99 protein-coding genes, 1 pseudogene and 2 riboswitches (1 of these 102 only partly in view) are annotated in these 115,343 nt (G+C 37.6%); of the genes and pseudogenes, 28 read left to right on the top strand and 72 right to left on the bottom strand.

Features of this window, described 5'->3' with window-relative positions:
• Positions 1–113 precede the first annotated feature (113 nt).
• The 3 genes from CEF18_RS14950 (at position 114) to CEF18_RS14960 (ending at position 3,714) form a co-directional block, all read left to right on the top strand.
• Positions 114–1,166, top strand: coding sequence for an ArsR/SmtB family transcription factor (locus CEF18_RS14950; protein WP_110937195.1), 1,053 nt, complete (start codon positions 114–116; stop codon positions 1,164–1,166).
• A gap of 13 nt (positions 1,167–1,179) precedes the next feature.
• Positions 1,180–2,403 (top strand): MFS transporter, encoded by a 1,224-nt coding sequence (locus CEF18_RS14955; RefSeq protein ID WP_110937196.1) that lies wholly within the window; start codon positions 1,180–1,182, stop codon positions 2,401–2,403.
• Between the two features lie 483 nt (positions 2,404–2,886).
• The gene (locus CEF18_RS14960) at positions 2,887–3,714 is read left to right on the top strand and encodes a hypothetical protein (RefSeq protein ID WP_110937197.1); all 828 of its coding nucleotides are present in this window, start codon (positions 2,887–2,889) and stop codon (positions 3,712–3,714) included.
• A gap of 922 nt (positions 3,715–4,636) precedes the next feature.
• Here CEF18_RS14960 and proC read toward each other — a convergent pair.
• From proC to CEF18_RS15005, 10 genes are all read right to left on the bottom strand, one after another.
• Positions 4,637–5,476: a pyrroline-5-carboxylate reductase gene (gene proC / locus CEF18_RS14965; RefSeq protein WP_110937198.1), complete on the bottom strand. Its 840-nt coding sequence runs from the start codon at positions 5,474–5,476 to the stop codon at positions 4,637–4,639.
• A gap of 291 nt (positions 5,477–5,767) precedes the next feature.
• Entirely contained in the window at positions 5,768–6,358 is a 591-nt protein-coding gene (locus tag CEF18_RS14970) for a hypothetical protein (protein ID WP_110937199.1), read from the bottom strand.
• On the bottom strand, positions 6,355–6,993 hold the full coding sequence (locus CEF18_RS14975; RefSeq protein WP_110937200.1) for an SCO family protein: 639 nt from the start codon (positions 6,991–6,993) through the stop codon (positions 6,355–6,357). Before CEF18_RS14975 ends, CEF18_RS14970 begins: the two co-directional genes overlap by 4 nt.
• A 560-nt stretch (positions 6,994–7,553) precedes the next feature.
• On the bottom strand, positions 7,554–9,233 hold the full coding sequence (locus CEF18_RS14980; RefSeq protein ID WP_110937201.1) for a cbb3-type cytochrome c oxidase subunit I: 1,680 nt from the start codon (positions 9,231–9,233) through the stop codon (positions 7,554–7,556).
• Between the two features lie 16 nt (positions 9,234–9,249).
• Positions 9,250–9,717 (bottom strand): cytochrome c oxidase subunit II, encoded by a 468-nt coding sequence (locus CEF18_RS14985; protein WP_110937202.1) that lies wholly within the window; start codon positions 9,715–9,717, stop codon positions 9,250–9,252.
• An 11-nt stretch (positions 9,718–9,728) separates the two neighbouring features.
• Positions 9,729–9,875 (bottom strand): hypothetical protein, encoded by a 147-nt coding sequence (locus CEF18_RS25990; RefSeq protein ID WP_183041081.1) that lies wholly within the window; start codon positions 9,873–9,875, stop codon positions 9,729–9,731.
• A gap of 883 nt (positions 9,876–10,758) precedes the next feature.
• On the bottom strand, positions 10,759–11,700 hold the full coding sequence (gene cyoE, locus CEF18_RS14990; RefSeq protein ID WP_223292320.1) for a heme o synthase: 942 nt from the start codon (positions 11,698–11,700) through the stop codon (positions 10,759–10,761).
• A gap of 103 nt (positions 11,701–11,803) precedes the next feature.
• Entirely contained in the window at positions 11,804–12,388 is a 585-nt protein-coding gene (locus tag CEF18_RS14995) for a nitroreductase family protein (protein WP_110937203.1), read from the bottom strand.
• Between the two features lie 19 nt (positions 12,389–12,407).
• Positions 12,408–13,421 (bottom strand): FecCD family ABC transporter permease, encoded by a 1,014-nt coding sequence (locus CEF18_RS15000; RefSeq protein WP_407690420.1) that lies wholly within the window; start codon positions 13,419–13,421, stop codon positions 12,408–12,410.
• A 5-nt stretch (positions 13,422–13,426) separates the two neighbouring features.
• Positions 13,427–14,410 carry a FecCD family ABC transporter permease gene (locus CEF18_RS15005; protein WP_223292381.1) on the bottom strand — a complete coding sequence of 328 codons (984 nt, stop codon included), beginning with the start codon at positions 14,408–14,410 and terminating at the stop codon, positions 13,427–13,429.
• Between the two features lie 352 nt (positions 14,411–14,762).
• On the opposite strand from CEF18_RS15005, the gene CEF18_RS15010 reads away from it, so the two are divergent.
• A complete protein-coding gene (locus CEF18_RS15010; protein WP_110937206.1) occupies positions 14,763–15,767 on the top strand; it encodes an ABC transporter substrate-binding protein in 1,005 nt (334 codons plus the stop codon).
• 256 nt (positions 15,768–16,023) lie between these two features.
• Here CEF18_RS15010 and CEF18_RS15015 read toward each other — a convergent pair whose 3' ends face one another.
• The 5 genes from CEF18_RS15015 to CEF18_RS15035 all read right to left on the bottom strand — a co-directional run bounded on the left by CEF18_RS15015 (position 16,024) and on the right by CEF18_RS15035 (position 22,665).
• Entirely contained in the window at positions 16,024–16,851 is an 828-nt protein-coding gene (locus CEF18_RS15015) for an ABC transporter ATP-binding protein (protein ID WP_110937207.1), read from the bottom strand.
• 17 nt (positions 16,852–16,868) lie between these two features.
• Entirely contained in the window at positions 16,869–17,912 is a 1,044-nt protein-coding gene (locus CEF18_RS15020) for a FecCD family ABC transporter permease (protein ID WP_407690402.1), read from the bottom strand.
• Positions 17,909–18,922, bottom strand: coding sequence for a FecCD family ABC transporter permease (locus tag CEF18_RS15025; RefSeq protein ID WP_223292321.1), 1,014 nt, complete (start codon positions 18,920–18,922; stop codon positions 17,909–17,911). Before CEF18_RS15025 ends, CEF18_RS15020 begins: the two co-directional genes overlap by 4 nt.
• A 74-nt stretch (positions 18,923–18,996) precedes the next feature.
• On the bottom strand, positions 18,997–19,998 hold the full coding sequence (locus tag CEF18_RS15030) for an ABC transporter substrate-binding protein (RefSeq protein ID WP_310793576.1): 1,002 nt from the start codon (positions 19,996–19,998) through the stop codon (positions 18,997–18,999).
• Positions 19,999–20,400: 402 nt separating this feature from the next.
• Positions 20,401–22,665 (bottom strand): putative bifunctional diguanylate cyclase/phosphodiesterase, encoded by a 2,265-nt coding sequence (locus tag CEF18_RS15035; RefSeq protein WP_110937208.1) that lies wholly within the window; start codon positions 22,663–22,665, stop codon positions 20,401–20,403.
• A 96-nt stretch (positions 22,666–22,761) separates the two neighbouring features.
• Positions 22,762–22,844: riboswitch (cyclic di-GMP riboswitch) on the bottom strand.
• A 235-nt stretch (positions 22,845–23,079) separates the two neighbouring features.
• On the opposite strand from CEF18_RS15035, the gene CEF18_RS15040 reads away from it, so the two are divergent.
• Complete coding sequence (locus tag CEF18_RS15040; RefSeq protein WP_110937209.1) at positions 23,080–24,300, top strand: dicarboxylate/amino acid:cation symporter; 1,221 nt, start codon at positions 23,080–23,082, stop codon at positions 24,298–24,300.
• A 254-nt stretch (positions 24,301–24,554) separates the two neighbouring features.
• Here CEF18_RS15040 and CEF18_RS15045 read toward each other — a convergent pair whose 3' ends face one another.
• Entirely contained in the window at positions 24,555–25,358 is an 804-nt protein-coding gene (locus CEF18_RS15045) for a metal-binding protein ZinT (RefSeq protein ID WP_110937210.1), read from the bottom strand.
• Positions 25,359–25,712: 354 nt separating this feature from the next.
• On the opposite strand from CEF18_RS15045, the gene CEF18_RS15050 reads away from it, so the two are divergent.
• Entirely contained in the window at positions 25,713–27,110 is a 1,398-nt protein-coding gene (locus CEF18_RS15050; protein WP_110937211.1) for an MATE family efflux transporter, read from the top strand.
• A gap of 359 nt (positions 27,111–27,469) precedes the next feature.
• Here CEF18_RS15050 and CEF18_RS15055 read toward each other — a convergent pair whose 3' ends face one another.
• The 4 genes from CEF18_RS15055 to CEF18_RS15070 form a co-directional block, all read right to left on the bottom strand.
• Positions 27,470–28,087 (bottom strand): acetate uptake transporter, encoded by a 618-nt coding sequence (locus CEF18_RS15055; protein ID WP_110937212.1) that lies wholly within the window; start codon positions 28,085–28,087, stop codon positions 27,470–27,472.
• 353 nt (positions 28,088–28,440) lie between these two features.
• Positions 28,441–29,409, bottom strand: a complete 969-nt coding sequence (locus CEF18_RS15060; RefSeq protein WP_110937213.1) for a sugar phosphate isomerase/epimerase family protein — start codon at positions 29,407–29,409, stop codon at positions 28,441–28,443.
• A gap of 4 nt (positions 29,410–29,413) precedes the next feature.
• Positions 29,414–30,448, bottom strand: a complete 1,035-nt coding sequence (locus CEF18_RS15065) for a Gfo/Idh/MocA family protein (protein WP_110937214.1) — start codon at positions 30,446–30,448, stop codon at positions 29,414–29,416.
• 22 nt (positions 30,449–30,470) lie between these two features.
• Positions 30,471–31,241, bottom strand: coding sequence for a sugar phosphate isomerase/epimerase family protein (locus tag CEF18_RS15070; RefSeq protein ID WP_110937215.1), 771 nt, complete (start codon positions 31,239–31,241; stop codon positions 30,471–30,473).
• A 228-nt stretch (positions 31,242–31,469) separates the two neighbouring features.
• Between CEF18_RS15070 and CEF18_RS15075 the strand changes: the two genes are divergently transcribed.
• Entirely contained in the window at positions 31,470–32,240 is a 771-nt protein-coding gene (locus CEF18_RS15075; protein WP_110937216.1) for an AraC family transcriptional regulator, read from the top strand.
• 239 nt (positions 32,241–32,479) lie between these two features.
• On the opposite strand, the gene CEF18_RS15080 is transcribed toward CEF18_RS15075, so the two are convergent.
• The 8 genes from CEF18_RS15080 to CEF18_RS15115 form a co-directional block, all read right to left on the bottom strand.
• Entirely contained in the window at positions 32,480–33,034 is a 555-nt protein-coding gene (locus CEF18_RS15080; RefSeq protein ID WP_110937217.1) for a hypothetical protein, read from the bottom strand.
• Between the two features lie 200 nt (positions 33,035–33,234).
• A complete protein-coding gene (locus tag CEF18_RS15085; RefSeq protein ID WP_110937218.1) occupies positions 33,235–34,398 on the bottom strand; it encodes an iron-containing alcohol dehydrogenase in 1,164 nt (387 codons plus the stop codon).
• A 132-nt stretch (positions 34,399–34,530) separates the two neighbouring features.
• On the bottom strand, positions 34,531–35,505 hold the full coding sequence (locus CEF18_RS15090) for an ABC transporter permease (RefSeq protein ID WP_110937219.1): 975 nt from the start codon (positions 35,503–35,505) through the stop codon (positions 34,531–34,533).
• The gene (locus CEF18_RS15095) at positions 35,502–37,079 is read right to left on the bottom strand and encodes a sugar ABC transporter ATP-binding protein (RefSeq protein ID WP_183041080.1); all 1,578 of its coding nucleotides are present in this window, start codon (positions 37,077–37,079) and stop codon (positions 35,502–35,504) included. The genes CEF18_RS15090 and CEF18_RS15095 overlap by 4 nt, the downstream gene beginning before the upstream one ends.
• Positions 37,080–37,160: 81 nt before the next feature.
• Entirely contained in the window at positions 37,161–38,195 is a 1,035-nt protein-coding gene (locus tag CEF18_RS15100; RefSeq protein WP_110937220.1) for an ABC transporter substrate-binding protein, read from the bottom strand.
• A gap of 812 nt (positions 38,196–39,007) precedes the next feature.
• Positions 39,008–40,327, bottom strand: a complete 1,320-nt coding sequence (locus tag CEF18_RS15105) for an ABC transporter substrate-binding protein (RefSeq protein ID WP_110937221.1) — start codon at positions 40,325–40,327, stop codon at positions 39,008–39,010.
• 27 nt (positions 40,328–40,354) lie between these two features.
• Positions 40,355–41,962 (bottom strand): response regulator transcription factor, encoded by a 1,608-nt coding sequence (locus tag CEF18_RS15110; RefSeq protein ID WP_223292322.1) that lies wholly within the window; start codon positions 41,960–41,962, stop codon positions 40,355–40,357.
• Positions 41,959–43,593, bottom strand: coding sequence for a sensor histidine kinase (locus tag CEF18_RS15115; RefSeq protein WP_110937223.1), 1,635 nt, complete (start codon positions 43,591–43,593; stop codon positions 41,959–41,961). The genes CEF18_RS15110 and CEF18_RS15115 overlap by 4 nt, the downstream gene beginning before the upstream one ends.
• A gap of 349 nt (positions 43,594–43,942) precedes the next feature.
• Here CEF18_RS15115 and CEF18_RS15120 point away from each other — a divergent pair, with 349 nt between their 5' ends.
• The 5 genes from CEF18_RS15120 (at position 43,943) to CEF18_RS15140 (ending at position 48,721) form a co-directional block, all read left to right on the top strand.
• Positions 43,943–44,518: a glycerol-3-phosphate acyltransferase gene (locus CEF18_RS15120; protein ID WP_223292323.1), complete on the top strand. Its 576-nt coding sequence runs from the start codon at positions 43,943–43,945 to the stop codon at positions 44,516–44,518.
• Positions 44,515–46,098: an aminotransferase class V-fold PLP-dependent enzyme gene (locus tag CEF18_RS15125; RefSeq protein ID WP_110937225.1), complete on the top strand. Its 1,584-nt coding sequence runs from the start codon at positions 44,515–44,517 to the stop codon at positions 46,096–46,098. Before CEF18_RS15120 ends, CEF18_RS15125 begins: the two co-directional genes overlap by 4 nt.
• Positions 46,099–46,213: 115 nt before the next feature.
• A riboswitch (SAM riboswitch) is annotated at positions 46,214–46,315 on the top strand.
• A gap of 74 nt (positions 46,316–46,389) precedes the next feature.
• Complete coding sequence (locus tag CEF18_RS15130; protein WP_110937226.1) at positions 46,390–47,493, top strand: 5-methyltetrahydropteroyltriglutamate--homocysteine S-methyltransferase; 1,104 nt, start codon at positions 46,390–46,392, stop codon at positions 47,491–47,493.
• 240 nt (positions 47,494–47,733) lie between these two features.
• A complete protein-coding gene (locus CEF18_RS15135; RefSeq protein ID WP_110937227.1) occupies positions 47,734–48,096 on the top strand; it encodes a hypothetical protein in 363 nt (120 codons plus the stop codon).
• Positions 47,984–48,721 (top strand): O-methyltransferase, encoded by a 738-nt coding sequence (locus CEF18_RS15140; RefSeq protein ID WP_223292324.1) that lies wholly within the window; start codon positions 47,984–47,986, stop codon positions 48,719–48,721. The genes CEF18_RS15135 and CEF18_RS15140 overlap by 113 nt, the downstream gene beginning before the upstream one ends.
• Positions 48,722–48,819: 98 nt before the next feature.
• On the opposite strand, the gene CEF18_RS15145 is transcribed toward CEF18_RS15140, so the two are convergent.
• Positions 48,820–51,570 (bottom strand): transglycosylase domain-containing protein, encoded by a 2,751-nt coding sequence (locus CEF18_RS15145; RefSeq protein ID WP_183041078.1) that lies wholly within the window; start codon positions 51,568–51,570, stop codon positions 48,820–48,822.
• 333 nt (positions 51,571–51,903) lie between these two features.
• On the opposite strand from CEF18_RS15145, the gene CEF18_RS15150 reads away from it, so the two are divergent.
• On the top strand, positions 51,904–53,640 hold the full coding sequence (locus CEF18_RS15150) for an ABC transporter ATP-binding protein (protein ID WP_110937230.1): 1,737 nt from the start codon (positions 51,904–51,906) through the stop codon (positions 53,638–53,640).
• 229 nt (positions 53,641–53,869) lie between these two features.
• On the opposite strand, the gene CEF18_RS15155 is transcribed toward CEF18_RS15150, so the two are convergent.
• The gene (locus CEF18_RS15155; protein ID WP_223292325.1) at positions 53,870–54,334 is read right to left on the bottom strand and encodes a hypothetical protein; all 465 of its coding nucleotides are present in this window, start codon (positions 54,332–54,334) and stop codon (positions 53,870–53,872) included.
• A gap of 608 nt (positions 54,335–54,942) precedes the next feature.
• On the opposite strand from CEF18_RS15155, the gene CEF18_RS15160 reads away from it, so the two are divergent.
• Together CEF18_RS15160 and CEF18_RS15165 are read left to right on the top strand one after the other, a co-directional pair.
• On the top strand, positions 54,943–56,466 hold the full coding sequence (locus tag CEF18_RS15160; RefSeq protein ID WP_110937232.1) for a BCCT family transporter: 1,524 nt from the start codon (positions 54,943–54,945) through the stop codon (positions 56,464–56,466).
• A 260-nt stretch (positions 56,467–56,726) separates the two neighbouring features.
• Complete coding sequence (locus tag CEF18_RS15165) at positions 56,727–58,163, top strand: L,D-transpeptidase family protein (RefSeq protein WP_223292326.1); 1,437 nt, start codon at positions 56,727–56,729, stop codon at positions 58,161–58,163.
• A 205-nt stretch (positions 58,164–58,368) separates the two neighbouring features.
• On the opposite strand, the gene CEF18_RS15170 is transcribed toward CEF18_RS15165, so the two are convergent.
• On the bottom strand, positions 58,369–59,967 hold the full coding sequence (locus CEF18_RS15170; protein WP_110937233.1) for a xylulokinase: 1,599 nt from the start codon (positions 59,965–59,967) through the stop codon (positions 58,369–58,371).
• A gap of 248 nt (positions 59,968–60,215) precedes the next feature.
• On the opposite strand from CEF18_RS15170, the gene CEF18_RS15175 reads away from it, so the two are divergent.
• The 3 genes from CEF18_RS15175 to CEF18_RS15185 are packed head-to-tail and all read left to right on the top strand — an operon-like array spanning position 60,216 to position 62,515.
• A complete protein-coding gene (locus tag CEF18_RS15175) occupies positions 60,216–60,764 on the top strand; it encodes a sigma-70 family RNA polymerase sigma factor (RefSeq protein ID WP_110937234.1) in 549 nt (182 codons plus the stop codon).
• A 3-nt stretch (positions 60,765–60,767) separates the two neighbouring features.
• The gene (locus tag CEF18_RS15180; protein ID WP_110937235.1) at positions 60,768–61,202 is read left to right on the top strand and encodes a PadR family transcriptional regulator; all 435 of its coding nucleotides are present in this window, start codon (positions 60,768–60,770) and stop codon (positions 61,200–61,202) included.
• Positions 61,199–62,515 carry an FtsW/RodA/SpoVE family cell cycle protein gene (locus CEF18_RS15185; protein ID WP_110937236.1) on the top strand — a complete coding sequence of 439 codons (1,317 nt, stop codon included), beginning with the start codon at positions 61,199–61,201 and terminating at the stop codon, positions 62,513–62,515. Before CEF18_RS15180 ends, CEF18_RS15185 begins: the two co-directional genes overlap by 4 nt.
• 185 nt (positions 62,516–62,700) lie before the next feature.
• Here CEF18_RS15185 and rlmD (CEF18_RS15190) read toward each other — a convergent pair whose 3' ends face one another.
• Entirely contained in the window at positions 62,701–64,065 is a 1,365-nt protein-coding gene (gene rlmD, locus CEF18_RS15190; RefSeq protein WP_110937723.1) for a 23S rRNA (uracil(1939)-C(5))-methyltransferase RlmD, read from the bottom strand.
• Positions 64,066–64,767: 702 nt separating this feature from the next.
• On the opposite strand from rlmD (CEF18_RS15190), the gene CEF18_RS15195 reads away from it, so the two are divergent.
• Positions 64,768–66,228 carry a catalase gene (locus tag CEF18_RS15195; RefSeq protein WP_110937237.1) on the top strand — a complete coding sequence of 487 codons (1,461 nt, stop codon included), beginning with the start codon at positions 64,768–64,770 and terminating at the stop codon, positions 66,226–66,228.
• A 1,921-nt stretch (positions 66,229–68,149) separates the two neighbouring features.
• On the opposite strand, the gene CEF18_RS15200 is transcribed toward CEF18_RS15195, so the two are convergent.
• The 25 genes and pseudogenes from CEF18_RS15200 to CEF18_RS15320 form a co-directional block, all read right to left on the bottom strand.
• Positions 68,150–68,470: a cupin domain-containing protein gene (locus CEF18_RS15200; protein ID WP_110937724.1), complete on the bottom strand. Its 321-nt coding sequence runs from the start codon at positions 68,468–68,470 to the stop codon at positions 68,150–68,152.
• Positions 68,471–68,805: 335 nt separating this feature from the next.
• The gene (locus CEF18_RS25995; protein WP_183041077.1) at positions 68,806–68,997 is read right to left on the bottom strand and encodes a DUF443 family protein; all 192 of its coding nucleotides are present in this window, start codon (positions 68,995–68,997) and stop codon (positions 68,806–68,808) included.
• A gap of 314 nt (positions 68,998–69,311) precedes the next feature.
• A pseudogene (locus CEF18_RS15210) lies at positions 69,312–69,615 on the bottom strand (DUF4176 domain-containing protein).
• A 112-nt stretch (positions 69,616–69,727) separates the two neighbouring features.
• The gene (locus CEF18_RS27225; RefSeq protein ID WP_110937239.1) at positions 69,728–70,072 is read right to left on the bottom strand and encodes a DUF443 family protein; all 345 of its coding nucleotides are present in this window, start codon (positions 70,070–70,072) and stop codon (positions 69,728–69,730) included.
• The gene (locus CEF18_RS26870) at positions 70,062–70,361 is read right to left on the bottom strand and encodes a DUF443 family protein (RefSeq protein WP_110937240.1); all 300 of its coding nucleotides are present in this window, start codon (positions 70,359–70,361) and stop codon (positions 70,062–70,064) included. The genes CEF18_RS27225 and CEF18_RS26870 overlap by 11 nt, the downstream gene beginning before the upstream one ends.
• Positions 70,358–70,735: a hypothetical protein gene (locus CEF18_RS15225; protein ID WP_110937241.1), complete on the bottom strand. Its 378-nt coding sequence runs from the start codon at positions 70,733–70,735 to the stop codon at positions 70,358–70,360. The genes CEF18_RS26870 and CEF18_RS15225 overlap by 4 nt, the downstream gene beginning before the upstream one ends.
• A 187-nt stretch (positions 70,736–70,922) precedes the next feature.
• Positions 70,923–71,570, bottom strand: coding sequence for a DUF443 family protein (locus tag CEF18_RS15230; RefSeq protein WP_110937242.1), 648 nt, complete (start codon positions 71,568–71,570; stop codon positions 70,923–70,925).
• A 109-nt stretch (positions 71,571–71,679) separates the two neighbouring features.
• Positions 71,680–72,054 carry a DUF443 family protein gene (locus CEF18_RS27230; RefSeq protein ID WP_407690403.1) on the bottom strand — a complete coding sequence of 125 codons (375 nt, stop codon included), beginning with the start codon at positions 72,052–72,054 and terminating at the stop codon, positions 71,680–71,682.
• 53 nt (positions 72,055–72,107) lie between these two features.
• A complete protein-coding gene (locus tag CEF18_RS27235; protein WP_110937244.1) occupies positions 72,108–72,332 on the bottom strand; it encodes a DUF443 family protein in 225 nt (74 codons plus the stop codon).
• Positions 72,333–72,434: 102 nt separating this feature from the next.
• The gene (locus tag CEF18_RS15245; protein WP_110937245.1) at positions 72,435–73,079 is read right to left on the bottom strand and encodes a DUF443 family protein; all 645 of its coding nucleotides are present in this window, start codon (positions 73,077–73,079) and stop codon (positions 72,435–72,437) included.
• Positions 73,080–73,084: 5 nt separating this feature from the next.
• Positions 73,085–74,671, bottom strand: coding sequence for a ribonuclease YeeF family protein (locus CEF18_RS15250; RefSeq protein WP_110937246.1), 1,587 nt, complete (start codon positions 74,669–74,671; stop codon positions 73,085–73,087).
• Positions 74,672–74,735: 64 nt separating this feature from the next.
• Positions 74,736–75,017: a YwqI/YxiC family protein gene (locus tag CEF18_RS15255; protein ID WP_110937247.1), complete on the bottom strand. Its 282-nt coding sequence runs from the start codon at positions 75,015–75,017 to the stop codon at positions 74,736–74,738.
• The gene (locus tag CEF18_RS15260) at positions 75,014–75,436 is read right to left on the bottom strand and encodes a hypothetical protein (protein ID WP_110937248.1); all 423 of its coding nucleotides are present in this window, start codon (positions 75,434–75,436) and stop codon (positions 75,014–75,016) included. The genes CEF18_RS15255 and CEF18_RS15260 overlap by 4 nt, the downstream gene beginning before the upstream one ends.
• A 275-nt stretch (positions 75,437–75,711) precedes the next feature.
• Complete coding sequence (locus CEF18_RS15265) at positions 75,712–76,146, bottom strand: OsmC family protein (protein ID WP_223292327.1); 435 nt, start codon at positions 76,144–76,146, stop codon at positions 75,712–75,714.
• A 49-nt stretch (positions 76,147–76,195) separates the two neighbouring features.
• A complete protein-coding gene (locus tag CEF18_RS15270) occupies positions 76,196–77,377 on the bottom strand; it encodes a cobalamin-independent methionine synthase II family protein (protein WP_110937250.1) in 1,182 nt (393 codons plus the stop codon).
• 140 nt (positions 77,378–77,517) lie between these two features.
• The gene (locus tag CEF18_RS15275) at positions 77,518–78,336 is read right to left on the bottom strand and encodes a phosphate/phosphite/phosphonate ABC transporter substrate-binding protein (RefSeq protein WP_110937251.1); all 819 of its coding nucleotides are present in this window, start codon (positions 78,334–78,336) and stop codon (positions 77,518–77,520) included.
• A gap of 21 nt (positions 78,337–78,357) precedes the next feature.
• The gene (locus CEF18_RS15280; RefSeq protein WP_110937252.1) at positions 78,358–79,485 is read right to left on the bottom strand and encodes an acyl-CoA dehydrogenase family protein; all 1,128 of its coding nucleotides are present in this window, start codon (positions 79,483–79,485) and stop codon (positions 78,358–78,360) included.
• A 361-nt stretch (positions 79,486–79,846) separates the two neighbouring features.
• Positions 79,847–80,602, bottom strand: coding sequence for an alpha/beta hydrolase family protein (locus tag CEF18_RS15285; protein WP_110937253.1), 756 nt, complete (start codon positions 80,600–80,602; stop codon positions 79,847–79,849).
• A gap of 39 nt (positions 80,603–80,641) precedes the next feature.
• Entirely contained in the window at positions 80,642–81,448 is an 807-nt protein-coding gene (gene nikE, locus CEF18_RS15290; RefSeq protein ID WP_110937254.1) for a nickel import ATP-binding protein NikE, read from the bottom strand.
• Between the two features lie 34 nt (positions 81,449–81,482).
• Positions 81,483–82,316, bottom strand: a complete 834-nt coding sequence (gene nikD / locus CEF18_RS15295) for a nickel import ATP-binding protein NikD (protein WP_407690421.1) — start codon at positions 82,314–82,316, stop codon at positions 81,483–81,485.
• 21 nt (positions 82,317–82,337) lie between these two features.
• A complete protein-coding gene (gene nikC, locus CEF18_RS15300; protein WP_110937255.1) occupies positions 82,338–83,168 on the bottom strand; it encodes a nickel ABC transporter permease subunit NikC in 831 nt (276 codons plus the stop codon).
• Complete coding sequence (gene nikB, locus CEF18_RS15305; RefSeq protein ID WP_110937256.1) at positions 83,165–84,109, bottom strand: nickel ABC transporter permease subunit NikB; 945 nt, start codon at positions 84,107–84,109, stop codon at positions 83,165–83,167. The genes nikC and nikB overlap by 4 nt, the downstream gene beginning before the upstream one ends.
• Positions 84,110–84,130: 21 nt before the next feature.
• Positions 84,131–85,759, bottom strand: a complete 1,629-nt coding sequence (gene nikA, locus CEF18_RS15310; RefSeq protein ID WP_110937257.1) for a nickel ABC transporter substrate-binding protein — start codon at positions 85,757–85,759, stop codon at positions 84,131–84,133.
• Positions 85,760–86,131: 372 nt separating this feature from the next.
• Entirely contained in the window at positions 86,132–87,286 is a 1,155-nt protein-coding gene (locus CEF18_RS15315) for a DUF2264 domain-containing protein (RefSeq protein WP_110937258.1), read from the bottom strand.
• 121 nt (positions 87,287–87,407) lie between these two features.
• A complete protein-coding gene (locus CEF18_RS15320; RefSeq protein WP_110937259.1) occupies positions 87,408–88,520 on the bottom strand; it encodes a glycoside hydrolase family 88 protein in 1,113 nt (370 codons plus the stop codon).
• A 110-nt stretch (positions 88,521–88,630) separates the two neighbouring features.
• Here CEF18_RS15320 and CEF18_RS15325 point away from each other — a divergent pair, with 110 nt between their 5' ends.
• Positions 88,631–89,497: an AraC family transcriptional regulator gene (locus CEF18_RS15325; protein ID WP_183041075.1), complete on the top strand. Its 867-nt coding sequence runs from the start codon at positions 88,631–88,633 to the stop codon at positions 89,495–89,497.
• A 144-nt stretch (positions 89,498–89,641) separates the two neighbouring features.
• Here the strand turns inward: CEF18_RS15325 and rlmD (CEF18_RS15330) are convergent, their stop codons facing one another.
• Positions 89,642–91,018, bottom strand: a complete 1,377-nt coding sequence (gene rlmD, locus CEF18_RS15330; protein ID WP_110937261.1) for a 23S rRNA (uracil(1939)-C(5))-methyltransferase RlmD — start codon at positions 91,016–91,018, stop codon at positions 89,642–89,644.
• 106 nt (positions 91,019–91,124) lie between these two features.
• Between rlmD (CEF18_RS15330) and CEF18_RS15335 the strand changes: the two genes are divergently transcribed.
• On the top strand, positions 91,125–92,168 hold the full coding sequence (locus CEF18_RS15335; RefSeq protein WP_110937726.1) for an SEC-C domain-containing protein: 1,044 nt from the start codon (positions 91,125–91,127) through the stop codon (positions 92,166–92,168).
• 303 nt (positions 92,169–92,471) lie between these two features.
• Here CEF18_RS15335 and deoC read toward each other — a convergent pair whose 3' ends face one another.
• Positions 92,472–93,143: a deoxyribose-phosphate aldolase gene (gene deoC, locus CEF18_RS15340; protein WP_110937262.1), complete on the bottom strand. Its 672-nt coding sequence runs from the start codon at positions 93,141–93,143 to the stop codon at positions 92,472–92,474.
• Between the two features lie 258 nt (positions 93,144–93,401).
• Between deoC and CEF18_RS15345 the strand changes: the two genes are divergently transcribed.
• Positions 93,402–93,650: a hypothetical protein gene (locus CEF18_RS15345; RefSeq protein WP_110937263.1), complete on the top strand. Its 249-nt coding sequence runs from the start codon at positions 93,402–93,404 to the stop codon at positions 93,648–93,650.
• Between the two features lie 88 nt (positions 93,651–93,738).
• Here the strand turns inward: CEF18_RS15345 and CEF18_RS15350 are convergent, their stop codons facing one another.
• A complete protein-coding gene (locus CEF18_RS15350; RefSeq protein WP_110937264.1) occupies positions 93,739–95,010 on the bottom strand; it encodes a NupC/NupG family nucleoside CNT transporter in 1,272 nt (423 codons plus the stop codon).
• 134 nt (positions 95,011–95,144) lie between these two features.
• The gene (locus CEF18_RS15355; protein WP_110937265.1) at positions 95,145–96,092 is read right to left on the bottom strand and encodes a sugar-binding transcriptional regulator; all 948 of its coding nucleotides are present in this window, start codon (positions 96,090–96,092) and stop codon (positions 95,145–95,147) included.
• A gap of 267 nt (positions 96,093–96,359) precedes the next feature.
• On the opposite strand from CEF18_RS15355, the gene CEF18_RS15360 reads away from it, so the two are divergent.
• The 3 genes from CEF18_RS15360 (at position 96,360) to CEF18_RS15370 (ending at position 98,523) form a co-directional block, all read left to right on the top strand.
• The gene (locus CEF18_RS15360) at positions 96,360–96,719 is read left to right on the top strand and encodes a DUF5665 domain-containing protein (RefSeq protein ID WP_110937266.1); all 360 of its coding nucleotides are present in this window, start codon (positions 96,360–96,362) and stop codon (positions 96,717–96,719) included.
• 47 nt (positions 96,720–96,766) lie between these two features.
• Positions 96,767–97,201 (top strand): DUF948 domain-containing protein, encoded by a 435-nt coding sequence (locus tag CEF18_RS15365; RefSeq protein WP_110937267.1) that lies wholly within the window; start codon positions 96,767–96,769, stop codon positions 97,199–97,201.
• Positions 97,202–97,284: 83 nt separating this feature from the next.
• Positions 97,285–98,523: a DUF418 domain-containing protein gene (locus tag CEF18_RS15370; RefSeq protein ID WP_110937268.1), complete on the top strand. Its 1,239-nt coding sequence runs from the start codon at positions 97,285–97,287 to the stop codon at positions 98,521–98,523.
• A 223-nt stretch (positions 98,524–98,746) separates the two neighbouring features.
• Here the strand turns inward: CEF18_RS15370 and CEF18_RS15375 are convergent, their stop codons facing one another.
• The 3 genes from CEF18_RS15375 to CEF18_RS15385 form a co-directional block, all read right to left on the bottom strand.
• Positions 98,747–99,709, bottom strand: a complete 963-nt coding sequence (locus tag CEF18_RS15375; protein ID WP_110937269.1) for an ABC transporter permease subunit — start codon at positions 99,707–99,709, stop codon at positions 98,747–98,749.
• Positions 99,710–99,711: 2 nt separating this feature from the next.
• On the bottom strand, positions 99,712–100,671 hold the full coding sequence (locus CEF18_RS15380) for an ABC transporter ATP-binding protein (protein WP_110937270.1): 960 nt from the start codon (positions 100,669–100,671) through the stop codon (positions 99,712–99,714).
• 183 nt (positions 100,672–100,854) lie between these two features.
• Positions 100,855–101,769, bottom strand: coding sequence for a diacylglycerol kinase (locus CEF18_RS15385; protein WP_110937271.1), 915 nt, complete (start codon positions 101,767–101,769; stop codon positions 100,855–100,857).
• Between the two features lie 961 nt (positions 101,770–102,730).
• Between CEF18_RS15385 and CEF18_RS15390 the strand changes: the two genes are divergently transcribed.
• Genes CEF18_RS15390 through CEF18_RS15400 form a run of 3 tightly spaced genes read left to right on the top strand, consistent with a single transcriptional unit; the run spans position 102,731 to position 103,742 of the window.
• Positions 102,731–102,913, top strand: a complete 183-nt coding sequence (locus tag CEF18_RS15390) for a hypothetical protein (protein ID WP_110937272.1) — start codon at positions 102,731–102,733, stop codon at positions 102,911–102,913.
• A gap of 13 nt (positions 102,914–102,926) precedes the next feature.
• Positions 102,927–103,445 (top strand): GNAT family N-acetyltransferase, encoded by a 519-nt coding sequence (locus tag CEF18_RS15395; RefSeq protein ID WP_110937273.1) that lies wholly within the window; start codon positions 102,927–102,929, stop codon positions 103,443–103,445.
• Between the two features lie 33 nt (positions 103,446–103,478).
• On the top strand, positions 103,479–103,742 hold the full coding sequence (locus CEF18_RS15400; RefSeq protein ID WP_110937274.1) for a hypothetical protein: 264 nt from the start codon (positions 103,479–103,481) through the stop codon (positions 103,740–103,742).
• 115 nt (positions 103,743–103,857) lie between these two features.
• Here CEF18_RS15400 and gatB read toward each other — a convergent pair whose 3' ends face one another.
• The 8 genes from gatB to pcrB all read right to left on the bottom strand — a co-directional run.
• On the bottom strand, positions 103,858–105,297 hold the full coding sequence (gatB, locus tag CEF18_RS15405; RefSeq protein ID WP_110937275.1) for an Asp-tRNA(Asn)/Glu-tRNA(Gln) amidotransferase subunit GatB: 1,440 nt from the start codon (positions 105,295–105,297) through the stop codon (positions 103,858–103,860).
• 17 nt (positions 105,298–105,314) lie between these two features.
• A complete protein-coding gene (gene gatA / locus CEF18_RS15410) occupies positions 105,315–106,775 on the bottom strand; it encodes an Asp-tRNA(Asn)/Glu-tRNA(Gln) amidotransferase subunit GatA (RefSeq protein ID WP_110937276.1) in 1,461 nt (486 codons plus the stop codon).
• 11 nt (positions 106,776–106,786) lie between these two features.
• Complete coding sequence (gene gatC, locus CEF18_RS15415) at positions 106,787–107,077, bottom strand: Asp-tRNA(Asn)/Glu-tRNA(Gln) amidotransferase subunit GatC (RefSeq protein WP_110937277.1); 291 nt, start codon at positions 107,075–107,077, stop codon at positions 106,787–106,789.
• A 269-nt stretch (positions 107,078–107,346) separates the two neighbouring features.
• Positions 107,347–108,813 carry a sodium/proline symporter PutP gene (gene putP, locus CEF18_RS15420; RefSeq protein WP_110937278.1) on the bottom strand — a complete coding sequence of 489 codons (1,467 nt, stop codon included), beginning with the start codon at positions 108,811–108,813 and terminating at the stop codon, positions 107,347–107,349.
• A gap of 510 nt (positions 108,814–109,323) precedes the next feature.
• Entirely contained in the window at positions 109,324–110,496 is a 1,173-nt protein-coding gene (locus CEF18_RS15425; RefSeq protein WP_183041074.1) for a CamS family sex pheromone protein, read from the bottom strand.
• Between the two features lie 124 nt (positions 110,497–110,620).
• Positions 110,621–112,624: an NAD-dependent DNA ligase LigA gene (gene ligA / locus CEF18_RS15430; protein ID WP_110937280.1), complete on the bottom strand. Its 2,004-nt coding sequence runs from the start codon at positions 112,622–112,624 to the stop codon at positions 110,621–110,623.
• Positions 112,625–112,636: 12 nt separating this feature from the next.
• Positions 112,637–114,895, bottom strand: a complete 2,259-nt coding sequence (gene pcrA / locus CEF18_RS15435) for a DNA helicase PcrA (protein WP_110937281.1) — start codon at positions 114,893–114,895, stop codon at positions 112,637–112,639.
• Positions 114,896–114,961: 66 nt separating this feature from the next.
• Positions 114,962–115,343, bottom strand: partial view of a heptaprenylglyceryl phosphate synthase gene (pcrB, locus tag CEF18_RS15440; protein WP_110937727.1) — the 3' portion only. 314 nt of this gene lie beyond the right edge of the window; 382 of the gene's 696 nt are visible here — the last part of the coding sequence; its start codon lies beyond the right edge, outside the window — the gene reads right to left on this strand; its stop codon occupies positions 114,962–114,964.

Below are 115,343 nucleotides of genomic sequence, written 5' to 3' on the forward strand. Positions count from 1 at the left end.
ACAATTGACTTCGTTTTTAATACAAAATATTTCGAATAATTCATTCTAAATATATTGAATAATTTATTCTAATATTATAGAATAAGATTACAAAATAGAAATGAGGTCTAAAAATGGATGTTTTTAATATTACAAGTAGAAAAAGAGAGACCTACAAAGTTCAATTTGAATACTCTCTTTTATGGGAATGTGCATTAGGAATTGCAGCTATTACGAATACGCCTTTAATCAAAACATTAGAAAAAACACGAATGTATTGGGAAGAACTAAAAGGTTCGATATCGGAATGTCTTTTAGAACACTTAAATTATGTTGAGGAGAAAAATACGTGGAAATCATTGTTGCAATTACTCCATCAAAAGAAATTTAATGATATAAAAGAATTTACTGCCTACATACAGGAACTTCCACCCAACGATATGAGATATATTTGTCTCCCTTACATCGGGAAGGACAACAATGAATTAAGAGAAAGTGCATCTATGGGTGAAAAATCAGCAATAAAAAAAATGTTAAAGATAACAAAAGATAATCAATTTTTTCCAGATTACATCGAATTTATTTGTAACGTCGACATGGAAAAACTTAAAGAGCACCTTGTTAAGGTTATGAATGGATGGCATGAAGAAGTTATAAAAAATGATGAGGATGCAGAAGGACTATTATCTATCTTGAAGACAGATTATGAATCAAAAATAGAAATGTCTAAATCGATGACACCAGAGGAGCTAGTAGAATGGGCAACAGGTGGCATTGTCTATATGCCAGAACCAAGTGTAATAAATGTATTATTAATTCCCCAATATATCTATCGTCCATGGAATATAGAGGGGGATATAGAGGGAACAAAAGTATTTTATTATCCAATAGCAAACGAAAGTGTTTCTCCCAATGACCCATATACACCAAATAATTCGCTTGTTCTAAAACATAAAGCACTTGGGGATGAAGTAAGGCTTCGAATAGTAAAAATGTTATACGAAAAAGAACTGTCATTAAAAGAAGTTACAAATCAGTTGAAATTAGGAAAGACAACGGTTCATCATCACCTTAAGATTCTCAAGTCAGCTAGGTTAGTTGAAATGGGAAATTTAAAATACCACCTAAAAATAAATGCAATCAACTCATTATCAAAAGAAATGCAACAATATCTAAATAAACTATAAGGGAGTTTTAAGGGTGGGAGAACCAGCAATAAAATCGCGCGATAATGAAGTACCTGAATTTAAAAAGAATTACTCCGTATTCCGTTTTATCGGGGGGAACCTAATTTCATTTTGTGGTGATCAGATATATTTAATTGCCTTTCCTTTAATGGTTTTAGCCATAACAGGATCGCCCTTAATAATGGGGATTGTAGCAGCACTTGAACGATTACCTGTATTATTTCAGCCCGTTACAGGTATACTTGCAGACCGTTATAATAGGAAGCATTTATTATTATTCTGTGATTTCGCAAGATGTATCATTGTAGGATTGATTGGTGTTTTGTTCATACTTGATGCATTAGAAATCTGGGTATTATACAGTGGCGCTTTTATTGTTGGTACATTAAGTCAAATCTATAATACATCTCAATTTGCTTCTATTCCCAAATTGGTACGTAATAGCGACTTACAAGTTGTCAATTCCATTAATACTGGCTTTTTTAATACAGCAGTGTTAGTAGCACCAGGGATTGGAGGATTTATTATTAGTCTTTATAATCCAGGGTACGCTCTTTTGATCAATAGTTTTAGCTTCTTCATTGCTTTCCTTGCCATACTAAGTATAAATTTACATACCGAAATAAATGTGGAGAAAAAGAAAAGAAGCTTTTGGATAGATATTAAAGAAGGTTTTCATTTTGTAATTCAAACAAAACCTATCTTATTCACCAATTTAGCTATGCTTGCATCTGTCTTTGGTACGACACTATTCCTAACAATGCTTGTATTTCACTTAACAGATACCATGCATTTGTCAGCGGAACAAACAGGATTGCTACTATCTATTGGAGGAATTGGAGCAATAGGGGGAGCTTTAGCTACAAATTTTTTAAGAAAAAAGTATTCTTATCGTAGAATCTTATTTGGCGCTTCCTTTATTGGTGGGCTATCAATCGTGTTCTTTGGTCTAGCAAATACATACTTTTTGTTGATTATTTCTAATGCAATTGGTACTTTGGCAGCTTCCATGATGAATCCTTGTATAGTCACTATTAGGCAGACTTTAACTCCTGATCAGTTGTTAGGGCGTGTACAGGCTACAAGTAGATTTATGACCTGGATTCTGATGCCAGTGGCAGCATTATTAGCTGGTGTTCTATCAAATCAGTTTGGTACGAATTTTACAATAGTGTTAGGGGGAATTATCTCAACTGCTGCATCATTCTTTTATCTCCATCGTTCTTTAAAATATTAATAAATCTCAAGTTTTGGCATTTTTATTTATTAAGCTCTTTAAAGTTCAATGTTAATAAAATAGAACTTCCAATTTTATGGAGGTTCTATTTTATTAACATTTGCTTCTTAACTCGATTAATGCTCGTTAACATAAGAACATTCTTTTATAAAGTAGCTTTGATAGAAGCATTTTTGCTGCACAGTATTTAGTCTACTAAGCAATCGGCCAATACACAAAATAAGGGCGAAATTCTTATAAAAGAATAGCGCCTGATTGTTGAAAGTGTTCAATAATTATTAACGGTTTCTTCGTGATCTGTTCCTTTGTTTATGAAAATTGATGGGCATGCTTATCCAAACTTTTCATTCAAAATTGATTCAGTTTACCCTTAATTAACATTTACCATATATTCGCTCTACCTTGATGGTGATATTCTACAAAAAATAACAAATATTAAATTAAGAGTTCATTGAAATATTAAATAAAAAGGAGATAATCGATATGAAAAACCATCACTTGTTGGAGAACAGTTCTTGCGAAAGTGACGGCTTAGGTCAAGGTGAGCCTATTTTTATTTCAGAACCCCAGGAAATCCAATTTGTTCGGAACACAGATGAGAAGCGTATTGCCCTTTACAATTTATCATCTGTTTCCATACAAATTGCTATTGCTGTAGCCGGCGCTATTGCAGGAAGACTGGCTAACGAGGCTTTAGATAAAATATTAGGAGTAGATCATGGACAATTAAGTGGAGACGCAATTCGTTCCATTGTCAATCAGATCCGAAGTGAAATTGAAGAAGGAAGGAAAAGAGACTATGAAGATTTAGTCAGGGCTTCGAATGAAAAGTTTGAGCAATACAAAACTTCAGGGGAAGATTTTTTATTAAAAGATATTATTACGAGTAATGACAACGCATTAACTGGTCTGCGTAATTTAGGACCTGGTGCAATAGTAGCTTGGTGTTTATCCGTAAACAATGTATTGACTGCTTGGTTATTAAGAGGTGACACTCCTACAGCACAGGGAATTGCAAAAAGACAATTAGAAGAGGGGATGATTTTCCTCCATGAAGCGAGGGTTCATACATGGCAACGTGTGACACGATGTAGCTGTGAAGGTGACGTGGTGACGGGGTATAACTGTTGGTACCATATTGATGGTGAAAAAAAGAATCATAAGTATAAGAAAAAGAGTAGAGCTCAATCTAGATGTAACCATCACTCAAAAAATGCCCGACAAGGGATGATTGAGACAATGGATGCTCTCATTTTTAATAATATAGAAGGTGGTGTATTGGCAGAATGGAAAAGGCTCGCTGAATCATAATATTATTCTGTATCACCATAATTCATAATGGTGTAAACATATGGAAGATACAAAATTGGAACCCTGCAGTTTATTATGTACTGGGTGTTGTACCAACTATAAAAACAACTCTGAATATAAACTATTTTTGCTATATTAATTATGTAGGGTGTCGACGAGCGTCATTTTGTTTATCTGCGAACCCTTATCTTTCATCATTATATGATTACCGACGTAAGTACAACAAAAGGCTTTATCCCCTATTCAATAATCTGGCCCTATTGAGGAAGATTATTCTTCTTGAAAATCAATCAAATTTGTACGACGAGAATAATTATAAAATCTTTGATTCCAAAAACTATGGATTTTTTAGCTTTGAACATCCAGAAGGTATGAAGTGATAAATAGTCTGTCATTCATTAGTACATTTCATTTTCTGTAAAAAAAGCCCAAACATTAAAGAATACTTGGACTTCTCATCTCTTTCCAATGTAAGAAAGAGGGTGAAGCTATGGTCACTTTCGAGTCATCTTAATTATACTATTAATTGAACAACCCTAAATGAACAATTAAACTACCTGATACTACTGCATTCTATTTTGTTCAGTTGAGGTATACTCTATTGGAACCTATTCTAGCGAATCCAGATTATTATCACGTTGATGTATTTGCTGTAAGTTATCAATAACAACTTAAGCAATTGAATCCAAAGACCTCATAATATTGCAATTTCATTTAGAAAAAGTCATATATTCTTTAACATATGTTTCCTACCCCATCCACACAATGTAATGGGGTAATTTTTTGATAACAATAAAAAAACGACACCATTCCTCGTAAAGACGAAGAACCGCATCGTTAATAGCGTTAAGTATGGTCGAGCATAGCGGGCTCGAACCGCTGATCTCAAGGCTGCATCCTTGAAATTCGTTCTTTAGTTCACTTAGTTCACAGGTGCTTTCTCTAGCTCTTCACTTATTTCTTTCGAACGTTGCATTGCACCTTCAATTGCAGCCTTGATTGCGTCCCCGCCACCATTGTCCGCTAATGCTTGAAGTCCGGAGGCTGTCGTTCCGTTTTTGGACGTAATATTTTTCCTCAACTGTGCTGGCGTTTCTTCTCGCTCCAGCATCATTCTTGCAGCTCCTAAAATCGTTTGAGCACCAATTTCTCTTGCTTGGGAAACTTCCATTCCGTTTTCCTTAGCTATTTTCTCTACATGCTCCATCAAATAATAATAATATGCAGGACCGCTTCCCGCGATGCCAGTGAACAAATCCATTTGTTCTTCTTCAATTAGATAAACCTTACCAATTGACTGAAGCAATTTCTTTGCAAGCCTCACGTTTTTCATTGTTACGTTTTCTCCTGGCGATATCGCTGTGGCTGATTCTTGAATCATACTTGATGTATTCGGCATCACTCGAATCACCTGTTGACCAGCTTGTAGATTCTTTTCCATAAATGTTGTTGAAATACCCGCTAACACACTCATGACTACTTGATCAGGTCTAATCTGATCTTTAATAGAATCTAGAGATACTTTTGCATCTTTTGGCTTCATTGCCAAAACAATAATATCTGCTGATTCAATTTTTAATTTATCTCGCACGATTCCTTGTACGCCGTAGCGGTTGTGCAATTCAAGTAACCGTTCTTCATTACTTCGATTCGTCACTATTACTTGACGCGGCTCAAGTGTTCCTGTTTTTATAATTCCGGAAATCATTGCCTCAGCCATGTTTCCAGCACCAATAAATACAACTCTTATATCTAAACTCATTGTAAAATTCAACTCCTACATTGTCTTCCCTTTTTGTAATCCGTATTTAATCATAACACTTTACTGGATTACTTCAAGAGTTATGAGTGAGGTAATGAGCATACGAGTAAATACTTCATTTACGTGGCGATATACATGCAAAAGACTCGGTGAATCACTTTGTATCGTACGAGAGAGTCCGAGAGAACGTGAAACGATCATTACTTATAGATTGATGTATCACTTCGAGTTTTTTCAACAAAAACAAATTTTTTCACGAATATTCCAATTTAAAGGACACTTATTTAAATTCTATGCTTCTTCAAGACTTAATTCAGATGGTTCTTCATAGTCTGAAGGATCAACTAAAGTGTTATAAATCAAATAGATTACCATACATACTGCCATCGTTAAAAATCCCCATCCGAGAGTGATCTGCTCAATCAATAAGTAGTTGTTACATAACTGTTCTGGCCAGGTAATATATAACCATCCCATTGCGAAAAAGAGAATCGAGAAACAACTAATAATAACATTTTTAAAAGATGGTCTAATTTTTTGCCAGCTATCACGCAATGGGACTCCGGCCAGAAAAGGAAGGCTAATATACTTAAAGAGTTCTACACTTTGCACTGTCAGCGCCTCATCCATTAGTCTTGGAATCATCCAATACACCATAATGATCGAAAATAACAAAATGCCGGGTACTCCATTATGATTCCATCGTTTAAAGAACTGAGGTAGCCGTTGTTGAATCAAGCCTGCCATTAAAAATCCCGCTATAACTAACAATGGCATTTGCATATGCATGTGTACAATCATGATAGATTCCAATAAATTAGCAACTGGAGGGAGAGCTAAGAAGATAAGCAGGAGGAAGCCGTAAATAAATTGATTTTTCATTGCGCTCCCTCCTCATTTTCAAGAATCTCTACAACTTCATTAGCTGCTAGTTCTACATTTTTATAATCAATAATATCCAATAGATGACCTGTTTGATCGACTAAATAAAAGGCAGAATTATGCGCAAAGTCTCCATCACCATCTGGAATGACAATGACACCATACGTTTCTAATAATGCAGCTAACTCCACTTGATCATTTATTCTCGCCATTCTCCATGTTTCCCCGTCCGCACTAAAATGATTTTTATACATATCTAATGTTGCTGGATCATCCCGTTCAGGGTCAAAACTAATACTTAGAAACACGATCTCTTCCCCCATGTACTCACTTGGAATGGAGTCATAGACTCTCCCCATATTCATTTCTAACAAAGGGCATTCATCGACACATGACGTATACATAAATGTAATAAAAATATATTTACCCTCGAATTCGGAAATCGAATATGTTCGCTCATTGCTGTCTTCAAGCGTTACATTTGCAGGAAATTCGGGTTTATCATCCGTTAGTTGAATGACCCTTGCAGTTTCTGCTGTATAAGCCTTAAAACCATCGGTACCAATATAAAACAAGGCACATCCAAATAATAAAACGAGAAAAGCCGCAAATAGAGTTTGTCTGTTTCTGATCATAATGATCACTTCCTATGTTACTTATTTTCAACTAAGAAAAACGCGTAGCGTCTTTTATTAAATACAGCGTCAGCTTCCACCGCCCCCGAGTAGCAATGTTTTCTGCGACGAGTAACCGCAGGAGCACCTACCTTTTTTTCGACTTCTAATCTCCCTTATCCTTGCCTATCCTCTCGTTTTCGACCTGCTACTTTTGTAGGTGCTACACCGGTAGCAATGTTTTCTGCGACGAGTAACCGCAGGAGCACCTACCTTTTTTTTCGACTTCTAATCTCCCTTATCCTCGCCTATGCTCTCGTTTTCAACGTGCTACTTTTGTAGGTGCTACGCCGGTAGCAATGTTTTCTGCGACGAGTAACCGCAGGAGCACCTACTTCTTTTTTCGATTTCTAATCTCCCTTATCCTCGCCTATGCTCTTGTTTTCAACGTGCTACTTTTGTAGGTGCTACGCCGGTAGCAATGTTTTCTGCGACGAGTAACCTCAGGAGCACCTACCTCTTTTTACACTGAAAGAGATAGCCATCACTATATCCGACTATCTCTTTGGATTAACCGTAGATTACCAAGTTTTATATGGTGGTGATCCTGGCGGTGCATTCATAATCATTTCAACGAGAGGTATCACATACCCCATCGCAATCACTATCAGCATAATAACAATGATCACACCCCAACGCTCTGTCCAGTATGGTGTTTTCGCTGCATGATCCTCTACTTCTGCTATCGGAAACTCGGTGTCTCCTTTCGGTGCAAAAAACATGAGATGAACGACTGCATATACTTGCATTAATACACCGATCATAAGAAGCGTACCCCCGACAGCCAAGAACATTAAATATGGATCCCAGCTTAAAGCAGTAGCATTGTCACCATAAGTTGTATATGAAGTTCTCCGTGGAGAGCCTAATACACCGACCCAGTGCATCGCTCCTGACATAAAAATCATTCCTGCTGTCCAAATTAACGTAGTCGCGACACCTAGTTTATTTATGGCAGGTGTTAGAACACGTTTAGAGAGATAAGGAACTAACCAGTAACTAATACCAAAGAAGGTCAGAACGACAGTAGTTCCTACGGTTAAATGGAAATGACCTACAACCCACATGGTATTATGAACAACTTGATTTAACTGGTTTGTGCTTTGAACAATTCCCCCTGCGCCACCCGGAATAAAGGCGATCATCGCGATCATGGGTGCTAGAAATCGAACATCACCCCATGGCAATTTTTTAAACCAACTGAATAGTCCTTTTCCTCCTCGTTTTCTCGCCGTCTTTTCAAACACAGAGAACATAGCGTAGGCAGTCATTAAAGAAGGAAATCCAATTGCCAGACTCATAAATACATGTAAAAACTTTACAGATTCCGCGATTCCCGGGTCAATGATTTGATGGTGAAACCCACCAGGAATGTTTAAAATAACGAGTAGAATAATTACGACACGAGTTAATGTATCACTGAAACGTCTTCCCCCGATTAATTTTGGTACGACCACATACCATGCAGACACTGCGGTTAAATACCAGATATTTACTAGCGTATGACCAAACGCCCAAAACAACGTTCTTGAAACCATGACATTGATTGTCTCTACCCAACCGTGCGCCCAAGGTATAATAACCAGAACTTCAATCGTTACTGGGATACTTCCGAAAAATAATAGAACAAATACCCCGGTAGCAAAGAAAGATAGAATTGGCACGTGTTTCCCTTTATTATTCTTTCGCCAATTAGCCACTTGAATAAAGGCTCCAAAAGCACACATCCACACTCCTAAGACGATAAATACTAATCCATAGTAGAATATAGGTGAGGCTGCCATTGGCGGATAAAAGGTATACATGACAGATGCTTCATTTAATATAACCGAAATAACGGCCAATACAAATCCAACTAATTTCATCCCGAAACCGATCCATGCCATCTTCCTGACTTTCGGCAATAACCCACCTAAATTGTGTGAAAGCACCGCATAGAAATATCCGACTGTGAAGAAAGCTGTTAAAACAAGGACTAATAGTAATCCATGTGCCGTTAAAACTTGGTAATAATTCAACCAAGAAGGTAATTCTAAAAGACCTGCCCGATTGAGCCCTTGTAATAACCCTAAAACACCACCTAACAGTAATGCTGCAAATGCTACAAATAGATATGATTTCGTTAATCTTGCATCCTCCGGTGTGATGCCTAGCACCTTATTTGTTTTTTCTTTAAACGATTGATTTACTGCTGTTCCCATTTCTTCCACCCCCTCTTTATTTCACCGTAATTGTTGTAGCCATATGTTGGTGACCAGCTCCACAATATTCATTACATAACACTAAATATTCACCCGGTTCATCAAACTTCTGTGATATTTTTTGAATATGTCCTGGCATAACCATCGCATTTAAATTTGTGCCTGCCACTTGGAATCCATGAGTGACATCTTTTGAAGTCATCGTGAAGTGTACTGTTGACCCCGCCGGTACCTCAATTTCGCCAGGATTAAAACTAAAAATTTCCAGTGTCATCACCACTTCATACTCGTTCTCCCCAATCTCATACACACCTGGATTATCAAAAGGGGCGGTTACATCTACTTTCTGTGGATCAATGGTTTCCATGTTGCTCGGTGGTCCCATTCCTAACACAAACGTTTGATATCCAGTAAAAGCCATGAAGCCCATGATCATCCCGAAACTAATGATGAGCCATATTTTTTCATCAAGATGCATTTTCATCTCTATCCCCCCTATAATCTAGCAAAGTAAACCGAAAACATGAGTATAAATGTGGCAAAAATGACTATGCCTAGAATTCCTAAGGAAAACCAAGTACCTATCTGTGGTCCGTGGTCATCCACTACTTTTTCTTCGTGCTTCACCTTTGGATCGCCCATTAAAATCAGCCTCCTTGTTCTTTTCGTACTTTCATCTTAATTGATAACGATTCTCGGAGAAGTGAGTTGAATCACCTCCTCGAAACTAAATATGACGAATATTTGAACAAAGATGAGAACGTAACCGTTGAGTTTTAGAACACTAAGTATCTTTTTATATTTTGTTACTTGCTTATCATTGAAGGTTGTTTGGAAAAATTACCGCTCGTTTTCGACCTGCTACTTTTGTAGGTGCTACGGCGGTAGCACCTACCTCTTTTTTCGACTTCTAATCTCCCTCATACTCGCCTATGATCTCGTTTTCAACGTGCTACTTTTGTAGGTGCTACGGCAGTAGCACCTACCTCTTTTTTCAACCTCTAAACTCCCTTATACTCGCTTATGCTCTCGTTTTCTACGTGCTACTTTTGTAGGTGCTACGGCGGTAGCACCTACCTCTTTTTTCAACTTTTAAACTCCCTTATACTCGCCTATGCTCTCGTTTTCTACGTGATACATTTGTAGGTGCTACAACGGTAGCACCTACCCCTTTTCTCGATTTCTAACTCCCTCATCCTCGCCTATGCTCTTGTTTTCAACGTGCTACTTTTGTAGGTGCTACGACGGTACAGGAAGACACGTTTTCCCGTGGTGGCTGAAGTTTTTTAGAAAAACGCGTAGCGTCTTTTATTAAATACAGCGTTAGCTTCCGCCGCCCCGAGTAGCACCTACGAAGTGTGTGTAGGTGCTACTCGAAAGGAGGGTGGTTTTCCCTTGATACTTGCGGCGAGAAGGTAGCTGCTAAATTTATATATTCTTACAAAAAAAACTGGCACAAAGTTCACAATGTGATTGCGAACTTTGGACCAGTTTGTCCATCCTATAATAGAACAGTATATTACAACTAATGAAAGACAGGAAAAGTGACGACTACCATCATCACAAATAAAACAGTTACATAACCAACAGAATAAATAAATTGAACACGAGCCCATGAGAAATCATTTTTTGTAAAGAAGCCATAGATACTCAAACCTAACCAGCCGAGGTTAAGCAATGTTGCAAAGCCTACAAAAAAGGTTCCCAGCGATGTAAGATAAAAAGGAAACGGAATTAGACAGGCTACATAAAACAATATGTGCCACTTAGTCACTTGAAAACCGCGGACAACAGGAAGCATAGCTACCTTTGCATCACGATACTCATCTCTTTTTCTCATTGCAATCGCAAAAGTATGCGGCATTTGAAAAATAAAAAGGATAAGGCACAATACAATAGGAACAACGTGAGAAGCCGGCTCAAGCACCGCCCATCCAATTAGTGGAGTAACTGCCCCGGAAACACTTCCAATCAACGTATTCCATGTATATCTTCGTTTCGTCCATATTGTATACAGAAATACGTAGGTAAACCATCCAATAGCAGCGTAAAGGGTAGCTTCTAAAGTTGTAAATATCAATAGGATAAAACCAACCAACGTAAAAAGAATTCCCATCGTTAAAACTGTCCTCAGAGAAATATGTCCTGTTACAGTCGGCCGATTCATTGTTCTATTCATCACGCTATCGATATCAACATCATACCAATTATTAATGATAAGCGCTCCAGCGACGATAAATGTACTACCTATTAATACCTGAAAAAACAGTAGCCAATGATCTGAAAAAGAGGCGTCTGAAAAATATAACGCTAACCAGAAACCGGTAAAAACCGGCAATATATTAGCAAGTAAAACTTTCAGTTTAAATAGTTCTTTCAGATCATTGAGCAGACTGGTTTTTCCTTCATTAATTGAAGGCATTTTTCCCTCCTTTTGTAAAAAAGTGGTTTTATCTTTATTTTTCATTAAATTTCCTCCAAAACAAAAATATAGAAGCAATTAATGATTAATTAATTACTCCTATATAATATATCATTTCTTGATGAAAATAGTCGCTTCGAGATATTCATTAAGATGATTGAGAGACGATGGTTAGTTTTTCTTCAACCCTTGTCCTTGGTCTCGCTTCAGGGATTTTATTAATATAACCGATATGCAGCACTCCAACGATTTTCTCGTCATCCTTTATGCCAACCGCCTGAAGAAACTCCTGCTTTTTATTATACCTATTTGTTTTCCAAACGACTCCCAGATCATTTTCCCATGCTAACAATTGAAAATTTTGAATGAGAGCCGAGGTTGCTGAAAAATCTTCTTCCCATTGTTTTTCCCTGGGGTCTTCTTTCATAATAATAACCAAATGAATTGGTACATTTCGGAAATAGTCATCTTTCTTATTCCCATATTTTTCTCTGTCTTCACTGGATGTCGCATCTTTTACCGCTTCGACAAACCTGTCCTTCCCTGTACCGTGAAATAAAAGAAATCTCCACGGTTCTCTCAAGCCGTGATTCGGTGCCCACACTGCATCATTTAGAATATCCACGATTAAATCAACAGATACTGGATCTGGTTTCAAGTCTCTTATTGTTCGGCGTTCCCTGATAATTTTAGCGATACCTTCTTTTTGATATGGTTTTGGCTTTTTTATCATTCCGTCAACTCCTTTATAATTAGTTAACCTTTATCAACAAGTAAATAAAGTACGGTGCACCTAGAGCTGAAACAACAAGTCCTACTGGTATTTCTGAAGGGGCTAGCAGGTTCCGGCCAATCATATCAGCAACTAGCAACAACAATGCTCCTATTAATGCTGTTGCGGGCAGCAGCACTTGATGTTTAGATCCGACAAGCCTTCTCGCTAAATGAGGGGCAACCAATCCTAGAAATGAGATACCTCCTCCAACTGCTACACATGCTCCTGCTAAACCAACGGAAGTTAATAATAAGATTCTTCTTTCTTTTTCTACAGCAACTCCCAATCCTGTTGCCATCTCATCACCCAGATTGAGGACATTTAAAGACGATGCCTTGTACATCGTAAAAGGGATGAGTATTAGAATCCATGGTAATACTGTTAAAACAAATTTCCAATTCGCTCCCCAAATACTTCCGGAAAGCCAGACTGTCGCTTGCATGAAATCGTTTGGATTCATTTTCAACTGGAAGATGATCAATCCTGCACCGAATGCTGCATTTATCCCAATTCCTACTAAAATTAATCTAGTCGGGGTCACGCCACCCTTCCAAGCAAGAGTATAGATAAGAAAAGCGGCAAAGACTCCACCAATTAATGCGAAAATTGGCATCATAAAGATAGACAGCGTTCCAAGGGAAGTCATTGAGCCTTGAAAAAAGAATATAAAGATTACGACAGCAAGTCCTGCCCCGGCATTGATCCCTAAAATTCCTGGATCAGCCAAACCATTTTGTGAAACACCTTGTAGAATTGCCCCGGAAATTCCTAATCCCGCTCCTATTAATAAGGCAATCACCATACGTGGTAAGCGAAAATCAAATAGTACTAGTTTATTTTCAGATGTGCCACTGCCAAACAAAGTCTGAATAACTTCTAATGGAGCAATCTTTATGTGCCCTAAATTCAAACTTAGAAAGAAAGTGATTAAAATAAAGATAAATAATATTGCCATCACTATAAATTGATTCCTGTATGTATTTTTTATCATTTCCATTAAAAGCCCTTCCCTTCTCTTCTAGCAAGATAGAGGAAAAATGGAACCCCGATCATGGCTGTGATCGCACCCACTGGCGTTTCAAAAGGAGGATTGATCATTCTCGCTCCTAAGTCAGCTAGAACAAGCAACAATGCTCCCAGAACAGCTGCACATGGAATAATCCACCGGTAATCAACTCCAACCAGAAATCTAGTAATATGAGGAATCACAAGACCAATAAAACCTATCGTGCCGGCTACAGCAACGGCTGCGCCTGTTAAAAGTAAAACGACTATCGTGCCGACTATTTTTACATGGGCCGTTCGTTGCCCTAATCCTTTCGCCATATCGTCCCCTAAACTGAGAACAGTAATCGAAGGAGCGACTAGCAAGGCCAAAATCAAACCTATAATTGCAACTGGAATTAATATCTGAATCATGACCCACCGCGTCCCAGCTACACCGCCAGCGTACCAAAACGTAATATCCTGAGCGACGTTAAAATGAATCGCAATTGCTGTCGAGACCGATTGAAGTAAAGCTGTAACCGCAACCCCAGCAAGTGCTAACTTAACGGGTGTTAATCCTCCTTTGGAAAAGCTCCCAATCGTAAAAACAAGCCCGACTCCTAATCCCGCTCCTACAAACGACCAAATCATTAACCCTATGTATGAGGTCCCTGGAAAAAAAGCAAACGCAATAGCGATCATGAAAGCCGATCCCGCTGTAACCCCCATGATTGAAGGGGAAGCAAGTGGATTTCTAGTCATTCCTTGCATAATTGCTCCGGAAACTGCTAAGAAAGCTCCGACTAATGCAGCAGCAATCACTCGTGGCATTCGTAATTCCTGGATAATTTGATGAGAGGTTAAATTAGGGTCAAATTCAAAGACACCCGTCCATACTGTTTTAAGATTAATATCAGCAGCTCCAAATGAAATCGAAAGGGCTCCCGTTAAAAGAAGGACTATCAATCCAACAAATAAAATTATTGTTGCCATTACTGGACGTGAGGTTAATTTTTCACTTGTAGACTCTTGCTCATTCCATACCATATTTTTCATTCCTTTACTTCAGCCAGAATTAAAAATGGCTATACATTCATTAAATACTGATCTTTATTTTCTCAAATTAGTCTATGAAATGAAAGCGTCTCTCTCTTCTTGTGAGAATGATTATCATTATACACCAAATTACTCTCTACTACATGGATTATTGTGAGAATTCACTTTGATTTTCATCCTATTGATAGACTATTCGGCAAACGGGAAAAAAACTCTTGCTATCGATAATGATAATCGTTATCATTATTTGAGTAAAGTACTTATCTATCCATTAGGAGGAATACTATCAATGAATAAACGTATACTTGGTTTTAGTATATTAGCACTCTCTTTAACGCTTGTAGGGTGTGGAGAAAATAATGAAGCTAGTCCCAACAGTGAGGAAAATGCTGAAGAGACTGTTGATGAAACTACTGAAAATACAGAAGCAGCTGAAACTTCCGAAACTAGCACAGAAACAACATTAACCGATTCACTTGGAAATGAAGTTGTCATTCCGGCAAATCCAGAGCGAATTATCGCATCTTACTTAGAAGATTATTTGGTAGCACTTGGAGTTTCTCCAGTAGCGCAATGGTCAATTTCAGATGGTGCAGGGATTCAAGACTATTTACAGGAAGATTTACAAGACATACCTACGATTCCGTTCGACCTTCCTTTTGAAGCCGTTACTAGTTTTTCTCCAGATTTACTATTAGTCGGCTCAGCTGAAACTGTTGGTGACGGAAAATACGATCAATATTCAAAGATTGCACCGACTTATGTTGTTGGTACAGAAGACAGTGAAAATTGGCGCGAAGACTTGGTAGAAATTGCAAAAGTTTTAAATCTTAACGATGAAGCAGATCAAATATTGGAAGATTATGATGCAAAAGCAGAAGAATCCCAGGATATAATCAAGGATTCTATTGGAGAAGATTCTGTTGCTGCGGTCTGGCTTACTGGTGGTCAGCTCTTTATAGTTAGCGAAACGGCATCCAGTGGCGCTGTTATGTATGGAGATTTAGGTCTCGCTTCCCCAGACGTTGTTAAGGAAATTTCTGAATCTGCTACCAGTGACTGGTCACCTATCTCTTTAGAAGAAGTAGCTGAGCTGGATACAGAACATCTCTTTTTAATTAGCAGTGAATTAGATGATAGCATAGAACTACTGGAAGATCCTTTGTGGCAAAATATTCCTGCCGTAAAAAATGATCAAGTCTATGAATACGAGTCAACTACAAGCTGGTTATACAATGGACCTGTTGCAAATGATCAAATTATCGATGATGTACTTGAAAGTTTAGTAGAGTAACGTCAACCTATAAGCTAGTGTCCACCTGTTCTAAGTAGAACTTGGTGGACACTTTTTTTGTAAAGAGAATATAGATTGAACCGTGGCGGGGGAGTGGCGTTATAGTCTTTCTATAGCGCCACTCAGGGTGAGTAAACTCTTCTGAATGTCACTATAAAGCTACTATCTAAACCCGGACAGCTGAGTGTTACTATTCGCCATTATTAATGACTCATGTCCGTTTTTGGCCCGAATGATTGCTAATAAAAAACAACACTTACGAAAACAGCCTTTCCATTTGATCTTCCCTGTTCCCGATTTTCCTCCCTTTTCCAAATGGAATACACAGAGGTGTTCCAAATATCGGATCCCTCATAATTTGACATTCCATTTGAAAAACTGCCTTCAATGTATCTGCTGTAATAATATCTTCCGGTCTTCCATGAGCATATATCGTTTTTTTCTGAACAGCGACGATATAATGAGCATACCTGCAAGCCAAGTTAATATCATGTAAAACCATGACAATTGTTCTTTGCTCTTTTTCGTTAAGATCAAAAAGTAAATCTAAAACCTCAATCTGATGAGCCATATCAAGATAGGTTGTAGGTTCATCCAATAAAAGCGTTTCCGTTCCTTGAGCTAACGTCATCGCAATCCAAGCTCTCTGCCTTTGACCTCCAGACAAGGAATCCACTGAACGTTCACTTAAATGAGTCATATTCGTTGACTTTAAAGCATCTTGAACCATACGTTCATCTTCACTGGACCACTGCTTTAACCAACTTTGGTGTGGATACCTCCCCTGTCTAACTAATTGATCGACAGTTAAACCTTCCGGAGTAGAAGCGCCTTGTGGAAGTATCGACATTTTTTTTGAGATTTCTTTTGTCGGTAGCGAAGCAATTTTTTCGCTATCTAAAAACACAGTCCCTTTATCAGGTTTAAGTAATCGAGCCAACGTCCTTAGCAACGTAGATTTACCGCAGCCATTAGCACCAATAAAGACGGTTATCTCGCCCTTTGGAATTTCCAGATTTAAGTTTTCAATAATCGGTTCTGCATCATACCCGAATGTTAAATCAGCGGCTTGTAAACGAACCATATTTCTAACCCTCCTTATCAAAATTGATGACGATTTTTAAATAACAAGTATAAAAAGAAAGGAGCACCAATACCTGCAGTAAAGACACCTGCTGGAATATCAATCGGATAAAAAACGGTTCGTGCAACTAAGTCAGCTGAAAAAACAAGTAATCCGCCCACTAGAGCCGAACTTAAAATTAACCCGGCAAATTGCCTTCCTATTAGTGCACGCGCTATATGAGGAGCAATCAGTCCAACAAACCCTATCGCTCCTGCAGCTGATACAGCAACGCCTGCTAGTATCACGCTAAAAAGCAGTAAAGCCATTCTGTGAAATTCCACCTTCACACCAAGTCCCGATGCCACTTCATCCCCAAATTGTTGTGCATTGAGGCTTCTAGAGAAGAGTAATACAAGGGGAGTAATGACTAAAATAACGATAGCCACAGTTCGAACATCCTCCCAGGAAGCTCCATAAACGCTTCCTGTCAACCAAAGATAAGCCTGACCTGCTGATGCTGAAGGACTTAGTACGAGCATAAAAGTTGTTCCTGCACTCATTACTGCCGAAACACCGATGCCAATTAAAATAAGCCGGATCGGTGTTACACCATTTTTCCACGACATCATGTAAATAAAAACAGAAACAATAATACCTCCGGAAACAGCAGCTAATGGTAAATAAAAGAGACTTAACGTTCCTGACAAATACGTAATAAAAGCAACTGCGGCTACAGAAGATCCCCCCGTTACACCAATAATATCCGGCGCAGCGAGTGGATTCCGTATCACCCCTTGCAAAATGAGCCCTGATAATCCTAAGGCAGCACCCGTAAGTATCGAAACAAGCGTCCGGGGCAATCTCGAATTCATTACAATAAAATCATTTCCTCCTGTACTAACTCCTGCGATTGTCCTCACTACTTCTAATGGACTTAGTAACTTATTTCCCAGACTCGGTCCAAGAATCAGTGCTAAGAAAAGGGATATACATAATCCCAGAAGGATCAAAACTGTTTTTGTTTCTATTTGGAATGACATATGTTCTTTTGGATGTTGCCACGTTACATATTTTTTCACAGTTTGGTCACCCCTCGTTTCGCTATATAAATGAAGAAAGGCGCACCAATTATTGCTGTCATAACCCCAATGGGTACTTCCTGTGGCATGATGAGTAATCTAGCAACCACATCCGCCAATAATAACAACACTGCTCCAAGGACTGCGGCAAAAGGAAGTAGCCACCGATAATCATTACCAGTAAACGCTCTTGCAATATGCGGAATGACTAAACCGATAAATCCCACCGCGCCAACTACTGCAACGGAACTGCCTGCCAAAAATACGACAATGACTCCCATGACCACTTTTACTAGCCATACCTTTTGCCCCATACCTTTAGCAATGTCGTCTCCTGTGATCAGCAAGTTGATTGCTTTCCCCATGAATAGAGCTGTAATTATAGAAATAATCATAAAGGGTAAAACCGGAAGTAACATGTCCAGCGTTCGTCCACTTATTGAACCTGCAAGCCAAAATAAAACGTCTTGTAATCCCGCTTCGTTCATGACGAGAATCGCTTGTGTATACGATTGAAATAATGCACTGATTGCAGCTCCTGCCAGAAGAATTTTGATCGGCGTTAATCCATCTCTGCCTATTGACCCAAGAAAGTAAACAAATATTGCAGCAATTGTAGCTCCTAAAAAAGCAAACCACATTAAATATTGCAAAGATGACACTGAGAAAAAAACGATACCCACTACGACGAAAAAAATTGCACCTGTGTTTATACCAAATATACTCGGTGAAGCAAGCGGATTTTTGGTTAATGCTTGCATAAGTGCCCCCGCAATTGCCAAGCACGCTCCTATGACAGCACCAATCACCGCTCTAGGAAGACGATCTTTTAGTACAACAACATGTTCCGTCACTGCTTCATTGTAATTCAAAAATGAATCAATAGCCTGCACCACAGATATAGGTGTTTGCCCCACTATAATACTTGAAATAAATGCTAGGACAAAAATCAATACCATAACTGCTAAAGTGAGTATTTTCATCTTACTTGTTAGTATATATCTACCCATATCATTACACTTCCATCGTTTAACTGGTTTTGTAACTCCAAATGTTTGGCTTAAATCTTTTCTAGCGAAAGTACTTACTCTTCGATTTCAAAAATTTCGTAAAGATCATCTAGCATTAGGTGTGCAGAGATATAACCTCCCGCACTATTCCAAGGCACTTCTTCTACCATAACTACTTGATCATTTTTTACAGCTTCAAGGTTTCCCCATAATGGATGACTTGTCCATTCCTTGAACGTTTGTTCAATTTGTTCCGTCTCAGTTCCTGAGTTAAAATTAAAAATCATATCAGCATCTGCTTCAGGAATACTTTCTTTAGAAGATAGTTTGATTCCCCATTCTTCCGGATCGTCATGGCCTTCAGGTCTTGTGAACCCAGCATCTTGTAAAATTCCACCAGCATAACCCATATAAAAAATACGTGCGTGATCCGCTCTGAAATTAGTAATTGCAACTTCAATAGGCAGATCGTCACCCATTTCCTCCTTGAAATCTGCAATTCTAGTGTTATAATCCTCAAGCAATTGGTCTGCTTCTTCTTCTTTATTCAAAGCTTGCCCCATGATATTGAGAGTATCTTTCCAGTCATAAACAGCTTCCCCTACAACCGTAGGAGCAATATCACTAAGGTGGTCATAAATTTCTTCGTGGCGTGTTAAAGAGGCAATAATAAGATCCGGTTCTAGTTCAGATATAGCTTCTAGATTAGGTTGCGTTTCCTCTCCAACAATCTCTATTCCTTCTAAATCTTCTCGTAAATACTCGTAAATTGGTTTCTCTGTCCACGACTCAACAATTCCAACTGGTTTTATTTCCAGAGCAGTAATTACATCATTTGCACCCTGGTATAAGGTCACTACAGTTTCCGGAGTTCCTACAATTTCTGTTTCCCCTAGAGCATGCTCAACGATACGAACTTCATTATCCGAAGTCTCACTTTCACTTTCACTTTCTACTGCATTATTTGTAACCGTTTCAGCACTATTGGCCTCTTCATTTGCCCCGCACGCTGTAAAAACTGTCAGCAAAAATAGGCTCGAAACGAGTCCACTGATTATTTTAGTTTTTTTCATCATTCTGAATCCCCCTCGTTTTAATTGATAATGATTTTCAATATCAATTATAGTATAGAGGTCATCTTTCCAGGCGTCAACACACTTCAATGAATTTTAAGACAATTTAGAATTAAATACCTTAGTGACAATAGGCTCTTTTTTATAAATCATGTAAGTCAACTCGCAACTTTGGAATGAAACCAGTCGGTGTCAGTTCACACGTACTAGAAAACACATATATAGGGAATTTACAAGAAGGGGTTGCCCGCGGAAAGCGTCCGCCTAGAGTGGATTCGAGCCTCGCAGTTCGACGAAAATAACAATCTCTAAAAGACGGATAATTATATAAATTTCTTCGTAAAAAAGAGGTATTCAGCGAAAGCAGAATACCTCTTTTTTGTGAATCACACAATACCCATTCAACTAATTCAAGCTAGTTTGAGCAGTATACGTTTCAAGATATCTCTCGAAACCTGCTCTATCTGTAGGCTTTAAAAACAAATAACCTTGTCCAAATCTACAGTTGTATTTTTCTAACATTTCAACCTGACATTCATACTCTATCCCTTCAGCAATCACCTCAAGATTTAAATTCAATCCTATATCCATAATTGTTTTAATCATCGATTCACTTGCCGAGTCCAAAATACCATCAATAAATGACTTGTCGATTTTAATCGTATCAATGGGAAGCTCTCTAAGAATATTCAAGGAGGAGTATCCCGTTCCAAAATCATCAATCGATGTCTTCACGCCAATCTTCCGCAATCCTCTTAACAATTCAGTAGACTCGGCTTTATTTTGCATCACACTTTCTGTGATTTCTAATTCTAAAAACTGAGGTTCAAGACCTGTATTTTGTAAAACGCCTTTTACGGTTTCAAGGAAAGCGTTTTGCTGGAATTGCGGGACAGAAACATTTACCGACACGCATAAAAGTGGAAATCCTTCCTCTTGCCATCTTTTGTTTTGTTTACAAGCTGTTTCTAAAACCCACTCTCCTATGGCAACAATTTGTCCCGTTTCTTCTGCTATTGAGATAAACTCAACCGGTGATACTGATCCAAGTTCAGTACTATCCCACCGTAAAAGCGCTTCCATACCAATAATTTCTCTTGATTGTAGATTAATTTTAGGTTGATACACTAGATGGAATTCGTTATTATCGATTGCTTTTCTTAATTCACTATCAATTTTCATCTTTCTTACCATTATTTCATTCAATTCGGAATTGTAAAAACGGAATTTATTTCTTCCATTTCCCTTTGCCAAGTACATGGCGGCATCTGCATTTTTAAGTAACGATTCCCGATCTTCCCCATGCTCTGGATATAAACTTATTCCGATACTTGCTGTAACTGTCATTTCATGACCGGCAACACTAAAAGATTTCGAAAACTCGTTTAATATATTTTTAGCTGCGATAATGCAATTCTCTTCTGTAGTTTCCGATAGGATGATGACAAATTCATCTCCTCCTATTCTGTAAATTTCTGCATCATCATCTGTTGAATATTGTAACCGAATCGAAGCTAACTTTAACAGTTGGTCTCCTATTTGGTGCCCAAGCGTGTCATTTACAAGTTTAAATTGATCTAAATCAATCAATAACAAAGCAACTGTGCTGTCATTTTGTTTTGCTAGTCCCATTTGAAGTCCCAAATCGTGATGAAAACTTGTACGATTATTCAAGCCGGTTAATGAATCATGAAACGCTAAATTCCTGTATTCACTCATCAGATTTTTATTTTTCTTAATAATCGAGAGATGCCGAGTAATAATCATAAAGAAAATAATACTTATACCAATACTCAAAGCGTTAAGCTTCCATTCATAGCTCTGGGAAACTAGAACAATGAGAATTACCGCACTTATATATGGAAAAATAGGCTCTTTCTCACTCACATATTTTTTTGGTTGTATTTTATTATAGGGATTTTCTTGCTCAAAAAAACTAGCAAACCCGATCAACATTACAGCAAATACCCATAATGGTTCGAGAAAACCTCCTATTCCGTATGTCCCATAAATAGATAGAAATGTATAACCGAAGTCAGCAAGAAGTTGCAAGGAAAATGCAACAATTATAATTTGGATCAGTTTTTTTTCAATACTATGTCGAGCAAGGTAGTAGAGACACGTTAAAACAAACGCAATACTTAAGTTCGTTATTTGAAAACCTATATTAATAATTGTCATCAAAAAGGAGTTACTTTGAATAACGATGAGTGGTTCAATGAAATAATGAATACTAATTACAGACACAACCAACATAAAAACATTGATATTAAATAAATACGGGTTATTTGCACCAAAGCCATTAATTATCCTCGTTTTATAAATTAGTGCCGCTAAATAGAATATATATGCTAAGAGCCAGAATAACCATGAAATATCAGGGTAAATAGTGTCCCCTCTAGTAATTAAGACAAAAATCCAGATCAAATTTCCTGAAATGTTTAGAGAGACACCAAAAATTAACAACAGCCAGAAATATCTTTGTTTCGTTCTATTCTTACGATATGCCTGATAAAGCCAGATTAAACTCAAAGTTCCTCCAATAAATGGAATAGAACTCGCTCCAAGTGCACCCATCCATTCGTTTTCTTTAAATAGATAATTCCATACGTAAAATAATGTGATGATAATGGTAATAAGCAGAGCGCCTGACTGTTTTTTAGTCATCATAATAGTTCCTCACATTCTCTCAAATGTATTAGTTAGTTTGTAAACATATATACAAAAAAGCTACTCCCTTATGGAAATAACTTCGTTCGTTATTCCTTTGGGAACCCAGCAACCATAGTGATCTCCTTAGGCCTGTAGCTTTGCGTCCTCACTTTTCAATGAGTTTGCCGTTTCAATGAAATATATTTAAATGTACACAGTTATATTTTACCATACAAACTCTTAGGAGACTAGTTATATTTAACTATTCAAAGTTTCAAATTAAACATATATTATATATCTAAAGAATTAGCCTCTCCGCTTACTAGCCAGAATCTTTTTCTGTGTGTAGAGTACCTGGCCTATAAAATCTTTATTTTAGGAAAGTATTTGTGGTATCGTGAAATATACTTTTATTGAAGGAGGTACTCACACATGAAAATAAACTTCTTAACGCAAATTTTACTTGCATTCTTGTTAGCCATCGTACTAGGGATGGCAGTTGGACCCGAAATTGAAGTAGTATCCCCTTTAGGAGATGCGTTCCTTAGATTAATTCAATTTATTATTGCTCCTCTCATACTAGCTACTCTAGTAGTAGGTGTGGCTGGAAATGGTGATTTAAAGAAAGTCGGTCGCATCGGTGGAAAGACAGTTGTATACTATTTAGCCACCTCAGCTATTGCTATTTCACTCGGTCTTGGAATAGGTTATTTATTTGCGCCCGGTGAGGGGGTTGATATTCCTATGGAAAATATCGATGAAAGTGCCGCTGAAACAGGGCAGCAAAATAGCGTGATAGATACGCTATTAAATATTATTCCAACCAATCCTTTTCAGAGTTTGGTAGAAGGAAATATTCTGCAAATTATATTCTTTGCTATTTTTCTCGGAGTTGGAATTGCGGCTGTAGGCAAGCGGGCCAAACCTGTTCTCACTTTTTTCGAGGGCTTCTCTGAGGTCATGTTTAAAATCACTGGATTTGTGATTATGCTCGCACCAATTGGTGTTTTTGGTTTGGTAGCACCTATTGTTGGAGATCATGGGCTGGCTATTCTGTTACCGTTATTAAAAGTGATTATAGCAGTCGCTGTCGCATGTATTATACATGTCGTCATCACTTATTCAATCGCGGTGAAAACTTTAGGAAAAATGAGCCCAATCACTTTCATGAAAGGGATCGCACCCGCTGCTATTTTAGCGTTCAGCTCAGCAAGCAGTGCAGGCACACTTCCGCTCACAATAAAAAATACAACGGAAAATCTTGGTGTATCCAAAGGAACGAGCAGTTTCGTTTTACCACTTGGAGCCACGATAAATATGGATGGCACTGCTATTTACCAAGGTGTCGCCGTGTTATTTATTGCTCAGTTTTATGGTATTGAATTAAGTGTCATGCAGTTACTTAGTGTTGTTTTGATTGCGACACTAGCCTCTATTGGCACAGCTGGTGTTCCAGGTGCAGGTTTAATCATGTTGAGTCTTGTATTAACTTATATAGATCTTCCACTTGAGGGCATTGCGCTAATTGCCGGGATTGACCGCATTCTTGATATGTTTCGGACTTCTGTAAACGTTATTGGTGATGCTTCCGCAGCCGTCATCGTGGATCGCACCGAGCCTTTGGATAAAGAGGATAAAGCAATAAGTACGTAAGAACATCAAATAATTAGTTTCATAGAAAAAACTGCCTCAGAATTATGGGGCAGTTTTTCTGTATTCTATAGCGAAAGTTTTTGTTTTAACGAGATATCGAGCAGAAGAACGTCTATTGGGATCATCAGCTTGATATATCAGATGGAGTGTCACTAATATTCCGTTCAGTGACACTCAACGCGATACAGTTCTAGTAGATGGAAATACATGTTGAAATTTTATCCATATATAGCAATGACTGATGATGTAAAGATTTAATGGGCAATCATCTCGTGCGCAATCTCGTCGCCATCCATGTCTGATGGGTAATAAGTCGGCCAGTTGGTAACTTCTTCTAGCAGTTCTTCGCGGTTTTCTCCCCAATACAGGTGATAGTGGTCCGATTTTGTAGGGGAAATAATGTGATCACTGAATTGAATATACTGCGGCATATACTCAGATTCGTCCATCCGTTCAAAGATGAACCTAACGCCTCTATTTCCTGCTTCGTACGTAAGAATTTCATACCCATCATACGAATACTCACTGGAATATGCCTCTCCATCTTCATGAAAGGTAACCGTGTCATCCTCGAAAACAATCCGGTCGACATTTGTTTCATAACCGACCTCATAATATTCTTTATATTCCTTCTCAGTCATATCCTCATCTTGCTCGGCTTTATGCGAGAATACGTCATCCAGTTCGCCATCCAGCAAGTAGGGGTAGACAGATTGCCAATCCCCTTCCCAATCAGAGAGGGAGCGATCCTCCACCTGATCATCTTCAAAGTACCCGTTATAAATTTGTTCCGTTTCCTCATCATGGTCATGGTCATGATCATGATTGTTATCATGATCATGGTTGTTATCATCGTCATGATCGTGATTATTTTCATGATTATGGCTGTTCGAATTTGTTTCTTCCTCCGTTTCGGGAGTTTCAGCTGTCTCAGAGGAGGAGCCGTTATTTTCTTCTTCGTCTGCGGATGCTTCCTCCGCAGAATTGGAAGACCCGCATCCTGCTGCTAAAAAAGCGGTGATTGTGAAAATACTTAACATTTTGGTAGATGAATTCATTATAAACACTCCTTCTTTTAATTTTAAATCGAAATCATTACGCTTTACGATTATACATAGATTCCCAGTTAGCGTCAAGCAATTATAATGAACTGTTTCTGAATCTATGAATAACGAAGCTCAAATAAAAAAACGTTTGTTAAGGTATCTCGAAAATAATGATACAATTGTTTTTCGGAAGGAAAGAAGAGATCATATCAACCTTTCCATAGCCTTTATAACTGGAACCGACCGACTTAATCAGAAACAGAACTCGATTGAACTCCTGCGTAAAGTTGGATTAAAAAATCGTCATCTGGATTAAAAATCACTAATTCGTCCCTCCACAAAAAAAGAAAAAAAAGGAGAAATAAAATGGGAACTTCCTCAAGCCTTCCTCCTGTACCTTTACAAACTGAGGTATCTAGTAAGCAATATATGAAACTTGCCATTCCCTTAATGATTTCTACAATGACAACACCTTTGTTAAGCTCTGTTGATACTGCTGTGGTTGGACAATTGACTGATCCTTCCTACATCGGTGGTGTGGCAGTTGGAAGTATAGTCTTCAATACCTTATTCTGGGTATTGGGATTTCTAAGATTAAGTACATCAGGTTTCACTGCACAAGCGCATGGTGCAAACAATGAAAAAGAACTTTATCAAGCATTTATTCGTCCTTTTATGATCGCTGTTTTTTTTGGTTTAGCCTTTATCATTTTCCAGGAACCTATCAGGTGGCTGTCACTAACTGTCATTCACCCTACCACCGAGGTCGCAGAACAAGCTAAGCTCTATTTTAATATTAGAATCTGGTCGTCCCCTTTCACACTCGTTAACTATGTGATTCTTGGCTGGTTGATCGGAAAAAGCTATGTAAAGAGCGCCCTGTTCATTCAAATTGGCATGAATTCTATTAATATTTTGTTAGATCTCTTATTTGTCCATGTCTTCAACTGGGGCGTGCAAGGGGTAGCATTTGCAAGTTTACTCGCAGAATTAAGTGCTGTTTTGAGCGGAATCATTCTACTACTCCTTCTCAACAAAACCCTTTTAAACTGGTCTTTATTCTCGTGGTCAGATATTTCAAACACAAGTTCCTTTAAAAAAATGCTAGAAGTGAACCGGGATTTATTTATTCGCTCTGTATGCTTGCTAACGGTTTATACAATGTTTACTTCCTTAGGAGCAAGAATGGATGACACAACTTTGGCAGCCAATGCCATTTTATTTCAAATTCATTTTTTGCTTGCCTATTGCTTCGGTGGTCTATCCAATGCAAGCAGTATATTAATCGGCAGATCCATAGGAATGAAACAGCCTAAGTTATTTCATAATATATTAAAGCTCTCCGCAAAGTGGGGCATTATTTTTAGTGTTGCGCTAACTCTCTCGCTTGTAGCCGGGGCAGAAGTAATTATTTCGTTTTATACGTCCATTCCCGAAGTTCAACGTCTTTCGGAGATCTATTTTTTCTGGTTGTTATTATTCCCGATTTTCACATTCTGGGGCATACAGCTAAACGGCGTTTTCTCAGGTGCAACCGAAGCCGCTCCAATCAGGAATTCACTTATTGTCTCGATGCTCGTTTTCATCACAAGTGCAGCTATCCTTGTTCCTATTTTTCAGAATCACGGTTTGTGGGCATCGTTCATTTTATTTTCATTAGCACGGTCTATTAGCCTCGGAATGTATGTACCAAAACTCTCTGCTCGAGTTTTTCCTGAAAAGACGATTGAGACTAAATATTTTAAGGATACAATGGATAGATAATATGACCTACTTCTGCTTTAGTGACACTCATCCTAATATCGCAGATGCTAGTGTTACTATAGTCTGATTTAGCTACAGTCAGACGCACAATTCAGTCGGAATGTCGCTAATGATGGCGTTTAGGAACAGTCCGCGCTTTGACAATTTTTGAATGTCACCGTATACGGCTGATAGTTTCATTCGGAGAGTGACCGTTACGTCGAATGTAACTATTCAATATCTTCTATCAAAATACATTTATCTGTGGCTCTGCACCTATATATTTATGCAGGCGTCATTAAAAAGTAAGTTATTTCGCATAACAAAAAGCCTAGAAAGTTAATTCTAGACTCTGGTTCTATCTGTATATCTAATTAAAACTACTTTGTAAAGATTCCAAAGGGTTGTCCTATAGGCAGGAAAACTTTTCCGAAGTGTTTGTTTAATAAGATGGCCCCGGCACCGTAAAATGACAGCAAGGCAATGATTAACTCCGCTATTGCTGCTAACATATGCGTGACTTCGTACATCACGTTAAAGGAGCTTAACGTTAAGCCAATGAATAAGAAATCAATAAAAACAAAGATGAAGAATAATACTTTGTTTGTCTCCATTGCTCCGATTGTCATAAAAAGAGTGAAAATTAAATAGCCAAGAAAGGCAATCCCAAGTTGTTTTGGATCTGCATTTGCTGCCAGTGTTTCACCGAAAACTCCTAATTGAATCAACCAGCTAGTTCCGACACCAAACCAAAAGAGTCCAAATGCTCCGAAAGCCGTTGTCCCAAACATGTTATTATGCTTGGAATCTAGTATCGCCGCTATTAACTGAGCCATTCCACCTAAGAAAAATGCCCATGGTAGGATTAAAGAAAGCCCTTCTGTTATTCCTAATTTTTGTGATGATGCGACCAATGTCACCATTGCTAAACCAAACAATCCTAGTGCTGATGGATCTGCTGTTGTAATTCTCACCTGTGTCTCATTCTGAGTATCCATTTTTTCCTCCTAAAAAAGCTCATATCTTCTATTTATAAATACAGTACGATCTCCCGCCAACCCCCTCTATAAAATGCGGTACTGCTGCAGTTTTATGGTAATACATGAGGTTGAAACTGCGGTCTACCGTTCTCCCTTAAAAAACATACTTAAACAATGTAACGAATTACACATGGCGTGTCAATAAATAAATTACATGAAACAAATGGTATCAACTGGGTAATTTCAAGTTTAAAATGAGGCTGAATATTTTTATTTTTCACACAAGAAAAACGGCATAGCCGTCTTTTTGTCAAAAAAAAAGATGCTCCAAAAGGTTAACATACCTTTTGAAACATCTAACCTAACTTCTCTTAAGCCCACCACATATCTCCGGCAGATTCCCGGATTAAAACGGTATCCAAGTTTTTCACCGCACGCGCAAATCCTTCGTCAATGGACATGATCGGGTCTTCATGTTCAATGCTGACAACCGAGTCATAGTTATACATACGAAGAGCACTCATCATATCGGACCACTCTTGCAGGCTATGCCCACAACCGACACTTCGGAATGTCCATGCGCGCGACTGTACCTTGCCGTAAGGTTGCATATCAACTAACCCATACATATTCACATTATCTTGATCAATATACGTGTCTTTTGCATGGAAATTGTGAATGGCACCAGCCTTACCAAGAATTTTAATTGCTGCTACCGGATCAATACCTTGCCACCACATGTGACTAGGATCTAAGTTTGCACCAATAGCTTCGCACGTGGCCTCGCGCAATTTTAACATCGTGTAAGGGGTGTGAACTAGAAAACCTCCATGAAGCTCAAGGCCTATTTTCACATCATGTTCCTCCGCAATCTGTCCAATTTCTTTCCAATATGGGATTAGTTTATTTTCCCATTGCCATTCCAGAATATCACCGTACTCGGCTGGCCAAGGAACGACCGGCCAGTTCGGCTGTTTTGCTTCCTCGCTATCACCGGCTGTCCCCGAAAAAGCATTAACTACTGGAACGCCTAAAAGAGAAGCTAGTTTGATTGTTTTGCGTAAAACAGTATCAGACTCCTCTGCAAATGCTTGATCCGGTGTAATCGGATTGCCATGGCAACTGAACGAACTAATTGTCAAACCGCGAGAAGTGACTGCATGTAAATAGTCTTGGCGTTTTTGCTCATCCTCTAAAAGGTCATCTAGCGGACAATGATCGTTACCGGGGTAACCTCCTGTACCAATTTCAACTGCATCAAGACCGGCAGCTTTGACATGATCAAGCATCTCTTCAAATGACTTATCACCAAATAATACCGTAAATACTCCTAATTTCATCTGACTACACTCCTTTATTTAAAGTAATAATTTGTTTCGTGTCTTGCGACTCTAATGCCCCTAAAATAACTTGCAGTGATTTCATGCCTTCTTCTCCACTAACAAGTGGCTCTTTATTATCCAGAATAGCTTCAACAAAATGATCAATGACGTGTGAGTTTGTTTGTCCACCTTCATCATTCGATTGAATTTGATCCAACTCATGTTTGATGACATTTCCATTTTGATACTCTTCAATGAGAGAATACTTCGGATCTGCTTCTAAACGGAGAATCCCTTTTTCACCATAAATGATGGTTGAGTTATCACTATTAGGTGCATACGCCCAGCTTGCTGAGAGGGTACCGATGATACCGCTTTCCGTTCGTAAAATACAAACCGCATTATCGTCTACTTCCGTATTTTGTTTTGCATTCGTTTCAATAAATGATCCGACTTCTGAAAAATCACCTAGTAAATAGCGTATTAAATCGGCTTTATGCACACCTAAGTCGCCCATTGCACCGATAAACGCCTGATCTTTATTAAAGAACCAACTCTCCGCCCCGTCAATACTCCATCCCTCTGGACCACCATGACCGAAAGTTGTTTTAAAACTGTAAATTTTCCCTAGCTTGCCGCTATCAATAATTTCCTTCGCAGTTTGATGAGAGGAAACAAATCGTTGATTATGCGCAATCATTAGTTTTTTGCCGTTAGCTTTCGCTGCTGTGATCATTGCTTCGGCTTCTTCTGTCGAGGTAGCCATTGGCTTTTCACACAACACATGTTTACCGGATTTTAATGCATCAATCGAAACTGGAGCATGTAAATAGTTGGGCAAACAAACACTGATTGCATCAATATTAGTGAGTTTGATAACTTCTTTATAATCAGTATAAGCCTTTGCCCCATAAAATGCCGCCATTTTTTCCGCTCGTTCTGCAACAATATCGCACACAGCATGAATTTCCACTTGCTCGTTTGCCTCGTATTCTACTAGATGACGTAATCTTGCAATACTTCCACAGCCAATTACTGCTACTTTTAACATTTTCATTCCTCCATTTTTATGTTCTATGTTATTTCCTTGATAAATACGGGAGTTTTGTTTTCAAGTAATTCATGCTGATTTCCAGACTTTTAAAAGGTGTTAACCGGCTGACATCCTGCTCAACCACCCACCACTGAACTCCAGCTTCTTCGCCCAGCCCGAGTACTGACTCAATGTCGACACCACCTGTTCCAAGCTCCGCAAAAAATTGTTCTTCGTCTGTAGTCATATCTTTCAGGTGGATGACCGGAGTTCTCTGCTGGTAGCGCTTCACCCACTCAACAGGGTCTTCTCCAGCTTTTTTCAGCCAGTAAATATCAAGCTCTGTTTGAACATATTCTGCATTTGTATCATCAAAAATAGCCTCTAATGCCATTCTTCCATCTTTAAGACGTTCCAGTTCAAACTCGTGATTATGGTAACAAAGAGTTAATCCCTCTCGTCGGCAAGCTGCTCCTGCTTTTTCTAATATCGGTAGGAGAGCTTGATAATCTTCGTCAGTTCGTTCATCTGGCATTAAAAATGGGCACACAACATACTTGCTTCCTAAGACTTTTTGATCTTCAATGACTTGATTCAAGTTATTTTTTATTTGATCAAGCGGGATATGACTAGCTGCTGCGCGAAGCCCTAACTCATCTAATAATGCTCTTACTTCTATTGGAGAAAGTCCCCCATAACCAGCAAATTCCACACCATCAAAACCAAGGTCCGCAATTTTTCTTAACGTACCGGCAAAATCTCGCTCACTTTCTTCTCGTAAGGTAAACATCTGTACAGCTACAGGAATAGTTTTCATCTTTTGTACCTCCATGCTTATTGTGTTTTAGTTTGCTGCGAAACCGTTCTCATTTCAAAAACTATAAAACTCTGTGCAATAGAAGCGAGTACCATTCACCCCGTTCATCCTTGAAGCAGTATTCATCACTTATTTGATTTCATCATAACTGATTGATTCCTTTATTAAAATAAATGATATAATTAATACATATACTATCTTGCTATTTTTTACTAAAAGGAGTTTACAATGATACATCTTGGTCTATGTAGTTATTCCTATCACTCGAAGCAATTTCACACGATTCATAAGACTGGTTTTGAAAGCTATCTGTTTCGATTTCAAACAGAAGGCCAGTGTCAAATAGTCATTAAGGGAAGGACTTTCCATATTGAAAAAGGGGACCTCATGCTGCTCAAACCTGGAGAGCATTATGAGCTTAGAATTGAAGAAGGACAAAATAGTGGTGACTATCATTTATTTTGTCATGGGAGTTGGGTGGATGAGTGGTGGTCCCGTTCTGAAAAGGCTAGTATTTCCCGAACAGAATTAGACGAAAAAATGTTATCTTTATGGCGGCATATTATTATTGAGGAACGTCGTCCGTTGTCTGAATCAAATGAGGAATTAAAAAATTATTTACTGAAGGCTCTTTGTTTATCGATCGAGCGTGCTGTAAATGAAACGGCTTCCTCCTTCAGTCGTCCATACGTTGTCACTCGTATGATGCGTTATATTGAGGAGCACGCACTGACTCCGTTTAAAATTGAAGACGCTGCTTCACACGTTGGGCTAAGTGTTTCACGGGCTGTCCATCTTTTTAAAGACAATGTTGGAAAAACGATGATTGAATACGCCCAGGACATTAGATTATCTTCTGCCATTGACCAGATGAAATATACCTTCATGACACTGGATCAAATTGCTGAAAACTGTGGTTTTGGCAGCTATCCATATTTTCATAAAGTATTTAAGAAAAGATACGGAATTCCCCCCGGTTCCTACAGGCGCCAAGGTTAGGGACGGTTATTAAATAGCATTCGGAAGTTTTGCTCCAGTATCAAAGCACTATGTAGTGTGTTAATACTCCTTATCATCAGGTTATAATAACTTTGCTATACCACGCAAAATTTTCGAATGTGAAGAAGCAGGATAGTTGTAAAGTTGTAAATATCAAGTATTCGACATTTAATATAAATTTCCTAATTCACTGCTTCATTTATCGGTGAGAAATGAAGCAGTGAACCGTCCCCTTGGGCTTAGCTTTTAAGTTTAATAATAAATTTTGTGAACCAATATGCAATAAATACGATGACGATATCTATGAAGAAAACATGGAGTTGATTTGTACCTTTTCTAAATTCAACTAATCCCATCCACTCTTCAACCGTGGCAAACCCAAAAGCAAACACAACACTCAAAAAAACGGCATACAAATAATAATTTTTATTATTATTTGTACAATATTGATATAAAAGCATGAAAGCCACTGGAAGCGTGGAGGCGACAATATTTGTTACGAAAGGAAACAATGGAGATATAAAATATTTATGAACAAACAATCCGTGTCTTTCTAATGGAATACAAATATATGCCCATAGCATATGTACTGTGTACCCGTAGAATAAGATCTCAAATGTTCGTTTCCTGTCTATTGTAAAGTAAAGCAATATTAAAGGCGCCAGCAACAAAATTATAATTAGCCAGAATTGCCATGTTCCTGAGTGGGAGTATTCGTTCCAGTAAGGATAAATTAACGAATTAAACTCTTCCGATTCTTCATAAATTTCATGCCAATACTCTTTAAAATTCATTTTCTTACCTCCTTTTTCATCCTATATCCTTTCCTTTTTTGGAATTAATCATCCAACTTTTGAACTTTCCATCCCGGATAATGTTATTTGGCATTTGTAAATATTAAAATAGTCAAACTCCTTCAACTTTTCGCTATAAATAAATCAAAAAGGAGTGAGCACAGGGCTTCACTCCTTTTTTGATTCGCTTGCTAATATTTCTATTTTGCCAGTTGATAAATTTCAAATACATCCTTTTCAGCTAACTTAATAAAGTTTCCAATTGGACCTCTTTCCGTACCTTTTCTAGCCATCTCCTCAAAATGTTCTTCTCCAATGTCCACCTCGTTTAATTTCACAGGCATTCCAATCAAACGGAAGAATTGCTCTGTCTTTTGAATACCTTGAAGAGCTGTTTTTTCCAAATCATTTAAATCTATCTCTACATCCCATACTCGATTAGCAAACTGAACAAAACGATTGACGTCATGTTTATAGACATATTTCATCCATGCTGGAAAGATGATTGCTAAGCCAGCGCCATGAGCAATATCATAAATACCGCTTATTTCATGCTCAATATCGTGACTTCCCCAATCACCAATTCTACCAGTATTGAGGGAATCATTATGTGCAATCGTCCCTGCCCACATGATCTCCGCTCTCGCATCATAATTAGTCGGATCATCCAGAACAGTATGTGCATTATTTATGATTGTTTTCAAGGTCGCTTCACATAATCGATCGGTTAATTCCACGTTCTTTTCTCTTGTAAAATATCTTTCCAAAATGTGTGACATCATGTCGGTAATTCCGCAAGCTGTCTGATACGAAGGTAACGTGTATGAAAGAACCGGATTTAATATCGCAAATCTTGGCCTCATCGTTTCATGACCAACCGCCCTCTTATAAGATCCGTCCTCGTTTGTTATCACACTTCCCCCACTACTTTCACTTCCTGCCGCAGGAATTGTTAAAATAACTCCGAGAGGTAAACAATCATTTACAGAATTCTTACCATCAAAAAAGTCCCAGACATCCCCCTCATAATTCACCCCAGCTGCAATCGCTTTGGCTGAGTCAATGACACTTCCTCCGCCCACAGCTAGAATAAAGCCAATGTTATTTTCTTTACATAGAGTGACCCCTTCTCGAACAAGGCTAACTCTTGGATTAGGCTTCACACCACTCAACTCAAATATCTCTATTCCTTGCGCCTGCAAAGACTCAACAACTCTTTGATATAATCCATTTTTTTTAATACTCCCTCCACCATAATGCAAAAGAAGTTTCTTTCCATATTTCTTCGCCTCTTGGCCTACTACCTGTTCTTCATCTCTACCAAAGATGATTTTAGTTTCATTTTGAAAAACAAAATTTTGCATAAACATCTCCTCCTGATAATAGTTTAATTTATTTCACAAGGTAATAGCAATCGCTTACACTTTTAAGATCAAAGGACGGTTCGCTGCTTCATTTCTCCTCGAGAAATGAAGCAGCGAACCGTCCAAAATTTTCTAAGTTCTGCGTATGCGATCAAGAAGTACAGCTAAGATAATAACTACACCCATAACGACTTGTTGCCAATAATAATCTACGTTTAATAAAGTCATACCATTCGTTAAAACGGCTATAATGAAGACTCCAATGATAGTCCCTTGTATACGTCCACGACCTCCGACAAAACTCGTTCCACCAAGAATTACTGCTGCAATGGCATCAAGTTCAGATGCTACACCAACCATCGGCTGACCGGAATACAAGCGACTAGCCATGACCACCCCTGCTAAACCTGCTAACAGACCACTAATAGAGTATGCATGAATTAACGTTCTTTCTACTTTAATACCTGTTAAACGAGAAGCCTCTTCATTACCACCTACTGCGTAAATATGACGTCCAAATAATGTGTATTTTAAAACAATAAACATAATGATATAAACTATAGTCATGACATATACAGGTGTTGGAACCCCTAGAAAATACCCTGCACCAATGAATTTGAAGTTTTCTGATATTAACACAACGGGATATCCACCGGTAATGACATACGCTAATCCCCTCACGTAAGTCATGCTACCAAGAGTTACAATAAATGCCGGCAATTTAGGCACTGCTGTGAAATAACCGTTAATCGCTCCGGCAGCATAACCTACTGCAACACCAGCTGCCATTGCTACCGGAACAGGTACACCTGCATTCGAAAGCATTACTGAAACAACACCAGACAATGCTAATATTGAACCTACAGATAAATCAATACCACCTGTTAAGATAACTACTGTCATTCCAGCAGCAAGAATTGCTGTGATAGAACTTTGCTTAAGTATATTCATAATATTACCCGGATCAGTAAAACTTGGAGCAAAAATACTCATAATACCTATTAATAATAAAAGTACGATCAACATACCTAACCTATCAAAAATTATCTTACTACGTTTCTTCCAAGACATCTCAGTATGAGTTGAATTTTGTAATTTTGTATTCATTGGTTAATTTCTCCTGTAGCATGATACATGATTTTTTCTTGCGTCGCTTCCTCTTTAGATAAGTCAGCTTTTAATTCCCCTTCATGCATTACCAAAATCCGATCACTTACTGCAAGGACTTCCGGTAACTCGGATGATATCATTAGCACTGCCAATCCTCTTTCAGCCAAATTACATATGATCTTATGAATCTCCGTCTTGGCACCAACATCAACACCACGAGTTGGCTCATCTAGCAACAATACCTTTGGGTTGATAGATAACCATTTTGCTATAACAACTTTTTGTTGGTTTCCACCGCTGAGCCCCATAATATTTTGTTCTTTGGAAGCCGCTCTTACACCTAGCTCATTAATATATCGATCTGCTTCCTTGTCCATCAACTTTTTCTGTAATAATTTAAATTTACGGTAGGTCGGCAATCGATTCATTAAAATATTTTCTTTCACTGATAAATTAGCCATCAACCCTTGTTCTTTACGACTCTCTGGAACATGAGCAATTCCTAGTTTAATCGCTTCAACAGGACTATTAATATTTACTTTCTCACCATTTAAAATAATTTGTCCTTCTTTTAATTCCGATAATCCAAATATCGTCCGAATAAGTTCTGTTCTTCCAGCACCAACAAGACCCGCTAATCCTACTATCTCACCTTCGTGTATTTTCAACGAAACGTTACGAACTGTATTTTTATCAGAAATGCCCTTTAGCTCTAAAACAGGAATTTCTTCTTTGGATCTAATCTTTGTTACTTCACTTTTCTTAGTGAATAGATCAACTAGTTCCCTTCCTACCATATGCTTCACAAGGTTAGCAGGGCTAGTTTCCGAAATATGTCCTGTTGTGATCCATTCACCGTCTCTTAATACAGTAAATCGGTTGGATATTTGAAATATTTCATCCATTCTATGAGAAATATAAACGATCGCTACGCCTTTTTGCTTTAGCTCATCAATAATGCCAAAGAGCTTCAGTATTTCCTTGTCCGTTAAGGATGCTGATGGTTCATCCATAATTAGTATTTCAGAGTTTAATGATAATGCACGAGCAATTTCTACCATTTGCTGCTGTGCTACACTTAAAGTTGATACATTCACTTTTGGATTTAAGGTTGATCCGATAGATTTTAAAACATGATCTGCTTTTTCAAAAATATCGTTCCACTTTACCAAACCAAATTTATTTTTTTTGAATTTGGTACCCATCAAGATGTTTTCCCCAATAGAAAGATTGGGAGACAAGCTAATCTCTTGATGAATGACACTAATTCCCTTATTTCTGGCTTCCATAGGATTATTCCAATTTACTTCTGCGCCTTTATATATAGTCTTCCCAGAATCTGCATCTGGCTGATGTATACCTGCCATTATTTTCATTAATGTCGATTTACCCGCGCCATTTTCCCCCATCAAAGCATGAACTTCACCTTTAAATAGCTCTATATTTACATTTTTTAATACTTGAACATTAGTGAATGACTTGTTGATAGAATCCATTGTTAAAATAGGCGAAATTGTTTTTGATTGATAATCCTTGCGTTTTTTTTTTTGAAATTCAATATTTCCCCCCATATCAACCTCTCCCTATTTTTATTAGATATATGGAACTCTTTGTGGGAGTTCCATATTGATCATTTATACTAGGCAATCAATTTACCAACCCGGATAGGAATCTACGTTTTCCTGTGTGATAAATTCAGTTGGTATTAGTACTTCCTCATCAACTTGCTCTCCATCAAGGATTTTTAGCGCTAGATCTACTCCGTCAATCACCATTTGACCAGGGAATTGAGCAGATGTCCCAGCAAGGCTTCCACCTTCTTTTAATGCATCAATAGCACTTGGCGCACCGTCAACTGAGACGATGAAAAATTCTTCTTCACGTTTTGCTTGTTCTTGAGCAATTTGAACACCTATAGCTTCTTCATCATTAATAGTGAAAACCGCATCGATTTGATCATTAGCAGTTAGAACATCTTCCATTACAGAAAGTGCGGCTTCACGTTCACCTTCTCCATTTTGGTGTGCAACAATTTCAATATCAGGATACTTTTCTAGCACTTCATTAAAACCTTGAATTCGATCTGTAACAGCGGAAACTGGAGGGCCATCTATTATAACGATGTTCCCTTCTTCTCCAATTTGTTCTACTAAATATTCAGCAGCTAATCTACCTGCTTGCACATTATCAGACATTACAACTGTATTAATTCCACCTTCTGCGAATCCATCAAGAGCTATGACAGGAATACCTGCTGCTACTGCTTGACTCACCGCGCCAGCTATACCAGAAGAATCAAATGGACTTAATAGAATTACATCAACTTGTCTTGTTATGAAATCTTCAATTTGTGCAGTTTGTCTGGCTAGATCATGCTCTGCACTTACAGTCATAACCTCCGCGTCATAGTTCTCAGCAACTTCTTCAGCTCCATTTGACATTGCTACAAAGAAAGGATTACCTAAGGTAGGAACAGTTAACCCAATACTAAGTTTCTTCTCGCCGTCAACAGATGCGTCTGCATTATTTTCATTATTCTCATCATTTTCAACCTCTTCGTTGGGCGTATTAAGCGTATTCTCTTCTGCCTCAGTATTCTCTCCTCCTGCATTGCTATCGCTGCAGGCAGCCAAAAATAGTACAGTAAGAATTAATAATGCAAAAGTTATAAGTTTCATATTTTTCATTAGTCAAAATACCTCCAATAATATATTTTATCTTTAAAAAAGTCTGATACGTTGCACAAAACCGTGTTATAACATTAAAATGAAACTGTATCTATTGTCTTTCAATAGACACTGACTTGAGGTGTGGTATAAGGTTGTTTCCATTTGGTTGTGGGTATCCCTTTATCACATCTTTTTCATGTTAAATCAAAATTCCCCTGAAATTTTGTTGCTTGGGTTGTAAATGTTTTACCCTCTAATTTTATAGGCATCACCTCCTCTAATCTAAAATTAAAACGTTTACATTTCACACAACTCTAGCCCGATTTTTTACTTCAACCTATTTCAATTTTCTGATTTCTAATTTCTAATTAATACTTACTATAACAAAAGCATTAAAGTAACTATTTTAAATTATTTGGATTCGGACGTTTAATTTTTTTGGTTATTAATAACCACTCCTTGTAACTCTCGACAGCTAAAACGAAATTGAACAATCAGAGGAAGAAGGTTTATAAATAAAGGAAAAGCAAATATTAAAACGATAAAAAAAACGCGTAGCGTCTTTTGTTAAATACAGCGTGAGCTTTCGCCACCCCGAGTAGCACCTACATAGTCGTGTAGGTGCTACTCGGGGTAGGTTTCCCTTGATGCTTGTGACCTAAAGATAGCTGTCATCTTATACTTTCTTACCTGTAAAAAAAGACCTTTCTAGGTGTATGTTCTCTAGAACAACAACACTTAAAAAGGTCATGAAATATTGATTCAACATTAGTCACTTACAATTCTTATAGTCTTCTTAAATGAGTGATTTGGTCTGAAATATTCTAAAATCACAATTCTTCAAGATACTTATTTATTTTTTCTGTCGCTTCTTTCGCTGATTCTTTTACGTTTTTTCCACCGATCCCAACGTCTTCAAATAATGTCTTAATTGCATCACTTATTACTGGATAAGCCAGTGTACCTGGACGGTTCTTTGAATAATTTTGGACTTGATGCAAAAAAATATTTTTAGGATACTCATTAATTTCCGGCATATCTCTTGCTACAGAATACCGTGCAGGAATATCACCTGTTATCTCAGCATACTTTTTCATCCCATCATAGCTTGAAACATATTTAATAAATTCCCAAGCCTCGTCTTTATAGTTAGACTGAGATGATAATCCTAATGCCCATCCTCCGTTTGGAACAACTCGTTCCTTTGCCATTGGAAGAGGAGCAACACCGAAATATTCTCCTATTTTATGATTCGGTTTATTCTCATATTCTGCTAGTGTCCATGAACCAAGTACCGTCATAGCAAGTTTTCCAGATTCGAATGCACGCGGGGGTAATTCAACTTCGGCCACTTTATATTTATGATATAAATCCTGATAAAATTGCAAGGCCTCTAAAGCTTCCTTTGAGTCTAAATAATCAGTTGAAGTAGTTTCATCAGGACTTAAAACTTCTGCACCGAACTGCCAAAGAAGAGGTATCTTAAAATAAGCTGCAGCTTCGCCTTCCGCAAAACCCTGTGCTGGATCAATTCCATACACATCTTTATTTAATTTAGTAATCTTTTCAGCAATTACACGTACTTCGTCCCAAGTCATGGGTTCATTAGGATCTTCCGATGGAAACGGGATTCCGGCTTCTCTGAAAATATGTTTATTGTAAAACAAAGCGATACCCGATTCAACGACAGGTGCAAGAAATATTTCATCATTAAACTTCAGTACATTTAATGTAGCTTCAGGGATGTCATCAATATTCCCTTCGCTTTTCATGTATTGATCCAATGATAATAGTGATCCCGCATTTGCGTAAAGAGCCAAGTTAGGGTTATCGATTGTCATAATATCTGGTGGGTTTCCAGCTGCCAATTCAGTACGGAGCCTTACTTCGTAGTCATTATATGGTATGGATTTCATATTAATCACAGTGCTAGGGTGCTTTGCTTCAAACTCTGATATTAATTCTTCATATGCTTGATTTTCTGCCGAATTTCCCGCATTTCGCCAGAAAGTCAATTCTATTTGATCTTTAGTAATTTCTTCCCCGCTTGTATCCCTATTTTCATTTGAAAATGTGTGAAAAGACAATGCAACCCCTGTAATACAAAATAATATAATAACAATAGATAGCAAACTTAACCTCTTTTTCATATGCATTCCTCTCTTTCTAAGGTTGCATTATCTAATTACTTTCCCATTTATATCAAGAAAGTTTCGAAATTCAACTGGAGTTTTGCCAACGTGTTTTTTAAATACAGTACTAAAATACCCTGAATTGGAAAAACCGACTAAGTTGGCAACATCGATTATTTTTAGTCTTTCATCTTCAAGAAAGAATTTTGCTTTTTCCACTCGTAACTCAACTAGGTACTCGCTGTAATTTTTACCAATATGGTTTTTAAACGTATCTGATAAATAAGAACTATTGATATAAAATAATTCTGATAAAGAGGTGAGTGAAATTTCACTTGCATAATGTTCGTCCAAATACTGTCTGATATTATCCATTAACTGCCCGTTTGAAAAGCGCGCTACACTTATCTTTTCAACTATTACCTGTGCTAATTGAATAAGATGGTCTATCGATTTACTTTGAGAATTGAGTTCCCCAATACTCTGTTGACAATTCCACATCGACTTTTGGATATCTTTTGTTTCCATATTATATTTTTTAGCTAAAGAACCTAATAAAAAAAACACACGATTTGCAACAAAACAAAACGATAAAACAGATTGGTTTTCTGTTTTTTTTAATACTGTATTGACGGTATTCTTAAATGCTTCAATATTCATACCTTCAATAGCATTTGTTAATTGCCTCTCGAAATCAGGTTCAAATTCATATATTACGTCTCTAGTAACCGTCTCATTCATCACTTGAGAATGAGAGCCTAATTGACTTTGGCTCCAAGAAAGTAAACTCGAAATATAACCATTCTTCATTTCAGAAAGACCCGTAACAGTGTTGCCAATTCCTATCACTGTTTCTAAGTTCAAGCTAGTTTTCACACTTTGTTGAACTTTTTTAATTAGAATGGCAGTACTATTCGTCTGTTCTAAATCTATGATTTTTAGAAAGTGAACCATATTTGCATAACTCGGGTCATAAAATGAATAGGTTCCTCCAAGCTCTTTTGCTATTTCTTTACATATCATTTGGAATGGAAGGCAGAGTTTTTTTAAGTTAGTCAGATTATCCTCACATTCTCTAATTTCTACTGATAAAAATTTCACTTTAATATTCTCTTGAGCAAGATCTTCTAGTTGTAACTGCCACAGCCTCTCTAAAACATAGCTAAACTCTAACCATTCATCTTTTGCTAAATGTAGCAAAAATTGATCTTGTACTTCTTGTAAATGTGTTTCTGCAATCACATGTATCCTAGCTGATTCAATTTGTTTTCTCTTATCCTCTTCCACTTCTTTCCGGATTTTTCTTAACACTTCTAGTAATTCATCAGGGGCAACTGGTTTCAGCAAATAATCTTTGACACCCTCCTTCATGGAACTTCTCACATACTCAAAATCAGAATAACCTGATAATACAATTACTTTTATACCAGGAAATTCTTGCTGGCAATGTTTAGCTAATGCGATACCATCCATTATGGGCATTCTTATATCTGTAAGTACTACATCCACATTGATGTTTTGGAGTAGTTCAAGTGCTTCTTTACCATTAGAAGCCTCTTCTACAACTATAAACCCTTCTTCTTCCCAGTCGACTTTCATTCGTAAGCCTCTACGTATTTGAATCTCATCATCCGTTATTAAGACTTTCATCATGTTTCCCCCCTCCCTTCTAGGTTTATATAAAAGTAAATTTTTGTGCCCTTATTCTTTTCAGATTCAATATGATATGAAAAATTACTACTATAGTAAAGCTTTAATCTTCCAATCACATTTCTAAGCCCTATGCTCTTCCCTTTACTATCTAACACATTATTTGTTTCATTATTTCTTTCTTCATTTAATAAGTCTAAAATAACTTCCTTAGACATACCTATTCCATTATCCTTTATAAAAATAGCTAGCTGATTATTAACAATTTCTGTTTTAATGTGTATTTCTGCATATTTCTTCTCGATAAAACTATATTTAACTGCATTTTCAAGGAGTGGTTGTAAGATGAATTTTATTATTGGAATACTTTTTGTTTTAGGATCTTCTTCTATGTTAATTGTAATTGTTTCTTCATATCTTATTTTTAATATATCTGAAAAGTTGCGAATATAATTTAATTCCTCACCTAACTCCACGATATCACTTTTGGTATTCAAAGAATATCTCATCATCTTCCCTAAGTAAGAGGTTACATCCATCACTTCTTTGTTTTTTCCTTGAGCTGCTAATCCCCCTATAATTTCAAGCGTATTGTTTAAAAAATGAGGATTAATTTGCAATAACAAGGCTTTATATTCAGCATCTTTTCTAAGAATATTAGCTTGAAATTGAGTTTCAATTACGTATTTCAATTTATCAATCGTATGATCAAACACTTTTATTACGTAACCAATCTCATTGTTATCAGATTTTATTGTAGGCATAAAGTGCTTAGCCTCAATAAACTTTCCACGTTCAATATATCTCATGGCTTTTGTAAGTTTACCTAATGGGCTGACAATATTTGAAGAAAGCATGTAAGAAGCTACAATTGTTAATAAAAAGGCAATGCCACTTATCAATAATAAATTGCGTTGCAAATCATTGATTTTTGAGAACAAATCAGACTCCGTCACCTCACTAATAAGAGTCCAGTCGGCCATTGGTAATTTCTGATAAAAAATATAATAAATTTCTCCATTATAAGCAACTTCCTTTAAACCTTCTTCGTTATTACTGTTAGCTATAGCATCCGTGCTTTGATTTAATACCTTTTCAGGAATGTTTATATCTCCTTGCAATACACCATTGCCATTTTCATCAATCAGATATGCACTTCCACGTTGTCCAATAGTTATTTTATTTAATGCCGTTTCCAACAAATATGTTGGAAAATTAACTTTAATTACCCCACTTGCCTCAAAGGTATATAAATCAAATAGGGGCAAAATATAGCTATTTATATTACCGTTAAATTTCTGGTAAGGATCTATATGGGACTTTATATATCGTTGTTCATTTTGGGTAAATTCTTTAAACCAATCTACATCCTGTAACACAGGATTATCTCCCCAGGTTCCAGTACCATCATAAAGAAATACTGAAATCGACATATCATTCGAATTATTTACCATCATCGAAGTTAGCAAGTTTCTAAGATCATTCTTCTTTAATAAACCTTCTTTACTTGATGTATCAACATCTCCTTGCTCGAACTTCAACCAATCTTGAGTCGCTTGATTTACAAGTACCTGCTTCCCCAGATCTTGTGCCTGTGTAGTGATTGAATTAATGTATAGCGAATACTGATCCATCGATTCTACCGTTAGTTCCTGAGTCTGTTCTTTAATGAAAACTGTAAACCAGCTTGGAATAATAAAGGATAATATAATAAATGGCACCGTTAAAATACAAGTGAAAATGAGAAATAACCGACTTCGTAATGAATAAAACAGCCAATCCCCCTCCTATCTCATAGAACATATATAATTTTTAGAATATTAACAATCTTATCGTTAAGTCTATGTCAGCGCTTTTTATATGTCAATTTAGATTTTTGCGATCATAGGGACGGTTCTCTGCTTCATTTCTTCTTGAGAAATGAAGCAGAGAACCGCCCCCTCGTGTTATGATAAAAACAAAAAAAAGAAAGGTAAAATTTGTATGAGTGTCCTCTTGTTTTTACTTTGCTCCTATTTAATAGGATGTTTTATGACAGGAAATCTAGTCGCTTATTTTTCTGGAGTAAACCTACTTAACCATGGCAGTGGAAATATCGGAGCCCGAAACGCAGGTCGAGTTTTAGGAAAAATGGGATTTATAGTGACATTTATCGGGGATGCTATCAAAGGAGCTCTTGTTGTTGGTGGGGCTATTTTGCTCGGATATGACGAAGTATTTCAATTATTCGCTTTAATATGTGTCATTTCGGGACACATATGGCCCATTTTGTACCGTTTTCGAGGCGGTAAAGGAATTTCAAGCCTTGTCGGTGGTTTAGCTGCCTTTAACGTTCTATTACTTCTCATGATTGTTATTATTTTTGTAGTCCTCTTCATTTTTTTGAAAAGTTTTAGCTTCACCGGTCTCATCTCATTTCTATTTTCGCCTTTTCTTTCGTATTTACTCTATCAAAATAGTTATATTTTTTGGATACTTTTTCTCAATATCGGAATCGTTTTTTATGCTCACCGCGAAAATATTACTGAAATAATACATGAAAAGGAGAAATCATTATGAGCTATACTTTTAACATTGCATCCCAACAAAGTGAGTTTGACCAAATCCATCATTTAAATTATAAAACTTTTGTAGACGAAATTCCTCAACACGAGACGAACCAGTCTAAAATACTCGTCGACAAATTTCATGAAGAAAATACATACCTTATTTGTTGTAAGGATGACCTTGTAATCGGGATGTTGGCAATCAGGGACAACCGACCTCTTTCATTGGAAAATAAACTTGAAAATTTAGAAGAGCTACTTCCTAAAGGATATGATCATTATTGTGAGATAAGGTTATTAACCGTAGAAATAGAATATAGAATAGGACGTGTATTTAGAGGTTTGTCCCAGATATTGGCAAGGTATTGCATTCAAAAAGGCTATGATTTAGGGCTGATATCAGCAACAACGCGACAATTAAAATTATATAAACAGCTAGGATTTCAACCGTTTGGTGATTTAGTTGGCAGTGAAGGGGCATTCTATCAGCCTATGTATCTAACCAAAGAAACGTTTAATGAATCGACTGCCGGTAAGGTTGCATCTAAGCCAATCAGTTTCCTTCCAGGTCCAGTTCCCGTCCATCAATTTGTTCAAAAAGCCCTTGCATCCGCTCCGATTCCACACCGTTCCAATCAGTTTCAACTTTTGATGGATAGTGTGAAACAATCTCTTCTTTCCATGACATCTGCTAATTATATGGAGATTCTTGTCGGCACGGGTACATTAGCTAATGATGTCATTGCTGCTCAGCTTTCATTGCATCAAGGAAAGGGATTAATTCTCCTAAATGGAGAGTTTGGTCAACGTATAAAAGATCATGCTTTACGGGCAAATCTATCTTTTGAAGTCATAGACAAATCCTGGGGAACTCCTTTTTCTGATGCTGAAATTATATCAAAAATAGAAAAAGGAGATATTTCCTGGCTATGGATGGTTCACAGTGAAACATCGACTGGAATGCTGAATTCGGTTGAAAAAATCAAAGAAATATGTGAACGTTATCAAGTTCATCTCTGTTTAGACTGTATAAGTTCTTTAGGAGCCCTTCCGCTGGATCTGCAAGGTGTTTATCTGGCCTCCGGTGTTAGTGGCAAGGCAATAGGCTCCTATACAGGCTTATCTTTTGTTTTTCATCAAGAAAATATACCCCCTTCTAACCGATTACCGCGATACCTTGATTTAGGGATGTATCAAATGCAAAATAGTGTCCCATATTCTCATACTTCTAATTTAATGTGCGCCTTAAAGGAAGCTTTAAAACAATATGAGAGTAATAATAGATACGATAAAATTGCTGCTGATATCTCGTTAGTTAGCGCCTCACTAGCTGAAGCAGGAATCTCTGTTTTATTAAATGCTGAGAACTCTTCTCCATTTATAATAACCATTCCCTTATCCTCTGATTATTCGTCGACTGAAATAGGAAAGTACCTTGAGATGCAGGGAATCTTCGTTCATTTTGAAAGTGACTATTTAAAACAACGAAACTGGATTCAAATTGCCTGTTTGGGCGAATATAAAAAACGAGATCTCACTAATATGGTCAAGACACTACATCAAAAGATTAAAACCCCTCAAGGGCAATCGTAGGGACGGTTCTCTGCTTCATTTCTCGCGGAGAAATGAAGCAGAGAACCGTCCCCTTGGTTACTTGACATACTAGCAAAAAGACTGTATCTTTAAATTTAATTGAATATTTGAATCATTCTTATCAAGAGAGGTGGAGGGACTGGCCCTTTGAAACTTCGGCAACAGACTTTTCTCAAGTACTGTGCTAATTCCAGAGCTATTTGCTTGAAGATAAGAAGAGAATGGCGGTTATTCCCCCCTCTTCTTCATTGAAGTGGGTTTTTTTAATTTTACAGAAAGAAGGGATTATTTATGACAAGTACTATTACTAAGGCTCCTTTTAGAGCAGATCATGTAGGGAGTTTACTTCGCCCGGAAGTTTTGCATCAGGCAAGAAAAGATTTTAAAGAAGGTAACATTTCAGCTGGACAATTGAGAGAAGTAGAGACTCAGGAAATCAAACACATTGTTGACAAACAAATTGAAGTCGGACTTCAAGCTGTCACAGACGGTGAATTCAGACGAAGATTCTGGCACACTGATTTCCTAGAGCATTTAAATGGAATTGAAGGCTATGTTCCTGAACACGGTTATAAATTTGATGGGATTGAAACAGAAAGATATGACATCCGTTGTAACGGAAAAATTTCCTTTAATCCTAATCATCCATTCATCGAAGATTTCATTGAATTTAAAGAAATTGTTGGCGACAAAGCTGTAGCAAAACAAACGATTCCGAGTCCAAACCAACTATTTAATGCTGGAATTCAGAATCCCGAGTTTTATCCAGACCTGGAGGAATTCACAAACGATATTATCCAAGCTTACCGAGATGCGATTAAAGCATTTTACGACGCTGGGTGTCGCTACATACAATTAGATGATGTATATATTGCTGGACTGTGTGCACCTACACTACCATTCAGTTCTAGTAATTTAACTAGAGAAAAATTAATTGATCTAGCACTCCATGTTGTAAACAGTGTTCTTGAAGATAAACCAGAAGATTTAACGGTGACTACCCACCTTTGCCGTGGAAACTATCGCTCTACATGGGCCTTTGAAGGGGCATATGACAAAATAGCTCCTACATTGTTTGCGAAAGAAAATGTAGATGGCTTTTTCCTTGAATATGACGATGATCGTTCAGGGGATTTCAAACCTTTGGAGTACATTCCTAATGGAGGAGCGCAAGTTGTACTTGGTATATTCACATCAAAGTTTGGTGAACTAGAAGATAAGGAAACTATTAAAGCTCGCGTTCAAGAAGCAACGAACTATGTACCTTTGGAGCAATTATGCATAAGTCCGCAATGCGGATTTGCGTCCACTCACCACGGCAACAAACTTACGGAAGATGAGCAATGGGCAAAACTCAAATATATTGTAGATGTCGCTAACGAGATTTGGGAGTAATTTCTCCTAAACTAAAAATAAAGGATTCGCCTTGTAATGGAGGTGGATCCTTTATTTTTCTGTATCTCGCATTTATTTAGGACTTCAGCGAAATAGTTACTCAAGTTTCGATTCAATCGCTTGCTTCTAAAACCTTAGTGGGTTAAATTGACAAATTGTATACAATCAAAACGATATCAACTGTATACAAGTGGATACAATAAAGGGAGATCTATACGATGAAAAAGGAAGATTTAAACGATCTTAAGAAAAAAGGACCATCACCGAGGTGGTGGTCATAAAGGAAAAGACCATCGTTCTCATCATCGTGGTCCAAAAACCTTTCGGCGAGGGAGAGCAATCGCCTTTTTAGAAATGATGAATCTTAAACGGTCCACGATTAAGCAGCAGTTAGAAGAACCAGAGTTTCAATCTATTAATCAACTTCTTATTGGTGAATTAAAAGCAATGGATATGGTCATCAACGAATTCATTCAATTATTCGGAATGGATGAAAGTGAAGAATCGGAAACACCTGTTAAAAAAGATGAAAACACGGAAAATTCTTCATCAGAAAATAAAGAAAAAAATGAGAAAGGGATTGATTCCGATGAAACAAATTAACAGGTATATCGATTCAGTTTTTAATAAAGAAGATGCTCTATTAGAAGAGGTCATCTCGTCTATCAAAGAAAACGAAATGCCTCCTATATCAGTATCTCCATCGTCAGGAAAACTTTTAACGATGCTTATATCGATTTCAAAAGCTAAAAATGTACTGGAAATAGGGGCCCTTGGGGGTTACAGTGGCATTTCTATTGCTAGAGGATTCGGGAAAGAGGGACAATTAACTTCTCTTGAATTAGAAGAGAGCTACTCAAAGCTAGCAAATAACAATCTGTCTAAGGCAGGCTTTGCAGATCAAGTACATTATATTACTGGCCCAGCCTTAGACAGCCTTGAAAAACTGGTGAGCGACGATAAGCAATTTGATTTTTTCTTTATTGATGCTGACAAAGAGAATTATGAAAACTATCTCAATTACTGCATTAAATTAGCGGAACCTGGTGCTCTAATAGTTTGTGATAATGTACTGGCTGGTGGCAGTGTCGCAGACCAGGACGCAAAACCTAAACGTTATACTGAATTTATGAAGAAATTCAATGAGACAGTGGCCAATCATCCTCAATTAGAGTCACTGCTTATTCCACTCGGTGATGGTATGACAATGTCCAAAGTAATGAAATAAAAGAATATTTGTGTTTGATAAAATTAGTCCGCCTGTAGCGTATGTTACCTCTGGTCGAAGGAAGAAGTCTCTCCTCTAATAAAAGACTTCTTCTTCTTTTAATCTTCGTTAGTATCTTCTTGGTTCAAAGCTTCTTCTTCACCTGTTGTACTGCTGGTATTCGTATCATCTTGTTCCGGATCTGCTTCTTCTTCTGTTGTATTTTTTTCTTCCGCACTATTTGATTCTACTTCTGAATTTGTCTGCTCTTGCTCCGTTTTATTTGCACTTTCATTCCCTTCTGTCTGCTCAGGTTCTGATTCCGCCTGATTTACTTCTGTCTGTTCTGGCTCCGCTTCTACTTCGTTTAGCTGCTCTTGCTCTGCTTCTTTTACACTTTCATTTTCTTCCGTCTGCTTCTCCGACTCTGTTTCTGTCTCATTTTCTTCTGTTGCTTCGGGCTTCGGCTCAGACTCTATTTCTTCATTTCCCTCTGTTTTCTCTTGCTCCGCTTCACCTACGCTATTCTCTTCTTTAGACCCCTCAGGTTCTGCCTCTGGTTTATTTTCTTCTGTCTGTTCTGGCTCCGCTTCTTCTAAATTTTCACTTTCTTCCGTCTGTTCAGGCTTTGCTTCTTCATCTTCCACGTTGCCTTCTGGCTGGTCTGATTCCGAACCTTCTCCCTCTTCATTCCTTTCTGACTGCTCCGGTTCTGGCTCAGAGTTCTCTTCTACGTCTTGATCCACAGAGTTATCATCCTCTATTTGATTGCTGTCGTTTGATTCCGGTACCTCATCTTTAGGTTCTGATTGCTTCTTCTCCAGCTCTTCTTCAACAAGGCTGTATGCATCTTCAACGGTTGTTCCAGAAACAAATAATTCTGTTACAATATCATCCTTGTCTGAACTGCCAGTTGCTCTTTCACCAGTTGACGTATCAATGGTTATCTCTTCCACAGAATCGGGCTTCACGAAATCATGAGTCTCTTCATCTACCATTTCTGTCATTACTTCTTTAAATATAAGTCGCGCAATTTGCTTATCCTCATCTGTTTTTATATAGTTTTCATCACTCACTTGTGGGTATCCTGTCCATACAGCAACAGTATAATTTGAGGTATAACCAGCAAACCAAACGTCAGGTACGCCATCTGAAATAGTGTATTTTTGTTTTGTTTCTTCATTAAAGTTTGTCGTGCCTGTTTTTCCCGCAACTGCTACGCCTTCAATATTTGCCAGACGACCAGTTCCTTCTTCTACGACGGATTGCAGCATATCGGTTACCATATATGAGGTGGCATCACTCATTGCCTGCACCGGTTCAGGCTGCATATTAATCTCTTTCCCATCAGGAAATACTACTTTTTTAATCACATGAGGCTCATTATACATTCCCTCATTTCCAAATGCAGCGTAAGCACCAGCAAGCTCTAACGGAGAAATTCCTTCCTTAAGAGATCCAAGTGCATAGGATTCATAGAGAGGTCCTTCCATCGATAAACCAACATTGGAGGCAAATTCACTTGCCCGTTCACTCCCCACTTCCTGAAAAGTTTTAACGGCTGGTATATTCCATGATCGTGTTAATGCTTCACGCATGGATACAATCCCGTGATAATTCCCATTATAATTAGTTATCACCTGATCAGAATCCGTATAAGTCATTTCTTCATCTTCTATTTGTTGATAGGTTGACCAGTTTAAGTACTCAATTGCCGGACCATAACTTAGTATCGGTTTAATTGTTGAACCTGGAGACCGTTGAATATTTGTTGCATAGTTGGATCGACTCTTCCCGGACTCTTGATTCCGCCCGCCTCCTACTGCTTTAATTTCACCTGTTTGATTATCAATAAGGGTTAATCCTGCTTGAAAACGCTCATCAGGATACGAGATATATTCATCCGAATTCAACACTTTCTCCACATGTTCTTGCGCGGTTTTGTCATAAGTCGTATAAATTTCCAGACCACCATTGTAAATCATGGAGGCATCTATCTCTTCCATGCTCTCAAGCTCTTTATAAACGAGGTCCATAAATGCATCTGAAATCTCGTAATTACTTCTATTTCCTTCGATCATATCTTCTATCGAGACACTTTTTGCCTCCTCATACTCTTCGTCTGTGATAAAACCTTGATCCTTCATCACAAATAACACCGTATTACGGCGCTCTTCTCCTAGTTCAGGATGTTGAAATGGATCATAGCCAGAAGGCCGTTGAGGAAGGCCTGCTAATAAAGCTGCTTCTTCAATCGTTAACTCCTCCAGAGTTTTCCCGAAGTAAGCATCAGCTGCACTTACAATTCCGTGAGCACCATTACCAAAGTAAATTTTGTTTAAATAAAACTCCAGAATTTCATCTTTCGTATATTTTTTCTCTACTTCAAGAGCCAGATAGGCTTCTTGAACCTTTCTTTCTATTGATTTCTCCGAGGTTAAAAGAGAGTTCTTAACTACCTGTTGCGTTATCGTACTCCCTCCTTCAGAGCCAAAACCATCCGTAATATTTGATAAAATAGCTCCCCCAATCCTTTTTGCATCAAGACCTGAATGCTCATAAAAACGAGTATCTTCGATGGCAATGAATGCATCTCGAACATGTTGCGGAATATGTTCAATCTGAGTAGATTGACGGTCTTCTCCATTATCTAAAGTGACCATTTCTTCACCTGTATGATCATATAATGTAGACGAGTTCGAATATATAAAGGTATCATCATCAATAGACGGAGCACTCTGAACCAGGCTATAAACATGGATGCTACCAACTACCCCGGTTACAAGGAAAAATAGCAAAAATATTATAATAGCTCTCATAAGAAAAGATTGCTTTTTACTTCTCTTTTTTGTTGCACGTTTTTTCTCCATCATTTACCTCCCAATAAAATCTAAACCTAAACTACTAGATTCCCAACTCGATAAAAACTAAAACAAGGGAAAAAATGGAGTTTTATAGCTTTTGTAAAATATAGAGTAGGAAAAAATCACTCGGTTTAAAAAGTTCCTCCATAATGAAAGAATTACCAATTACTGTGAATCCCTATATGAATTCGTTGTATAATGGTTAAGGCAATATCTTGAAACTTTAGTGACATAGAATCGTACTCTTCGATATAAGGAGGCTATGCTTTAATAAACGAAATGATACATACCCTTGCATTTTAAAATCAAAATTCATAGAAAAAGAAGGTGTTTATTAGAATGATAAAGGAACAACCAAAGACACTAAAACCTTTTCTCTCTCTTATACTATCTACCAAAATACCTAAAATCGCATTGACTCTAGGGTTAGTTGGAAGTCTCGTTACCACACTAGTAGGGCTTTCCATCCCACTGCTCACAAGAGAAATGGTCGACGGATTTTCAATGGAATCATTAAATACTTTTCTAATTGGGATCATCATTATCGTTTTTATTTTGCAAGCAGTCATCGATGGATTATCCATGTATGCCCTGGCATTTGTCGGGCAAAAAATAGTCGCCAACCTCAGAGAAAAAATGTGGTTCAAACTTTTACGCTTACCGGTCAATTATTATGACAAAAATAAAAGTGGAGAAACGGTTAGTCGTGTTGTCAATGACACAGGAATTGTAAAAGACCTAATCTCCCAACACTTCCCTCAGTTTATCGGTGGCGTTATTACCATTATTGGTGCTGTGACGATTTTGCTGTTTATGGATTGGAAAATGACTTTATTAATGTTAATTGCTGTTCCAATCACTGTCCTTTTTATGGTTCCACTTGGAAGCAAAATGTCAAAAATATCGCGTGGTCTGCAAGATGAAACAGCAAGTTTTACAGGCAGTGTACAGCAAACACTTAGTGAAATTCGTTTAATGAAAGCCTCCAATGCAGAAAGCACAGAGGAAAAGAAAGGGCTATCTAGAATTGATAAGCTTTTCTCCTATGGATTAAGAGAAGGGCTCATTTTTGCCCTCGTTGCCCCACTGATGTATCTCGTCGTCATGGTCGTTATTGTCATCATTATCGGATACGGAGGAATTCGAGTAGCAGAGGGCACCATGACCACTGGCTCGCTTGTTGCTTTTTTACTCTATCTCTTCCAAATCATCTTCCCGATTACATCGTTCACCATGTTTTTTACCCAATTACAAAAAGCAAAGGGTGCCACGGAACGAATTATTGATATATTAAAAATTAACGTAGAGGACGGCCAAGAAGGAAAAGACATAGATATCGCCAATCAAGCCATCTATGTTAGGAATGTATCCTTCTCCTACAGTGAAGAGGAAGCTGTCATTAAAGACGTTTCCTTTGACGTGCAGCCGGGAATGATGGTTGCTTTTGCAGGTCCAAGCGGTGGCGGTAAAACGACGATGTTCGGACTGCTGGAGCGCTTTTACGTCCCAATTTCAGGTGACATTATAATTGGAACCACACCTATTAAAGAGTTGTCCATGAGTTCCTGGAGAAGTCAAATCGGGTATGTTTCACAAGATAGTCCGATGATGGCAGGTACGATCCGTGAAAATCTTTGCTACGGGTTAGAAGATCGACAAGATATTACCGACGAGCGTCTATGGGAAGTGGCGAAAATGGCCTATGCTGCAGAGTTTATTAAAGAGTTTCCAAAAGATCTCGATACGGAGGTTGGAGAACGTGGCGTGAAAGTATCCGGCGGTCAAAGGCAACGTATTGCTATCGCCCGTGCATTTCTGAGAGATCCCAAGATTTTAATGATGGATGAAGCAACTGCGAGTCTTGATAGCCAATCGGAAGGAATCGTTCAACAAGCTTTGGCTCGTTTAATGGAAGGCAGAACGACCTTTGTCATCGCTCACCGGTTATCGACCATCGTAAACGCTGATAAAATCATTTTTATTGAAAAAGGCCAAATAACCGGAATTGGTACTCACCGAGAGCTCGTTCAATCACATGATCTCTATAGAGAGTTTTCGGAACAGCAGTTGACTTAAAAAGAATTTATATACTTAGTGGATTACCGATAAAATGCTATAAGAGAATGTTCAAAAAGGTAGTTTTTTTACCTTTTTAAACATTCCCTAAGTGTTATTTTATACATCTCCTTGCATACTCTGGAAACAATCTTGGCAACGCGCTTGATTAGTTAGTGAAACAAAAAAGCAATGCTCCGATTATTAAAGCATCGCCACCCGCCAGTTCCAGAAAAAAATTATAAAAGTTTTAGTTAGCATCTTTATTACTTTGTAAATCTTTTTCATACCAAATCTGAAAACCATATATTAAAAGGGCTACTCCGATCATAATTAAATAAGTAATATCTGGTGACATTTCGCCTGAAGCTAATCCAAGTTTTTGTTGGATTGGATACCATAAATATATGTATACACCATCCAATATTAGGTTTGTTATTAAATAAATAGTAAATTTTCCGTAGGTTAACTTAAAAATCCATAATGTTGCTACTAAATATGCACTATATACCCAAGGAATATTTGCAACTTTATCCCATTCAAACAGCCCAGGTTCTCTCCACCAATTATAATGATATGCAGCTTGGTAAATAAGAGTGTTGACTACAGTAACAAACAATGCCACTGGAAGAAATCTTCTTAGAGTTTTATCTCCAATTAGCACCAGTGTTGCAACAGGAGTTAGAAACATTAGCCATTGCATTATTTGTATCACATTCATCCTCCTTATCAATTAATAATTCAATTTATCTAATTATCCCCCTATGTTTAGATTAAATGTATTGATGGGTACTATATATTTAGTTATACACTTCCACTTATCCCCACTCTAAACAAGTTCTCTTATATTTTTCTATTAACGTTTGGTCTTAAAAGTACAATTTCCCATATTTCTACAATATACGACATAAACCGAATATTATTAAGATATAATAGTGTTCACATACTCTAATAAGGACTAGTAAGTCTAAAACTCGAATAGAGCCCGAATTTCACATGTGCTAATAGGACTTTATTCGTTTACACTATAAAAGCCCCCTTTTATTTAAATTCTTAATTACCTCTCTACTATATTCCTTCATTTATCTCGCACCAAATTTTCTCACAGATAGACTGTTGCAAAGGTGGATAAGTTATTAGAGAGATTGATGGTTTTCCTAAAAATTTATATTTGGTGTTAGTGTAGTTAACTAATTTTAAGGGTTAGTAAATTTCTTAAAAAAATTAGTTCTTTTTAATATGGGTTTTACATTTTTATATGTTTCTCCAATCGAAGTAAAGCCCACTTCGAACAAATCAAAAATGGGAGTTGTTTTTTTTAATATGAAGAATGCTTCAGTTGTTTTTTACGCATCATTATTGATAGTGGCAGGTATTGTTCTAATGGGAATAACAATGCCTGATTCGTTAGAAAGTATCACTAGAAACACACGAGGTTTTATTACCAGTTCATTCGGTTGGTATTACTTAGGAATAGTATCCGTATTTGTATTCGTATGTTTTTATTTATTAGTGAGTCCAGTCGGTCGAATAAAACTTGGAAAACAAGAGGACAAGCCTGAATTTTCGCGACCAACATGGCTCGCAATGCTTTTTAGTGCAGGTGTTGGTATTGGTTTAATTTTCTATGGTACAGCCGAACCCATTAGTCACTACGCAGTAAGTTCACCTACAGGAGAAATTGGCACTCATCAAGGCATAAAGGATGCAATGAGGTTTACATTTTTTCACTGGGGTATACATGCATGGGCAGTCTATGGGTGCGTTGCCTTATCTATTGCTTACTTTACCTTTAGAAAAGGTGAACGCGTCTTAATTAGCAGAACATTAAGACCATTGATTGGCAAGCATGCAGATGGACCAATTGGTAATGTTATTGATGTCATAGCTGTTATTTCAACTGTTATCGGGGTTGCAACAACACTAGGTTTTGGTGCAATGCAAATAAATGGAGGACTATTTTACTTATTTGGAATACCAATTAATATGACAACTCAAACTGTAATCGTCCTTATTGTTACAGCCTTATTTATGATATCTGCATTAACTGGTTTAAGCAAAGGCATTAAGATCCTAAGTAATTTAAATATGGGACTTTCCGCCTTCCTTTTCTTAATTGTATTTGTATTTGGATCAACACTTTTCACTTTAAATTTATTTATTGATACTATAGGGGCTTACATGCAAAATTTCATTAATATGAGTTTTCGAATTGCCCCATTTAACGTAGAGGCTCGAAACTGGATTAATGATTGGACAATCTTCTATTGGGCATGGTGGATTGCTTGGTCTCCATTTGTAGGTATTTTTATCGCCAGAATATCCAAGGGAAGAACAATCCGCGAATTTGTTATATATGTTCTACTAGTTCCATCACTTATTGGTTTCCTATGGTTTACAACATTCGGAGGTGCAGCAATTACAGCAGAAATGTCTGGATTGCTTTCAATATCTTCGTTATTACCCGAAGAATCGCTTTTCGGAGTTTTAGAAAGTTATCCATTTAGCATGGCATTATCCATTTTAGCCATTCTTATTATTGTTACGTTCTTTGTCACATCCGCAGACTCTGGTACATTCGTTATAGGTATGATGACAACTAACGGATCGCAAAATCCAAGTAATCAAATTAAGGTAATTTGGGGAATATTTCTTTCCATTACTGCTCTTGCTCTACTTTATTCTGGTGGATTGCAAGCTCTTCAAAACACTATGATCATTGCAGCTCTTCCATTTTCTGTTATTATAGGGCTAATGGTAATTAGTTTGCTTAAATCTTTACATAAGGAAGCAAGAGAGTTGGGAATTGGACAGATAATAACTAGGAAGAAAAAAGAAAACAAATGATAAACTAACCAATGAAAATGCTAAGGAAGATATATAATTGTATTTTGATTAAAGAAAGCCTTGTATCAACTCCAAGTTGATACAAGGCTTTCTAACTAACCAAGGTGATGTGTGACACCCTTAACTTCGAAAATACATTTTTGTATATTGTAAAATTACAGGAATATATTATAATCAAAGTAAATAGTATTTAGGAAAAATTGTAAATTGAGGAAAAATTTAAAGTCCAATAAGAGGACGAAGATTTTGGGGGAATTTATTTGGAGCAGGTGTTTAAACAGGCAGAGAATAATAGTTCATCGAAGAAACGATTCAGCTGGTTTAAAAATTGGAAAATGATTATTTTGATTGCGATTATTGTCATTGCAGTTATTTTTGCGGCACTGTTTTTTTATCAGAAGACACATTTTAACTCGAATATTACGATTAATGACATTGAAGTCAGGGGCCTGACAGCTGATCGCGCCCTTGAAAAATTACAAGCATCTGTATTAACTAATAATGTCTATATTGGAGAAGAAATCGTTACAGGAAAAGAGACACAAATGGCGTTTTCAGAAAGCGACTTGCCGGAGATTAAAAATTTACTGCAAAGGCAGTGGACATTCTTTCCTTCTTCAGAAGCAAAAACATATTCCATAACACCAGTTATACAGGACAAATACCGCAGCGAAGAATTGAAAACGGAGCTTGAACAAGAACTCATCTACATGAATCAGGTTTTACAACCTCCCACAGACGCCAAGGCCAGTATTGAGAATGGTGAAATAATAATCTCTGAAAGCGCTGATGGGGAGCAATATGATATCAGTAGTCTAATAGAGGAATACGACAACCATGAATATACGAGTGAGATTAACTTGAGCCCTGTTTATTTGCAGGCAGTAAAGGAAGACAGTGAGATCATACAGAACCAGGTGGAAAAACTCCAGAAATTCCTTGACCACAATGTGGAGTATGAAATCCAGGATCAAGTTTATTCATTAAAGGCCAGCGAACTTATTCTCGATGCTTCTCTATCGGAAAATATGGATGTGCTGATAGACTCTGATACTATATTTGAAAAAATCGCTGAAATTAATGATTCCCATTCCAACTTAGGAAAAGATTTCAGCTTTAAAACACATTCAGGTTCCGTTCTCTCCGTTAAGGGTGAAGGGTACGGCTGGGCGCTCGAGGCAGAAAAAGAAGCAGCTTTGATTAAGGAAGCCTTTGAGGCTGGTGAAAAATCAATTTCCCCTTCCAATATTTATGGGAATGGTTGGGAAGGCGAAGGTTATGGATACGAAACTACTTCAAATAACGGAATTGGTGATACTTATGCAGAAGTATCTATCAAAGATCAGCGTATGTGGATTTACAAAGACGGAGAATTAGTTGTGGACACTCATGTGGTGACGGGCAGACAAAGCACACAGCAGGATACAGCGCCGGGAGTATGGTATATCCTTTTCAAACGCACGCCATATACACTTACAGGCACTTCAGCAGATGAATCCGAATATGCCACCGATGTCGATTACTGGGCCCCCTTTACAAACAGCGGACAGGGATTCCACGATGCAGGTTGGCGCACGAACTGGTCAAGCAACGCCTACTCAACAGAAGGATCTAATGGTTGCGTTAACGTACCCCCTGATATTATGAAGAAAGTGTATGAAAATTTAAACGTTTATGATCCGGTTGTAATCTATTGAGAAAAACGGCATAGCCGTCTTTAAATAATTGATAGCTTTACTCTCGCTTTTTCTCCGACATTTTTATTGCCAGTCTTGTGCCATTCTGCCTGAGAATGTTCCCCAGTCGAACTATTGAACCCCCTAAATAAACGTGTTCTCCACAATGGTATAGAAAAAAACGTGACAGGAGAAGCCTCCTGCCACGTTTTGAATTGTTTAATATTTATTTTAGATTGTCTACTGCAGCTCTTTCAATACCAAGCCCTTTTTTGTAACGTTCCATAAATTGCTCAAAACCTTCGACATCTTTTGGATCTGGAGACATAGTCTTTACAGCTTGGTCTGCAAATACTTTCTCATTTAAAAACTCATCTAACGTTTCATTATCCTTTTTGTTAATCATATATGAGCCAAGCAGGGCAATCCCCCAAGCTCCGCCTTCTCCCGCTGTTTCCATCACAGACACAGGAACATTAAAAGCACCGGCCAAGATACCTTGCCCTACACCTTCTGTCTTAAATATGCCACCGTGACCTAAAATTTCATCTAGTTTTACTTTTTCTTCTTTGATTAGAATATCCATCCCTATTTTCATTGCGCCAAATGCGGTAAACAAATGAACGCGCATGAAATTCGCTAGATTGAAATTGCTTTCTGAAGAACGAACAAACAATGGACGACCTTCTTCAAAGTGGGTCATGTGTTCACCGGAAAGGTAACCGTAAGATAATAGGCCGCCCCCATCCGGATCTCCTTGAAGGGCTTGTTTAAATAACGTTTCATATAACTTATTACGATCCACTTCCATCCCCATTGTTTTTGAAAATTCTTCAAATAATCCGATCCAGGCATTCAAGTCTGACGAACAGTTATTAGAGTGAGCCATCGCTACCAAATTCCCTGTAGGAGTAGTTACTAAATCAATTTCAGGATAGACTTTGGACAAATCTTTTTCCAATACTACCATTGCAAATGCAGAAGTGCCGGCAGAAACATTACCAGTGCGCTTGGCTACGCTGTTTGTTGCAACCATACCAGTTCCTGCATCACCTTCTGGCGGACAAAGTGGAATACCAGCCGCTAACTCTCCGGTAGGATCCAGAAGTTTCGCTCCTTCTTCTGTAAGTACACCTGCGTTTTCACCCGCCACCTTAACTTCTGGCAAAATATCTTCCAGTTTCCATGGTAAATTCTTAGAGGCAATTAATTCATTGAACTGATCGGTCATAGTTTGATTATAGTTCTTCGTATTCAAGTCAATTGGAAATACACCGGATGCTTCCCCAACACCTAAAACTTTTTCTCCAGTTAGTTTCCATTGGATATAGCCTGCTAGTGTTGTTTGAAAGCTAATGTCCTTAATATGTTCTTCCTGATTCAAGATAGCTTGGTAGAGGTGAGCAATACTCCATCTTTGTGGAATATTGTAGTTAAATAGTTTTGTCAATTCTGTTGAAGCCTGTTCGGTAATATTGTTGCGCCACGTGCGGAAAGGAACGAGAAGCTCCTCATCTTTATCGAAAGCCATATAGCCATGCATCATCGCACTAAAACCGATGGCGCCAACTGTATGTAGGGTGACTCCATATTGCTGTTTAACATCTGTAGCCATTTTTTTGTAGCTGTCTTGTAAACCCTTCCAAATATCCTCAACGCTATAGGTCCATAAGTTGTTTACTAAGCTATTTTCCCAGTCATGGTTTCCTGATGCAATCGGTGTATTATCTTCACCAATAAGAACTGCTTTAATACGTGTTGAACCAAATTCAATACCAAGTACTGTTTTGCCACTTTGAATCGCATTTTTAACATCAAGACTCATATTTTTTCCTCCAATAATTAATTAATAACTCTATTATAAGAGATATGATAGACTATTTCAATCATAGATGTACGTACAATATTATTCAGAATACGTTTTCTGTTTTGTGTCAAACGTATAAGTAATTCTTTTTGCTATTGAAAGAGCAAAACAAGCTGTCCGAATGACTCAAATAATGAATAAATATTTACATTTAAAACCATAAGAAGGTTGGCTTCGTCTAAGATATAAGAAGAGGTGATACATAAATGGATGAGCTAGAGCAATTGGTGGTGACAGAAGAAAGTCGGGATGACAGAGAAGAGATCATTGCTCAATTAATGTCTGAATATAGCGATGGTATCCTGCATCTCGTATATACATATGTAAAAAACCGAGCGACTGCGGAGGATTTAACACAAGAGATATTTATAAAGAGTTATGAAAAACTAAGTCAGTTTAACCAGCAGTCCTCCATAAAAACCTGGGTATATCGAATTGCTAGTAATCATTGTAAAGACTATCTAAAAAGCTGGCACTATCGAAAAATAGTTCTTAACGAGAAGTTTTTGGACTATATACCTTCCAAATCAAAACACATTGATGAAGAAATTATTGCTAAGGACGAAGAAAACTGTTTGTCCAATGCTGTCATGGCTTTACCTGTAAAGTACAGAGAAGTGGTTTTTCTCCATTACTATGAAGAACTATCATTAGCAGAAATAAACAAGGTTACTACAGTTAATATAAACACACTAAAAACGAGGTTAAAACGTGCAAAAGAACTATTAAAAGACAAGATGACAGAGGAGGTTTAGCCGATGAACGATCCATTTACGAAACTAAAAAGTTCCATGAAAAATACAATTTTTAAAGATCTCTCCTTTTCCGATGAGCAAAAAAAAGCAGTAAAACATGCAATACGAGAAGATAAACTACAACCACAGCTTCATTTTTGGAAAGAGGAAACTCTTTTAGATGTATTCGAATTTCTTCAACGGGAAGCAAATCACGGCTACGAGATATCCAACCATCTTTTTCAAAAATATGACCAAAGTTTTCAAAATAATCAAGGACAACTTTATACACTCTTACATTTACTCGAGAACAAAGAACTCCTCACTTCAAAGTGGATAGAAGAAAAAAAATACTATTCCTTAACTGCAAAAGGTAAAAAACAATTAGCTGCTTATACTCAAGGAAGTTCAAAACACGGCAGATCTTTTAAACTTTTACTAGAGGAGGCAGTTTTATGAGTTCTTCCAAGTTTGAAGAATTTTTAAATAAAGTAACCTCTAAAGTGAAATCCAAAGAAGCTCACAGCATGATCAAAAAAGAGCTCACGAATCACTTGCAAGAGCTGAGCCAATCCTTTCAAAAGAGAGAACCATCCAAAGAGGAGGCAGATGAACAGGCAATACAGGAAATGGGGAACCCCTTTACGATTGGAGAAAACTTAAATCGTCTTCATAAACCAAAAATGGATTGGGTCCTCGTCGTTTTATTTATCATCATTGCCGCTATCAGTTTTCTTCCGCTTGTTGGTGGTATTCCTGGCTTGGGCTTCTCTGGTTTTCATTTTATAGAACTACAAGCCATTTGGCTCATCCTTGCTGTTCTTGTAATCATTGGCTTTCTTTTCTTTGATTATCAAAAATTAAAGAACTTGTGGATATATTTCTACGGAACCGGCTTGCTTCTCCTTTTATATACCTATTCATTTGGTAATATGATCAATGGGGCAACTAGGTCGATTTCTATTGGGGGATTTCCCTTTGATGTAACCATCACTCTATTTTTATTCTTCCTTGCGTGGGCTGGTATCTTTAATAAAATAAAAGAGTTTAATAGTTGGAAAAAATATATGTTGCTGTTTTTCCTGTTTTGGACACCAATCCTTATCTACATGATGCTTCCACACTTTTGGCTTAGTATCATTTACTTTTTATGTATCTTAACGATGTTTGCTTTTTCTCATGCGCCTAAAAAGTTAGCCATGAAATTGTTGGCAACAAATATAGCGGCTGGATTAATTATCGTTATAACTATGATCATTACATCTCGTGGTACTTTTTTCTTTACTAGACTATTAGCTTTTATAAATCCTGATACCGATCCATATGGAGATGGATATATGTATATGATGATTAGGGATCTCCTTTCACAAGCAGGTTGGTTCGGTAAGGGACTTTACAATGATATAAATAACGAATCGCTCCCGGCAGCACATACAGATTTTGTTTTCCCTTATCTCGTCTATTCCCTTGGCTGGGCATTCGGAATTGTCCTTTGTTTAATACTGTTGTTATTTATTTCGAGAATTGCTTCCAATGCTTTCAAAACAAAAGATCAATTCGGAAGATTACTAGTGATCGGCGGTGCTACATTATTTACCGTTCCTGCTTGCTGGAACATCTTAATGGGCTTGGGAATATTCCCGATTATTGGTGCTTCCCTGCCGTTTATCAGTTATGGAGGAGATATATTTTACGCTGCCATTTTAGGCCTTATTCTGAACGTCTATCGAAGAAAAGATATTGTAGAGCCTACGATAGTGAAATTAGAATAAACCTTATGTATGTTGATTTAAAATAAAGTCGTACCATTTTACCCCTTTGGATGTGGTACGGTTATCGGAGGGGTGCTTTTGAACATAGAGCTGATCCCCTCCTCTGTTCACAGGAATTCATCAATAGCTAAAAAGAGCCCTTTAAAAAAAAGGCTCCAAACACACTGGTATATCATTATTTAGCTTCACAAAGTTAATAGTGCTACACACTCCACATGAAGAGTATGCGGAAATAAATCTACTGGCTGAACAGTTTTTAAGGTATAACCAAATTGTTCGAGCTCTTTCACATCCTCAGCAAAGCTTACTGGATTACAGGAGACATACACAATACGCTCCGGTTGTGAGCGTCCGATTCTTCTCATGACTTTTCCACCCGCACCTGAACGAGGTGGATCTAGTAAAAGTAGCTCAGGCTTACCAAAGCTCTCTATTATTTCATCAATACCATTTCTCGCATCTTTAGCTAAAAACGTTGTATTCGAAATACCATTATCTACTGCATTACGCTTAGCTGATTCAATCGAACTTTCGACAATTTCAATGCCGGCTAGCTTTCCTACTTTGCTGGCAAACGGCAGTGAGAACGTTCCTACTCCACAGAATAGATCAATCATCTTTTCGGTTTCTTGCGGTTTCCCTAACTCAAGAGCTAGTTCTACTAATTTTTCAGCCTGTGCTGGATTCGTTTGGAAAAATGTATCAAACCAAAGACGGAAACGGTAGCCTGCCATTTCATCGTATATGAAATCACGACCTGCTAATTGATGAATTTTTTCTGCCTGTGTCCGATCAGCCCAATCGGTATTTTTAATCCATAAAAAACTTTTTACTTGAGGGAACTTCTCACCGATCCGTGCAACTAAATCATCCACTGCTTTTTGCAGTTCTCCTTCAGGTCCTTCCGTAGCAAAAAGAGCGAGCATCATTTCCCCTGTTGCAAACGACTGTCTAACCATCAAGTGTCTAAGTAAGCCTTCATGTAATTCTTTGTGATAGCCTGCTAGTTGATGATCTTTCACCCACTCGGCTACAGCTATTGCCGCTTCCACCATTTCTTCCCCTGCAATTAAGCACGTATCTAAAGAAATAACTTTTCGGAAATTGCCTTGTTCATGCAAGCCAAGCGCCCCATCTGGAGCAAACGTAAATTCCATCTTGTTTCGATAACGCCATGGCTCGTCCATCCCAATTGTATCAAGCACAAGATTTGGATCGAATCCTTGATCTTCCAACGCCTGTTTAACAAGAAATGTCTTGTGACCTAACTGACCGGTATCATAATTCCAATGCTGCATGACACAGCCTCCACATTTATCAAAATGAGGACACGGAACTTCTACTCTATCTGGACTGACTTCCAAAATCTCATCAAGTATTGCTCTTCTATTTTTACGCTCAGGACGATCCACAGTTACTTTCACCGTTTCACCAGGAAGCGTTTTTGGAACAGTCAGTTTTAGCTTTTTCTTATTTCCAAGTTCATTCTCCCGCCAAGTAACTGCTCGCCCTGCACCTCTTCTATCTATATTGTCTACCTCAACCACCATGGTTTCTCCATTAACAGTCAATGAATCTTCCTCCTTCTATACATATAACTCAAATAATATGATATAAAATAATTTCCTTCTAAAAAAGTTTGTTCAAAAAGGTATTTGCAATGGCTACACACGCTGCTCGCCTGGTCTGAGAAAACCACTCAGACCAGGCTTAAGACATTGCAGCGGCTTCGCTCATCGCTTAGAAGATGTTCCAAAAGGTTTAAACACTGACCTTTTGGAACATCTTCTATAAAACTATGATATCCTCCCCCTATTATAAAGGACAAATAACATTTGCGAAATCTCTTCTTCCATAGTAGATATTAGCAACCATAGAATTTTGTCCCTCAGTTTAATAATTATTAGACACTAGTCCCTATCCAAAACGAAAAAGTACAAAAACAGTATTAAACATCATTATCAAACACTAATGATTGTCGATTAATCTCATATAATGAGAATTATAACCAAGTATTTCATTATTTTATCTAAACTTATTCTCATTAAAATTTTAATTTTCATTGAGCATTTTTTTTATATTAGAGTATAAATTTGCTATAATGCACTTATTACAGTAATTCACAAATATTTCTATAGACTTGTTCAACCCCTTAATTATAATTATTATAATTTAATATTGATTTTTACAAAGTTTATATTATAATAAGTATTATATTAAATTTAATGTTACTAAAGGAGATGTTTTTCATAATGAGTAATAATAATAACTACTTAACTACTGCGTCTGGTACTCCTGTTGGAGATAATCAAAATTCAATTACAGCAGGTCACCGCGGACCCACACTAATTCAGGATGTAAATTTATTAGAAAAGCTTGCCCATTTCAATCGTGAAAGAATTCCGGAGCGTGTTGTTCATGCTAAAGGTGCTGGTGCACACGGACACTTTGAAGTAACAAACGACTTATCCAAGTATACAAAAGCTGCTTTTTTATCTGAAGTTGGAAAAAGTACACCAATGTTTATTCGTATGTCTACTGTTGCAGGAGAGCTAGGTTCTGCAGATACAGTACGTGATCCACGCGGATTTGCGGTTAAATTCTACACAGAAGAAGGTAACTATGATCTAGTTGGAAACAATACGCCGGTCTTCTTTATTCGTGATGCGATTAAGTTCCCTGATTTTATTCACACACAAAAACGTCATCCGCAAACACATCGAAAAGATGTTAATGCTGTTTGGGATTTCTGGTCTTTATCACCAGAATCATTACACCAAATTACGATCTTACACTCTGACCGTGGAATTCCGGCAACATTGCGCCATATGCATGGTTATGGCAGCCACACATACAAGTGGACGAATGCTCAAGGGGAGTCCGTTTTCGTTAAATACCACTTTAGAACAGAACAAGGAGTCAAAAATCTTGATGTAGATCTAGCTGCAAAACTAGCTGGGGAAAACACTGATTATCACTTAGAAGATCTATTTAACGCCATTGAAGATGGTAACTTCCCAGCATGGACACTAAAAGTTCAGATCATGCCGGAAGAAGATGTGAATACCTATCGTTTTGACACATTTGACGTAACAAAGGTTTGGTCTCAAAAAGACTATCCTTTAATTGAAGTTGGCCGTATGGTGCTTGATCGTAACCCAGAGAACTATTTTGCTGAAGTAGAGCAAGCTGCGTTTACTCCAGGAAACTTTGTACCTGGTATTGAAGCTTCTCCTGATAAGATGCTTCAAGGTCGTCTTTTTGCTTATGCTGATGCACACCGTTACCGTGTTGGTACGAATCATCAAGAACTACCAATCAATCGTTCAAAAGCAGAGGTTCATAACTACCAACGAGACGGACAAATGCGTTTTGATGGTAATGGCGGTAAATCAGTAAACTATGAGCCTAATAGTTTTGACGGACCAAGAGAAACACCTGAAAATAAAATGAATCCGTTTGAAGTAAAAGGCTTCGCTGATAGTGTTGCTTATGATAGTGAAGATCACTTTACACAACCCGGAGACCTATTCCGTTTAATGGACGAAGGAGAACGCGCTCGTTTAATTCAAAACTTCGCTGATCACATGCGTGATGTCGAAAGAGATGAAATTAAACTTCGTCAAATTGCTCTTTTCTATAAAGTCGACCCAGAACTAGGATCTGGCGTTGCAGCAAATCTTGGACTGGCAGTACCTGAGTCTGCTAAATAAATAAAGTATAGATTCATAAAATAAAAAAGTGCTTGCCTTTTCGCTTCGTTGCGAGGGGTGAGCACTTTTTTTAGTATCTTAGTAAGCGTCAAATATCCTCATCTTCCGTGGAAGGTGGGGATTATTTGACGCTTACTTTTATTCTACGGATTTCTAGACGATAATGTTTTTTCTTAAATTTATTTATGAGTAAGACATTCATTCTTTAGGTTCCTATGCTTCAAGAAAATTATCTTTTAAGTCTCTATTCTCGAAATATCAGGAAGTATTGTAGTCTCATGATTTGGAATTCTTGTCAAATGTTTTACTACATGGCACCAATAAGGCCTGTATAATACAAGTATCTAAGGCTAATTGAATATAAGGTATAAAGTTTTTTCGCTACTCTGCATGAATTTGTTGCTAGTTTCGTATATATATCTTCAAAATCTTTTTCTAGATAATCGTAAACTGTAGTTCTTGATAGATTGCGTTGTCATGCAATTAATCTAATTTCTATAATTGATGAAATTCTACAATCATTTCTAATTTCAACACCTTCTTGTCCCCTACATATTTAGTTTGCACTAAACAGTTTAATAGATATTGAGTTTATTAGGCTTTATGGATGTGATGTGAAATTTTTTTATAAAATGCATTAGATATGTATTAACAGTAGGTGAACTGCTGTTATTTAACTTACATCTTTTTTTAAGGCTCTTTTCGCAAAGGTTGTTGCTGTTGACAGAAATAAGGAATTTAGAAAGTAAGAAAATAGCCTTTCATGACCCCTTCACTTTCCATATGAATCCAAATCTGAATAACTTCTATTCGAATAATACTTTCTCCTTAGATAAACAACGAAACCCCATCTAAATGGTAACATTAAGTAAATAATCACAATAAGAATCACAATCCACCACAAATCTATGAATTCTCGCTCTGCTAACAGTTCAAAAAAAATAATAATTGGAGAGTGAAGAGTAAGAAAAATCATTGACATATTTAGACCAGTTACTATATGTGAGCCAGAAAAATGTATTTCGTTCTTTACAATCCATTTCATCATAAAATAATAGATGGTTAACAAAATTATAATTATAGGTGAGAAGAAAAATAGTACGAACCAATTAAACCCTTCTTTTAAAACGTCTACCAAATAAAAGAATAGAAAAAAGAGATAAATATTAAAAATTAAAAATTAAAAACAGTATCGGATATTGAATGAACCTAAGTAAAATGATTTTGTTCAAAAAAAAATCTCTCCTCCTTTCAATTTCCACATGTTTCTAATAAATTTTGTGTTGTGAACAAAACCATTGTCCAATAGATGAGATATTTTGTCCCCTCACGGTAATAAGTAAGCTGCGATATAATATCCTCAAATCTGTACATTAGCTCGGTCTCTATGAACACTAAGCTATTATAAAAATTACGAGTTTTCTACTTCAATTTTGGGTATTTGACATTCTTTATTTTTTCTTCAAACTACTCCTGGAATAACTCTTCTTGTTCATCTATATACCCTTCAAAATAGATTTCCTCAATATTTTCATGATACTTGATCCTCCACTTTTCCAGCAGGGTAGAAACAAGCTGAATAATCAAAGTAACCTATTTCACCATTTTGGTTATACAGTGATTACAGCCAACGAAATGTGCCGCCTTTGACATAGTTCTTACCACAGTATGACAGGCTGTTTACCAGTTTGTCTTCTTTGATAATTAGTAAATGGAATTAAATAATGTATCTTTAGCAGTTTAAGACTATAAATCGTATATAATTAGTATCGAATATTGAAAGAATCCTTCTACAAAGGATTCCGTTCTTCTTATTGAACGTGCACACCTTAATGGAAGAAGAATGATGAAAAAACAACTCACTCATATGGTGGATTTGACCGAAACTGTACATTGAAAAAAACCCCAATAACATTGGTACTCAAGAAGATCCATTTATATCGTTGTCTTTTTTCTCAAAACAGAGGTTTACAGTTCTACCATTAGATCGTGTTCTATGTTGCATATGTGCTGGAACATTGAAAACTTCACCAGGTAGTAATGTAATTGTTTTATCATTTCCTAAGTCAATTAAGAGCTCTCCTTCGAGTACCATAAATAATTCGTCTGTGTCATGTGCATGCCAATGAAAGTCTCCATCAATCACAGCAATTCTTAAAACATGATCGTTAATTTCAGACACGGCAAAATTATTATATTCAGTTATATCAGACACTAAATCTAATAAATTAATTTTTTGCAATAAACTTTCCAAGTATATATCTCCTTTTCTGAAACAATAATAATTGATCTATGTAAATTGTATCATTTATAGACTAGAAATAGACAAAAATTACCTTAGTGAATAGTTCGAGAAAAATGAAGGCGTTTGTTGAACGAGTAGCGCTAGTTCAATTATCTTGTACTTCATTGGTAAATGTACTGGCGATGTGTGGTAAATCTCTTGGCGTTCATTGGTAAAAAAGATGGCAAGGGTGGTAAAATCTTGTGTCCGTATTACTCCCAAATCATGGGTTCATCGTTTCGATTCACTTACTAGAATACAATTCATAAAATGCTTCAATAACATGGTTCTAATTATTCTGTTAGGAGTATACTTACATTATTTTTCTTGAATTTCACTGTAGTATATTCCTCTACTACATATAAAGCATTAGTAACCGATAAAGCTAATCCAAAAATAGTAGCGGATATAATTAACATAAGATTACCATCTGTGATAAACAGTATAAATGTAGCCATGAAAAATACTAAAAAAAAATGTAGCATGCTAGTTAATCTGTTGGCAGTTGATTTAAAGCAACTTTTCTAGTGAAATTCCCCTTATATATTGGACTAACACGAAAAGTCAGAATTCATACGATCCCCCTACGCACTTTGGGATTATTGCCTAATCCTCAATTCACCAAGGATACCCACTGGTATATTTTATGCAAGTTAAGAAGTTTCATAGGTTCAATGAATTCTCTCTTTTTTTATCTACTGCGACTGATAACACCTAAAAACAGAAACCTCTTAAGGCTCCTGCTTCCGCAAAAATATTATGTAGTTAGCTGCATTAGTAAACGATCCACAACAATCGTCTACTTCAGTTGCTCCGTCACTTTTCCTCGCTTTATACTTTGTCCATTTTCTTCTTGCCACTTTTGATATAACGTTTGAAAACGTTCCTCTTCCGTATCCTTAAACCCTTCAAACACCACTTCATCAACATTTTCATGATTAAAATACAGCACTTGATCCGGCACTAATCCTTGAGGGTAAACGCACGCTGAAATAGTCAAACCATGTTTGCTCGCCCTCTACTTCAATAATTGGCCCTCTATTTAAAATCATTAGTTTACTTGTTCCTTGTTTTAAATACACAATTGAACCGATTGCTAACATTTTCTTTTCTCCTTTTTTCTCTTTAAATTTTCTAGCCTGAGAACTTATTGTTTAAATCAGCTTCTTTACTATGTCATGCCCGCTTAGCTGTTGAACTTATTCGTTAACTGTTTTATTTCGGATTCGCAAGCTTGCCGTAGGCTTGGCCTGGCATCACTGTTACTGTGTTAAAGACTAATATAAAAAGAAAGAAGACAATTGCAAGCAGTAGCATTATCACATTTCCTATACTAATGAATCCTGCTATACACACGGCCCCCATGACCATGACGAACATATACATCAATGAAAATTTCAGAAAATATATTAAATTATTCGGTCGTATAACAAGTTTTTCTGACTTTAACTGGTTTCTTGTTATTATTTTATTCATTTTCTCTTTATTCCGCTTACAGTAATAAAGCCGCATCAATAGTGTAATAGTTAAAGCAAATATAAGTATCACGCTATTTATCATTGGTTAAGTTTGCATGTTTAATTTTTCTATCACCGGAGTGAGAATGATCCCCCCCTCCTCCAGCTAATCCAATACTTAGTGTTTTCCGACGCATATCAGTGGTTTCTTGAACTTCATTTAACACCTTCTCATCATCTACTTTATAGCCTGGATGGGAAAATAACCAAAAACTATATGGAAACAGCCCTTTCCAAAAAGGTGCCCCTGTATCCATTAAATAGTGTTCTCCATCAATCGTCACAATGTGATAGGTCATATTTTTCTTTATTTTTTTTATTTCAGAAGTCATGATTTCCCCCAACTCCAATTCATAGGATTTATCGCATTTATTCTACCTTTAACTGCCTCACCAGCACTACTCATTGCATCCCCTGTTCGCTCCACTGTTTCGCTTGCAAAGTCTAGCCCCGCTTGAACCACCTCATTTGCAGTGGCGACACCTCTTTGTAACTCATTTCCCACATATCCTATCGCTTCTCCTGCTACATTTACACCAATTTCAATAGCATAACCTTCAATAAATCCTGCATCTTGTTGTGCCCTATGGCCTAACGCCTCAATATTTTGTTTACCTGTATTAACGACTGATTGAATCGCCTCGTTTGCATTATCTGCTGAATTTTGAACATAAACTCCTGCATCATCTATTTGTTCATTAACCACGTTAGCACCATTTTGAATCGCTTCACCTGGATTTCTGGCAAAATCCCCCTTTAGCTATAGAATCAAGACCTCTTCCAACAACATCGAATCCAACTTGAAGTCACCAGGTTTGTATTAAATTCTTTATGTATATTTCTCATTAGAAAATGCTTACTTTTGCTTTATCATTTTTTGTCCTTTTAAATTATTACTTCCCTTTCTTAAATTTCACTTTAGTACTACCATCTAATACTGTCATGACATTAACAAGAAGCATTAATGGGAAAAGGAAAGTCGCAACGAAAAAAGGGACCAAATTACCATCTTGAATGAATACTAGAAAAAACAATACACTCCCACCTTGGAATAGCACATAACAAAAAAACACCTGTATAAAATGCTTAAATGACTTTGGGGTGATCCAAATACGCTCTTGTGAAGTTTTATCTAGAGTAATAACGTTATAAAGCTTCTGTTGATTCCTGTGACTAAGATATGAACGCAAGCAAAATCCTAAGATAATCACAATCCCAGACAGAGCTACGTTAAACAGGAGCGTACTTTCCATCTCAAAGTATTCTGTCAAAGGTCTTAGTAAATTGGCTATAGATATTCCGAGCCCTGCTGTTAATAAAATACTAATGTTACTTCTTTTTTGACCCTTGCTGAAAGCTTTGAATTTATTTCCAATTTCTTCTTCATCTACTTGGTAAATTGTATTTGGAACAATCCACGTTAAAAATGGGAATACTATTTTCCATATCGACTGGCTCATATCTAAAACGTAGGTCTTTCCTTTTATTTTTAAAATTCTATATCTTGGATTCTTATATACAGGTCGCACCTCACACTTCATCGATCTCACCACCAAAATCCATCGGGTTCATCGCATCAATTTCCTTATTAAAATAAATTCATAAAGTGCTTCAATGACAGGGTTTAATTATTCTGTTAGGAGTAGACCATTATTTTTTCTTGAATTTCACTGTAGTGTGACCAATTCCTACATATAAAGCATTAGTAATTGATAAACAAAATCCAAGAAAAATAGCAAATATAATTGCCAAAATATTACTAATTGTAATAACTAGTACTAAACTAGCTATGAAAAATACTAGAAAACAAAAGTATATAAATAAACATTGAACAAAATGTTTAAATGACATTGGTCTGATCCAAATACGATCCTTTGATAATATGTTTGGTGCAATTATTTTATAAAAATTATTTTTATTCCTAATACTTAAAAGTGAGTGTACTAAAATAATTAGTAGCATTACAGATGCTGCTATTATATTATTAACCAACGTCGTACTTGGAATATAAAAATAATCTGTCAAAGCGGTTAGTAAGTTCCCTAAGAATATTCCGACCCCTGCTGTAAATAAGATACTTATGTTAATTTTTTTTTAGCTCCACTCGGAACTTTCACCTTTTTACTAATCTCTTCTCCGTCTACTTTATAAATTGTGTGTGGAAGGATCCATGTTAAAAAAGGGAATACTATATTCCATTTGGATTGGCTCATATCTAAAATATAGGTGTTTCCTTCAATCTTTAAAATCCTAAACCTTATATTCCTAGCACTTTGTACTTTACACTTCATAGAATTTACCATCCTCCATTCATTGGGGGCATCGCATCAGTTCCCTTATTAAAATAAATTCATAAAATGCTTCAATAACATCGGTCTAATTATTCTTTTAGGAGTAGACTCACATTATTTTTTCTTGAATTTCACTTTAGTACTGCCTTCTAATACCGTCATTGCATTAGCAGCAAGCGTTAATAGAAAAAATATAGTAGCTGCGAATAAAGGAACCAAATTACCATCCTGAAAGAATACTATAAAACCTACTATACTTATCCCTAAGGAAAATACATAATAAGAAAAACATTGGATAAAATGCTTAAATGATTTTGGGTTGATCCAAATACGCTCTTGTAAAGCTTTATCTAAAGTAATAACGTTATAAAAGTTTTTTTTATTCCTATTGCTAAGATATGAACGTAAACTAAGTAATAAGATGATTATAATTCCAGAAAAAATTGCGTTATACATTGGTGTGCTTTCAAGTTCAAAGTAACTCGTCATAGGTCTTAGCATATTTGCTAAGGATATTCCAATCCCTGCTGTTAATAAAATACTTATGTTATTTCCTTTTTTACTCTTGTTGAAAATTTCTAGTTTTTCACTAGTTCTTTCTTCATCCACTTGGTAAATTGTATTTGGAACAATCCATGTTAAAAATGGGAATAATATTTTCCATATGGATTGGCTCATGTCTAAAATGTAGGTATTGCTTTCAATCTTTAAAACTCTAAATCTTGCATTATTCATTACTCTTTGCACTTCACACTTCATAGAATTTACCATCCCCAATTCATCGGATTAATTGCATTTAATCCGCCACTAATAGCCTCTCCAACATCACTTGCAATGTTGTCCAGTTTTCTTCCTACAACATCCAACCCGTCTTGTAGTTCAAATTTATTTGTATCATACGTATAATTAAAAAGCCATGTAGCAGTTGCCCCTGCAACTAAACCTGCTACTGCCGCCCAACCAACCGGATTAGACGCGAGAACTAAGCCTACACCAACTGATCCTAGGACACTTCCCCCAATACCAGCTACCACGCTTGCTCCATTATGCGCTATAGCCTCTCCAACCGTCTTCCCCTTTTCATTCACGTCTTCATAAAATCCGACACCAGCACTAGCTACTATAAATCCCCCACCTAATGATTTTCCGGCTCCTTGAACAAACTTACCCGTTTTCGTTATAACGCTACCGGTTTTCGTTGCAACGTTCCCAACAGCATTACCTACATTTTTTGTGATTCTGGAATCCTTTATTGCGGTTCCGAGATCTCCTATTGATCTCCCTATACTCTTTGTACTGGTTCCGATCCCTCCTACTGATCTCCCTATTTCTGTTGTTGTATGCCCGATAAATTTTACTGCTCCTACAGTACTATTTACAGCTAAATCAATACCAATTTTGCCTTTATTATTAAATAAATATTCCATAACTGTTTCTGGCACTTCTTCGTTTAGTTCCCCTTCACTCAATTCTTCTGTAGATTTTTTCATCGTTGTAAAGATACTATAGTAAGTTGCTCGATCAATTTCTCCATTATTAAGATCAGTAAAAGCACTATTTATAATATTTTGAGTTGTCCCATCCATATCTTTTACTGCAGCGTCTTTTAATTGCTCAATCTCAGCCAATGACATGCCTTCTATCGTTTCTTCATTAAGTCCGACGTCAGCGGTGTCTTGATTGTAAATACTTTCCACCATTGATTTGTATGAAGACATGCCTTGTAAGGCGTCCCTGTTAAAGTTTCTTACAGACAGGTTCCCACTTTGAAACTTTGATTCAATGTCTGATAGATAGGTTCGCATCGTCTGCAAGGCATCTTTCGTCTGTTCTAAAAGAGAGGCGCCATAGTCGTCAAGAAGGTGCAGTTGTTCGACGATCTCCTGTGCCCGTAGTTTACCTCGCCTTACCCCATTTATCACTTCTGATTCAGTGATGTTATTGACCGTTACTATATCTTGAACACTCGCTAAAATACTGTTTGCTTCATCTGTTAGTTCCATTGTCTTTCTTTCTACCTTATTAAACCCTTCTTCCACATCATTCACGAGAAATGCTTCGTCAACAAACCCTTGATCATCTGGTTCAAAGGTTTGAATACCTGCTTTAATATCTTTCAATTGAAATTGATAGTCAATAAGAGACTGGTGAAGGAAAATTAAAAAGGGCTGGTGGCATTCCTCATAAAAGGCTCGGATTACCTCCCCACCCTTTCCCTTTAATGCATCATCCAACGCTGAAAAATCCCGCACTGCCCGTTGGACGGCAGAAATGTGTTCGCAAAATGATCTAATATCTTGTATCGTCACATCAATTCCAGTCTGTAATGTATTAACATCAAGAACTTTCACGCCAAGGTCCTCCTACTAGTATGTATTGCTTCTGACAATCATCCTTTATTCTTCATACTCTCGTTTACTTTATAAGCCCTATTTCATGGGCTACGTGCTCGTCAGTTGCTTCCATAGATGTCACAGCTTCTTCAGTTGATTGCAGATTTTTAGTCATTAAGGATGTAAATCGCATCATGATCTCGTCATATTGCTGTTTAATCTCATTGACATTCGTCACGATCTCAAGCTTATTTTCTCCTTCTATTTCTTTAGAAAAGGATGTGTTTAAGCTTTGAGATGATGATTGTAGATCTTTAATTCCCTTATTTACGGGGCCACGTTGAATCTTAATTTCGTCGCTCATGACTGATTTAACACCTCTTGTCTCTGTATTGTTAATTGATTACGCTTTGATTCAAACGTCGAAATATTACTTTCGATACTGCCTATTTCTCCTTTAATAACTGTCACCTGCGTCGATAAGTCACTCTCTGCCTGACTAATTTGTTCATTAGCGATGCCTACAAAACTTGCCTGTACATCACCCTTCTTTAAGTCGTCTAATTGATTGGCATTTTTTCCGTTCAGTGTTTGTAACGTAAACTTTGGATCAAGACATACGTCTTTCTGATCGCTAAAACTTTGTTTATTTTCCTTTAAATCAGTCAACGCTTTTTCTAACCGATCTAATTCTTCTCTTTTCTCCGCTAATCGAGAATTAGCAGACTGAATAAAACCTTGCATGACCATTAAGTCACGATTAATATGATATAAATCTAACACTTGTCCCCTCCCCCCTCACTACCTCGATATCATTACGCTTTTTGTCAACATTAAATTATGAAACATGTATTTTTTTACCATTAAATAACAATTATATGTCATTTATTATACCATATTATAGGTTATTTGGTAACGATTTGTAGATAATAACGAAGGATATTTAGGCAATTACAAGGTATAAATAACTAGTATCGGAAAAGGTACCTGATCTCCAGTGCTTTAAAGCGTTGGGGGTTAGGCACCGACAAATTCCAAAATCTGTTGAATACGGTTCCTCATACAAGCTTTTTAAATAGTACCTCAAGTTCCATGGATCTCTTCAAAGTATTGTAAACAGGTGAATTTTTAAGCGCCTCGGTGCAAAATTTAATAAAATCATTTTCCTCAAGATCAGCGAATAAATACACGGTTACGGTTATTTTTCTAATAAATGGTTCTTCATCATAACCTCTTACATCAAGCAAGGAGAGCGGATTTTCTAGCGAAAGATTTAAAACTCCTTCAATCTCTTCAATAATGGAAGCCTTTTTTTTCGACTGCTCTAAGAGTGTTAATATTATGCTGCTTAAAACCGATCCTGCAAAGTATTCAAGGCTGCTAATTTTTTCATCATCTGAATCAAAGCTTAGTTGTTTTTCTATCTGGATACTGTTTTTGTTTGTGTAAATTTTGACAGATGAGAGATCATTTGATGTGCCCCTAAAATTCATATCAAATATCCTAGACTCATATAATGTGTTCACTTCATTCTTCGACTTGTTACTCATACTTTCTCCTTAACAAGGAAGCTGCTTCTGTCACTGATCGTATTTTTCCCGAGATATTTTCAAGTATGTTAACTGGACTGCTTGAGAAGGTTGCAAAACCGCAATCAGGATTGAGCCATATCTTTTCATTCGGAAGGTAATTCATTGTCTCTTCCACTCTTGAGAGGATGGAGTCCACTGTCTCAATTTCGTCTGTTCGTGGATTTACCACTCCTAAACCAAGTGCTGTTTGCTCTCCAATTCTTGTATCAGCTAATAGTGAGCTCAGCTCCCCTGCCCTTGGTGTTGAGAATTCAAGTGTTAAAAGATCTGGATTCACGTTGGCAAATAACTCAAGTAGTGGAGTATATGGACCTGTTAATAATATGCTCTCATCTTTGCTCCAGTTACCTCTGCAGACATGAAGAGAAGCAACTGTCTTAGTTCTATCTATATGCTCCATAATTTGTCCAATCAAGCTAGTAGCAAATTCTAGCTCCTCTTTAGGATCCTTTCTTTCAGAAAGAGCAGCACACATAAATGACCTTGGATTTCCGTCAGTGAAGACTACCTCGGTCAAAACCGGTTCATCCAATTGAATTACATCGACTCCTATGTGGATTAGATTGTCTATCTCTTCCTTTAAAATTTTTATAACATCTTGCCCAAGTTCTTCCTTACTGTCGTAAAATTCACCTGAGAGATTAGGCACCCACATCGATCTAGTAAGGAGATAAGGACCTGGTAATGTTACTTTAACGGGTTTATCGGTATATTTCCTCAAAACCCTAAGCTCATCTGCGACAATATCACCTTTGTATTTCAGTTTGCCGACACAAATAGCATTTTTTATACTGACTGCTGGAACATCAAGCGTGGTCAAAATGTTCTCAAAAGCTTTTTTGTCATCAATATAATCGAGCATTTCACTCATGCTCATCATTCTTACGCCATCAATTTTATTGGAAACGAAGGACACATAGTTATCCCGTCCAATCTCTCCACTCGTGATTATGTCTATCCCCAGGTCCTCTTGTAACGTAATGACCTTTTGGGTTTCCATCTCAATAAGCTTATTAAAGTCGTTAGGGTCCATAGTTCCTCTTCTAATCTTTCTGAGGGCGCTTAGAACGTCTTTAGATCTAGGCATGCTTCCCATTAAAGAAGTAGGAAAAAGCGGTAAAGAACTTTTCATATTTTTCATCTCCTAAAGTCGATATAAATAGTTAAAAGAGAAGCAGTGGATAAACCACGCTTCTCCTTAGAATGCTACTAATAAACTAGTTTAATAGAAACGGTTTATTTAAAGTAACTTAAAGAATGATTCACCAGGAATTACTTATTAAAGAACTTGAGATAGTCAGTAGCTTCACGTAATTGCTGAAATCCTGTGATTCTGCCTTCAACCCATTCCTTCAAGCCTTCCATATCCATCATCTTCTTATGGTCTTCATTGTTGTAATCCATTTTATGAAGCACTTTTTCCCATTCTATGAACTTTTCAGTTGAAAAATCAGGATGTGCTACGAAAATACAATGGTCAAACAAAGCAGTTGTATCCATACAAACGAATTGATTGTCGTCAATAGTGCCATCCTTTATCCAAGCTTCCCAGTTTAAATCCAGAGTAACAACTGCGTCTACAGTTCCTGTCATCAATGCTTTAATGGCATCTAACTCTCCACCAATATGGTCTCCATGCAGGCCGACGCCAACATTAAACATTTTCTCCGTGTAGTCCTCTCCATACTCTAGTCCATTTTTATGTAAATGGTTGATTGGTATCAACCTTGCTTGAGGAGAGTCTTTAGCTCCAAAGCCAATCGTCTTACCCTTTAGCTCAACAAGATTTGATATGCCACTATCTTTTCTGACTATGAAGCAAGTCTTTCGGTCTCTATCCGTATCTCTCATTGAACCCATCTGGCATTTACCATCGGTTCTCGAATAAGTGTCCAACCACGCTAAAGGAGAATTCCAGGCGATATCTATTTCCTTGTTCATTAATCCGTCAACCTGACCTTCATAATCCTTATAGAAGACACATTCTATTTCAAGTCCTTCCTCTTTGAAAAAATCAGCGATGACCCCCCAGATAACTGTAACTGTCGGATTATAAATAACAGCTCCTACTTTTATTCGATCGTTATTCAATAGACTCACTCCTTTTTGTTTTTATGGAATCATCTGTCCTGTTAGTGTTTTTCCAAGCCAAATCGTCAAAACGTCGGAACTTGGGGCCATAACTTGTCCAGCATATGAATCTCTCAGAAGTCTTTCAATAGGAAGAGCCTTATTATAAGCTTTTCCTCCTCCAACTCTCATTGCAAGTCTTCCGCATTCAATGGCTGCTTCTGAAGCAAAGACTCTTGCCGCTAAAATCTTTGCAAGTGCATCAGATTCTTCATTGGCACCTGCACTCGCAGCGTCTAAAGTAATTGCTATTGCTGCTGCCGCATTTTTATAGATATGTCCAATATGCGTTTGTACCATTTCAATAGTTGAAAGGGAACTTCCATCTGGATATTTCCTATCCACAGCATGATTGCTAACTTCTTCAAACATATGCATGGCAGTACCGCTGTATACTGATCCTAGTCCGGTGATGAAGAATGGTGCTACGACATTGAATACCTGCTCTTCACCAGAACCTTCTTCTCCAAGACGATAAGAAGAGTCCAACGTCACATGATCAATGTGCATTGGACATGACGAGTTACCCCTCATTCCAAGACCATTCCAATTAGACATTTCAAAAGTTAAGCCTTGTTTTTCCATAGGGAAAACCCAGTTGTTTATTTTTCCTTCTTCAACAGATGGTGCAAGTACGAGGTAGTACGAGGCATACGTTGCTGATGTTACCATGCTCTTTGTTCCATTAAAAATTGTGTTTTCACCATTAACCTCAGCAGAAATTTCCGGATTATAGAAATGTGTTCCTGTTCCAATTTCGCTGAAGGCTAAAGCCAAGAATTCTCCTTTTTCTACAATGTCTGAAAAAATCTTTTTCTTAAGTTCGTCACTTCCATGAGTTACAACACACATTAATGCAACATTATGCATCATGTAGCAAAGAGCAGTTGTAGAACAAGTCTCGGCAAATGCCAAACAAGCCTGAGCATGCTCTTCAAGCCCTTTGCCAAATCCACCATATTCTTCAGGCACAAGCAATTTCAAAAAGCCCTTTTCGCCTAGTTCCTTGAAGGATTCTTCAGGGAATTTCGACTCCTTATCTGTCAATTCCGTGTAAGGTTGTATGTAGGCCTTTGCAAAATCCTTGCCTTCTTGATATACATTGTTCATATTATCCTCCTCGTGATTTTATTTCTATTATTTTCAAAATTTTCCAGTAGTGCATTATAAGTTATTATACTATCAGATTACTTGGTAATACTCAAATACTCGGAATCTAATTTAGTAGCTTTAAAGACAATTATCTAACCGATTTTACTTGTATTGTATTAAGGACAAATACATAACTCGGACTTGAAAACGACTATTCCAAGAATCGTACACCCAGAATAAATAATTAACTTGTGATCTAAAAACATGAAAAAAAGCAGATACCCTTTATCGGGGATCTGCTTCTTCTTGATAGTATGAGTATACTTAAACACAGAATAATTTAATTTCGCAAAAAATATTAATTCAAATAGTTAGGATTTCAAGCGTTTGCTTTTACAAATTCAAAGGTCATATCCGCTACTTTTTTATTACCAGCTTCTGAAAAACCATGTCCTTCTCCCGAAAATACTTCAATTCTTGCATGAGGATACAGCTTCGCTGCTCTCTCTCCATATTCGAGTGGCACAATTTCATCTAGATCACCATGAAAAATCAGTACATTCTTATGAAATTTTCCAATATGTTCAAATACATTGTAACCATGAATGGATTCAATAAATACTCTGCCCAACGTCACACCCCAAAACTCGTAATTGTCAGGAATACTGTCTAGTTTAGGGAATCTTTCATTCCAGTTATCCGCGATACAAAATGCAGGAAACAGCAATAAGATTCCTTTAATTTTCTCTATATATTCTTCCGCCGCTAATGCTGTTACCAATCCTCCCTGACTTCCGCCGAATAGAAAGATATTGTCACGATCTACATTCTCCCAATCCTTTATGGTATCAATGACGGTGCACAGATCTTCTTTTTCTGTAAATATAGACATTTCAGTAGTCTTAAGATCACTTTGAGAATTTACAGATCCACCACAAAAATCAAAACAATATGCACCCACACCATTAACTGCTAAATATTCACTATTCATCGAAAAATCTGCGTTCGTTCCGTTGAAACCGTGGCTGAAGATAACGACAGGGCAATTTTTACTAGTAATTGGCATATAGGAGACACCATAAATTTCCCTATCATTATGTTTAATTTTCACTTCTTTTTTTTCGTAATTTTTCATTTTAAACCCTCCAACTCATTACATTAACTACGTTTATCTCTAGTTGAAAATCGATCTAAAACGAGGGTGTTCAGCAAGAATGGAGTCTTTCATTTGCATAACTACGGGGTGTTTGGAGGAAAAAAACTGATCTTTTGAATCGTACATCTGAATTAATTCCCCTTTTTCAAGTACACCAATAGTATCAGAGATTGAAAAGGCGGCTTTAATATCATGTGTAATAAAAAGGTATGATAAGCCGAAATCCTCTTTTAATCCCTTTAATAGGTCTAATATTAAACTTTGTGTAACCATATCTACACTACTAACCGATTCATCTAAAACGATTAACTTCGGTTTAAGAGAGATTGCTCTAGCAATATTAATCCTTTGCAATTGTCCTCCGCTAAATTGGTGAGGGTATTTTTTTAAATCCTTTTCACTTAAGTCTACTCGTTCCAATAAGGAAATAACTGTTTTTCTTCGTTCACCTACTGTTAGTTTTTCATAGTTTTCTAAAGGTTCGCTTATAATACGTTCAGCTGTCATGCGAGGGTTAACAGCTGAATATGAATCTTGAAAAACAACTTGTAGATCCCGGCGTAGCATTTGGCGAGTTCGCTTATCGGCATTATAAATGTCGTGTCCTTGAAAAAGAATCTGACCTTGCTGTGGACGTTGTATGCCAAGAATAACTTTCCCTAAGGTGCTTTTACCGGCTCCACTTGTGCCAAGCAAGCCTACACACTTTCCTTCTTCAATTGAAAAGGAAATATCACTAAGTGCTTTATTCATTTGATCTTTCCATTTAAAAAACCTTTTGGAATTATAGCTATGATTCACTCGGTTTACCTGTAATAAGCTCATTAGCCCCACCCTTTAACAGATTACATTCTAAATATCACAACACATGAGTAATAGGTTGATGTTCATAATCTAAGGTTGGCCTTGTTCTAAGTAACTTCTTTGTATAGTCATGGTGTGGATTGTCAAATAGTTCAAACACATTCCCAGCTTCTACAATTCTTCCATGTTGCATCACGATTACATCATCTGCCATTTCCGAAATTACACCAAGATCGTGAGAAATGAGTAAAATAGACGTTCCATATTCAGAACGAATTTTATCTAATAAGCGAAGTACTAATAATTGGTTATGAAGATCAAGAGCTGTAGTTGGTTCATCAGCAATAATAACAGAGGGATGTAAACAAGCGGACATAGCAATCATTACACGCTGAAGCATTCCGCCACTCAATTGAAAAGGGTACTTTTTTAATAATTTTTCTGGTTCTGGCAAGTTTACACTTTTCATCACATCAATGGCAAGCTCGATTGCTTGTTTCTTATTTAATGAAGTATGAGACCTGATTGTTTCAACAAATTGATAGCCAATGGTAAAAACAGGAGTAAAGGCATTCATCGGATTTTGCATAATAAAGGCAATTTCCTTCCCTCGAATACCACGCATTTCTTTGTTCCCTAAACCATTCAATTCTCTATCTTGAAGTGTAATGCTTCCTTGAACTTCCATGTTTTTCTGATCAAGTAGCTGTAGGATAGACATACTTGTGACTGTTTTACCACTACCACTTTCCCCAACAAGACCCAGTATCTTCCCTTTTTCAATACCAAAATTAATATCCTTAACAAGTGTAGACATACCATCTTTCGTTTTCACTTCAACATGTAAGTCTTTCACATTTAAAATATTACGCTTACTCGATTCCACTATTCATCCCTCCTTTTCTATGTATTACCGACGTTTAATCCCAAAACGTTCCGATAGTGCTTCGCCCAATAAATTAAAGGTAATGACTACTAGCATAATCATTAAGCCTGGATAAAGCATTAGTTCTGGATTTGTCCTAATATAAGATTTCCCTTCATGAATCATCGCACCCCACTCTGGAGTAGGAGGTTGCACACCTAAACCTAAAAACGACATGGAGGATAAATCCATAATAGCCCAACCCATTTCCAATGTTCCCATTACTGCTAGCGGTGGAAGGACATTGGGAATGACATGTTTCTTCATAATCGTCCATTGAGAAGAACCACTAATTCTAGCTGCAGTAATATAGTTTTGTTCTTTCAGGCTTAGGACCATTCCGCGGATGACTCTTGCATAGTAAACCCATTGCACAAAAATTAATGCTAAGATGACTTGTTTAAGACCAGCTCCCCATATACCCACTAAACCGAGAACAAGCAAAAGATTTGGAAATGCCATTACACCATCACCAAATCTCATTAACAGCTGATCCACCCAGCCACCTCTATAACCAGCAATAATACCAACGATCAGACCGATACTTAAAGATGAAATGAAAATCAATATCGCAAACCCCAGAGATATACGTGCACCATATAGGATACGCGAAAACGTACATCTTCCTAAATGGTCTGTTCCTAATGGATAATCCAATGAAGGGGACTGAAGTTTAACAGCTAAATTAACAAAAGTCGGGTCATTAGGTACGAGCCATGGAGCAAAAATAGCAATGAAAAGGAGTACACATAATATTACAGAACAAAGGACAATCACTTTTTCGCTTTTTAATATACTACGAATCTTTGCAATCATTGATGTTGCCTTCCTTTTCTAGAAATACGTGGGTCAATATACATTTGCAAAAGATCGATAATAAGATTGCTAAATATGAATATAGCCGCGGCTAACAGCACATAACATTGAATTACAGGGACATCACGGTTAAAAATAGCCTCAATAAAATACCGCCCGAACCCTGGCCACGAAAAGACTGCCTCAACAATTATGGTTCCAGTCATCAATTTCCCTAAATTCATTCCAAGTCCCGTAATCATAGGTGAAATGGCAATTTTCAAGACATGTTTTCCCATTATCGCTTTTTCCTGAATGCCTCTCGTCCGCGCAAAAAGTATATATGGCTCTTGTAGATTTTCAAGTACGCTTGCACGTAAAAGTCGCGTATATAAAGCTATTAATGGCAGTGCTAGAGTTAAAGAAGGTAAAACTAGATGTTTCCATGTTCCTATGCCTTCTACTGGGAAAAGATCAAGTTTAACAGAAAAGAAAAATATGAATAAATATCCGAGCCAAAAGGAAGGTATGGATGCCCCAATAAAAGAGAGAATACGGCTAAAGTGATCAATTGCACTATTTTTCTTTATACCAGCTAAAAACCCAAGAGGAATACTTACTACTATTGCGATTAAGAGGCTTCCAAATGTTAATTGGATTGTCGCTGGCATTCGGGAGGAAACCTCTTCCCATACAGGCTTATTCGTGATATAAGATTTACCAAAATCAAATTGGCTGATACTCACAATCGTGTTTACATACTGCGTAAGAAGCGGCTGGTCTAAGCCAAACTCCTGTCTTTTTTGCGCCAACAACTCATCTGTCGGTTGGATATGTGAAGCAACTAAGTAAGCCTCAGCAGGGTCCACTGGTGATAAATTAATCATTCCAAATGTTAATAGAGTAACCAAAAGGAAGATTGGTATGATCGCCAGAATTCGTTTCAAAATATAAGTTCCCATAAGAAAATCTCCTGTCGCTCACTATTCGATACTAATACCCGTAAATGGATGTTCATCTCGGTTAGCAGGGAATGTGAAATTAGAGACATCCTTTTGATAGACTGCTATTTTCTTAATATAAGAAATAGGTACGATTGCACCTTGCTCTTGTAATGAACCTAGAATTGCCGAGTATAATTCTTGACGTTCATTTTCATCTGTCGTTTGTTTAACTTTAGCAATCTGTTCCAACAATTCATCTTTATTAGGATAAGACGAAATCGCTTGGTAAAAGCCAAAGCCTTCTGTAGCAACTATGTTTACAAAAGTATGTGGATCATAAGGAGCGCCATAGTTACTAAAGAAATTAATATCAAACTCATTATCTTTAAATCTTTCAACTTGAGTCGTAAGTTCAACCCCGACAATATTTAATTTAACACCTATCGCCGCCCACTCAGATTGTAATGTTTCCGCCATCGTTTTTTGAATGGATTCAGCAGAACTATACATTAACTCGATTTCAAGTGGCTTTCCATCTTTTTCCCGAATATCTTTCCCTTCCGGTAAATTCCATCCTGCTTCATCTAGTAATTGTTCCGCTTTTTCACTATCATAATTTACCGCGGTAACATCCACATTTGATGTGTATGGCATATTTGTTGGTAAGATATAGTCAGCCTTTTCTTCCAACCCGGATGTCACTCCATCAACCATTGCTTCTTTGTTAAATCCATAATGTAATGCTTGACGAACCTTTATATCTGAAAGCAGTTCTCTATTTGTATTCATAACTATTTGCCTAGTAGCAACCGGTTCAGAAATACTAGTTTCAAAGGAACCTGTAGATTCTAATTGTCTAAAAGAATCCAGGTTGATAACCCCTTCACCGTATATGAGGTCTAACTCGCCTTTTTCGAAAGCAAGCACATTTGTCTCCGCATCAGGAATGACTTTGACTTTAATTTTCTCTACATCTGGTAGTTCTCCCCAATAACTTTCATTACGTGTGAAAGTAGCAAATTCATCAACCTTATATTCATCCAATACCCAAGGGCCTGTACCGACTGGTTTTGCTACACCTTTTGAAGTGTCATTATCTTCAGGAAATCCTGCTTCCCCTAGGAAACGGACAGGGCGAACAACAGCTAACTCCTGAATAGTAGGATAATATGGTTCCAATAATGTTAATTTAAACGTGTACTCATCTAGGACCTCTGTTTGATCAATTAACGGTATAAATCCTAACCAACTATGTAAATCAACATCTTTCAATATAGCATCAAAGTTCTTTTTCACAATTTCGGCATTAAAACTTGTGCCATCGGAAAATTTTACATCTTGACGAAGGTTGAATACATATTCTTTTCCGTCTTCGGAAATTTCCCAGGATTCCGCTAAATGCGGTTTTAACTCTCCTCCATCTTGGTAGCTAACTAAAGGTTCGTATACCATAGATACAGAGAATAACTGAGATGGATTATAGATATGTGGATTCAGTTCTCCTATATCCCTAGGCCAAGCTAGAGTAATCGTATTTTCATTTTCAGTGCTTGAAGCTGCTGTTTCCTCTTCTCCTGATTCACCTGTACAACCAAGTAAAGTCAAAGATGAAAGTAGTATGATTAAAGGCATTAAAATAAATTGTTTTTTGTTTATTCTGTTTGACATATCACTTACCCCTTATAATTGGCATTGAGATTCATTCTCAATCATAAATTAAAGGATTCTGCTTGTCAATAGAGTCTACTGCTTCTCAGCATTCCTACGTTTTGCATTTCTATCCAAACACCTTGTTATACAATCTAGCCTATTAGCTGTAGACAAGAAAAATAATTTAACAAATTTAAAAATGAGCCCAAAATTGGGCTCATTTAATCAATTCTTTATTTCAAGTACTGGACATTTTCTATATGTGTAGAGTGCTCAATGTTGATAAAAAATAAATAATTGACTACGTTCCACTTGAACAAATTTGTATCAGACCAGATTGTGTGACGGAGGGACGGTTCTCACGTCCCATAAATTAGACAAAAAACATCTTTAAAGTGAATAGTCAATTGGGAATTCTTTCCCCGACCAAGCCCGCTTGGATGTCCATTCCATTGGGGGATCACTCCAAAATGAATCTGAACTTGGTAATCCTAACGGCAAGAATGCGGCTGTACATAAATAGAGACTACCTGTCGAAATATACCCTTCACCGATTCCTGGTTGATGCCCTGAAAAGCCAACTCTGAGCCATCCGGATTCCACAAAAGTGCCTGGAGCCGAAAGCGTCCTTTTTATCACTTCAGTTAAAGCACTTCTCACCTGTGCAGGAGGAAGTTCTTTTGGCAAATCTTTTCGAAGTGCATGTTGAGCCAAAGATTGAAATACACCAAAACGATAGGCAAGAGATCTACCGACTGGCGGAAAAGTTCCCTCAGGTGAAATGGTTCGCTCTTGAATAACAGCATATCTCTGAGATCTCTTTATGATCGACTCTTTAAGTACTGTCCACTCCCTATACTCTTCTCCGACTGTTTCAATTAAATCTACTAGCATGGGGTGAATGACAAAGCTGTTATAGTAATCATGGTGATATTCTGGACCATCACTATAGATTCCGTCCCCTAGGTACCATTGATCAAACTGTTTGATCGCGTAATCAATTCGCATTGGGTCCCAACTTTTTTCTCCTACTTTGTATAAAAACGCTTCAATTATTGCTGAAAACAATAACCAATTAGAAAAAATAGGCTTTCTTGTTCGTGTAGCTTTTATTGCTGTAATCACATTTTTCTTAACCCTATCATCAAGCTTTTTCCACAACTCTGTAGGCGCTCTCAAGATAGCATTGGCAAGAAAAGCAGTATCTACAATGGGTTGAAAATCATCCGAAAAGTTCATATAATCCGGTGATGTTGGATCCGTTCCCGCATCAACTGCTGCTCTTGCAAGCTCAGCATACTTCAAGCGAAGGATTTCTTCCTCTTCATCCTCACTTACCCTTTCTAACCAAGGTGCCATCCCTACTAATAATCGAGATAATGCCTCAAGATGAGAAAAATTCTCACGACTGGTTCCTTCTTGCATCTCAACTGGCATTTCTTGTTTTAAAGTTCTATTATTTAAATGAAGCAGAACAGGGCTTGCTATTTTCAACATCGAATCGAGCCAGAACTTTCGGTCGTCGTTATTTTGTAATACTGACATCATTTCCACCTCAAACGATTTTATTATTTCATGGAATTGTAAGCGTAGTAAAAGAAGCTTCATAAAATGTTAGTTTCCGGGGTATAGGAAAATATTTACCCTAGCCTTCTGCTACTTACTATTAAAAAATACGTCGTTCCCAACCATTTAGTTTAGCAATCGCTTCAATATAGTAGTAATCACCATATATGAGAGAAACATTTATATTGTCATTTGCTGGCTTATGTCCTGTTCCTTCAACGAGTATTCCCTGATGGTCTGGCTGATCCCACGTCCCATAATTTTCAGTTAAAGAAGCTAATATGTTTGTTGCAGCATCTGCATATAGTCGACTTTCATTGCTAGGTACCAATTCAGCAATTTCTAGTAACCCAGAAGCGGCAATAGCTGCTGCAGAAGTATCCCTAGGTTCATTTTCGGTTGAAGTTAACCGAAAATCCCAATATGGCACAAAATCTTCTGGCAGACCAGCAATAAAATGATGTGCGACTCTTTTCGCTGCACTTAAATAACGAGAATCCCCTGTATGTCGGTAGGTATTAGCAAATCCATAGATCGCCCATGCACTCCCCCTACTCCATGCAGAATCTGGTGCATTACCTTGACCACCAATAGATTCAATAAAATCACCTGTGACAGGATCAAATGATAATATATGACAAACCGATCCATCCTCTCTAATCCCATGCTTCATTATAGTATCCGCATGAAGGATAGCAATATGTTTATATCTAGGATCTCCAGTTACATTACTTGCCCAAAATAATAAAGAAAGATTCATCATACAATCGATAATAGCCCAACCTATTTTATCACCATTCCATGCGCGGATAAATTTCCCGACTGGGTTATAACGTCCCGCTAAATAATTTGATGCTTCCAAGCCTATTCCAAGACTGCTCTCGCTTTCTAGAATTTCATGTTTAATCACAGCAGTTAGTAAAAATTGAAATCCTACATCATGGTACAATTCATTAGGGTGCTCGGAAAAACACTTTTGTAATTCCTCATCCCAATTCATTGCAGCACTCTTCAGCTTCTCGTTGTCAGTCATATCATATAATACCCACAATAAACCAGGCCAAAAACCTGATGTCCACCAAGCATGGGGCATATCATCATAAACTCCATCAGATCCCGCTACATGTGGTGATTTATTCCCCATTTGATCTACCATACGCTCAACTTTTACTTCAAGTTTTTTTAATATCTCTTGTTGATTAAACTTGTACATGAATTCCCTCCTACTTGAGTTAATAAATTTAGTATAACTTCGCTAATGGTATAAAAGTTGTTGTATAATAACTAATAATATGAATCTGTTGTTCTATTAGGAGGGCTATGATGAATCGTTTATTTGAACCTATATTGTTTGATCTAAAGCCATTTCATTGGATTTACCGTCGGATATCAGATCATAATTTTAGAGGATTTTACCACTGGCATCAAGGCTGTGAATTTTTATTCGTTCATCGGGGACAAGGACGTGTCATTGTTAACCAGCAGACATACGATCTTAAACCAGGTATGCTTTTCTTTTTCCAACCTTTTCAGTTACATAAGGTACATGTTGAAGTATCCCATCAGACCCCTTACGAACGAAGTATCTTACATTTTGATCCAATATCTCAGGGGAAGAATTTACATTCGTTCCCAGGGCTTAATACTTTATTTTATCGACTACATAATGGTATATATGAAAAACAAGCATTTGATTTATCCGATCGCTCCCTTTATGTTGCTGAGATGTTTAAGGCCTTTGATCAATCCATTGCAACGAATAACTGGGAGGAAGATTGTCGGCTTTTTCTTATGCAAATACTCTCTTGCATCCGCGTAAACACTCAGGAACTAGAAACCTCCCTTCATCAAAATAAATTACGTTCACTTCGTTATTCGGAAACAATCATGCAATGGATAGAAGAACATTACACAGAAACCTTTGATTTGGAAAAACTATCAACTGAGCTTCATTTATCGAAGCCCTATGTCTCTCGGACTTTTAAACGCGAAACTGGAAGTAACCTAACTGAATACATAACTATTCGTAGAATTAAACAAGCCTGCCATTTACTACAAATGAATAATGACTCTGTCGAATTAATCGGGGAACAAGTGGGGATTGGAGATGTATCTTACTTTATTCATTTATTTAAAAAAACAATCGGAACAACGCCACACCAGTTTAGACTTTCACATCAAGTGATGTAGAAGTAATTGATCAAATTTTAGTTAATTAGGCTGTTTTCATTTGTATGGAACGCTGTCACTTTCGAGTATCCTTTATATCTATCTGTTTCTCCAATTAAAAAAAGAGCTCAATTTCTTGAACTCTTCTCTAAAAAATCTCTCTTTTTAATTTTTCAACTCCAAAGCCACAACATTTTCTATATGCCCCGTCTGCGGGAACATGTCAACCGGCTGAACTTCTTTCACCTCAAAACCATTTTCCGTCAAATACTTCAAATCTCTTGCCAGTGAAGCAGGGTTGCAGGATACGTAGACGATTCGTTCTGGTTTCATCAGGACCATTGTTTTTAACAGGTTTTCGTCACAGCCTTTTCGCGGTGGGTCAACAACGATCACATCAGCTCTAATGCCTTGTGCTTGCCACCATGGCATGACTCCTTCTGCTTCGCCGATGACAAAGGTTGCATTTTCAACGTGATTTAACCTGGCATTGCGTTGCGCGTCCGATACTGCTTCGGGAACGACTTCGACACCATACACATGCTTTGCTTCCTTCGCTAGGAACAAACTGATTGTTCCAATCCCACAATAAGCATCAATCACCGTTTCTTTTCCTGTTAGCTGTGCATATTCCAGGGCTTTCTCATAAAGCACTTTCGTTTGATCCGGGTTCACTTGGTAAAACGAGCGCGCGGAAATGGCAAACTTAATGTCCCCGATATAATCATAAATGACCTCTTCGCCCCAAAGAACTTCTGTTTTTTCGCCAAAAATTACGTTTGTACGCTTCGGATTGATGTTCTGTACAATCGATTTAACGTTCGGGATTCTTTCACGTAATTCTTGAATGATGTTTTTCTTGTTAGCCAACTCTTTTCCCTTTGTCACTAACACAACCATCATTTCTTTCGTATGCTTGCCTTGCCGTACTACGACGTGACGTAACGTCCCTTTATGGGTTTTGTCGTCATACCCACGGACACCGTACTTTCGTGCAAGTTCCTTCACGAGCCGCACGACATGATCATTCTCCTCGTGTTGGATAATACAGGATTCCATATCAACGATTTCATGACTTCTCTCCGCAAAAAATCCAGCCACCACATGGCCCTTTTGTTCGCCAATCGGTACCTGCGACTTGTTTCGATATCTCCAGGGCTCATCCATCCCAATAACCGGGTGAACTGGTACGTCAGTGATTCCACCAATTCTTGCTAAGGTTTCTTCGACTTGTTTTTGCTTTTGCGCCAGTTGTCCTTCATAGCTTAAATGTTGAAGCTGACAGCCTCCACATCGATGAAAAATCGGACAGGGTGGGGCCACACGATCAGGACTTTCCTTTGTTAGCCCCATTAATCGGCCAAAACCATAGTTTTTCTTGGCTTGTACAACCTTCACTTGCCCTTTCTCACCTGGAAGTCCCCCCTTGACGAATAAAGGATAGCCATTAATTTTTGCGACTCCTGCTCCATCATGGGTTAAATCTTCAAATGTAACATCTATTAATTCATTTTTTTCAACGGGTATTTGATCATTTTTCATTATTGCGGTCCCTTCCGATCTGTTTTAGTCTGCCCTTGATTGTACCATATCTCACTCTACAGTTGAAAAAATCCCCATTGCTGATATGATAGGATAGGTGATTTAAATGAACGAGGTGAAAGAAATGGCAACACTAAAAAGAAATGACCCCTGTCTTTGCGGCAGTGGCAAGAAGTATAAGAAATGTTGTTTAATTAAATTAGAATCAAAACCAAAATTATCAGAAGCAGATCAACGCGCTTTTAATGAACTCTTACCGCGGTTGTTTGATTACAGTAAGGAATTCGAAACGGAGCTCCAGCCTGTCTATGACCGTTATGTTCAAACCTTTGAGAAGTTACCTAAAGCTGATGCTCAAGCGTTCTCACAACTGTTGTTTCATTGGCTTATTTTCAACCATCCGATTTTTGGGGATAAGCAAACCATTCTTTCCTCATATATTGAAAAGCAAGCGACTCCTGTTTCTAAGGAGTTCAGTGAATTGCTTCATGAATGGAACACGATGGAGCCTAAGTTATTTAGGGTAACCAATGCAGCCCAAAATAACATCGTTTTGCATGATGTATTCAAAGATGTATTGATTACTCTTGAAAAGACACCTGCCTCCGATAATTTAAATAGCGGTGATCGTATCATTGGCTACCTATATCCGACACCAATTGGACAAGCTCTCGGGAATGATGCGGTATGCATTCCTGAAAAATTGGAAAATTCCTTTTTAGAAACTTGGAATGACATGAAACAGTCATTGGATTCCACATCCTCCTATAGGAACGAACAGACGGTGTTTAGCCAACACTTCCATGAAGTCTTGGAGGTGTTAAGTCTCTTATTCGTTTCAAAAAAGGATTTAAAACTAGAAGATAAGCTTAACGAACCAAGTCAACAAGTGATAACTACACTCTTTTCTCATCTAGATTGGTCTGCTGTATCTTTTTCCAGCTATGTCAAAGCAAAGGTGCACTGGATAAAGTTTGCAACAAAACAACAACCCAGAATTCCAAAACCAGAGACTTTCGCAGCTGCTCTTGAGTATTGGATCGGAAAGCAAACCGATTCTCCTGCCAATCTCTCACAAAAAGATTTAGCAACGAAGTACAGCGTATCCTCAAGTACTATATCAAGTAAGTACAAGGTTATATGTCAATGATACTGAAAGGTGCTTTAAAAGTGTTTTGACGTTTTGAGAAAATCCCCATAGCAACGAGTAAAGTCGCTATGGGGATTTTCTCATTGCTAAAGCCAATAACGTAGCTATTTCAGTGCTATATTCATAAAAGGAAATAACCGGCGGGGACATTCTCACCGGTTATACAATATGTAGAAAGAGGATGACCTTGTGGGTCATCCTCTTTTTACATATATATCATCTTAATGGCTTTATTCGCTCCTCTTCAAATAGAGGAAAACCTCTTAGCTGACTTAAAATAAATGGAGTAATTTTGCTCATAATTTAATAATCACTCTCTACTTTTTCTCCATCAACTATTGCCACACCGGCACTTGCACCGATTCTAGTGGCTCCAGCGTCTACCATTGCCTTCGCATCTTCTAGACTACGAACGCCGCCTGACGCTTTCACTCCTGCTTTGTTGCCAACTGTCTTTCGCATTAAAGCAACATCTTCTACCGTTGCATTTCCGGTAGAGAATCCAGTTGACGTTTTTACATAATCAAGGCCCGCTTCTAATGCAATCTCGCACGCACGGATTTTCTCTTCATCCGTAAGAAGACACGTTTCCAAAATCACCTTTGTCAGTGCTTTACCTTTAGCAGCTTTAACAACAGCTACCATATCTTCTTTTACTAGTGAATCGTTGTTATCTTTTAGTGCACCAATATTCAAAACCATATCAATTTCCGTTGCTCCATTTTCAATCGCATTCGTTGTTTCAAATGCTTTTGTTTCAGGTGTACTTGCACCTAAAGGAAATCCTACAACGGTACAAACGTCTACACCACTTCCAGCTAAAAGCTCCGCTGATTTCTTTACCCATGTTGGGTTTACGCATACAGAAGCGAATCGATAGTCTCTTGCCTCTTCACATAATTTAACGATTTGTGCTTCATTTGTATCTGCTTTTAGAACTGTGTGATCGATCATCGAACCAATAGATTTACTCATATATATACTCATCCTTTCATTATAAGAAAAACGCGTAGCGTCTTTTATTAAATGCAATGGCGGCTTGAAGGTAGTTGCTAATTTTATAAATTCTTATCTGATAAGAAAAATAGCATAGCCATCTTAAAAATTTTCATTTCTAATTTTGTCAATTTGTTGCTTTGTTTTCATCGAAGGTTGTTTGGAAGAATTACCTCTCGCTTTCCGTGGATGATCAAGCGAGTCTCCTCGAGCAACGAACGCTCTGCGGGGTCTCGCTTGGATCATTCTTCCACAGGAGTCTCGCGGATTCTTCAAACAACAATTTTTTATAATGTATTTTACGTAATTGTATTGTTTCTGAAAAAGATCGAAGTAGCGAAGGCGGTGACTCCAGCGGGAAAAGCAATAGCTGAAGACCCCGCAGGGACGAACTTTCCTGAGGAGACTGAAGCATTGCCCGCGGAAAGCGTCCACCTAGAGCCGATTCGAGCCTCTCTGTACGACTTAAAACAACAATCTCTTTAAACCCGATAATTTTATAAATTCTTATCTTGTAAGAAAAACGCGTAGCGTCTTTTATTAAATACAGCGTGAGCTTTCGCCACTTCGCTCTTTAAAAGAACATTCCTGCGATAGAGGCATTTAAAAGGGAAGCAAGCATCCCCGCCATTACAGCTTTGACACCTAGTTTTGCAATATCCTGTCGGCGATTTGGAGCAAGTGCCCCCAGTCCACCAAGAAGAATTCCTAAAGATGATAAGTTAGCAAAGCCACAAAGTGCAAATGTGACAACCAAAACTGTTTTAGGATTCAAGCTTTCCATCTCCGGAGCAAAGGCCGCATACGCTACAAATTCATTTAATATTAGTTTTTGACCAATAAATGAACCAGCTTGAAAGGCTTCAGCCCATGGTACACCGATTGCAAATGCTAAAGGAGAGAAAATGATACCAAAAATATTCTGTAATGTAATTCCTGACAAGGCTATAGAAGCATTTGATCCAAACCACCCTAGAACGGTATTCACAGTAGTATTAATCACACTTTCTGCTCCACCTAATAATCCATTGATTAACGCAATTAATGCAATAAACGCTATTAACATAGCACCAATATTTAAAGCAAGCTGCAAACCCGTACTTGCCCCTCGTGCAGCCGCATCAATAACATTGTGGGACTCTTTGTCGTCATCCATTTCAATATGGTCTTTCTCAGCAATTTTTTCAGGTTCTGTTTCTGGCATCATTAATTTTGCCATGACTAAACCAGATGGAGCTGCCATAAAACTTGCTGCAAGCAAATACTCTAGAGGAACTCCTAACAATGAATAACCAATTAGAACCGAACCTGCAACAGATGCCAACCCTCCGGTCATCACTGCAAACAGTTCAGATTTTGTCATACGGTCAAGAAAGGGCTTGACCACTAATGGTGCTTCGGTTTGACCAACAAAGATATTCGCAGCAGCCGACAAAGATTCCGGCTTGCTGGTACCTAACAACCGAGCCAATCCTCCACCTATAATTTTAATAACCTTTTGCATAATACCTAAATAATATAATACAGAAATCAGTGAAGAAAAGAAAATTACTACGGTCAGTACTTGAAAGGCAAAAATCATGCCTACACCTTCCGCTTCAAATATACCGCCGAAAAGAAAGTTAATTCCTTCATCCGCATAGCTAATAATATCATTTATGCGAAACGATAACCATTCTAATCCAGCTTGTCCTGTCTCCCAACGTAAAACAATAAAAGCAAACGCAAATTGTATCGCAAGTCCACCAATAATGGTTCTTGGTTTAATTGCTTTTCGATTACTGGAAAACAAAAAAGCAATGGATAATACGATAAAAACACCAAATAATCCCCATATTATATTCATCTAAATCACCTCTGTTAAGATTTCGTTGCATGCACACGCAATTGTTCAGACGTCTAACATCCTTTACAACTTAGACTATAGCAGAAGTTATGAACAAATGTAAACACTTTCATGGACATTATTTCATAAATCTATCATCCTTTATTTTCCTTTGCTAATTCCTTCGCTGTGTGGACATCTGTCACAAGGACATTCGCGTACTTTCCTGTTAGTGCTCCCCGAATTCCTGCCAGTTTATGAGCCCCTCCTGCAATCAAGATAGAATATTTCTTCTTACGAAGTTCACTTAGCTCAATCCCTACTGTTCGAGAGTTCAATTCCTTACTGCATATTTCTCCAGTTCCATCAAAAAATCTCGAGCTAATATCCCCTACCGATTTCTCAGAAATAAGTTGTGTGTCTTCTCCCTTAAAATACCCTAATTGAAATAAAAGAGATTCTGTTTTCACCGTTCCAACAGTGTACATAGCAATAGTGGCCTTTTGACCTAATTCCAGAATGTTTTTAATATACCTGTCCGCCTCCATTGCCTGCTTTACAACGACATGATCAACGATTGCCGGTAGTGGTAAATGATGAGGGATTGTATGAAATGCTTGTCCAAACATATACAGAATCTCATTTGCATGCGTATTCGTTTCCGAGTGGCTGACTCCACCTTTCATCTGAACAATTCTCACATTATTCATTTTCTTTGGCTTTAGTTCTTTGGCAACCTGATACATCGTTGTCCCCCATGTTACACCGATAATTTCGTTGTCTTCGATGATTGAATCTAGAAAGTCCGCTGCTTGTTGCCCTAAATACTGTTTGATCCTTTGATCATCCTCTTCAGGAGTATCCACAACAATCACTCGTTTTAAGTTATATCTATGTTGAATGATTTCAGCAAGTTGATCACTGTCTTCTTCTGTGTCATTCACCTTGATTTCCACAATTCCCTCTGCTTTTGCTCGATACAAGAGTCTTGATACAGTAGGCCGTGACACATTAAGTTTTTCAGCTATTTTACTCTGGTTGTAGTCATACAAATAATACATTTTAGCCGCTTCAATAAGTTGAGACTTTTTACTTTTCTCCACTGTTTCCCCTCCCTTCGAAATGAATGTCTCTTAATTACTTCCTTCTAATTTAATGAAGCTGAAATAAATTTCAATATCATTATCACTTAATTTCATCATAGTTTATTTTTATCTGGTATACAATAACTACAATTATAAAAATTAGTATTTAATAACACCCAGCTGCTCACTTTCCTAGCATCAATCCTGCCAATGGTTTACAATATAGGAGAAAAGGGTAATTGAAAAGCATTCGTTTCATCTAAAAAATAGAAAGGAGTGTACTCATTGCCTTTAACGACTGATCAAAAAAACCGTAAAATACCTCCGAAAAATCGTGGTGGGCGTAATCCTGAAGATGAAAAAAAACAGGACGAAAATGAACGCTTTGAGAAACTCCTTTATAAGTTCGAGGATATAACAACTAACGGACGGCTAAAAGACATGGCGTATCATTTCACGAATAAAAAGGAAGTCATTAAAGTGAATTTGATTGCAGGCGTAGCAAGGGGTGTTGGACTAACACTGGGGACAGCAATTTTTCTCGGTATCTTTTTCCTTATACTTGCTAACACCGTTTCCTTGCCTTTAGTTGGCGATTACATTGCTTCATTTTTAGACATGATCGAATCATACCGCAACCAATAATTGCGGTTTAAGAAATCATAACTATAATTTTAAAAGAGGTGGTACATATGGATTGGTTAGGTATTGGAGTTTTTATTCTATCATTAGCATTTGCAGCGTTGGTCATTTTACTCATCCCGGTCTTTAAAAAATTAACCGAAACATTAGGTCATACTGCAGAAACAGTAGAGTCTGTTAATAAAACTGTTGGTGAAGTCTCTGGTGAAGCAACGGTCATTCTTCATAATGTGAATGAAACATTAATGGATGTGAATGAAAAAATTGCACAGTTAAACCCGTTGTTTAAGATCGTTCATGATACGGGGGAATCCGCTCATCACTTGACATCAACGATGGTGAAATTCACTTCTAAAAAAGCAGACCATGCTCAAGCTGGAACAGACATTCTTGATCGAAATAATTTGGAAGGCATACTGCGCGGTGCCGCTTTTATTTATTACTTACGCCAGGCAAAAAAAGATTACGACCATAAAAATGCTTAGAAGTTAAACGGAACGATTATAAAACCTCAAAGGCTATGGCTTTTGGGGTTTTTCTTAACGAATATTGACAAGGGGGGTTCATAATGAGCGATAAACTTACCAATAAAACTATTACTTCGACAAAAGATTCGGTCCCCGCACCGCTAAGCCCCTTGGATTCAGCTAATAGGCTTCATCACATTGATAGCTTACGGGGGTTTGCTTTGTTTGGCATTTTCCTTGTGAATATGCTTGCCTTTCAATATGGCACGTTTGGGTATGAGTATATTTATCCGAACTTAAATTCAACAGATCAGGCTTCTCACAATATAATAGAGTTTCTCTTTCAGGGAAGCTTTTATCCGATTTTCTCCATTCTATTCGGTTTTGGAGCAACACTCATGTGGCAACGAGCCGGACAAGAGGACCGTCCATTTTATCTTGTCTTTCTGCGTCGTTTAGTCCTTTTAGCAATGATGGGAACGGCACATCTTTATCTTATCTGGGATGGCGATATCCTCCTTACCTATGCAATAACCGGATTCATCTTTGTCTTGTTTCTAAAATGCAAACCAAAAACGCTACTCATATGGGCAATAACTCTTGTTTTTCTGAATACCGCTCCTGGTCTGCTCCCTACCGATGATGCAAGTACGAACGAAGCGTCTACTATCCTATCCTCGATCGCTGAGCAAGAACAAGTAGTCTTAACCGATGGAAGCTATCTGGATACGGTGGAGTTTCGTTTAACTTCTGACCCGTTTGAGGAAGTGGAATTTGGCTTTTTGATTTCGATTATTAATGCAGTCACATTATTTATACAAACATTATGGCTGTTTATAGTTGGTGCAATTATAGCTAAAAAACGATGGCTACATGATCTAAAAGAGCATAAACAAACACTAGTTTTGCTAATGGCAAGTGGCTTATCCGTTGGGATAATCCTTAAAGGAGTCATGGTTTATACACCTACCACTCAGCTAGATTACATTGGATATATTTTTGGAGGTCCTGTTTTAGGGATTGGATATATTGCAGCCTTCTCCCTTCTTTTTATAAAATACAGCACTTCCATCGTCTTTGACAGTTTTAGGTACGTCGGACGTATGGCGTTAACCAATTATATCTCTCAATCTATCGTGATGACCACTCTCTTTTACGGCTATGGTTTTGGCCTTTTAGGAGAACTCGGCACAACATTAGGAATAGTTCTCGTTGTCGCTATATTTATCTTACAAATGATCCTCAGTAAATGGTGGCTGATCCACTATCGTTTTGGACCAATAGAGTGGTTATGGAGAAATGGCACGTATATGAAACGACATAAGATACGTAAAAAATAATAAGAAAAACGCGTAGCGTCTTTTATTAAATACAGCGTTAGCTTCCACCGCCCCCGAGTAGCACCTACGTAATGCGTGTAGGTGCTACTCGAAAGGAGGTGGTTTTCCCTTGATACGTGTGGTGTGAAGGTAGCTGCCAATTTTATAAATTCTTATCTGTCGAGTAAAGGGATGGAAAAAGTCGATTTCTACTTTTTCCATCCCTTTTTGTTTTTTCCGTGTTTTAAGAGGAAAGATCTCGTTTCTGAAAGAAAATCGTTGCTGAACCTAAAAATAGGATCGCATAAACTGCTAGTACGGCTAGTGAAAATCCTAATCCTACACCAGGTAGTAGCTCATCCACTAATACATAAGAAGGTAGACTTAAATGAGGTAAAAAGAGCAATTTATACCACATGTAGTCTCCTAATAAACCGGTTAAAGCTTGCATCACATTCGTTGCAAATAAAATGAAAATACCTATTCCTACCGCCAAGGTCTGACTTTTAAACAGAATTGACACTGAAAATGAGATAATTAGGAACATGAGCATGTTCAAAAAATACAGACCTATTTTGGCCGGAAGTACTTCTGCAACAGTAGTAATGATGTTACCACCTTGCATAGTAATTTCTGTGATAGGGGTTGAAAAGCTCCCACTTCCAAAGAATATCGTTCCAACCGTTAAATTAGTGATGATTAAAGTAGCCAGCAAAATCATTGAAAACAAAACGACTGTAATAAATTTTGCCAATAAGAACTGCCAGCGCTCAAATGGACGGATAAATAATTGCTTTAGTGTTCCATTATCCTGTTCCGAGGAAACGATCGTGCTTGCTATAATGACACTAAATAACGTAACGAAAGCGGTGATGGCAAAAATTGACTCATTTAAAAACTTAGCGTTGTTCATCTCATTTGGATTCACGCCAGCTTCAAGCATTGCTTTATTTTCTTGGATTATTTGCTCGGCAAATTCGATATCCATTTCGTCTCCATTATTCATTTCGATTATTTCCTCTTGCTCTGCAATTTCCGTTTCCAGCGTTACTTCCCATTCTCCTGTCGATTGATTGTTGGAGTCTATTAAAAAATTATCATAAATAACTACCATACCAATGATGAGAACAACAATGGCCCCTAGAAAAAACCATGGCTGTTTTTTATTCCACAATTTAATCCACTCATTATGTATTAATGATTGCATGCTTATCTGGCCTCCTTCTGTAATTGCTTGCCTTCAGTTGATGTGAGCTGAAGAAACTTCTCTTCTAAAGATGTACGCTTCGATTCAATTCCGTAAACATCAATTTTAGATTGAACAAACTCTCGGTTCATGATAGGAATTTGATCGTAGTCCATTTCTAGAAGGAATTCATTTTCCTTTTCACGTTTTACTAGATTTACAGATTCAAGCCGTTGAATAACTTCTGCGGACGATTGTCCCTGTCCTTTTTTCACATGCAATAAGACCATCAACTTATCTGTGATGTTATCATTATCTAAGGAAGATATATCAGAGACGTCAATGACTTTCCCTTGCTCCATAATTACGACACGGTCACACATAAGCTGCATTTCTGTTAATAAATGTGAGGAAACCAGCGTCGATATTCCTTCATCTGCAAGTTTGCGAAGGTAGTTCCTTAGTTCTCTAATCCCTTTAGGATCAAGTCCGTTCGTAGGTTCATCTAAAATTAAAAGCGCAGGCCGATGCAAAATTGCTTGAGCCACTCCCAATCTTTGTTTCATGCCTAGACTATACTTTTTCACTTTATCTTTAATCGCATCTTCCAGTTTTACTAACTCTACCACTTCTCTAATACGCTCATCTGTCATTCTTTCCTTAGCCATGCGCCCATATTGCTGAAGATTCTTATAGCCACTCATGTAGTCATAAAAAGTTGGGTTTTCTACAATCGCCCCAATATCCGATTTACAAGCTTGTCCATTTTCGTCCAGATCTTTTCCATTGATGGAAACACTGCCTGAAGTCTTTTTTATTAAGCCGACAATCATTCGAATGGTAGTCGTTTTTCCTGCTCCATTCGGTCCTAGTAGTCCTAGTATTTCCCCTTTCTTCATTTGAAAGTTGACCTCGTCAACAATTTTCTTTCCACCTTGTACTTGCTTCGTCAAATTCTTAACTTCTAGAACAATTTCACTCATAAGCTACCCTCCGACATAAAATATTGTTTTTACTTCCCTTTGTCAATTTTAATGTTAAAGTTTTACATTTTATCCTTTATTATCATTATATTGTAAAACTACCTAAATAGAAATACGTATTACAAAACTAGAAGTTTCATAAATAACAAAAAAACCGAGGATCATTAGTCCCCAGCCGGTTTGTTAATATAATTCTTGAAAACAACTCAATTTTTTGTTTGGCACGATCATGTTAATATGATTATGCAAATTAACAAATTCATCAGGTAAACTTCCACCAAATTCTCCATCTAGGTTTAACTGCATATCATCTTCTGACCGAACCTTGATTCTGCTAGCTTGTACATAAATGACTTTATCATCATTAATGTGGTCTCCTCGTAATGCAGCCGAGGTAATTCGGACAACATCCGCTAAATTCGTTTTCTTCACAATCAACAGATCGAACATTCCATCGTTTAAGTAGGCATCAGGTGCCAATTTCTCAAATCCACCAACCGAATTCGTATTGGAGACAAGGAACAGCATGATTTCTCCTTCAAACCATTTTCCATCATATTCAATCGTCACTTGCGTCGGCTTGATTCTTGGCAACTTTTCAAATCCCTTTACGTAATAAGCTACCTGTCCCATCATTGTTTTCAAGCGACTTGGTACTTCATACGTTAATTCCGTCAATGATCCAGCCCCAGCGATGTTAATAAAATACTTACTGCCTACTTTCCCTATGTCCACTGTTTGTTCTCTGCCATTGACTAATATCTTAGTTGCCTCTTCTATGCTTTTCGGTATATGTAAGGCCCTTGCAAAGTCGTTTGTGGTACCTCCGGGTAATACTCCTAATACTGGTCGATTTTCTTGTTCAGACATCCCATTCACGACTTCATGAATTGTGCCATCCCCACCGGCAGCTATAATTAAATCAAAACCTCTTTCACAAGCTAATGCAGCCGCATGTTTCGCTGAATCTTGTCCTGTTGTCGCATGAGCAGATGCCTCATATCCCGCTTCTTCAAGCGTTTCTAATATATAAGGTAAATGTTTTTTTATTTGTTCCCTTCCTGAAGAAGGATTATATATTAACCTTGCTTTTTTCATGTCTTTGTATCCTCCATAATTTACCGAGCTTCTCTAAATAGTATACCATTTTCCCGTAATAATAGAAATATTACTACATATATATAGGTTATTTTTGTAAATCCTGTTGTATTTGGGAATGGTGATTGAAGAAAGGAAAGGGTGTCAAATTCTCTAAACTATCAGTAGCTGAAGATTCTGCGGCGCGATTGTCCGAGGAGGAGATAGGTTGCTATGATTCTAACTTTAGCGATAAAAGCGATGCTGTTAAAGAGATAATAAAATGACCCTCTGTCCAATTATGGATACAAAGGGTCATTTATATTTCACTATTTTCATTCATGTATTTTCATTACCTACTTTTTAGCATTCATTTTTCATTTTTCATCCTTTAAGATACCCATGTATGAAAATACATACACTTCGCTCACCTACGTCATCGGATTTCAACCCCTTTATAGAGCATGCTTTAGGATCTTTCAACATAAAATGCTAAATCTTACTTGCAGGTCTCCTTTCTTTTGATTAGCAATTCGTTTTGCTTAATAATATCTTAATAAACTATTTATATATTGTAAATGTTCCGATTATTCAGTTTTAAGGGTTTATCACCTGTGTTTCAGCCTATTTCTAACTGTAACTCGCTTTTTCTCAGTATTTAAGGTTTTTTATTCGTTTATTTACTGAAGTTGTCTTTGTAGGGTGATCACTTTTATTATGATGCGCATTTCAACTCCTTATATTGCTCATGTCGGCGGTGTGGTGGCGCATTTATTTCGTTTTGTTGCGCATTTTTCTTTCCTTGGTGCTCATTTCTCTTAAATTGTTCATTCTCTCTCCTCTTCAAAAAAACTTTTTCTTTCTTTATCGCCAAATTTCTCCCGTATAGTTCATCAAGCAATCTTTTATAACATTTTACTCATTATACCAATGACATTTAGTAACCAAGCCTGTAAAATACAGGAGTAAGGAGGTGTTGGCCATGAAAATAACGCATAAATTGTATTTTATTGTTGCTTTTAGTTTCGTGTTTATTTCTATCTCATTTTTGTTTATGAATGTGTTTAGTATTCAACAGGCAGTCGAGCTATGTAAGGATGTAGGTGGCCAACCTCAAGTAAACAACGGATTATTTAGTTTTAGCTGCGAACATCCAAGCAATTAGAAAGGTGCTCGAAATGAAAAAAACTCCATTACATATAAATAAAATGTCTTTGTCCGACGCACATGAAATATCCAACTGGAGGTATGAGGACCCATATGAGATGTACAGCATGGATGGCTCATCGGAAACCATTCAATCACTTTTATCTGAAGAGTATTATGCTGTCATGTTTGATAAAGACCTCTTCGGGTATTTTTGTTTAGGAAAAGAAGCTCGTATACCTGGAGGCTATCATATCGGACTCTATGGTGACGATGAATTTGTTGACTTAGGTTTAGGCATGCACCCTAATTTCACTGGAAAAGGCCTGGGGAAAATTTTTTTGATGACAATACTAAGATGGGTCCTTGAAAAAAAATCCCTATCCCACTATCGCCTCGTAGTAGCCTTTTTTAACGACCGTGCCATACAGCTTTACAAAGGGATGGGGTTTAAAGAAGTAGATGTTTTTACTTCTTCCGTTGGAAATACCGAAGTACCTTTTGTTGCAATGACACTCTCTATTTCAGATGACTTTTTATCTCAACAGTAATCATTGAAAGATGAAAATAAAGGAGTTTACTCTGTGTCTAAATACTTTGACTACTTATTTATTTTCCTCATTGGCTACCAGTCTTATTTTATTTACTTTCTGTTTTCCTCTCCCGCCCCAAACCAATTGATTTCTCTCTTGATCGCACTGATTGGGATAACACTTTGGTTTTTCGTTTGGAATAACATTCACAGGCAGACTCAGAAGCATGTTACGATGGCAATTGTTACTGGTATTCTTAGTTTCAGTTCGTTTATTATTTATATCGTCTTATTCGGAATAACAGCATTGAAATAAGACTTCTGCTCCCCTAAAAAAACATGGTCCGATTCGATACTTTCTTACTAATAAAAAACTGTAAAAAAAGTGCACGGAAAAAGTTCAAATTGACTTTTTCCGTGCACTTTTACATTTAGCGTTTTTTAATTTCTTCCACTAGTAACTGATTCACAAGTTGTGGATTTGCTTTTCCTTTTGAAGCCTTCATGATTTGACCAACGAGGAAGCCAATCGCCTTGTCTTTCCCGTTTTTATAGTCTTCAATCGACTGTGCGTTTCCGTCCAAGGTTTCATTCACCATTTTGCGGATTTCGCCTTCATCGCTAATTTGAACAAGGCCTTTATCCTTCACAATTTGTTCAGGATCCCCACCTTTTTCAATAAGCTCTTTGAATACTTTTTTCGCAATTTTTGACGAAATCGTACCCTTATCAATAAGCAGAATCATTTTTACTAATGCTTCAGGAGTCATCGGAATATCACTAATCTCTTGATTCTGTTGTTTTAAATGGGCATTAACTTCCCCCATCAACCAGTTAGACACGGATTTTGCCTTTTCCGGACCACCAAGCTCTACAGCTGCTTCAAAGTAATCACTCATCGCTTTTTGCTGTGTAATAACTGCTGCATCATAGGCCGGTAAATCAAATTGTTTAACATAACGTTTTTGTCTTGCATCCGGTAATTCTGGAATAAGATCACGTATTTTATCTGTCCATTCTTTGTCAATATATAAATTGACAAGATCCGGCTCAGGAAAATAGCGATAATCATCCGATCCTTCCTTCACCCGCATCAAAATCGTTTTCTTACCGCCGTCGTCCCATCTTCTAGTTTCCTGGAGAATTTCTCCTCCTGAAGAGAGTACCTCTTCCTGGCGTTTTTCCTCATACTCCAGTCCCTTTTGAACATGAGTAAAGGAGTTTAGGTTTTTAATCTCTGCTTTCGTTCCAAACTCTACCTGTCCTTTAGGTTTGAGGGAGACATTGGCGTCACAGCGTAATGAGCCTTCTTCCATTTTGCAATCAGAGACTTCCGTATATTGCATAATAGCCTTTAGCTTTTCTAAATAGGCATATGCCTCTTCCGGTGATTCAATATCCGGTTCTGAAACGATTTCTACAAGTGGTGTACCAACTCGGTTATAGTCGACAAGCGAGTAACCTTCTTCATCAACATGAGTCAGTTTACCTGCATCCTCTTCTAGATGGAGCCTTGTAATCCCAATACGCTTTTTCTCTCCGTTAACCTCTATATCAATCCAGCCATTTTCGCCAATCGGTTTATCAAATTGTGAAATTTGGTAAGCTTTCGGATTATCCGGATAAAAATAATTTTTCCGATCAAACTTCGTCACTTCTGCTATCTCACAATTCAACGCTAGAGAAGCTTTCATTGCGAATTCTACTGCTTGTTTATTCAGCACTGGTAATACTCCTGGATGGCCTAAGCAGATAGGACAAGTTTGTGAATTTGCTGGCGCACCGAATTCGGTTGAACACCCGCAAAAAATCTTGGAATTTGTTTTTAATTCTACGTGTACTTCTAACCCTATTACTGTTTCATAACTCATTATGGTTTCCCTCCTTTCTACAAGTTTGGCTTTAATTTATGATGTTCTGTTGCCTGCTCATACGCGTGAGCCACTTTATAAACAGTTGATTCGTCAAAGTGTTTCCCGATAATCTGTAATCCTACCGGTAATCCATTTACCAGACCACAAGGAACACTAATTGCCGGAACACCAGCTAAATTCACCGGGATAGTTAAAATATCATTCGCGTACATTGTTAACGGGTCATCGACATTTTCGCCTATTTTAAAAGCTGTTGTTGGTGCTGTCGGTCCAATAATGACATCATATTTCAAGAAAAGATCTTCAAAGTCTTGTTTGATTAACGTACGGACTTTTTGAGCCTTTTTATAGTAAGCATCGTAGAACCCAGAACTTAAAGCAAACGTTCCAAGCATAATACGTCGTTTCACTTCATCCCCGAAACCTTTTGTGCGTGTTTGCTTGTACGTTTCACCAAGAGAAGGTTCCTCTTGACGAACCCCATAACGAATCCCATCAAAACGAGCAAGGTTCGCTGATGCCTCTGATGATGACAGAAGATAATATGTCGGTACCGCGTACTTTGAATGAGGTAAAGAAACCTCGTCCCATTCTGCTCCTAGTGATTCAAGCACCTTTAACGCTTCCTTCACAGTCTCTCTTACTTCCTCAGAAACACCTTCTCCAAGATATTCTTTAGGTACTCCAATTTTAAGACCTTTTACATCTCCACTTAACTGAGAAACATAATCTGCAACATCAATATTTGCACTAGTAGAGTCAAGAACATCCTTTCCAGCAATTTTCTGCAGTACGTAAGCATTGTCTTCCACTGTTCGTGTAATAGGTCCAATTTGATCTAATGATGATGCAAAGGCAACTAAACCGAATCGGGAAACACGACCGTATGTAGGCTTCATACCAACTACACCGCAGAAAGCTGCTGGTTGTCGAATCGATCCGCCTGTATCGGAACCTAAGGAAAAAGGAACTTCTCCTGCTGCAACGGTTGCTGCGGAACCACCACTGGATCCACCAGGAACTCTTGATAGATCCCAAGGGTTTTTCACATTTTTATAGCTTGAATTTTCGTTAGAAGAGCCCATGGCAAACTCATCCATATTTAACTTACCAATTGTTATCGTATTTAAGCCATTTAGTTTTTCCATAACTGTCGCATTATGCTGCGGATCAAAATTTGCTAGAATCTGACTTGCACAAGTTGTAAGTAACCCTTTTGTCACAATATTATCTTTGATTCCGACCGGCATGCCGAAAAGAATCTCACTTGCTGAAGCATTTCCGTTTGCGAGTTTTTCCTCAAGACTTTTTGCCTTATTACGAGCATTTTCTTCATCTAATCTTAGAAAAGCACCTACTTTATCATCTACCTCAGCAATTCTCTTATAAGATTCTTCCACAAGATCGGTGGGACTAACTTCTTTTTTATGTAAAAGCTCATGAATATCTTTTAATTGATGATCAAATAATTTCATGCATTCTCCTCCTATTCAAGCACAGACGGTACTTTGAATTGCCCGTCCTTCTGATCCGGTGCATTCTTCAATGCTTTTTCCCGCGGTAAAGACTCTCGCGCTTCATCTTCACGTAAAACATTTCTTACGTCTAAAACATGAGAAGTTGCTTCTACATTCTCCGTATCAATCTCGTTTAACTTCTCAGCATAGTGAATCATCTGATCCAGCTGATACCCGTAATGCTCGATTTCCTCTTCTGAAAAATCAAGCTTCGCTAAATGTGCCACGTGTTTCACTTGATCTTTTGAAATTCTATCCATCTTTTACACCTCCGAATTTTATCTGAAAATCTTGTCTAGCCTGACTTCACAATAGTACGATCATACCAAAGATCCCCAGTACAATCAACGATGGAGCCGATGTAACTCAAAATATAACACTAATTTCTATGCCGCATCACGAACGCTCTGCGGGGTCTCGCAGTAAAATAACTTTCAATTTTATAAGAACGCCCTATTATTAACAAAAGCTACCTGGATACATTGATATCCAGGTAGCTTCATTTCATTATTAAACTTTAAAATTAACTTTACAGACTATCCTTTACTCGTAGGAACTCATCTTTAATTTCTTTCGCTGGTTCTTTATCAAGCAAGGATACAACATAAATTGCTACCCATGCTAAGATAAAACCGGGAACAATTTCATATAAGTAAAACGGAATAATTTCTGCCGTTGTTAGTTCCGCCCACAGGATGACAGTAACGCCACCTACGATCATACCTGCAAGTGCTCCCCATTTCGTCATTCGATCCCAGAATAGAGATAAGATGACCACGGGACCAAAAGCAGCACCAAATCCTGCCCAAGCATATCCAACGAGCTCTAAAACAGAAGCTTCTGGATTGTATGCAAGCATAATAGCAAACAAGGCTATGACGACTACTCCTAAACGCCCTACCAATACAAGTTCTTTTTGAGACGCATTTTTACGTAAAATAGCTTTATAAAAATCCTCTGCTAAAGCACTTGAAGAAACGAGTAACTGTGAGTCAATTGTACTCATGATGGCAGCTAATATCGCTGCAAGTAAAAACCCGGATACAACTGGATTAAATAAAACTTGTGTAAATTCGATAAAAATAGTTTCCGAATTATCTAGAGGTGTATCTGCAAAATATGCGATACCAACAAAACCTGTAAATATAGCACCAAACAAAGCAAAAACCATCCAAGTCATTCCAACCAAACGAGCTTTTGGAATCTCAGCCTTGGACTTTACTGCCATAAAACGGGCGATAATATGTGGTTGCCCAAAATAACCTAACCCCCATGCCAATAGAGAAATAATTCCTAAGGCAGTTGTTCCTGTGAATACGTCCAAATAAAGAGGGTCAATCTCTCCCACTCGTTGAACTGTTTCATTCCAGCCACCCATTTCTCTAATAGCAACAAATGGCACGATCACAAGTGCTAAGAACATTAATATCCCTTGCACAAAATCTGTCCAGGAGACTGCGAGGAATCCCCCTAAAAAAGTATAGGAAATAATTACAATTGCACCTATCCATAACGATTGTGTATAACTGAGTCCAAATGAACTCTCAAAAAGTATCGCTCCACCAACTAGTCCTGAGGAAGTGTAAAAAGCAAAAAATGTTAAGATTACTAATGCGGAAACAATTCGTAATATTTTCGAAGTGTCCTTGAATCGATTTTCAAAATAGTCGGGTAATGTTATTGAGTCACCAGCAATTTCTGTGTACATACGAAGTCTCGTTGCAATAAACTGCCAGTTCAAGTAAGCACCAATTGCTAACCCAATACCAATCCAAATTTCTGTCATCCCGTTTAAATAGATTGCTCCCGGTAATCCAAGCAGGAGCCAACTGCTCATGTCGGATGCACCAGCACTAAGGGCGGCAACTCCTCCACCTAATCGGCGTCCTCCTAATACATAATCAGATAAATTACTAGTCATTTTATAAGCAACGAGTCCTATTGCCAGCATCCCTACTAAATAAATTATAAACGTTACAAGTGTTGAAGTATCCATTAATTATCCTCTCCTCTCTGTAAAAAATGTTATCACTGATAGAATTACTAAAATCGGCATTGGAACGAATAACCAAAACCAGGTTGCGGTCGTTAATGCATGTTCCATAAGTTGAGTTCACCTCCTTTAAAAAGTAACTTTGATTTTTAAAATTACTTGTTTGTAGTAGGTAATACACCTCTATAAATTTTTCAATATTCTGAACAAAATCCCGAGGGTAATAGCGATAAGAAAACTATATCATATTATTATTAACGGAACATTTAAAATAATGTTTTTATTCATTATTTTTGAATAATTATTCGTAAATATTATCTATTACCATTATTATACCGCTATATGGACATATATATTCACAAAAAAAATTGAAAAGTATTATAGCTTTCCTAGAAAATATCGATTTATTAGGCTGTATTACCTAAAATTACCTATTGAATTTATGCAATACTTAAAACACAGCAAATAAACTCTCAGACCGACGTGGTCCAAGAGTTTTAATCTTTCAAAAGGTTACTTATATATGTGTACATATGGTTCTTGATCAGGGTAAAGAATAATAATCGACTCTGTTCCATTGATCGATTTTAAGTAGACGTATATGGGCGATTGTGTCGCGAATGTCGACTCTAATCTACCACTGATAAATTGTGTTAATGCAACGATTTCAGCTTTTCCATGTGATTGCAAGTTCAGTTCAATTGTTAACTCCTCTAGCCTTTCGTCTTTATAACGACCTCTTCCAACTACTCCAACGCTTCGATCAAAAAATTCTTCTACATCTTCTCTAAATTGCGAAAACGCACTGGAAAGCTCCGGTTGAGTTTCACTTGCCTCGCTAGATGGAAAAACAATAAAGTCCTCACTGACAGCATTCCAATCTTGAATGTCGGCTTCCCCTTTTCCAACTTCGGTCATGGAAATAAACGTTCCTGGTTCCACAGAACCGCGTTTCTCTTCTTGATAAAGAGCAAATGTGATTGGAACTTCTGCCAATCCTTCCATTTCACGAATACGGACTAAAATTTCCTGAGCGATTTCTTTTCCTGCTTGTATTGTTTCTTCCGCATCTAAATCTTCTTCATGGAAGTAATATCTTTCATCTTCATCCTCTGTCCTAAAGTAGTAAACGTCTCTTAGAGATAAACCGATAACGACTCCACCTAAGTTCACACCGTCCTCTTCATTTCCAGAGTAATAATTGTGTTCCATAACATGAGAGAGAACCAATGGATTCCCTCGCATTTCTTCCTCCTTGCTATCACCTTCAGCAAGGGCAGGATTTAGTCCTAGAGGATTATCTTCCTCGTCATAACGTCTTAACCAGCTATTAATGAGCTCGCCATTAAGGAACTGACCCTCTTGAAAATAATAGTTTTCCTGTTCAAAAAATCCTGTTGCTATTTCAATTAACCCTAATTCAAATTGGTTAATGTCTACTGTGTTGTTCATTGCATGAGCGACGTTACCTCTTGCCTCGCTTCGGTGATAAACGCCATCTTTTAAAACATTACGGTAATAGTTTTCTGCAGTATCGATCGTAGGAGTAATAATGTATTCCTGCTCCTCTTCTTCTTCCGTTTCCTCTATAACAATCACGTCTTCTTCGGAGCGCTCCACGGATGGCATACACCCAGATAGAAGTATCACGAATCCAAGACCTATAATACTTATTTTTTTCCTCATCATTCACTCTCCCTCGCCTTTGAACAAAAGCAGTCAGCCATTAACTCACATACTCCCTTAGTCATTTTCTCATAATCCAATGGCGCGGTCCAGACCTCTCTTATCTAAATTTCCCCTGTGAGATTTAGCCTAGTTCTGCAAGAAACCGTTTTTCATCCCAAACTTCGATACCAAGATCCTCTGCTTTTTTTAATTTTGAGCCTGCTTTTTCACCGGCTACTAATAAATCTGTTTTAGTAGTCACGCTTCCAGTCACCTTTCCACCGCGGGATTCAATTTCAGCCTTTGCATCATTTCGTGACATTATTTCCATTGAACCAGTCAGAACAACCGATTTCCCCGCAAAAACAGAATCTAGTTCCTCCATAGCCTGAAGTTTAGGCCCTGTATATGTCATGTTTATCTTTAATTCTGCTAATTCATGAAGAAGTTCAAGCACTTGTTCTTGGTTAAAATACGTATGGATCGCATCAGCCATCTTTGTGCCTATCTCATCGACTGCTTCAAGTTCTTCGACTGAGGCCTTTTGCAGTTTATCCATCGTTTCGAAGTTCATTGCTAAAGTTTTCGCGGCTTTCGCACCTACGTACCGTATACCTAAACCAAACAGCAGTTTTTCCAAAGAATTTGTTTTTGTTACTTCAATTGCCTGCAATAAATTATCCACAGACTTTTCGCCCATTCTTTCAAGCTTTAGGAGTTCATCCCGCTCCAATCGATAAATATCTGCTACGTCTTCTATTAAATCATGCGCAAACAGCTGTGTAATGACCTTTTCTCCTAATCCATCGATATTCATAGCGTTTCGAGAAACAAAATGAATCAACCCTTCACGAATTTGCGCCGGGCATTTAGGATTCACACAACGAAGGGCTACTTCCCCTTCAATCCGAACAAGTTCACTTTTGCACTCCGGACATTCTGTAGGCATATGAAAGTCTTCTTCTTCACCAGTTCGTTCATCTACTAGTACATTCACTACTTTAGGAATGATATCTCCCGCTTTTTTGATAGTTACTTTGTCACCGATTTTCACGTCCTGCTCGCGGATTAAATCTTCATTATGTAGAGAGGCTCGTCGAACCGTAGTTCCGGCAACGGACACGGGATCGAGTATAGCTGTTGGTGTGACAACGCCTGTTCTACCGATACTTAATTCAATACTGCGTAATCGTGTGACAACTTCTTCTGCCGGAAATTTAAAAGCGGTTGCCCACCTTGGACTCTTCGCTGTAAAGCCGAGTGTCTCTTGATCCTGTAAGCTATCCACTTTAATAACAATCCCATCAATTTCGTACGGAAGATTCGCCCGCTTTTCCAACCATCCATTACAATACGCAATCACTTCTTCAATATTAGCGCATTTCATTGTCTGATCATTTGTTTTAAACCCCCGCTTACGTACAAATTCAAGAGACTCCGAATGTGAGTCCAATGTTTGACCTTGAATTTGACCAACCGAATAAATGAAAACATCCAGGTGACGTTTCGAAGCAATTTTCGGATTTAACTGACGAAGCGATCCGGCTGCCGCATTTCGCGGATTAGCAAATAATGCTTCTTCAGATCTCTCCTTCTCCTCATTCAAGGCATTAAATGATTTTTTAGGCATAAAAGCTTCTCCACGAACTTCAATAGTGATTTCTTCCTTTAAACGCAAAGGGATCGATTGGATTGTACGAAGGTTACTTGTAATATCTTCTCCCGTGCTTCCATCTCCTCGAGTGGCCCCTTGCACGAACTTTCCATCTTCATACTTCAGGTTTACTGCAAGTCCGTCAATTTTCAGTTCACACATATAAGTCGGTTCATGTCCAAGCCCCTGCTGAACACGACGATCAAAATCGCGCAACTCTTGATCATCAAACGCATTTGATAAACTTAGCATCGGTACATCATGCTGAACCTTTCGGAAATAATCGAGAATTTCTCCGCCTACTCGTTCAGTAGGGGAGTCTTCTCGTTTTAGATCAGGATGCTTCTCTTCTAATTCCATTAGTTCATGAAGTTGCTTATCATATTCAGAATCAGGGATTTTTGGAGTGTCTAAGACGTAATAATGATGAGCATAGTCATTTAATCGATCGGTTAACTGATCGATTTGTTCTTTCAATTGCTTGTTTGACATCGTTGCCTCACCTTATCCTTTCGTAATTGGAGCAAATTTAGCAGCTAAACGTTTGACCCCTACTTCCGGGAATGCAATATCAAGTTCCACGTTTTCGCTTTCCCCTTTTAAACTTACGACGGTGCCTGTTCCCCACTTTTTATGCAGTGCTTTGTCTCCCACAGCCCAAGCAAAAGATGCACCTTCCGTCGTCGTTGTTTGCGTTCTAGTGGTTGATGTTCTTCGCTGCGGAGATGCAGCCGCTCCTCCAGAAGATCGATTCTTTGAGCCTGATCCGACGGCTTGCTTGCCTTTTGAACCTTGCATCCATGGTGGCATAGCTTCCGTTTTATCTCCACCAACCGTTTCCATTAACTCTTCAGGAATTTCATTTAAAAACCGTGATTTCGGGTTCATATTCGTGCGTCCGTATAACGTACGCATCCTTGCACGACTAATATAAAGATGCCTCTCAGCACGAGTAATTCCGACATAGGCCAAGCGTCGTTCTTCTTCCATTTCCATCTCTTCCATAAGCGACCGACTGTGCGGGAAAACTCCTTCTTCTAATCCTATTAAAAAGACTATCGGAAATTCCAGACCTTTTGCAGAGTGAAGAGTCATTAACAGAATTTTTTCTTCTGAATCTTCTTCATCTTCCACTTTATCGATATCAGCAATAAGAGCCAAGTCAGTTAAAAAGGCCACAAGTGTTTTATCCTCACTTACCTCTTCAAACTCTTTTGTAACGGTTAAGAATTCGTTAATATTCTCTAAACGTCCTTCTGCTTCTAAACTTTTATCATTTTTGAGCATGTCACGATAGCCTGTTTTTTCTAATAGTTCTTCCACAAGCTCCATCACTGGCAGGTACTCCTGCATTTGAATCCATCCACGAAGCTGTTCACCAAACTCGCGTAACGTTTTTGTGAAACGAGCACTCAGCCCGACTTGATCAATTTCCAATAATGTTTTGAACAGAGAAAGCTCATGTTCATTCGCATAAGCCTGAAGCTTGTCTACCGTTGTATTACCGATCCCTCGTTTAGGAATATTGACAATGCGCCGAAAACTGATATCATCGTCCGGGTTTGCAACCAGTCTTAAATATGCCAATAAATCTTTAATTTCTTTTCTGTCGTAGAACTTTGTTCCACCAACGATCGTATAGGGCAGGTTTGACTTGACCAGTAGTTCCTCAATAACCCGTGACTGGGCATTCGTCCGGTAAAGCACGGCCATATCAGACGTTTTGTACTTCCCTGAATTGGTATGCTCCTGCACTTTTCCTATCACAAATTGGGCTTCCCCGTGTTCATTATCGGCTTCATAATAACTGAGTTTGTCACCATCAATGTTATCTGTCCAAAGGTTCTTTGCTTTACGGCCTGCGTTGTTATCAATGACTTTATTGGCTGCTTGAAGAATTCTCTTTGTAGAGCGGTAGTTTTGCTCTAACATCACGACAGTCGCATTTGCATAATCGGTCTCGAAGGATAAAATATTTTTTATGTCGGCACCGCGCCACCTGTAAATAGATTGATCTGAGTCCCCAACCACACAAATGTTTTTATGCTTATCCGCAATCATTTTTACTAATAAATATTGTGCCCTGTTTGTATCCTGATACTCATCTACCATGACGTAACGAAACCTGCGCTGGTAATACTCTAAAACTTCAGGTACTTGTTTAAAAAGTTTAATCGTCGTCATAATCAAGTCATCAAAATCCAACGATTGATTACGTCTCAACTCTTTCTGGTATGCTTCATAAACTTTATGAACCGTTTCTTCATAATAACCAGACGCATTTTTTGCGAAATCCTGAGGTGTTTTCAACTCATTTTTAGCAGAACTAATGGAGCCAAGAATCGACCTTGGATCAAATTTCTTCGGATCGATATTCATTTCCTTTACAAGACGTTTAATGACCGTTTTTTGATCAGTCGAATCAAGGATTGTAAAGTTACGGTTAAAACCGATCCTGTCAATATCACGTCGAAGAATTCGGACACACATGGAGTGAAACGTGGAAATCCACATTTCCTCCGCTTGTCTGCCAATGATTCGCGAGACACGGTTTTTCATTTCTCTTGCAGCTTTATTTGTAAAAGTGATCGCAAGAATAGACCAATGCGGAACTTCTTTTTCTCCAATCATATATGCAATGCGATGCGTTAAAACCCTCGTCTTTCCACTACCGGCACCAGCCATAATAAGGAGAGGTCCTTCTGCATGTTTCACCGCTTCTTGTTGTTCAGGGTTGAGCCCCTGAAGTAATTCATTACTCATCCTACCACCATCCAAACGTACGTTCTGTTTATATCTATATTACCTCTTTACAGGAAGCTTGTACACTTATTTTTTGACTGTTTCCGTCACTTTTACTGTTTTTAATGCGGCCTTCAAATCTTTATAAATCGCATCACCAATAACAATGGTATCCGCGTGTTCTGCCATTTCCCTTGCTTGCTCTAACGACTCGATTCCACCGCCGTAAAACAATTGTGCTTTTTCTAAAATATCACTCACTTCTTTTACGATGGCAGGATCCCCATACGTACCACTATATTCCAAGTAAAAAATTGGCATGTGAAAAAGTTGATCCGTCATTCGGGCATAAGCTAAAATATCATCGTTCTCCAGATCTGTTTTCGCATCGGTAAGGTGGGCTACTTTCGACTCTTCATTCAATACACAGTAACCTTCAGAAAGAACCTGCTCCCAATTCATTAAATGT

This window comes from Salipaludibacillus neizhouensis, from assembly GCF_002886185.1.
Classification (GTDB): domain Bacteria; phylum Bacillota; class Bacilli; order Bacillales; family Salisediminibacteriaceae; genus Salipaludibacillus; species Salipaludibacillus neizhouensis.

Coding starts and splice junctions, on each gene's coding strand:
- CEF18_RS14950 (WP_110937195.1), top strand. CDS start 114: ATGGATGTTTTTAATATTACAAGTAGAAAAAGAGAGACCTACAAAGTT.
- CEF18_RS14960 (WP_110937197.1), top strand. CDS start 2,887: ATGAAAAACCATCACTTGTTGGAGAACAGTTCTTGCGAAAGTGACGGC.
- proC (WP_110937198.1), bottom strand. CDS start 5,476: ATGAGTTTAGATATAAGAGTTGTATTTATTGGTGCTGGAAACATGGCT.
- CEF18_RS14970 (WP_110937199.1), bottom strand. CDS start 6,358: ATGAAAAATCAATTTATTTACGGCTTCCTCCTGCTTATCTTCTTAGCT.
- CEF18_RS14975 (WP_110937200.1), bottom strand. CDS start 6,993: ATGATCAGAAACAGACAAACTCTATTTGCGGCTTTTCTCGTTTTATTA.
- CEF18_RS14980 (WP_110937201.1), bottom strand. CDS start 9,233: ATGGGAACAGCAGTAAATCAATCGTTTAAAGAAAAAACAAATAAGGTG.
- CEF18_RS14985 (WP_110937202.1), bottom strand. CDS start 9,717: ATGAAAATGCATCTTGATGAAAAAATATGGCTCATCATTAGTTTCGGG.
- CEF18_RS25990 (WP_183041081.1), bottom strand. CDS start 9,875: ATGGGCGATCCAAAGGTGAAGCACGAAGAAAAAGTAGTGGATGACCAC.
- cyoE (WP_223292320.1), bottom strand. CDS start 11,700: ATGAAAAATAAAGATAAAACCACTTTTTTACAAAAGGAGGGAAAAATG.
- CEF18_RS14995 (WP_110937203.1), bottom strand. CDS start 12,388: ATGATAAAAAAGCCAAAACCATATCAAAAAGAAGGTATCGCTAAAATT.
- CEF18_RS15000 (WP_407690420.1), bottom strand. CDS start 13,421: ATGATAAAAAATACATACAGGAATCAATTTATAGTGATGGCAATATTA.
- CEF18_RS15005 (WP_223292381.1), bottom strand. CDS start 14,410: ATGGCAACAATAATTTTATTTGTTGGATTGATAGTCCTTCTTTTAACG.
- CEF18_RS15010 (WP_110937206.1), top strand. CDS start 14,763: ATGAATAAACGTATACTTGGTTTTAGTATATTAGCACTCTCTTTAACG.
- CEF18_RS15015 (WP_110937207.1), bottom strand. CDS start 16,851: ATGGTTCGTTTACAAGCCGCTGATTTAACATTCGGGTATGATGCAGAA.
- CEF18_RS15025 (WP_223292321.1), bottom strand. CDS start 18,922: ATGGGTAGATATATACTAACAAGTAAGATGAAAATACTCACTTTAGCA.
- CEF18_RS15030 (WP_310793576.1), bottom strand. CDS start 19,998: ATGATGAAAAAAACTAAAATAATCAGTGGACTCGTTTCGAGCCTATTT.
- CEF18_RS15035 (WP_110937208.1), bottom strand. CDS start 22,665: ATGATGACTAAAAAACAGTCAGGCGCTCTGCTTATTACCATTATCATC.
- CEF18_RS15040 (WP_110937209.1), top strand. CDS start 23,080: ATGAAAATAAACTTCTTAACGCAAATTTTACTTGCATTCTTGTTAGCC.
- CEF18_RS15045 (WP_110937210.1), bottom strand. CDS start 25,358: ATGAATTCATCTACCAAAATGTTAAGTATTTTCACAATCACCGCTTTT.
- CEF18_RS15050 (WP_110937211.1), top strand. CDS start 25,713: ATGGGAACTTCCTCAAGCCTTCCTCCTGTACCTTTACAAACTGAGGTA.
- CEF18_RS15055 (WP_110937212.1), bottom strand. CDS start 28,087: ATGGATACTCAGAATGAGACACAGGTGAGAATTACAACAGCAGATCCA.
- CEF18_RS15060 (WP_110937213.1), bottom strand. CDS start 29,409: ATGAAATTAGGAGTATTTACGGTATTATTTGGTGATAAGTCATTTGAA.
- CEF18_RS15065 (WP_110937214.1), bottom strand. CDS start 30,448: ATGAAAATGTTAAAAGTAGCAGTAATTGGCTGTGGAAGTATTGCAAGA.
- CEF18_RS15070 (WP_110937215.1), bottom strand. CDS start 31,241: ATGAAAACTATTCCTGTAGCTGTACAGATGTTTACCTTACGAGAAGAA.
- CEF18_RS15075 (WP_110937216.1), top strand. CDS start 31,470: ATGATACATCTTGGTCTATGTAGTTATTCCTATCACTCGAAGCAATTT.
- CEF18_RS15080 (WP_110937217.1), bottom strand. CDS start 33,034: ATGAATTTTAAAGAGTATTGGCATGAAATTTATGAAGAATCGGAAGAG.
- CEF18_RS15085 (WP_110937218.1), bottom strand. CDS start 34,398: ATGCAAAATTTTGTTTTTCAAAATGAAACTAAAATCATCTTTGGTAGA.
- CEF18_RS15090 (WP_110937219.1), bottom strand. CDS start 35,505: ATGAATACAAAATTACAAAATTCAACTCATACTGAGATGTCTTGGAAG.
- CEF18_RS15095 (WP_183041080.1), bottom strand. CDS start 37,079: ATGGGGGGAAATATTGAATTTCAAAAAAAAAAACGCAAGGATTATCAA.
- CEF18_RS15100 (WP_110937220.1), bottom strand. CDS start 38,195: ATGAAAAATATGAAACTTATAACTTTTGCATTATTAATTCTTACTGTA.
- CEF18_RS15105 (WP_110937221.1), bottom strand. CDS start 40,327: ATGAAAAAGAGGTTAAGTTTGCTATCTATTGTTATTATATTATTTTGT.
- CEF18_RS15110 (WP_223292322.1), bottom strand. CDS start 41,962: ATGATGAAAGTCTTAATAACGGATGATGAGATTCAAATACGTAGAGGC.
- CEF18_RS15115 (WP_110937223.1), bottom strand. CDS start 43,593: ATGGATCAGTATTCGCTATACATTAATTCAATCACTACACAGGCACAA.
- CEF18_RS15120 (WP_223292323.1), top strand. CDS start 43,943: ATGAGTGTCCTCTTGTTTTTACTTTGCTCCTATTTAATAGGATGTTTT.
- CEF18_RS15125 (WP_110937225.1), top strand. CDS start 44,515: ATGAGCTATACTTTTAACATTGCATCCCAACAAAGTGAGTTTGACCAA.
- CEF18_RS15130 (WP_110937226.1), top strand. CDS start 46,390: ATGACAAGTACTATTACTAAGGCTCCTTTTAGAGCAGATCATGTAGGG.
- CEF18_RS15140 (WP_223292324.1), top strand. CDS start 47,984: ATGAAAGTGAAGAATCGGAAACACCTGTTAAAAAAGATGAAAACACGG.
- CEF18_RS15145 (WP_183041078.1), bottom strand. CDS start 51,570: ATGGAGAAAAAACGTGCAACAAAAAAGAGAAGTAAAAAGCAATCTTTT.
- CEF18_RS15150 (WP_110937230.1), top strand. CDS start 51,904: ATGATAAAGGAACAACCAAAGACACTAAAACCTTTTCTCTCTCTTATA.
- CEF18_RS15160 (WP_110937232.1), top strand. CDS start 54,943: ATGAAGAATGCTTCAGTTGTTTTTTACGCATCATTATTGATAGTGGCA.
- CEF18_RS15170 (WP_110937233.1), bottom strand. CDS start 59,967: ATGAGTCTTGATGTTAAAAATGCGATTCAAAGTGGCAAAACAGTACTT.
- CEF18_RS15175 (WP_110937234.1), top strand. CDS start 60,216: ATGGATGAGCTAGAGCAATTGGTGGTGACAGAAGAAAGTCGGGATGAC.
- CEF18_RS15180 (WP_110937235.1), top strand. CDS start 60,768: ATGAACGATCCATTTACGAAACTAAAAAGTTCCATGAAAAATACAATT.
- CEF18_RS15185 (WP_110937236.1), top strand. CDS start 61,199: ATGAGTTCTTCCAAGTTTGAAGAATTTTTAAATAAAGTAACCTCTAAA.
- rlmD (WP_110937723.1), bottom strand. CDS start 64,065: ATGGTGGTTGAGGTAGACAATATAGATAGAAGAGGTGCAGGGCGAGCA.
- CEF18_RS15195 (WP_110937237.1), top strand. CDS start 64,768: ATGAGTAATAATAATAACTACTTAACTACTGCGTCTGGTACTCCTGTT.
- CEF18_RS25995 (WP_183041077.1), bottom strand. CDS start 68,997: ATGCTACATTTTTTTTTAGTATTTTTCATGGCTACATTTATACTGTTT.
- CEF18_RS27225 (WP_110937239.1), bottom strand. CDS start 70,072: ATGATAAATAGCGTGATACTTATATTTGCTTTAACTATTACACTATTG.
- CEF18_RS26870 (WP_110937240.1), bottom strand. CDS start 70,361: ATGACTTCTGAAATAAAAAAAATAAAGAAAAATATGACCTATCACATT.
- CEF18_RS15230 (WP_110937242.1), bottom strand. CDS start 71,570: ATGAAGTGTGAGGTGCGACCTGTATATAAGAATCCAAGATATAGAATT.
- CEF18_RS27235 (WP_110937244.1), bottom strand. CDS start 72,332: ATGGTAAATTCTATGAAGTGTAAAGTACAAAGTGCTAGGAATATAAGG.
- CEF18_RS15245 (WP_110937245.1), bottom strand. CDS start 73,079: ATGAAGTGTGAAGTGCAAAGAGTAATGAATAATGCAAGATTTAGAGTT.
- CEF18_RS15255 (WP_110937247.1), bottom strand. CDS start 75,017: ATGAGCGACGAAATTAAGATTCAACGTGGCCCCGTAAATAAGGGAATT.
- CEF18_RS15265 (WP_223292327.1), bottom strand. CDS start 76,146: ATGAATTTTAGGGGCACATCAAATGATCTCTCATCTGTCAAAATTTAC.
- CEF18_RS15270 (WP_110937250.1), bottom strand. CDS start 77,377: ATGAAAAGTTCTTTACCGCTTTTTCCTACTTCTTTAATGGGAAGCATG.
- CEF18_RS15280 (WP_110937252.1), bottom strand. CDS start 79,485: ATGAACAATGTATATCAAGAAGGCAAGGATTTTGCAAAGGCCTACATA.
- CEF18_RS15285 (WP_110937253.1), bottom strand. CDS start 80,602: ATGAAAAATTACGAAAAAAAAGAAGTGAAAATTAAACATAATGATAGG.
- nikE (WP_110937254.1), bottom strand. CDS start 81,448: ATGAGCTTATTACAGGTAAACCGAGTGAATCATAGCTATAATTCCAAA.
- nikC (WP_110937255.1), bottom strand. CDS start 83,168: ATGATTGCAAAGATTCGTAGTATATTAAAAAGCGAAAAAGTGATTGTC.
- nikB (WP_110937256.1), bottom strand. CDS start 84,109: ATGGGAACTTATATTTTGAAACGAATTCTGGCGATCATACCAATCTTC.
- nikA (WP_110937257.1), bottom strand. CDS start 85,759: ATGTCAAACAGAATAAACAAAAAACAATTTATTTTAATGCCTTTAATC.
- CEF18_RS15315 (WP_110937258.1), bottom strand. CDS start 87,286: ATGTCAGTATTACAAAATAACGACGACCGAAAGTTCTGGCTCGATTCG.
- CEF18_RS15320 (WP_110937259.1), bottom strand. CDS start 88,520: ATGTACAAGTTTAATCAACAAGAGATATTAAAAAAACTTGAAGTAAAA.
- CEF18_RS15325 (WP_183041075.1), top strand. CDS start 88,631: ATGAATCGTTTATTTGAACCTATATTGTTTGATCTAAAGCCATTTCAT.
- rlmD (WP_110937261.1), bottom strand. CDS start 91,018: ATGAAAAATGATCAAATACCCGTTGAAAAAAATGAATTAATAGATGTT.
- CEF18_RS15335 (WP_110937726.1), top strand. CDS start 91,125: ATGAACGAGGTGAAAGAAATGGCAACACTAAAAAGAAATGACCCCTGT.
- deoC (WP_110937262.1), bottom strand. CDS start 93,143: ATGAGTAAATCTATTGGTTCGATGATCGATCACACAGTTCTAAAAGCA.
- CEF18_RS15350 (WP_110937264.1), bottom strand. CDS start 95,010: ATGAATATAATATGGGGATTATTTGGTGTTTTTATCGTATTATCCATT.
- CEF18_RS15365 (WP_110937267.1), top strand. CDS start 96,767: ATGGATTGGTTAGGTATTGGAGTTTTTATTCTATCATTAGCATTTGCA.
- CEF18_RS15370 (WP_110937268.1), top strand. CDS start 97,285: ATGAGCGATAAACTTACCAATAAAACTATTACTTCGACAAAAGATTCG.
- CEF18_RS15375 (WP_110937269.1), bottom strand. CDS start 99,709: ATGCAATCATTAATACATAATGAGTGGATTAAATTGTGGAATAAAAAA.
- CEF18_RS15380 (WP_110937270.1), bottom strand. CDS start 100,671: ATGAGTGAAATTGTTCTAGAAGTTAAGAATTTGACGAAGCAAGTACAA.
- CEF18_RS15385 (WP_110937271.1), bottom strand. CDS start 101,769: ATGAAAAAAGCAAGGTTAATATATAATCCTTCTTCAGGAAGGGAACAA.
- CEF18_RS15390 (WP_110937272.1), top strand. CDS start 102,731: ATGAAAATAACGCATAAATTGTATTTTATTGTTGCTTTTAGTTTCGTG.
- CEF18_RS15395 (WP_110937273.1), top strand. CDS start 102,927: ATGAAAAAAACTCCATTACATATAAATAAAATGTCTTTGTCCGACGCA.
- gatB (WP_110937275.1), bottom strand. CDS start 105,297: ATGAGTTATGAAACAGTAATAGGGTTAGAAGTACACGTAGAATTAAAA.
- gatA (WP_110937276.1), bottom strand. CDS start 106,775: ATGAAATTATTTGATCATCAATTAAAAGATATTCATGAGCTTTTACAT.
- gatC (WP_110937277.1), bottom strand. CDS start 107,077: ATGGATAGAATTTCAAAAGATCAAGTGAAACACGTGGCACATTTAGCG.
- putP (WP_110937278.1), bottom strand. CDS start 108,813: ATGGATACTTCAACACTTGTAACGTTTATAATTTATTTAGTAGGGATG.
- CEF18_RS15425 (WP_183041074.1), bottom strand. CDS start 110,496: ATGAGGAAAAAAATAAGTATTATAGGTCTTGGATTCGTGATACTTCTA.
- ligA (WP_110937280.1), bottom strand. CDS start 112,624: ATGTCAAACAAGCAATTGAAAGAACAAATCGATCAGTTAACCGATCGA.
- pcrA (WP_110937281.1), bottom strand. CDS start 114,895: ATGAGTAATGAATTACTTCAGGGGCTCAACCCTGAACAACAAGAAGCG.